Here is a 115,343-nt window from a genome sequence, read left to right on the forward strand (position 1 = left end):
GTCACCTTCCAGTCCCGCTTCGGGCCGGAGGAATGGCTGCAGCCGTATACCGACAAGACGGTGGAGAAGCTCGCCAAGGACGGCGTCAAGCGTATCGCTGTCATCAATCCCGGCTTCGTCTCCGACTGTCTGGAGACGCTGGAGGAAATCGCCGAGCAGGCGGCCCATTCCTTCCATGAGAACGGCGGCGAGAAGTTCGCGCATATTCCCTGCCTCAACGACGGCCAGGACGGCATGAAGGTGCTGGAAAAGGTCGTCCGTCGCGAATTGCAGGGCTGGGTCTGAGAGACACCTTCAGAAAGCGGCATCGGACGAGTAGCTCATAACAGCCCAATGACTTAACCGAAACGGAACCTCCTTTTCACTTGGAGCCCGGGCGGTTGCGTCCTCATTTCTTCCTCGCAAATAACGTGCTAACTCACCAAATGAGTTGGGCAGGCGCGCATGCGCCGATAGGAGGAATTTTTCATGCTGTTCGGCGGCTTCGACATCGTCGTGATCGTGCTGGTCATCTTCGTCATCCTGGTGCTCTTTGCCGGGATCAAGACCGTGCCGCAGGGCTACCGCTATACGATCGAGCGCTTCGGGCGTTATACCCGCACGCTGGAGCCAGGCCTCAACCTGATCACCCCCTTCATCGAGCGCGTCGGCGCTAAGTTGAACGTGATGGAGCAGGTACTGAACGTGCCGACCCAGGAGGTGATCACCAAGGATAACGCCTCGGTTTCGGCCGATGCCGTCTCCTTCTATCAGGTGCTGAACGCCGCCCAGGCTGCCTATCAGGTCTCCAACCTCGAAAACGCCATCCTCAATCTCACCATGACCAACATCCGCTCGGTCATGGGTTCGATGGATCTCGACGAGCTGCTCTCCAACCGCGATGCGATCAACGACCGGCTGCTGCGCGTCGTCGACGAGGCCGTGCATCCCTGGGGCATCAAGGTCACCCGCGTCGAGATCAAGGACATCCAGCCGCCGCGCGACCTCGTTGATGCGATGGCCCGCCAGATGAAGGCTGAGCGCGAGAAACGGGCGCAGGTGCTGGAGGCCGAAGGCTCGCGCAACGCGCAGATCCTCAGGGCCGAAGGCGCCAAGCAATCTGCCATCCTGCAGGCCGAAGGCCAGCGGGAGGCCGCCTTCCGCAACGCCGAAGCCCGCGAGCGCCTGGCCGAGGCCGAAGCCAAGGCGACGAAGATGGTTTCGGAAGCGATCGCCGCCGGCGACATCCAGGCGATCAATTATTTCGTCGCCCAGAAATACACCGAAGCGCTCACCTCGATCGGTTCGGCGCCCAATTCCAAGATCGTGATGATGCCGATGGAAGCCTCTTCCATCCTCAGCTCGCTTGGTGGCATCGGCGCCATTGCCCGCGAAGTCTTCGGCGACGCCGGCAACAGCCCGTCGACGCCGCTGCCCGTGCCGCCGCGTCCGCGCCCCGCACCGGCGCGCTCGACGCCGCCGATCAATCCGTCGACCCCCAATCCTTTCAATCCCGAGCAGGAGCGATAAGCCATGCTGGCGAAGATCGTCGCCGAACTCGGTCCGTGGAGCTGGTGGGTCGCAGGCCTCGTGCTGCTCGCCGCCGAGATGATCGTTCCCGGCTTCTTCCTGGTCTGGATCGGCCTTGCCGCCTTGATCGTCGGCGCGCTGTCGCTGCTCTTCTGGGACAGCGCCTTCTGGGTCTGGGAGTTGCAGGCGATCCTTTTTGCGCTTCTCGCCGTTGCCACGACCTTCGCCGGCCGCCGGCTGACGCTGCGCAACGCCACGACCGACGAGCCCTTTCTCAATCAGCGCGGTGCCAGCCTCGTCGGCCGCACCGCCACATTGCACGAACCGATCCGCGAGGGCCGCGGCCGCATCCGCCTCGACGATACGCTATGGCAGGTGATGGGGCCCGATCTGCCCGTCGGAACGCAGGTGAAGGTGGTGTCGAGCAACGGCCGCGACCTGACGGTCGAGCCCGTCTGATCAAATAACTCTGGTCAAACGAAGCTGATCAGGCGACGCCGATGCGCAGCAAGTCGTGGAAATGCACCAGCCCGACCGGCCGGCGGTCATCGTCGATGACGATCAGCGCGCCGATATGATGCTGGTTGAGCAGCGCCAGGGCAGCGGTCGCCAGCACCGTCGGCTTCACCGTCTTGGGCGTCCGCGTCATGATGTCGTCGACGGTAAGCTCGGCAAGATTGCGCGTCAGGTTGCGCGCCATGTCGCCTTCGGTGACGATGCCGCAGAGCCGCCCATCCTCGTCCAACACGCCGACGCAGCCGAAATGCTTGCGCGACAGTACCGTGATCGCCTCCGGCATCGGTGTGCCCTGGGCAACGAGCGGCAGCCGCTCGCCGGTATGCATGATATCGGCGACATGCATCAGGCTCGCGCCTAGCTTGCCGCCCGGATGAAAGACGTGGAAATCCGTGGCGGTAAAGCCGCGCGCCTCCAAAAGCGCCACCGCCAGCGCGTCGCCGATTGCAAGCTGCATCAGCGTCGAGGTCGTCGGCGCCAGCCCATTGGGGCAGGCCTCCTGTTCGTTCGGCATCAGAAGGACGATATCGGCGGCGGCGGCGAGCGAGGAACCTTCGCTGCAGGTGATCGCGATCAGCGGAATGGAGAAGCGCCGCGTGAAAGAAATGATGCTTTTGAGCTCGGCGCTCTCGCCGCCTTTGGAAATCGCCAGCACGACGTCATCGCGCGCGATCATGCCGAGATCGCCGTGATTGGCCTCCGCCGCATGCACGAAAAAGGCGGGCGTTCCCGTCGAAGCGAATGTTGCCGCGAGCTTGGCGCCGATATGCCCGCTCTTGCCGACGCCGGTGACGATGACGCGCCCGGAGATGTCGCCGATCACTTCGACCGCCCGTGTGAAAGGACCGGCCAAGCCATTGTCAAAAGCCTGTTCGAGCGCTTCAAGACCGCGTCTTTCGGTCTCTATCGTGCGTTTTGCCGATTCGAGCACGCTGTTTTCAACGAGGTTGATCGCTCTTCTGTTCATGAAGTTGCGTTAGACCTTTTCACTTTCCAAGTCCACCCCGCACTCTTTCCGAAATGTGAACAGCGCCCGCCGCCGGCAACGAATGGTTAACCACAAGGCTTTACCTTTGGGTAAGAACCGAAAGCATGTCAGGCGCGAATTGCATGGGCCAGCCAAAACAGACGAGCAGTGTGAGGCCGCTCCGCGCCATGAGCCGTGCCGTCTCCTTTGCCGTGCTGGGTGGCCTGCTTCTCAGCCAGACAGCAGCCTTCGCGCAGTCCACCTCGCCGCAGCCGGCAAACGGCCGCTCCGCCGCCTCCCAGGATAACCGCGCCACCAACAACGCCGCATCCGCCGCCGGCTTCGATGACGAGACCGGCGATAGCGCCACTCCTGCGGCAAACGGCGCGACTGAGAACGCGGATGATAGCCAGCAGCGGCCGGCCATACCGGATGCACAAGCCGGCGACGACATTACCGGTTCCATCCTCGACGAGGACATACGCCGGCTGAACACCCGTGAAGCGCCGCTCGACGAGACACTACCACGCCGCAGGGCTGCCGAAAGCGCCTCGACAGAGGAGACGCCGGGAATCCCGATCGGCACGTTTGTGCTCCGCCCGAGCGTCACCCAGAGCATCAACACCGAAACCACCAAGGACGGCAATACCAGGCAGCGGCGCGCCTTTCTCGAAACGGATGCGGCAGCGACCCTGACTTCCGACTGGGGCCGGCACCAGCTGACCGTCACCTCCGAAGGCGCTTGGCAGAGGAATATCAGCGGCGAGGGCGAGGAGCAGCCTTCCTTTAAAATCAACAGCGATCTCAGGCTGGATCTTCCCGACGAGACGACCGCGCACCTGACCGCTGGCTATAATTTCTACCGTGAAGATACGGACGATCCCGACGCCATCGCCGACGCCGCACAGCAGTCGGACGTGCAGGAATTTTCGGCCGGCGCCTCCGTCCAACGCGATTTCGGCATCCTGCGCGGCACGACGGCACTGGCGCTGACCCGCTCGATCTATTCGGATGCCAAGCTTGCGAACGGCACCACCGTCGCCCTCAGCGATCGTAACCAGACGACGGGCACGCTGCGCGGCCGCGTCGGCTACGAACTGTCTCCCGCGCTCATTCCCTTCATCGAGGCGACGATCGGCCGTTCGGTCTATGACGAAACACGCGATTCTGCCGGTTACGAGCGTTCCGGCCACAGCTATGGCGCCAAGGCAGGCGTCGAGGTCGATCTCGGCGAAAAGCTGAAGGGTGAAGTCGGTGTCGGCTACGAGATGGCGGATTTCGAAGACAGCCGGCTGTCTTCGATCGATACCGCCACGCTCGATGCAAGCCTGCTCTGGTCGCCGATCCGCGGCACCGATGTCAATCTCGACCTGCAGACGAGCATCCAGCCCTCGACCACGGCAGGCGAGAGCGGCTACGTCTCGCACGCGCTGACGACGACGGTCACTCACCAGCTGCGCGACAATCTGGTCGGGACGATGATCGGCGGGGTAATATGGCGCGATTATCCCACGGACAGCACCATCAACGACGAGCTCGTCTATACCGCCGCGACCGGCCTGACCTGGAACATCAACCGTTATCTCGATCTGACCAGTACACTCGGCTACGAGCTGACGACGCGCAAGGAAGGCACCGATTCGCAGCAATGGCGAGCCGGCGTCGGTCTCAAGCTGAAACGCTAGAGCAATTCCAGCAAAACTGCGCAGCGGTTTTGCGTCCGGAATCACGTAAAGACAAAAAGATAGAGCATTCCGTGATCCGCAGAAAAGCGGAAACACTAGAACGCCGCGCACCCGATTGGACGCGCGGCGCTCATTTATATGCTGAGCGGAAACCTTATTTCAGGCCGGCAAGCAGTTCCCTGAAGCCGCCTTCGACGGAGGGACGGATATCGGCGCGTTCGAGCGCGAAGGCGACGTTTGCCAGGATGAAGCCGTCCTTGGCGCCGCAGTCGTAGGTCGCACCGCGGAAGTGGTAACCGGCGAAATCCTGTTCCTTCAGCAATTTCAGCATGCCGTCGGTGAGCTGGATCTCGTTACCGGCACCGCGCTCCTGGGTTTCGAGGATCTTGAAGATCTCCGGCTGCAGGATGTAGCGGCCGTTGATGAAGAAGTTGGAAGGCGCCGTCCCCTTGGCAGGCTTTTCCACCATGCCGGTGATGCGGAAGCCGTCGCCGATCGCCTCGCCGACGCCGACGATGCCGTATTTATGCGCCTGATCGGGCGCGCATTCCTCGACGGCGATGATATTGCCGCCGCTCTGGGCATAGAGATCGATCATGCCCTTCATGCAGCCCTTGTCACCCTTCATGATCATGTCAGGCAGCAGCAGTGCGAAGGGCTCGTCGCCGACGATCTCACGGGCGCACCACACGGCGTGGCCGAGGCCGAGCGGCTCCTGCTGGCGGGTGAAGCTCACCGTGCCGGCCTTCGGCAATTGCTGGGCGAGAAGGGTAATTTCCGCCTTCTTGGCACGCTCGCGAAGCGTCTGCTCCAGCTCGAAATGAATGTCGAAATAATCTTCGATGACGTGCTTGTTGCGTCCGGTGACGAAAACCAGATGTTCGATCCCGGCCTCGATCGCCTCATCGACGACATATTGAATGATTGGCTTGTCGACGACGGTCAACATTTCCTTCGGAACAGCCTTTGTCGCCGGCAGGAATCGCGTTCCCAACCCGGCAACCGGAAATACTGCTTTACGAACTTTGTTGTGTTGAGCCACACCCGGCCTCCTGCTTCGATCATATCGCTTTGGAAATAGAGCTTTTTAGCTTTAACTAGTATAGAATTGCTACTGTTTTGCAAATGGTGACCGCAGCGGATCGCCATGGTAAAGAATTTGTTGACTCCGTTCCTGTAGTCTCGGGTCTGGGCGGAAATGATGCCCCGCTGCACCAGAAACTGAAGATGACGGATACGACTGTCGATGACCCAGAATCACAAAAACTCCCTTCGTGGTCTTGCTCTCGCCCTCATTGTCGCTGCCCAGGTGGCACTGGTCCCCGACAACGCGAAAGCTGATTCCCGCTTCCAGAAATGGATCGCGGATTTTTACCAGACTGCCGCTCAGAGTGGCATCAGTAAGGCAACCTATCAAAAGGCCTTTTCCGGGGTGAGCGAGCCCGATCCGACCGTGCTCGAAAAGGCTGCCTACCAGCCGGAATTCACCTCGAAGATCTGGGACTATGTCGATTCCCGCGTCAACCCCTATACGGTCAAAATCGGCCGCGAGATGGCCGCCAAGCACGCAAGGACGCTCGCTGCGATCGAGCAGCGGTTCGGCGTCGACAAGACCATTTTGCTGGCCATCTGGTCGATGGAATCGAATTACGGCGCGGTTCTCGACAAGGACGACCGGCTGCACTACGTGCCGCGCGCCCTGGCAACGCTTGCCTATGCCGATCCGAGCCGCGCCAAATTCGCCAAGAAGCAGTTGGTCGCTGCGCTGAAGATCCTGCAGAACGGCGATGTGCCGGCACGCGAGATGACCGGCTCCTGGGCCGGCGCCATGGGCCACACCCAGTTCATCCCGACAAGCTACCTGCTTTATGCCGTCGATGCCGACGGCAACGGCCATCGCGATATCTGGAATTCTGTGCCTGACGCGCTGGCGACCTCGGCCAATCTCCTGATGAAGAACGGCTGGGACACCGGCAAGACCTGGGGCTACGAGGTCGTCGTTCCCGCCGCAGTCGCCAAGCAGGCCGGCAAGAGCCACACGCTGGCCCAATGGGCGGCACTCGGCCTGACACGTCCGAACGGCAAGGCCTTCCGCGAGAGCGCCACCAAAGCCGTGCTGAAGATGCCGGCCGGGCCCAGTGGCCCAGGCTTCCTGATGACCGCCAACTTCTACACCATCAAGAACTACAATGCCTCGGATAGCTACGCGCTTGCCGTCGGCCTGCTGGCCGACCAGATCGCCGGCTACGGCGGTATGCAACAGCGTTGGCCGCGCCCGGACGGCGCACTCGACATCACCGAGAAATTCGAGCTGCAGACCCGTCTGAAGACGCTCGGCTATTACAACGGCGAGGTCGACGGCAATTTCGGGTCGGGTTCGAAAGCGGCGATATCAGCCGTGCAGTCGCGCATCGGCATGCAGCCGGACGGTGAGCCCTCATTGCCGCTTCTGAACGCACTGCGCCGCTAGATCGGGATGATCCCGGCCGGACCGGCCGGAAATCTCAATCCGCATTTGAATCAAGGAAGTAGGGCATGATACCGCCCGAAACCCCACACACTTTTCGGCATGATGCTCTACAACAGGCAGAACCGTGACCTAGATAATAGCGGGAGTGGACGCTGGCCTACCCTGCGTGCAAGATGCCGGCAGATGCGGAACTGCCCATGACGAAGAAAACTGATCGCACCCCAATCCGTTGGCTCGTGCTCGCCTTGGCGGCGGTTTCGCTATGCCTTGGCGTGTCTGCACCGGTGCATGTCGCCGAAGCCCAGGAGCAGCGCTACCAGCGCCGGTCAATCCTCGATTTTTTCCTCGGCCGACGCTATCTCGACGACGCCCCGCAAGCCCCTGACGTCCAGCAGCCGAGACGCCAGCAGCGCAAACGCCCGCCGGCACCGAAGGCGATAGTCAATACCCGTACCGCGCCGCCCGTACGGACCGTCGAAGAGGAGCCGGCGGTGCAGAAGCTCGGTGACGCCCGGACGATCCTGATCGTCGGCGATTTCCTGGCCAGCGGTCTCGGCGACGGCCTCACCGCCGCCTTCGAGACCTCGCCAGGCGTCGTCGTCGAAGCCCGCGGCAACGTCTCCTCAGGCCTTGTCCGCGACGATTATTACGACTGGCCGGAACAGCTGCCGAAGATGATCGATGAGCTGAAGCCGGCAATGGTCGTCGTCATGATCGGCGCCAACGACCGCCAGCAGATGGTGACCGACACCGCCAAGGAGAAATTCCGCACCGACGGCTGGTTCACCGAATACCGCCGCCGTGTCCTTTCTTTCGGCAAGGAGGTCACAGGCCGCAAGATCCCGCTGCTCTGGGTCGGCCTTCCTGCCTTCCAATCCGATTCGATGACGGCCGATGCCGTCCAGATGAACCAGCTCTACCGCAACCAGGTCGAAAGCATCGGCGGCGAATTCGTCGATATCTGGGATGGTTTCGTCGACGAAAACGGCAACTTCATCGTCACCGGTTCGGATGTGAACGGCCAGCAGGTACGCCTGCGCACCTCCGATGGCATCAACCTTACCCAGGCCGGCCGGCGCAAGCTTGCCTTCTATGTGGAAAAACCGGCCCGGCGTCTTCTCGGCACGCAGGCGAGCCCCGATCTGGTCCGCCTCGACTCCAGCAATCTGCCTGGTCTCGGCCTTCCCGATAATCCGGTCGAACATACCGTGCCGATCAGCCTCTCCGATCCCAACCTCGATGGCGGCGCCGAGCTTCTCGGCGCCAGGCCGCCGCCTATCGCTTTGACGCGGTCGCCGCGCGACCTCCTGGTCGAGCAGGGCGAAATGACGCCCGCGCCTCCCGGCCGCGTTGATGATTACCGCCTGCCTGCGGTTAAGGCGCCGGCCGAAGTCTCGGTCAAGTGAAAAGGCCGCTAGAGCATGATGCCGAAAAGTGTGAGCGGTTTTCGGACGACATCATGCTTTAACTATATAATGTAGAACAGGATTCAGATTTTAGGCCGACCCGGCCTAAAATCATCCTGTTCTATGTGGCTCTCCGCTTCGTCCCGTCTACTTCGCCGTCGCCTGCGGCCAGCTCAGATAATAGTAGTTCGAGCCGACCAGGCCGAAGAAGGCGTTGCTGTCGTTCGTCTGGTCGACATAGCTGCCGTTTTCCTTGACGAAGGCGCCGTCGGCGCCGCGCTCAAGATGCGCATCGAGAAAGTCGCTCCAGCCGCTGACATCAATCTCCTTGCCGGCCTTGCTCTCCGTGTCCGCCTCATCGGGATCATCGACATCCCAGGCGTTGACCGACACGCCCTGCGTCGGATCGGTGATGGTGAGCTTGCCCGCTTCGAGCGCAGCCAGCATGTCGTGAGCCTTGCCGCTCTCGCCTTCGGCCGCAGCCGCATCCTGCAGCTGCTGCTTCAGCATCGACATGAAGGAGGCGCTGGTCACGTCGGCGCTGTCACCCGTCGTGTCGGACTCATCAGACGTGTCACTCTGGGCCGAAAGCGTGTCGAGCAGCCCGGAAAGAGCCTGGTTGGAAAGAAGCGAGGCGGAGCTCGAATCGAACCCATAGCTGCTCAGAATGCTGGCGGCCGACGAACTCTGCGTGTCCTGCGAGCTGTCGTCGGAGTCGCGAAGATTTTTCAGGGCATATTGGGCCGAAACCAGCCGCGTGCTGTCCAGTGCGGAAACCATTTGAAGTATCCTTGTCGATCATTTGCGGCCTCACGCCGCAGCCGATGGTGAAATGCGTTACGGCCAAAACGGCGGGGCACCTCCGCTTCGGTCGCCGCCGGCTCCTCCTGAGCCCGCGTCCGGCGAAAAATCTCGCTTCCCGGCATTGCCTGAGGCTTGCGGCGCACGGCCTCCGCGTCAAGCGGTCGCACCACACGCTGCGCGTCCTCTCGGATGCGCAGTGCTCTATAAAAAAACTCCGCCGGAGGGGCGGAGTTCGTGTCTTCGGGAAGGTGTGACTGACGGTCAGTTCGGCAGGACGGTCGAGCCCATCAATTCCTCGTCGATGGCGCGCGCAGCCTGGCGGCCTTCACGGATCGCCCAGACCACCAGCGATTGGCCGCGGCGCACGTCACCCGCCGTCCAGAACTTGTCGATCGAAGTCTTGTAGTCGCGGTCGTTGGCGACGACGTTGGTCGAGCCGCGCTTATCGGTGTTAAGCGTCAGCTTGCCCTCGAGCTCCTTCAGCACGCTGCCGGTGAACGGCCCGCGGAAACCGATGGCGATGAAAGCGAGATCGGCCCGGATGACGAATTCCGTGCCTGGAACCGGCCGCCGGCGCTCGTCTACCTCACAGCACTTGACGCCGGTCAGCACACCGTCTTCGCCGACGAATTCAAGAGTGGCCACCTGGAATTCACGCACGGCGCCCTCGGCCTGCGAGGAAGAGGTGCGCATCTTCGTCGCCCAGAAGGGCCAGACGGCAAGCTTGTCTTCCTTCTCCGGCGGCTGTGGCCGGATGTCGAGCTGGGTGACTCTGACGGCGCCCTGGCGGAAGGCCGTGCCAACGCAGTCCGAAGCCGTATCCCCGCCGCCGACGACGACGATATGTTTGGCGCCGGCAAGGATCGGGTCCGACGGCCAGCCGACGCTGTCGATGTTCTCGCGCCCGACGCGGCGGTTCTGCTGCACCAGATAGGGCATCGCATCATGCACGCCCGCAAGGTCGGTGCCCGGAATGCCCGCCTCGCGCGGCGTCTCGGAGCCGCCGCAGTAGAGAACGGCGTCGTGATCGGCGAGCAGCTGCTCGACCTTGACGTCGACGCCGACATTGACGCCGCAATGGAAGGTGACGCCCTCGCCCTTCATCTGCTCGACGCGGCGGTCGATGAAGTTCTTCTCCATCTTGAAGTCGGGAATGCCGTAGCGCAGCAGTCCACCCGGCTTGGTCTCGCGCTCATAGAGATGCACCTCGTGGCCGGCGCGGCCGAGCTGCTGGGCGGCTGCCATGCCGGCGGGGCCGGAGCCGATGACGGCGACCTTCTTGCCGGTATGAACCGTGGCCGGCTGAGGCCGGATGAAGCCGAGCTCATAGGCCTTGTCGGCGATCGCCTGTTCGACCGTCTTGATGGCGACCGGCGCATCCTCGAGATTCAACGTGCAGGCTTCCTCGCAGGGCGCCGGGCAGACGCGACCGGTGAACTCAGGGAAGTTGTTGGTCGAATGCAGGTTCTGGATCGCCGCTTCCCAGTTGTTGTTGTAGACGAGGTCGTTCCAATCGGGAATCTGGTTGTGAACAGGGCAGCCGGTCGGGCCGTGGCAATAGGGGATACCACAGTCCATGCAGCGCGCGGCCTGTTTCTGCACTTCCGGGTCCGACATCGGGATCGTGAACTCGCGGAAATGGCGGATACGATCTGACGCCGGCTGGTACTTCGCCACCTGCCGGTCGATTTCCAGAAACCCTGTTACCTTACCCATGTTTTCGTCCCTTACCCTCATGACCGCCTCACCGCAGCCAATCTGTCTATCGTCAGTCCCGGTACCCGGGGCAAGTTGCTTGTCTTGACCGTCATTGGACCATATCCCCTGCAAGACATCCGTGCGATCTGGACAGCCTTGGCCGTCGGCGTGATCGTCACGGGTCATTGAGATATTTTCGTCATCCGTCACCGGCAGTCAGCAGGTGACGGATGTCCCGGTGCAATTCATTCCGCGGCGATGCCCATCCGGCTGCGCTCCATTTCCTCGAGCGCCCGACGGTATTCGACCGGCATGACCTTGCGGAACTTCGGACGGTAGTCGGCCCAGTTGTCGAGAATCTCAGTGGCGCGGGCCGAGCCCGTATAGTGCAGATGGTTGGAGATCAGCTGGTAGAGGCGCTCCTCGTCATGGCGCGTCATGTCGCCAGAGACGTCGACGCGTCCCTTGTGCATGAGGTCACCACCGTGATGATGCAGCTTCTCCAGCATGTCGTCCTCCTCGGGCACCGGCTCGAGCTCGACCATCGCCATGTTGCAGCGGCTGGCGAAATCGCCGGTCTCATCGAGCACGTAGGCGACACCGCCGGACATGCCGGCCGCAAAGTTGCGGCCCGTGGCGCCGAGCACGACGACGACGCCACCGGTCATGTATTCGCAGCCATGGTCGCCGACACCCTCGACGATGGCGATCGCGCCCGAATTGCGCACGGCGAAACGTTCGCCCGCCACACCGCGGAAATAGCATTCGCCCTCGGTCGCACCATAAAGCACGGTGTTGCCGACGATGATCGAGTCCTCGGCCACGATCCTCGAATTCTCCGGCGGCCGGATGATGATCTTGCCGCCCGAAAGGCCCTTGCCGACATAGTCGTTGCCGTCGCCGATCAGATTGAAGGTGACGCCGCGCGCCAGGAAGGCGCCGAAGCTCTGCCCCGCCGTGCCGCGAAGCGTCACATTGATCGTGTCTTCCTTCAGCCCGCGATGGCGGAAGCGCTTGGCGACCTCGCCGGAAAGCATCGCGCCTGCCGAACGGTCGACGTTCTTGATGCCAACCTCGAAGGCGACGGGCGTCTTGGCCGTCAGTGCCGGCTGCGCCTGCTCGATCAGCACGCGGTCGAGAATGTCGTCGATCGGGTGCTTCTGTCGGCTCGTCCAGAAGGTCTCTTCCTTGGGAGCGTCGACCTTGTGGAAGATACGGCTGAAATCGAGGCCCTTCGCCTTCCAGTGGTTCAGCATCTCGTCCTTCTCCAGAAGCTCCGAGGCGCCGATGATCTCGTCAAGCCGGGTGAACCCGAGTGAGGCGAGGATTTCGCGCACTTCGTTGGCGACGAAGAAGAAATAGTTGATGACGTGCTCCGGCGCGCCCTTGAAGCGCTTGCGCAGCACCGGATCCTGGGTCGCCACGCCCACCGGACAGGTGTTGAGATGGCACTTGCGCATCATGATGCAGCCGGCGGCAATCAGCGGCGCGGTGGCAAAGCCGAACTCGTCGGCTCCAAGCAGCGCCCCGATAATGACGTCGCGGCCGGTCTTCAGCCCGCCGTCCACCTGCAGGGCGACGCGCGAGCGCAGCCCGTTCAGCACCAGCGTCTGCTGGGTCTCGGCAAGGCCGATTTCCCAAGGGCTGCCGGCATGTTTGAGCGACGTCAGCGGCGACGCACCCGTGCCGCCGTCGAAGCCGGCGACCGTGATGTGGTCGGCGCGTGCCTTGGCGACACCGGCGGCAACCGTGCCGACGCCGACTTCAGAGACGAGCTTGACCGAAACATCGGCGGTCGGGTTGACGTTCTTCAGATCGTAGATCAGCTGCGCCAGATCTTCGATGGAATAGATGTCGTGATGCGGCGGCGGCGAAATCAGGCCGACACCCGGCGTCGAATGGCGGGTCTTGGCAACCGTCGCGTCAACCTTGTGACCCGGCAGCTGGCCGCCTTCGCCAGGCTTGGCGCCTTGCGCCACCTTGATCTGCAGCACGTCGGCATTGACGAGATATTCGGTGGTCACCCCGAAGCGGCCCGACGCGATCTGCTTGATCGCCGAACGTTCCGGGTTCATCGAACCATCGGCCAGCGGCATGTAGCGGTCGGATTCCTCGCCGCCCTCGCCGGTGTTCGACTTGCCGCCGATCCGGTTCATGGCGATCGCCAGCGTCGTATGCGCCTCCCTGGAGATCGAGCCGAAGGACATCGCCCCCGTCGAGAAACGCCTGACGATATCGGCCGCCGGCTCGACCTCGTCGATCGATATCGGCTTGCGGCCGAGCGCCTCGGCGCTCTTCATCTTGAAGAGCCCGCGGATCGTGTTCATGCGCAGCGCCGAATTGTTGACCATATCGGCGAATTCGCGGTAGCGATCCTCGGCATTGCCGCGCACGGCATGCTGAAGGGCGGCAACCGCATCCGGCGTCCAGGCATGGCTCTCGCCACGCATGCGATAGGCATATTCGCCGCCGATATCGAGCGTCGTCGCCAGGATCGGGTCCGCGCCGAAGGCCGCGGTGTGGCGGGCGACGGTCTCAGCGGCGATTGCCTCGAGGCCAACGCCTTCGATCATCGTCGCGGTTCCGAAGAAATACTTGTCGATGAACTCCGACTGCAGGCCGATCGCATCGAAGATCTGCGCGCCGCAATAGGACTGATAGGTCGAGATGCCCATCTTCGACATGACCTTGAGGATGCCTTTGCCGACCGCCTTGATGTAGCGGTAGACGATTTCGGTGGCATCCACTTCCTTCGGGAATTCGCCCTTGGCATGCATGTCGAGCAGCGTGTCGAAGGCGAGATACGGGTTGATCGCCTCGGCACCATAGCCGGCGAGCAGGCAGAAATGGTGGACTTCGCGCGGTTCGCCGGTCTCGACGACGAGGCCGACCGAGGTGCGCAGCCCCTTGCGGATCAGGTGATGGTGCACGGCAGCCGTTGCCAGCAGCGCCGGAATGGCGATTCGATCAGGCCCGATCTGGCGGTCGGAGAGCACGATGATGTTGTAGCCGCCCTTGACCGCCGCTTCCGCACGCTCGCAGAGCCGGTCGAGCATCTCGGGCATGCCTTCGGCGCCACGCTCGATATCATAGGTGAAATCGAGCGTCTTGGTGTCGAAACGGTCTTCCGTATGGCCGATCGAGCGGATCTTTTCGAGATCGCCATTGGTCAGGATCGGCTGGCGCACTTCGAGCCGCTTGGCGTTCGCCGCGCCCTCGTGGTCGAGAATGTTCGGCCGCGGCCCGATGAAGGAGACGAGGCTCATCACCAGTTCCTCGCGGATCGGGTCGATCGGCGGGTTGGTGACCTGCGCGAAGTTCTGCTTGAAATAGGTGTAGAGCAGCTTCGACTTTTCCGACATGGCCGAGATCGGCGTATCCGTGCCCATCGAACCGATCGCCTCCTGGCCCGTCGTCGCCATCGGCGACATCAGGATGCGGGTATCCTCGAGCGTATAGCCGAAGGCCTGCTGGCGGTCGAGTAGCGACACGTCGCGGCGCAGCGCCCGCGGCTCCACCGGCTTCAGGTCTTCGAGGATGAGCTGCGTGCGGTTGAGCCAGCTGCGATAGGGATGCGCCGTCGCAAGCTGCGACTTCACCTCGTCGTCGGAGATGATGCGGCCTTCTTCCATGTCGATCAGCAGCATCTTGCCCGGCTGCAGGCGCCACTTCTGGATGATCTTCTCCTCCGGAACCGGCAGCACGCCGGCTTCGGACGCCATGATGACGCGGTCGTCATCGGTGACGAGGTAGCGCGCCGGCCGCAGGCCGTTGCGGTCGAGCGTCGCGCCGATCTGCTTGCCGTCGGTGAAGGCGACCGCGGCCGGCCCGTCCCACGGCTCCATCAGCGCCGCATGATATTCGTAGAAAGCCTTGCGTTCGGCGGCCATCGACTGGTTGCCGGCCCAGGCTTCCGGGATCAGCATCATTACCGCATGCGCCATCGAATAACCGCCGCGAACCAGGAATTCGAGCGCATTGTCGAAGCAGGCGGTGTCCGACTGCCCCTCGTAGGAGATCGGCCAGAGCTTGGAGATGTCCTCGCCGAACAGCGGCGAGGAGACCGACGCCTGGCGCGCCGCCATCCAGTTGACGTTGCCGCGCAGCGTGTTGATCTCGCCGTTATGGGCAACCATGCGGTAGGGATGTGCGAGCTTCCACGACGGGAAGGTGTTGGTCGAGAAGCGCTGATGCACCAGGGCGACCGCGCTTTCGAAACGCGGGTCCGACAGGTCCTTGTAATAGACGCCGACCTGATAGGCCAGGAACATGCCCTTGTAGACCACCGTCGCCGACGACAGCGACACCGGGTAGAAATTGCTCTCCTCGCCGTCGAACTCGTCATAGATACGGTTGGAGATCACCTTGCGCAGCGTGAACAGCCGGCGCTCGAACTCGTCGTTGTTTTCGGCATCCTCGCCGGCGCCGATGAAGACCTGCACATGATGCGGCTCGGTTGCGGCAATGGCCGGCGCCTTGGAGAGCGAGGAATTGTCGACCGGCACGTCGCGGAAGCCGATGAAGACCTGGCCTTCCTCGGTGATGACGTCCTTGATCACCTTCTTGAAGTGCTCGATCTGCTTTTCATCGCGCGGCATGAAGATATGGCCGACGCCATATTCGCCGACCGGCGGCAGGGTGATGCCCTGCTCGGCCATCTCCTCGCGGAAGAAACGGTCGGGGATCTGCACCAGGATGCCGGCGCCGTCACCCATTAGCGGATCGGCGCCGACGGCGCCGCGATGCGTCAGGTTCTCGAGGATGAACAGGCCATCCTTGACGATCTGGTGCGACTTCTGGCCCTTCATATGGGCGACGAAGCCGACGCCGCAGGCATCATGTTCGTTGCGCGGATCGTAGAGGCCCTGTTTCTTCGGCAGGCCGGAGGCGGATTTGGACATATTGGCCGTCGCGCGCAGATTAGCAGCAGCAAACCGGTCAACTTCCATGGATGGCGTCTTCGTCATCATCTTTCCTCCTGTCGAAACCCGCGGGGCCGCGGGCGGCTTTTCGTCTCGCGCCGCAACCCGAAGATAGGTTCGGCGCATGATAGCGCTGTTGCATTGTGAAGATCGGCCGCAGACATCTGCTTTGAAGGAAAGCAAACCGTCGCGTTCCGCGCCTGCCATTCGCCTCCGCGCGCCGCCCTTGAGGCTTGGCGCTCGGAAGAACTATAGCGTGAAAGCCGTTCTGTTCCAGGGCTTTCGGCGCCTCTTCGGTCATAAAGGCCAAAATAGGACAGCAACACTGTCCTAATTCATCAGTTCTATGCCAGAAAGCATTCGGCTCTGCAAGAGCGCTCCGTCAAAAAACGTCAATTTGCGACGGAAGATTGCCTGGGTAGCGGCGATGACGAAAGAAAATTACGTTATGTCGTATTATTTTGTTTATTGATTGCGTAGTTCAATTTCCGTGATGTGTCGCGGGCGACAACCTTGATCCTGTGAAGCTTTGGCGTAATGTCCGCTGCGGACTTTGCCAACCCCTTCCTTTCCCACGGTTTCCCCACATGTTCTTTGCTTCCGATAACTGGGCCGGCGCCCACAAATCCATTGCCGAACGTCTGCTGACGGAATCGACCGGCTTTGCCGCCGCCTATGGCGCCGGCGATCTCGACAGAAAGGTCGAAGCCCGTTTTTCCGAGATCTTCGAGCGTGAGGTTTCGATCTTCTTCGTCGCCACCGGCACGGCGGCGAACTCGCTGTCGCTGGCAAGCGTCCAGCGCCCCGGCGGCATCACCTTCTGCCATTCGGAGGCCCATGTGATCGAGGACGAATGCGGTGCGCCGGAATTTTTCTCCGGCGCCGCCCGTCTCGTTGCCGTTGACGGCGAAGCCGGCAAGATCGACCCGGCGAAGCTTTTGGCGAAGATCGCAAGCTTTCCCGAGGACGCCGTCCATCACGGCCGCGCCAGCGCCGTGACCATCACCCAGGCGACCGAGATCGGCACCGTCTATTCTCTGCCGGAGATCGGCGAGATCGCCGCCATATCAAGGAAGCGCAATCTGCCGCTCCACATGGATGGTGCCCGCTTCGCCAACGCCCTGGTCGCCCTCGGCGCCACCCCGGCCGAAATGACCTGGAAGCGCGGCGTCGACATGCTGTCCTTCGGCGGCACCAAGAACGGCTGCTGGTGTGCCGAAGCGATCGTCTTCTTCAATCCGGATCAAGCCCGGGAAATGCCGTTCATCCGCAAGCGCGCCGCCCAGCTCTTCTCCAAGTCGCGTTTCATCGCCGCTCAGTTCGATGCCTATTTCGAAGACGGCCTCTGGCTCGATCTCGCCCGCCATTCGAACGGCATGGCCGACCGGCTGCGCGCCGGTATCGGCACGAGCAACTCCGCCCGCCTCGCCTGGCCGACCGCATCCAACGAAGTCTTTGCCGTCGTCAGCAAAAGTGCCGCAAAAATTGCGGAGGAAAAGGGCGCGAAATTTTACGAATGGCCGGTCCCGGCGGCAACGCCCGAACTCGTTTCCGAAAGCGAAACCCTGATCCGCCTCGTCACCAGCTTCGCGACCACCGAAGCGGATGTCGATGGCTTCTTGAAGTGCTTGGCCGCCTGATCGCCTGCCCGAAAGGCCTGCCGGGCCGGCAGGCCTTTCGGTGACGGGCAGGGATTCACGCCGACCTCAGTCCCCTCACCTTTTGCAGAATATCCTCCGACAGTGCTGAAACCAGTGCCTGGTCCGCGCCCTTGCGCGGCACCAGCACGAATTCCACGTCCTCCAGCACCGGAAGTTTTCCCGCAGCGATCTCCTTCAGGCCGGACGGCGCCATGCTGCGCGGCTGCACCAGCACGCCCATCCCGGCTCGCGCCGCTGCCGTCAACCCGCTCAGGCTGCCGCAGGTGCAGACGATCCGCCACGGCACCCCGTTTCGCCCGAGCGCTTCGAGCGCGATCACCCGTGTGACGCTCGGCGGCGGAAAGGCGATCAGCGGCAGAGGGCCTGAGGCGAGTACACGCTCAGGATCGCGCGCCAGCCAGACGAGAGGCTCGCGATAAACGAGTTTTCCGCGCGCATCGCCGAGCCGGCGCTTGGCGAGCACCAGATCGATCTCGCCATTGTCCTGCATCTCGTAAAGGACACCGGAAAGCGCAACCGTCAGCTCCAGGTCGACCGATGGATGCGAACGCACGAAATCCTCCAGCACCGCCGGCAGCTGGCTGGTGACGAAATCCTCCGATACGCCGAGCCGCAGACTGCCGCGCAGGCTGTTGCTCTTAAACAGCGACTGCACCTGCCCCTCGATCGAAAGCATGGCCCGCGCATGCGACAGCAGTGCCTCGCCATCGCCGGTCAACATCACCTTATGCGTGTCGCGCGCCAGCAGCCTGCGCCCGAGCGCCGTCTCCAGCCGCTGGATGTGCTGACTGACCGTCGACTGCCCGAGGCCCAGCCTTTCTGCGGCGAGCGTGAAACTGCCCATCTGCTCGACGGCGACGAAACTGCGCAATTGCGAAAGGTCCAGCATGATCCAGTATCTCGATAACTGTTATTCCTTGCATCCTGGATCATAATGGGCGACAGAACAATGACTGTTTTATCACGCCGCGAGATCGCCATGCGCCGCTTTCTGCCCGATACATTCACAATCCTGCTCGTCTGCACCGTCATCCTCGCTTCGCTGCTGCCGGCGCGCGGCACATTCGCGGATTATTTCGGCATCGCCACCGACCTTGCCATCGCGCTGCTGTTCTTCCTGCATGGCGCCCGCCTGTCGCGCGACGTCGTCATATCAGGCCTGCTGCACTGGCGCCTGCATCTCGTCATCCTGCTGACGACCTTCGGCATCTTTCCGCTGCTCGGCATGGCGCTCGGACTGATCCCCGACACGATCCTGCCGCAGCCGCTTTATCTCGGCATCCTCTTCCTCTGCGTGCTGCCGTCGACGGTGCAATCATCGATCGCCTTCACCTCGATGGCGGGCGGCAACGTACCGGCCGCCATCTGCTCGGCCTCGGCATCCAACATCTTCGGCATGTTCCTGACACCACTGCTCGTCGGCCTGCTGTTTTCCGTCGGCGGCCATGGCGGCTTCTCCTTCGACGCTTTGGAGCAGATCCTGCTGCAGCTGCTTGCCCCCTTCATCGTCGGCCAGATCCTGCAGCCCTGGATCGGCGACTGGATCCGCGCCAAGAAGAAGATCCTGATGCCTGTCGACCGCGGCTCGATCCTGATGGTCGTCTATCTCGCCTTCAGCACGGCGGTCGTCGAAGGCCTGTGGCACACTTTCTCGATTGCCGATATCGGCGTCGTCATCGTCGCCGATATGGTTCTGCTGGCGATTGTCCTGGTGCTGACGATGTTCGGCAGCCGCTGGCTGGGCTTCAACAAGGCCGACGAGATCACCATCACCTTCTGCGGCTCGAAGAAGAGCCTCGCAAGCGGCGTGCCGATGGCGAACGTCATCTTCGCCGGCCAGTCGATCGGCGCGATCGTGCTGCCGCTGATGCTGTTCCACCAGATCCAGCTGATGGTCTGCGCCGTCATCGCCCAGAAATACGCCGCCGCCGCGGCCCGCCGCGCAACGGACAAGGAAATCGACGAGGCAACCAGCCCGGCATGAAGCATGTCGCGCAAATGTGTGCAGCGGTTTTGCGACAACGACATGCGTAAATATAAAGAGCTAAAGCGCGAGGAGCGAATCTGAAAGATCGCGGCGCGCTTTAAGCCGAAATAAAAAACGGCGCCCCATAGGAGCGCCGTTCATTTTATCCGATAAGGATCTGATTAGCCGTTGATGATCTGCGCTTCGATGGCCTTCGGAGCCTCGACCGGTTCTGCAGCAATCGTAATCTTGCGGGGCTTCATGGCCTCGGGAATATTGCGCAGAAGGTCGATGTGCAGCAGGCCGTTCTTCAGCGAAGCGGCAGTCACCTCGACATGGTCGGCAAGCTGGAAGCGGCGCTCGAAGGCGCGCTTGGCAATGCCGCGGTAGAGGAATTCGCCGCTTTCGGCAGGTTCCTCGTTCTTTTCACCCTTCACGGACAGCACAAGGGCATGGGCTTCGATCGAAAGTTCGGTCTCGTCGAAACCGGCAACCGCCATGGTGATGCGATAGGTGTTTTCACCGGTGCGCTCGATATTGTAGGGCGGATAGGTCTGCGCCTGCTCCGGCTGGGCAAGGCTGTCGAGCATGGTGAAGAGCCGGTCGAAGCCGACGGTCGAACGATAAAGGGGAGAGAAGTCTACGTGACGCATGATGTCCTCCTGTGGAAGCGACGTGTTGCGATAAAATGCCCCTGAGACCCCATCTTTGGCGGCCTTGGGACGGTTGCGCAGGCCCTGTTCGGCACCCGCAGAAAGGAGATGGTGATGGGCTTCGAGGAGTTCAAGACCTTTCCGGAATCGCCTTGATCGGCCCGTGAACCCCGCATGAACGACCGGTTCGGAACGCGTTCAGGCGCATTCGCCTAGGAATTTCAGCGTCGGGTGAATCTGGTCCCGATGGCTGAAGTGCATCGTCCCTTCTTCTTCAGCCTCAACTTCGGCCGGCCGCGAGCACCCTCATGCTCCTGCCGGCCCTTTTCCTGCGCTACAGCGCCGCGCGTCTGAAAAGACGCGCAAAGGACGCTGTAACACTTTGAAATGCTGCATAATTTTATCCTTAATTCGATCCCGATTTAGGGAATTATGCAGTGTGCCTTGCGGGCGCCACCGCTTTCCAATCCCGATGCCGTGCGCTATCCCTAAAGGCGAAGCAGTCAGCAGCGGCCCGCATTGGCAAAGTCATGGATCAGGTTCTCTATTCGACGCCCGACAATCCCACCCCGGAAAACCGCACGGAGGGGTTCTTTGAAACCCATGACGGTCACCAGCTGCGTTACGCCGTCTTCCGCTCGAGCGCTCAGGTTGCCCGAGGCACGGTCGTCATCCTGCATGGCCGCAACGAATATATCGAGAAATATTTCGAGACGATCCGCGACCTGACGGCCAAAGGCCTCTGGGTCGCGACCTTCGATATGCGCGGCCAGGGCGGCTCGCCGCGGCTCCTGAAGAGCCGCAACCACGGCCACATTCGCCGCTTCGTCGATTACGAGCGTGACCTCGACACCTTCCTCGAAAAGGTGGTGCTGCCGGATACCCGCCTGCCCTTCTATCTGCTCGCGCATTCCACAGGCGGCCTGATTGCGCTGTCGGCCGCGCCCTATCTCACCACCCGTATCGATCGCATGGTGCTGTCGGCGCCCTTCATCGGCCTGACTGGCCAGTCGGCGTCGCCTCGCGTCATCCGCGCTCTTGCCGGCACGCTGACTGCTGTTGGCCTCGGCTTTCTGCCGCTGACCTCGAAACTGAAAGAGCCGAACTTCAGCAATAATCCGCTGACCTCGGACGAACACCGTTTCGAGCGCAATGTCGCGATGATGAAGGCTCATCCGGAACTGACGCTCGGGCCGCCGACGGCCCGCTGGCTGATCGAGGCCTTTCGCACGATGGACCGGGTCACCTCGCCCTACCATCTCTTCTCGATCACCATCCCGACCATCGTCATCGCCCCGACGCGTGACGGTGTCGTGCCCTACACGGCGCAGGAGCGGCTTTCGCGTTATTTCCGCGCCGGTCAGTTGGTGCCGATCAACGGCGCCCGTCACGAGATCTTCCAGGAACGGGATATCTACCGCGCCGCCGCCCTTGCCGCTTTCCACGCCTTCATTCCCGGCAGCGATGCCGAAGAAAACCAGGACGTCGCCGCCCTCGGCACGTGACCGGCCAGTGCTGCTGACCGCGGAATCAGCACGGCCGATCGGGATCAGCGCTGCAGGACGGCGATCGCCTGTTCGTAGACCGCCCGGCTGCCGGCGGCGATGATCGAGCCGCCGTTTTCCGGCCGTCCGCCGTCCCAGGTGGTGATGATGCCGCCCGCCCTCTCGATGACGGGAATGATGCCGCCGACGTCATAGGGTTTCAGACTGTTTTCGATAACGAGATCGATATGGCCGGCGGCAAGCAGCGCATAGGCATAGCAGTCGCAGCCGTAGCGGAAGAGCCGTACCTGGCTCTCGATCTCGCGGTATTTCTCCATCTCCTCGCCGGCAAAGAGATGCGGCGAGGTGGTGAACAGGATGGCGTTCGAAAGCGCATCACACTGACGCGTCGCCAGGCGCCGCTCGCCCTCCGGCCCGGTATAGATCGAGCCGTTCTGGTCCGCGAAATAACGCTCGCCGGTAAAGGGTTGTTCGATCATGCCCATGATCGCCCTGCCATCTTTCTGCAGGCCGATCAGCGTTCCCCACACCGGCACACCTGAGATGAAGGCGCGCGTGCCGTCGATCGGATCGATCACCCAGACATATTCGCGATCGAGCCCGACATTACCATGCTCCTCGCCGAGAATGCCGTGGCCGGGGAAATTCTCCTCGATCAGCGCCCGGATGGCGAGTTCGGCCGCCCGGTCGCCCTCCGTCACCGGGTCGAAACCGGAGGAAAGCTTGTTCGTGACATCGAGGCCGGAGCGGAAGCGCGGAAGCGTCTCGGCTCGGGCGGCCTCCGCCAGGCGGTTGAAGAACGAACGGTCAGGCAACATGATGGATCCGTTTGGCTGGCGGGAATGGCGCTTTTCATAGCGAAAAGCAACGGGAATGCAAACGCAGCAGGCAATTTGGCTCTAACTGCCCAAAGATATCGCAGCGCAATATATTGCTTGACATTTGTGCAATGCAATAGTAGCGTCTTCATACAGTCTTCTGACTGTAAATACCCTCCTTGGGTGTTTCCTCCCTAGACTTAGCCGCGCTCACAAGCGCGGTTTTTTTTGGCCGGGATGACGAAGGCCAGACGTCAGCGACATCGAAAAGAGATCTATTCGGCGGCCAGCGCCCGCTCGCCGGCAAATTTCTCGACGTATTCCGCCATCTGCCGCATGAAGTCCGTGACGGCATCAGCCACTGCAGCGAAATCCTCGCGCTTCTCCAGCGTCAGCTCGTCGACATAGATCGCCCGGTTCACCTCGATCTGCAGCGCGTGCAGGCCGCGCGAGGGGCGGCCGTAATGTTCGGTGATGAAGCCGCCGGCATAGGGCTTGTTGCGGATCGCCGCAAAACCCATTTCCTCGAGGATGGCGATGGCCGCGCGCGAAAGCTCGGCCGAAGCGCTGGTGCCGTAACGATCACCAATGATGAAATCAGGTCGCGCAGTGCTGCCGGCAACGCGCACATTGCCGGGCATCGAGTGGCAGTCGATCAGCACGCCGAAGCCGAACTGCACATGCGTTCGCGCGATCAGCCGGCGAAGCGCCGCATGATAAGGCTTGTAAACCGCTTCGACGCGGTCGAGCCCCTCCTGCACCGGCAGGCGCCGCGCATAGATCTCCATGTTCTCGGCGACGATGCGCGGAATGGTGCCGAGCCCGCCGGCGACCCGCAGCGAATTGACATTGGCATAGGGCGGCAGCAACCCGTCGAACATCCGCGGATCGAGCTCGTAAGGCTCGCGATTGACGTCGAGATAGGCGCGCGGGAAGTTGGCCGCCAGCAACGGCGCGCCGAGTGCGACGGCCGAGCCGAAGAGCTCGTCGACATAGTGATCCTCGGAACGGCGGATGGCGATGCCTTCCAGCCTGGACTGGGCGATAAATTCCGGTGGATAAATGCGGCCGCTATGGGGGGAGTTGTAGACGAAGGGAATGGTCTGCGACACGGGCTCATGGACCTCAAAAAGCTCGTATTCGCGTATTTCCGGCACTTTCGGCCCTCTTTACCATGTCATGAACTGACTGCTTGGCCCATGTTGCCAGTTGCCCGGCCGCAAGTCCATACTATGTAGAAGGGACGGCGGTCACGCACAGGCAATTCACCGGTTGTTTACCGGGTAAAGACTAGTGTAAACGGCTGGCAGCCCACCAAAAACCTATGGATCGCGGTCTGGATTGATGACTCAGAAGATACTTCTCGCCGAAGACGACAACGACATGCGCCGCTTCCTGGTGAAAGCGCTCGAAAAGGCCGGCTACAAGGTCCTTTCCTATGACAATGGCGCCAGCGCCTATGACCGGCTGCGCGAGGAGCCGTTTTCCCTGCTGCTGACCGATATCGTCATGCCCGAGATGGACGGCATCGAGCTGGCGCGACGCGCCACCGAGCTCGACCCCGACCTGAAGGTGATGTTCATCACCGGTTTTGCCGCCGTGGCGCTGAACCCTGATTCGAAGGCGCCGAAGGATGCCAAGGTCCTTTCCAAGCCTTTTCACCTGCGCGATCTCGTCGACGAGGTCAACAAGATGCTTGCCGCGTAAGGCTTGCAGGACGGCGCGTCACAAAACTGAAAAAAGCCTATTGACGGCTCCGAAGGTTTTGTGATCTATGCGCCGCCATCGGATGGGCGTGTAGCTCAGCGGGAGAGCACTACGTTGACATCGTAGGGGTCACAGGTTCAATCCCTGTCACGCCCACCATCCGATCCCCCTGACATCGTTGACAAATCCCCGCCTTGGGGATTTTCTGTTTCCTGGGCCTGGCACGCGCTCCAGATCCAGCACTTTGGGAGCGAGGGCTTGCACGTGATTGGTCCGCAACCATGATCCGGGCCGGGGTTTCAATGGCTGTGGGATGGCCCCGCACGTGGGAAATAGGGTGACGTGACGCAAGAACGCGGACACGGAAAGCGATATCCATAATCCTCGGCGTCGCCCTGGGTGGGGCTGACCTCCTCGGCTTCGGTTATATGCAGTTTCATGTCGTCGAACCCGTCAACATCAAGCTTTGGCTGATTACGATCACGATCCTCGCGGCTGGGGTAGCGATCCTCTGGGACGATTTCAAAAATCCCTAGCGAGACGACCGTTCTCCCCCAAAGCGCGTGGCAGATCTTCGTCGCTTCCCGTCGAGGCAACATTCGCCAGTCACCGATCACTGCCAGTGAGAAGCTGTGGCCCGACATCGGTATGTCCTGGGGTATGTCCTGGCAAAACATGCTGGTTGTCGAGCTTTTGTCCGATTCGTGCAGATCGCAGTGATGGCGTATCCGCATATGAAGACGTGCTCACGCGATCATCAATTGCATACCGCTGCTGAAGTTCAGCCCCTCGTTGCTCAGGCATGCAGAAGCGCGGCTTTGTGACGGACAGATGACGAGTTTATGACAAAATGCGTGTGATTTCAGCAACATAGTAATGCCCTCTCGCTGTCACGATCGACAATGTCGTTGCAGCGCAACATACCCTATGTAACTTCCGCGGCGAGGCAGGCACCGAGCCAAAAAGGTGCCGCTTCGGTCACACGGGATGAAGACACGTAGGGACTGCCGAGCGCAGACGGTCTTCATCCTCTTGCATCTGAACTGGAGGTTATTCCATGAACATCAAGAGCCTTCTTCTCGGCTCCGCTGCTGCACTTGCAGCAGTATCCGGCGCTCAGGCTGCTGACGCTATCGTTGCTGCCGAGCCGGAACCGGTTGAATACGTTCGCGTCTGCGACGCCTACGGCACCGGCTACTTCTACATCCCGGGCACCGAAACCTGCCTCAAGATCAACGGCTACGTCCGTTTCCAGGTTGACGTTGCTCCGCACGCCAGCTCGATCGGCGCCGGCGGCGGTGGTTCTGTCGCCAACGACTCGGACGGTAACGCTGCACAACTCTATCCGTTATCAGTACGAAACCGACGCCTTCTACGCTGGCATCAGCGTTGACGAGCTGGAAGACAGCCCGTTCTATGATGGCGAAACCGCCAACAACTTCGGCGTTGCAGTCGGTCTCGGCGGCAAGGCTGGTGCATTCAGCTACCAGATCACTGCCGGTTACGACACCGACAACGAAGAAGGCGCCGTCCGCGCTATGGGTACGGTTGCTGTCGGTCCGGGCACGCTCGGCCTCGCAGTTGTCTACGCGACCAACCCGAACGCCTATTACAACAAGGCTGAATGGGCGATCGCTGCTGAATACGCCATCAAGGCGACGGACAAGCTGAAGATTACCCCGGCTGTCCAGTACTACAGCGACTACGGCGTCACTGCTGGCGAGTTCAACGACGGCGATGCCTGGAAGGCCGGCGTGACGATCGACTACCAGATCGTCGAGAACCTCTCCACGAAGATTTCGGTTCAGTACCTCGATCCGGAAGATGCTGACGACGTCACCTCGGGCTTCTTCCGCCTGCAGCGCGCGTTCTGATAAAAGGCTGCCGGCTGGAACAGGATGATTTTAGGCCGGGTCGGCCTAAAATCTGAATCCTGTTCTAAATTATCCTGCATCTACAAATTCCTGATCTGACTGACCTCCGATCGGGAAAGAATGGGCCTGGATTTCCCTGCCTAGGCCCATTCCCCTTGACCAGACATGCGTCCAACACGGCACGCTCGATAAGCGCCTTGCCCCTGTCGTCTCACATCGGTTCGTTGCCGATGTCCGGCAACTTATGTCATTGCTGGATCTTGTAACCAGCAAGCTCAACCAACTTTTTACTCATCTGCCGCCGATGGCCGCGCCCGCCCGGCGGCCGCCGAAATTTTTGTGCCTCAGGAATAATGGAGCCAAATTCGGACACAGAACCATGCCATGGCGAACCGAGGATGAGGTAGTGATTCGCCTCGACAGAACATGGGGTTTTGAGATCGAAATGAAGTTATCCGCGCTTGCAGCCGCCGCAATTTTTTCCGCTGCCTTCGCCTTGCCGGCCTCTGCCGCGCCGGCCGTACCCGTCGAGACCTTTCCCGGCGCGCCCGGCGTCATTACGCTTTCCGGCAAATGCGCCAAGCTTGTTGTCGCCAAGTTCGACGCCACCAAGGGCTGCAAGAACGAGCTTGCCAGCGTCACGCTGGTCAATGGCCTGGTGACCTTCATCTTCACTTCCGACGGCAAGGCGCTCGGCTTCCAGGGCGACGGCGGCGGCATCAAGCCCGCCTCCAACGGCAATGCCCGCCTGCCGCTCAGCCTCGTCACCACGGGGGTCGGCAACAAGATGACCGGGGAGGTCAAGGTTGCCGGCTTCTGCACCTTCGGCAATCCCTATGCCGGCAAGCCGATCGCGATCGAATGCACCGCCGAAAGCAAGGACTCCTCCTTCACCGGCAGCTTCCGCACTGGCGGCAAGCTGGTGAAGAAGGGTAAGTAGCCGCCCTCAGGCGCACCAGGCACTGCCGGCGGCCCCTGGCTTGCGTGCCAGGCCCTCATTGATCAGCTGCGCGCCGAAAGAGCGCCCGTCGCGAGAGACGACGCGCGGCGCGCCAGAGGGCTCGGCCTTACCCGCCGCATTCATCGTGAAGGGTCCGGCGTTCAGAAGCGCCAGCAGCCGCGACTTGGCGGCAAAGGCCACCCGGCGTTCGCCATCACAGCGCGCCTGATCGACCACCGGGCTTGCCATGTCGGCAATCACGATCTTCTCGCCCTTGTACCAGAAGACGCCGCCATCGCCGACGCAATTGATATGGGCGCCCTGCCCGCAATAGCCGAAAGCGACCCTCCCGGTTTCCGAAACGGCAGGGGAGGCCGGGGACGGCACTGCCTTTATCGGCTGGATCATCGGCGTCGGGATCGCGGCCGGCGGCAGCGGCTGCGACTGTGGCACCGGCGATACGGCTTTCGGCGTGGGTGCGGCAAGCGCCACCTGCTTCGGCAGCACGTCTTTCCTGACTAGGGGTTTCGGCTCCGCCGTTTCCCGCGTGATCGGCGTTGATTGCCTTGCAAGCATCGGCTGGATGCTCTTCCAATGGTCGTGAGCGACGATGCCGCCGATCGCGGCAATGCCGATCACCGCCCAGGGCAGCAATCCGCCACCGCTGCTGCGCGCTTTGCTCTTTCCTCTGGCCGGCGCCTTGCGGCGGCCGCGTGTCGCTGTCTTGGCCATCTATCCGATTCCCGTGAGGCCGGGATTATCGCTGCCCAATCCTTTCCGAAAGGTTGGCGCGGCGACAAGATGATGCCTGGTTCGGCGATCTTTCCCTCCAATGACAGGAAAGCGCCGGGGCGCACCGGTGGGGCCTGTGCGGCCTATGAAACGAACGAGGGGGAAAAGCTGAACAAATTCCGCACTCAGACGTTAGCCAGCGAAAAATTCCATATGTTCTAAGGGAAAAATCCATGGATCTCATCATCGCCGACATGATACCGGCGTCGCGCATCCACTATCCGGTCATCTTCGCCCGCCTGCTCGGCGCCATCGTCTTCGGCGCACTGATTGGATTCGAGCGCGAGGCACGCGACCGCCCGGCAGGCTTCCGCACCCATATTCTGATCAGTCTTGCCGCTGCCCTCTTCGCCGTCATCTCGATCGAGGCAGTGCACATGCCGGGTTTCGCCGATGACGAGCAGGTGCGTATCGACCCGCTGCGTGTCATCGAAGCCGTAACCGCCGGCGTCGCTTTCCTTGCCGCCGGCATGATCGTCTTTGCAAGAGGTCGGGTGCACGGCCTGACGACGGGTGCCGGCATGTGGCTCTCCGGCGCGATCGGCCTCGCCATGGGCTTCGGCTATTGGCCGATCGCCTTCTTCACGACGCTTGCCGCCATCTGTGTGCTCTTCGCCTTCGGTAAGCTCGAACAACGGTTCGGCTACAATTCCGGACAGCGTATCGACCGGGATGAACATCAATAGAAAACAAAACGCCCGGCATCATGCCGGGCGTTCGTGTCAGCGTCTGTCTGTTGGTCATTCGGAGCGTGCGGCCGAAGGATCGTTTTTCCCAACCGATGCCGGACCGCCGATGGACGAAAGCGGCTTCTGGCGTTCGCCGATATTGATACGCTCGTCCGCCGCCTCGCGTACGGCCTGCCATTCACTTTCGTGCCGGATGAAGATCTCGCGGGGCACAAAGTTGATCGTCATATGTTTCTCACCCTGTTTCAAATCTACCGTCAGCGCGCCAAAGAGGCTTCCGGAATGCCCGTTATTTCTTGGTCTCTGCATTGCCTTTGATGTCGGGACCACCCTTGGAAAGGTCCGCGCCGGAAACATGGGCCGGCACGTGAATGTCGTGATAGACACCGGGCGTCAGCGTCAGATCGACATGATGCGGCGGCAGCACCTGCGCCTTCTGCATGCGGTTTGGCTTCGCCCGCTTCATGCGGTCGGACGCCTCCGTGCGTTTGTCGGGAACATGGGTCGAAGTGTGCATCATCGGCCTCCTTTTTTAAGCTCAACAGTGCCTAACGGGCGGGCATCAGGATGGTTCCGAAAAAAATTACCCAATCTCGGTCTGCCTGTCGGCCTTGACTGACCCGGGAAGCTCATTACCTAGAGCCTATCCCGCAGCCTTCCAGACATCGGCTGACGGGGGAACTTTGGTGCCGGGCCCCTCTGGCGAGAGTTTTTACGGCGCTCTCGTGATGTCGGTACCGCCTGCAGCTTAGCCGGCGGATTTTTCATCGATGAACAAGCTCACCATGCCTGACCCGCATGCCCGTTGTGGCATGTCGCGTTTTTCCGATATATCAACCCTCTTCAATACGATTTGCGGCCGCGAGGTGCGGCCATGAACCAGTCCGCGACCCATAAATCTTCGCTCAGCTATTTCCGCTGGGCTTTCATCGTTACTGCCCTCGGCCTCATTCTCGGCGCAGTGCTCGGCTGGCAGACGACCGGCACCATCGGTGGCATGGCGACCGTCTTCTTTATCTGCACGGTGCTTGCGGTGCTGGAGATATCGCTTTCCTTCGACAATGCCATCGTCAACGCCAACAAGCTGAAGGAGATGACGCCGGTCTGGCAGAAGCGCTTCCTCACCTGGGGCATCATCATCGCCGTCTTCGGCATGCGCATCGTCTTCCCGCTGGCAATCGTCGCCATCGCGGCACAGATCGGCCCCTGGGACGCTCTGGTGCTTGCTGCACGTGAGCCCGCCGAATATGCCCGCATCATGAACGACGCGCATCTGCCGATCGCAGCCTTCGGCGGCACCTTCCTGATGATGGTCGGGCTCAACTACTTCTTCAATCACGAGAAGCAGGTGCACTGGATTGGCGGTCTTGAAAAGATGATGGCGCGTTCCGCCACCATCAAGGGTATCGAGATCGCCTTCGTGCTGGCGCTGATGCTGGTTTTCTCCTGGCTGATCGGCGGCGAGGAAGCCACCGTCTTCGTCCATTGTGCCATCTACGGCCTGCTTACCTTCCTCGCGGTCGAGGTGGTCGGCGGGCTGCTCGATGCCTCGCAGCAGACGATGAGTGCCGCCGCCAAGGGCGGCCTCGGCGCCTTCATCTATCTGGAGGTGCTGGACGCCAGCTTCTCCTTCGACGGCGTCATCGGCGCCTTTGCGCTGACGCAGAACCTCTTCGTCATTGCGATCGGCCTCGGCATCGGCGCCATGTACGTGCGCTCGATGACGATCATGCTGGTCGAGAAGGGAACGCTGGCCGAATACCGCTATCTCGAACATGGCGCCTTCTACGCCATCCTGATCCTCTCGGTGATCATGTATGCGCAGACCATGGTGCACATCCCCGAAGTCATCACCGGCCTCGGCGGCGCGGCACTGATCGGCCTGTCCCTCTGGTCATCCATCCGCCACAACAGGCGCGAAAAGGTAGAGGGTCACGGCGCCCGGCAGGAGGAACTTCACGCCTGACGATGCAAGAAGCCGCAGTGCGCGGCACCCTTGCGGCTAAAAATAAAGCCCGCGACCATCCGGTTGCGGGCTAATTCATTCATGCATGGCTTGAAGGTGTTAGCGGGAGACCTGACCGAAGGAGGCTGGGTCGATGCCGAGTTTCGTCAGATCGTTGGCGCGCGGGCGGCGACCAGCTTCGACAGCAGCGCTGACAGCATTTGCAGCCCCAAGGACGGCGAATGCGCGGCCAAAGAAACCCGTACGGATTGAATTGCGGAGTGCGGACATTGTCCATTTCCTTTTGCTCTATGATTGACCACTCATAGATGGCATCGCGCATAGACCTCCACAATGCTCAGAAAATCACCTCAGCCATGCAAAAAACAGCAGGCCGGCACATGTCTCCATGGCCGGCCTCGAGGGAGGGGGTGGGTCGTCTTTTTCTTCTTTGAGCGCCGTGCGTCCTTTCGGACGCACAACGGACGATCTGACACTTTGAAATCTGCGCATCGTGCTTTCCGAAAATCGATTCCGATTTTCGGGCCGATGCGCTAGTCTTCGTTTGCCGCCAGTTGCGACAGCACCTGGCCCCTGCCGCGCAGCCGCAGGATCAGCGGGATGAGGAAGGCGGCGGCTGCAACGATGAGCAGACCCGCCGCGATCGGCGACATCACCAGCGTCGTGACGTCGCCCTGGCTGATCGCCAGCGCCCGGCGCAGCTGCTGTTCGGCAAGCGGCCCGAGGATCAGGCCGACGACGGTAGGCGCGATCGGATAGCCGAAGAGCCGCATCACATAACCAAGCAGGCCAAAAGTGAGCAGCATGCCGAGCTCGAACACGGATGGATTGGCACCGATTGTCCCAAGCGTCGCAAACAGCAGGATGCCGGCATAGAGCCATGGCTTTGGAATGGTCAGCAGCCGCACCCAGAGCCCGATCATCGGCAGGTTCAGCACCAAAAGCATCGCATTGGCGATGAGCAGGCTGGCGATCAGCCCCCAGACGAGCTGCGGATTGGTGGCAAACAGCAGCGGCCCCGGCTGCAGCCCGTATTGCTGGAAGCCGGCGAGCATGATCGCCGCCGTCGCCGTCGTCGGCAGGCCGAGCGTCAGAAGCGGCACCAGCGTGCCGGCGGCGGAGGCGTTGTTCGCCGCCTCGGGACCGGCCACGCCTTCGATTGCGCCATGGCCGAATTCCTCCGGGTTCTTCGCCAGCCGCTTTTCGGTCGCATAGGAGAGGAAAGTGCCGATTTCGGCACCGCCCGCCGGCATCGCGCCGATCGGGAAACCGATCAGCGTGCCGCGCAGCCAGGGCTTCCACGAACGCGACCAGTCCTCAGCGGTCATCCAGAGCGAACCCTTGACCGCCTCGATCTTCTCGGCGATCCGGTTGCCTTGCGCGGCGATATAAAGCGTCTCGCCGATCGCAAACATCGCCACCGCCAGCGTCGTCACCTCGACACCGTCGAGCAGGTCGGGGATGCCGAAGGAAAGCCTGGCCTGCCCCGTCTGCTGGTCGATGCCGACCATGGCAAGCGCAAAGCCGATGAACAGCGAGGTCAGGCCCCGCAAGGCGGAGTCGCCGAAGGCCGAGGAGACGGTGACGAAGGCAAGCACCATCAACGCGAAATATTCGCGCGGCCCGAAGACCAGCGCCAGCTTGACGACATAGGGAGCGATGAAGGCAAGCCCGAGCGTCGCGATCAGGCCGGCGACGAAGGAGCCGATCGCCGCCGTCGCCAGCGCCGGTCCGCCGCGCCCGGCGCGCGCCATCTTGTTGCCCTCGAGCGCGGTGACGATCGAGGCGCTTTCACCCGGCGTATTGAGCAGGATCGAGGTCGTCGAACCGCCATACATGCCGCCGTAATAGATGCCGGCGAACATGATCAGCGAGCCGCCGGGATCGAGTTTGTAGGTGACGGGCAACAGCAGCGCCACGGTGAGTGCCGGGCCGATGCCGGGAAGCACGCCGACGGCGGTGCCGAGCGTCACGCCGACCAGCGCATAAACCAGGTTCATCGGCTGCATCGCAACCAGGATACCCTGCCATAGGAATTCGAATGTGCTCATCTTGGTGTCCCAAGCGGCGTTCCCGACCATCCGATTTCGGGGTCAGGCGCCGCGCAAAATCAAAAGAGCTGACAGCGCATCCGCGCGGTCAGAAGAACAGGTGTTCGAGCGGGCCGGCCGGCAGCGTCAGTTGCAGCAGCTGCGAGAAGATCGCCCAGACGACGAAGCTAAGGACGATGCCAAGCGGCAGCGAGATCCAGAGCTTACGCTTGCCGAAGCCGCGTGCCGTCAGCGCGAAGAGGATGCCGGTCGCGATCGAGAAGCCGGCGACGCGCAAAAGCAGCATCTGGCCGGCAAGACCGGCGACGATCCAGATGACGGGTGCGACTTCCTGCCGGTCACGTTCGGGAAAATCGCCGCGCCAAGCTTCGAAGGCGGTCCAGATCCCGAGACAGAAGAGGCCGAAGGCCACCACTTGAGGCACTGTCGCCGGACCGATGCGGTCGTACTGCGCAATCGTTTTCAGATGCAAGGCATCCCAGGCCATCACGCCGGCGACGACGAAGAGGAAAACGGCAATGATGAACGCCGCCCAATCAGGGCGGCGCTCGGTTACCGAGGAGGTGTTGTCCTCGCTCATTGAACAAGTCCGATATCTTTGAGAATGCCTTCAGTGGCGGAGACATCCTTCTCGAGCTGCGCCTTGAAGGCATCGCCGGACAGATAGGTGTCGGCCCATCCCTTGGTCTTCAGGGTTTCCTGCCAGGTTGCGGAGCTGTGCAGCTTCTCGAAATCGGCAGTGACGCTTGCAACCTGCTCGGCCGACAGGCCGGGGGCTGCGGCGACCATGCGCCAGTTCTGGATGGTGACGTCGGTGCCGGCTTCCTTCAGCGTCGGGGCATCGACGCCGTCGATACGCTTATCGCTGGATACGGCAAGAAGACGCAGCGTGCCCGACTTCACCTGCGATTCAAACTCGCTATAGCTCGAGACGCCGGCCGTGACCTGGCCGCCGAGAATGGCGGCGAGCGCTTCACCGCCGCCGGAGAAGGCGACATAGTTGATCTTGGTCGGATCGACGCCGGAAGCCTTGGCGATCAGGCCGACGGCGATGTGGTCGGTGCCGCCGGCAGAGCCGCCGCCCCAGGAAACCGCACCCGGATCCTTCTTCAGCGCCGCGACCAGATCGGCCATCGTCTTGATCTCGGACCCGGCAGGAACGACGACGGCCTCATATTCGCCGGTCAGACGGGCGATCGGCGTGACATCCTTGAGCGTCACCGGCGACTTGTTGGTGAGGATCGCGCCGACCATGACATAGCCGCCGACGATCAGCGAATTCGGATTGCCGGCAGCCTGGCTGCTGAACTGCGCAAGGCCGATGGTGCCGCCGGCGCCCGGAACGTTCTGGACCTGCACGTTGCCGGAGATCTTCTCCTGCTGCAGCGCGGTCTGCAGCGAGCGCGCCGTCTGGTCCCAGCCGCCGCCGGGAGCGGCCGGCGCGATGATGGTGTAATCGGCCGCATAGGCCGGCAGCGCGATAGTCGCGGCAAGAAGGGTTGCGATGAACGTATGCTTCACGATGTGTCCTCCGTGGCGGCTGAGCAGACCGCCTGTTATTCTCAAGGGAATCGGGAGGAATGGCCGGCCAGCGGACGCAAGGGTCCTGAATGACGAGCGGAATACCTCCCAAGGCTTCAGCTCTCCGCCTCCACGGAGAAGAAGTAGCCAAAGCGACCACAACAACCTGTCATTTAGCTGACATCGGCGAGATATCCAGAAGCAGAGGACACTTTTTTGCCGTAATTGGTAGGTGCCGGTCCAAATCCCGGTCTTCGCTGCCGCATGGCCAGTAGCACTAGTCGCCGCGAAGCATGGCCGCGAGCCTCATCTGAAGAGAGCTACGGGCGCAGCGACCCAAAGCTCTCTAAGGAGGGCGAAGCCCACCGAAAGCGCCTTCACTGCGTCCGCAGAACCTCGTTCCAGTGCGCGATCAGCCGCGCCCGCTTCACCTGATCGAGATAGACCATCAGCCCGGGACTGACCGGCACCGGCCGAAGTTGGGCGCCGAGCAGTTCCTGCAGCGTATTGGCAGTATTCTCCCCCGCGACCTCGGGGCTGACGGCCGGAATCTGCAGTTCGCGCGCCAGGATCGTCTGCCCTTCCCTCGACATGAAGAAGGTGAGATAGCGCCGCCCGAGCTCCGCCTCGGCGGCGGCCTGCGGCACCAGCCCGATCCGCGACATCACCACGGTATAATCCTTCGGCAGCACGATGCCGACGTCGGGATTCCGCGAGGCCCAGTCGGCCGCATAGGAACCGAGAATATTGTAGCCGAGCACGAAGCGCCCGTCGGCAACGCGTTCGAGGATCGCCGAACTCGTCGAATAAAGCTTGACGCCGGCAGCCCCCATCGCCCCGATCACCGACCAGATGTCGCCGAACTGTTCCTGGTCGCGCGCCATGAAAAGAAAGCCGACGCCGGAGCGCTCGATATCGTAGGTGCCGATCCGCCCATAGACCTCGTTGCCCTTGCGTTTCAGATAATCGACGAATTCTGCCCGCGAGCTCGGCACCGGCTCATGCACAAAGCTCGGCTTGTGATAGACGAACACCGCCGGCTCGAAGGTGAGTGCATAGGCGGTGTTGCGCCAGTTCGCCCATTTCGGCCATGCAGCACTCATCGGCAGGTTGCTGACCTGCGCATATCCGTCGTTGGAAAGCTTCACCTGCAGGTCCATCGCCGAGGAAAAGGCAAAATCCGCCGTCTTCTTGCCGGCATCCGTCTCCTTGACGATCCGGTCGTAGATGTCGCCGGTCAGCATGTCCTCGTATTTGACCGCGACATCGGGATTGGCCTCCAGGAAACCCCGGATCATCGGCTGCGCCAACGGCTCGTCGAGCGATGAATACACCGTCAGTACCGGCGCATCGGCATTGCCCGATTTTGCTGGATAGAACACCTGATCGGCCAGGGCAAAGCCCGGCCAGAGCGCCAGCAGCAAGATGAAAACTCTCCTCATGCCGCAACAATGCCCGAGCGCGCCGGGAGGAGCAAGGGCGCCGGCCAGACGGTGGCCCCGCTGCCTGTTTTGCGGGATCAGAGATCGCGCTCGAAGAAGAGCAGGATCTGCACGAGTTCCGGCGGGACCGGATAATAGGCATCCCGTTCGCGGAAGCCGAGGCGGCGATAGAGCTCCTGCGCTGCCGTCTGCAATATGCCGGTATCGAGCCGCATCGACAGGTAACCGTCGGCTTTTGCCCTTGCCATCGATGCCTCGCAGAGTGCCGCGGCGACACCGCGACCGCGTGCCGCCGCCGAGACGAAAAGCCTTTTCATCTCGGCAATGCCTGGCGCCTGCTCTTGATGCATGACGCAGCCGACAGGCTCTCCACCGAGCCGCGCCAGCAAGATTGCACCCTTCGGCCTTTCGTGAATCTGCGGCAGGCCGGCGAGCAGCGCCTCGAATTTTTGCGGATTGTAATAGAGATCGACCACCGACCGATGCTGGGGATAATTGTCATAGAGCCATTGCCGGAATGATCGGCAGAGATCCCGCACGGCGGCAACCTCCGTCGGGCTCTCCGCGAGTTCGATCGTCAACTCTCCCATCCGCCCAACCTCCCGATCCCCGCCCTTGAAGGAAATCGACCTCAGCGCACCCGCTCGCTCGAGATCCGCGCATATCATCAACATCTGTTCCCGCGCGGCATCAGCAAGCGCGGGAACCATCCTGCCAAAGTTGATCTCGCCGCTCTGATGTTCGGCGATCAGGCTACGCAGCAGCGTTTCGCTGTTGTCGACCGGCTGCTTATTTTTTATCCGGTTTTCCAGGCTTGCGGCCAGCCTTGCCGCCTCCGCCGCACCGATCCGCAGCGCTTCTTGCTCATATCCGTTTTGATGCAGCACAAGGCCGTCCACCCGCCCCTCCGATCCGCGGCGGAAGCTGATCTGCGCCGTCACCACGCGACAGAAGAATTCGTCCTCCTTCTCCGGGTAGATATCGATGGCCTCCTGCCCGAGCATCTGCGCCGTCAGTCCGCCCTCGCGCCGAGCGATCGTGATGCTGCTACCCCAGTCGAAGAGGTAGGTGCCGAGATAGCCATCATTAAGTTCGAGCGCTATCGCGCCTTCCGTACGTGGCCGTGCTTGCTCATAGCGCCGCCAGGCGACGGCATCGGCGGATTGATCGGTCATGCTGGTCTCCTTCGCTATGCTGACGAGTTCGTTGATCGAGATGGGTTCGCCGGCGGCGATCCGCTGCCGCGAGGCGTTGATCCGCGAGAGACTGTCTTCGATCCGGCTGCGCAGCGAAAGCAACTGCGTTTGTTGCATGGCGAGCGTCCGGTCGAGATCGGTTGCGTGGCCGGCCAGCAGTTCGGTGATCCTCGCCAGACTGAGCCCCAGTCGCTTTAGCGCCAGGATCTCGTTCAGCCGCGCGATGTCCTCGACACCATAGAGCCGCCAGTTCTTGCCGGTCCGTCGCGGGTTGATCAGCCCCCGTTTCTCGTAGAGGCGAAGCGCTTTTACCGTCAGCCCGATTCGCTCGGCGCATTCGGCGGCCGTCAACCAGAGATTCTCGTTCATTCGCTCGTTCATGATTCCCTCGCGAATCGTCTTCTAGGCTATGCCCCTGGGTCCGGCTCAAGCCCTAAATCGATCGGCGATCGGATTTATGATGCCGATACAGAAAGTATCGGCCAAAGCAGAACACTCCGCCTTTCTCCGAAACGAATCGCCTTTTCATCACAAAGGATTAGGGATTGGCTCCATCCTTCACCCATATAGAGTATTGATGAAGATCGACGACGTTATATGGTCGCGCTGCCGCGTCAAAAACGTCGAAACCGCCCGAATTTCTTATTCGGGGGACGACTCTACGCGACAAAAACTCTATAAAAAGCTAGATTAAACTGGGAAGATCCATGGGAGGGGTCATGGAACGACGACTGAGCGCTATTCTCGCTGCGGACGTCGTCGGCTACAGCCGGCTGATGGGCATCGATGAATCCGGCACGTTGCAGGCGCTGAACCGCCATCGCTGTGAGCTGGTCGATATTCGTATTTCAGACTACAAGGGCCGGATCGTCAAACTCACCGGCGACGGCATCCTTGCCGAATTCCAGAGCGTGGTGAACGCGGTCGCCTGCGCCGCCGAGATCCAGCGCAGCATGGCGGCCCGCAATGAGAACGTGCCCAAGGACGAGCGCGTCGAATTCCGCATCGGCATCAATCTCGGCGACGTCGTGGTCGAGAACGGCGACATATTCGGAGATGGCGTCAATCTCGCCGCCAGGCTTGAGCGTATCGCAGCGCCGGGCGGCATCGCCGTGTCGGCCTCGGTGCGCGATCAGGTCGGCTCGCGCCTCAATCTCGGCTTCGAATTTATCGGCGAGCATATGCTGAAGAACATCAGGCAGCCGGTTCAGGTCTATACCGTCAGCTTGGCGCCGCCCTCCTCCGCCAGATTGGTGGCGCAGAACCGCAATACCTGCTTCATCGCGGTGCTGCCCTTCACCAATATGAGCGGCGATGCCGACCAGGATTATTTCTCCGACGGCATTACCGAAGACATCATCACCGATCTCTCCAAGATCTCCAGCCTGCACGTCGTGCCGCGCAATACGATCTTCACCTACAAGGGCATATCGGTGAAGGTGAAGCGGCTCGCCCAGGAGCTTGGCGTGCGCTACGTGCTCGAGGGAAGCGTGCGCATCGTCGGCAATCGCGTGCGCATTTCCGGCCAGCTGATCGATACCGCCAATGGCGACCATCTCTGGGCCGAGCGTTACGACCGCGACATGACCGACATCTTCGCCATCCAGGACGAGATCACCCATGCGATCGTCGGCCAGTTGAAGGTGCGCCTGTTGCCGGAAGAAAAGAAGGCGATCGCGACTGAGCCGACCGCCAATGTCGAGGCCTACACCTATTATCTCAGGGGCCGCCAGCTCTCCCACACCTGGACCAAATCCTATCTCCAGCTCGCAAGGCGCATGTTCTGCAAGGCGGTCGAACTCGACCCGGATTATGCGCGCGCCTATGCCGGCATCGCCGATTGCGACGCGGCGATCCGCGATTGGGCTCCTGATGACGTGCCGCTGAGGCGCATCCTCGAGATGAGCGCCCGCGCCCTGGCGCTCGATCCTGACCTTCCAGAGGCCCATGCCTCGCACGGCCTGGCTCTGCATCAGAGCGGCTATGATGATAGGGCGGCGGCGGCCTTCGAACGCGCCCTGGCGCTCGACCCGAACCTCTTCGAGGCGAATTTCCACTATGCCCGGTTCTTCTTCATGCGCGGTAACTTTGCCGAATCCGTTCAATATTTCACCCGCGCCGCCGAAATCCGCCCGGATGACTACGTCTCACCGATCCACCTGATGTCCGCCTACCGCTCGCTGGGCCGTGTGTTGGACACGGAAAACTGGGCGAGCCTCGGCCTGCTGCGCGCCGAACGCGCCCTGAACCTCAATCCGGAAAATTCCGGCCCCGCCCATCGCGGCGCGCTGGCGCTTGCCCATCTCGGCGATGCGGCAAGGGCACGCGACTGGGCCGCCCGCGCGATCGCCATCGATCCTGATGACATCGTCGCGCAGTATAATCTCGCCTGCGTCTATTCCGTCCTCGGCGACGCCGACCAGGCGATCGACCTTCTTGAGAAGCTGCTGCCGAACAGCTCCGTCTACCATATCAAATGGTTTAACAATGATTCCGACCTCGACAACATCCGCGACGATCCCCGCTTCCAGAAACTCCTTACCGCCGCAATGATGCAGCGCGAACGGATCGAAAGGACCGGAAGCTGACGCCGGTGTTTCCCGGCGTTCACCCAATCTTCAAAATCGCTGTGACATCGCTTCGCCACCTCTGTAATCTCCTATGAAAACAGGGGGACATCCGTGCGCATTCTGCTCACCGAAGACAATATCGCGCTGGCCGACGGCCTGTCGGCGATCTTGCGCGGCACGGGTCATGCCGTCGATGTCGTGCATGATGGGGCGTCTGCCAATGCGGTCATCGCCGCGGAAAATTTCGATCTGGTGATCCTCGACCTCAACCTGCCCGAGATGGACGGGCTCGACGTGCTGCGCGCCATGCGCGCCCGGCAGAACCAGGCGGCCGTTCTCATCCTGACCGCGCGCGGCACGCCGGAAGAACGGGTGAAGGGTCTCGATCTCGGCGCCGACGACTATCTGATCAAGCCCTTCGACATCGCCGAATTCGAGGCCCGGGTGCGCGTGCTGCTGCGCCGCCAGGCCGGGCTGCGTTCGGCAACGGTCAGCTTCGGCGGCATCTCCTTCGATCTCAATTCCCGCACCTTTTCATCGGGGCCCACGCCCCTCGATATTCCCGCCCGCGAGCTCGGCCTGCTTGAAATCCTCTTCATGCGGGCCGGCAAGGTCGTCGCTAAGGAGGCGATCATTCAATCGCTGACCGCCTTCGACGACGACATTTCAGCAAATGCCATCGAGCAATATGTCAGCCGTCTGCGAAAGCGCCTCTCGCCGCACGGCCTGACCGTTAGGACCGCCCGCGGCATCGGCTATTATCTCGACAAGCTGCCCGAGGCCTCATGAAAGCCGCCTATTCTCTCAGGCGCCGGCTGCTCTTCTGGCTGCTCGTCTCGACAGCCGTCATCGGCACACTGGCGCTCGCCGATACCTATCGCGAGGCGGTCCAGACCTCGAATATCGTGTCCGACCGCGTGCTCGCCGGCTCAGCGTTGGCGATCGCCGAGCGCGTCGTCGTCGCCGAAGACGGCACGCTGCAGGTCGATATCCCCTATGTTGCACTTGAAATGCTGACCTCGGCCGCGCAGGATCGCGTCTTCTACCGCGTCGACGGCCCGCCGGGCAAATTCATCACCGGCTACCAGTCCCTGCCGGTTCTGAAGAAGACGCCCGGCGATGGCGCAGCCTTTGCCGACGACACCTTCCGCGGCGAGCCGATCCGCGTCGCCACACTCGAACGCTCCGCCTCGACAGGCATTCGCTCCGTGCCCTTCGTGGTGACGGTCGCCGAAACCACCATCGCCCGCCGGCAGCTGGCGCAGGCGATCCTCGTCCGCTCCGCACTCCGCCTCGCCTTCATGATCGCGGGCGCCGCCGTCATCGTCTGGATCTCGGTCACGGTGGCGCTCCGCCCGCTCTACAAGCTCGGCGACGCCATCGGCGAACGCAGCCCCGATGACCTTCATCCGATCAAGCAGACAGTGCCGAGCGAGGTCGAGCCGCTGGTCGATACGGTGAATTCCTTCATGGTCCGCCTGCAATCGGCGCTCGATGCGCTGCGCCATTTCACCGGCAATGCCAGCCACCAGCTGCGCACGCCGCTGGCGATCATTCGTACCCAGCTTGCCCTTTCCGCCCGCGCCGGCTCGCTTGATGAGGCGCAGTCGGCGGCACTGAAGGGCGACCAGGCGGTGGCGCATGCCGAACGCATCCTCGCCCAACTTCTCCTGATGGCCAAGATCGACGCCGCCACCGCCAAGGAGGCACTGACCGCCTCCGCCATCGATCTTGCCGCCATCGCCCAGGAAATCACCGGCGAGCAGATTCCGACGGCCGCCGTCGCCGGCATCGATCTCGGCTTCGAGGGCGAGAGCCCGGCGATGGTCCGCGCCGAGCCGCTGCTGATTGGCGAAATGCTGCGCAACCTTGCCGGCAATGCCATCGCCTATGCCGGCAAGGGAGCCGAAGTCACTGTCCGTATTATCGCCGCGTCAGAGACGATCCGCCTCGAAGTCGAGGACAATGGCCCCGGTATTCCCCGCGAGAAGCTGGAGGCCGTGCGCCGGCGTTTTTCGCGCGGCAATGAGTCCGGTGCACCCGGTGCCGGCCTCGGTCTGCCGATCGTCGAAGAAATCGCCAATCTTTTCAACGCCGACCTGACACTGGAGCCGGGCGCAGATGGCAAAGGCCTGAAGGCGGCCGTCACCTTTGCCAAGGCGGCGTAGATGCCGTCGACCTTTCCGCCTTGCTTTCTTTCGCTGCATTGCACACACTGATTTTTGGGAACAGCAAGCCGCACGACGATGCGCGCCGGATAAAAAGAGAAATATGTCGATCAAAGCCAGCATCTATCATCTGACGCATTACACCTATGACAAGCCGGTCCGCCTCGGCCCACAGATCATCCGGCTGAAACCTGCCTCGCATTCGAAGACACGGGTGCTCAGCCATTCGCTGAAGGTCACGCCCTCCAACCATTTCGTCAACCTGCAGCAAGACCCTTACGGCAATTACCTTGCCCGCTACGTCTTTCCGGATCCGGTGACGGAATTCAAGATCGAGGTCGATCTCGTCGCCGACATGACGGTCTACAATCCCTTCGACTTCTTCGTCGAGGAAGAGGCAACCAAGTGGCCCTTCGGATACCCTGAAACGATCCAGGAGGATCTGTCGATCTACATGACGCCGGAGCCGGCCGGTCCGCGCCTGAAGGCGCTGCTGCCGACGCTCGACTGGTCGCCCGACCAGCCGACGGTCGATATGATCGTCGGCCTGAATGCCCGCCTGCAACGGCAGATCGGCTATGTCATCCGCATGGAAACCGGTGTGCAGACGCCGGAGGAAACGTTGGAAAGCGCCAAGGGCTCCTGCCGCGACACCAGCTGGCTACTCGTCCAGATCCTTCGCCATCTCGGCCTCGCCGCCCGCTTCGTCTCCGGTTATCTCATTCAGCTGACGCCGGACCTGAAGGCGCTCGACGGCCCCTCCGGCACCGAAGTCGATTTCACTGACCTGCATGCCTGGGCGGAGGTCTATCTGCCCGGCGCCGGCTGGGTTGGCCTCGATCCGACGTCGGGCCTGCTGACCGGCGAAAGCCATATCCCGCTTGCCGCAACGCCGCATTACCGCAACGCTGCCCCGATTTCCGGCGGTTATTTCGGCGAGGCCGAAACCGAGTTCGCCTTCGACATGAGGGTCTCGCGCGTCGCCGAACACCCGCGCATCACCAAGCCCTTCTCCGATGAAAGCTGGGACGAACTCAACGAACTCGGCGAGAAGGTCGATCGTGTCCTCGAAGCCGAGGACGTGCATCTGACGATGGGCGGCGAGCCGACCTTCGTTTCGATCGACGATTTCCAGTCCGAGGAGTGGAACACCGCCGCAGTCGGCCCGACCAAGCGCGAAAAGGCCGACATCCTGATCCGCAAGCTGCAAGAACGCTTCGCCCCCGGCGGCTTCCTGCATTACGGCCAGGGCAAATGGTATCCGGGCGAAAGCCTGCCGCGGTGGACCTTCTCGCTCTACTGGCGCCGCGACGGCAAGCCGGTCTGGCAGAACCTCGATCTGGTGGCCGCCGAAGGCAAGGATACCGGCGTCACCGCCGAGGATGCCGAGAAGCTCCTGACGGCGATCGCAAAGGAACTGGCGATCAAACCTGACATGGTGCAGCCGGCCTATGAGGATCCGGCCGACTGGATCATCAAGGAGGGCAACCTTCCCGAAAATGTCGATCCGGCGAATTCGAAGCTGAAGGATCCCGAGGAACGCAACCGTATCGCCCGCGTCTTCGCCCGCGGCCTCACCGTCGCGACCGGCTACATCCTTCCGGTCCAGGCATGGAACGCCAAGGCGGCCGAAAGCCGAGTCTGGATCAGCGAGAAATGGCGCACCCGCCGCGGCAAGATCTTCCTCGTCCCGGGCGACAGTCCGATCGGTTACCGCCTGCCGCTCGGCACGCTGCCCTATGTTCCCCCGGCGCGTTATCCCTATATCCACCCCGCCGATCCGACGATCCCGCGCGAACCGCTGCCTGATGTCTTCGTACCGGCCGGCCGGGCCATGCCGGAAGCCTCCTTCCATGCCGACGAAAGCAATCGCGGCCGGATCGAACAGACGCTCGGCGAACTTCGCGGTGCCGTGCGCACCGCCATGTCGGTCGAGCCGCGCGACGGCAGGCTCTGCGTCTTCATGCCGCCGGTCGAGCGCATCGAGGACTATCTCGAGCTGATCGCGGCTGCCGAAAACGCCGCAGCCGAACTCAAGCTTCCGGTCCATATCGAAGGTTACCCGCCGCCGCAGGACGAGCGCATCAACGTCATCCGCGTCGCTCCGGATCCCGGCGTCATCGAGGTCAATATTCATCCGGCCTCGAACTGGAAGGACTGCGTCGACATTACCACGGCGATCTACGAGGAGGCGCGCGCCACCCGGCTCGGCGCCGACAAGTTCATGATCGACGGCCGTCACACCGGCACCGGCGGCGGCAACCATGTCGTCGTCGGCAGCGCCAATCCAAACAACAGCCCCTTCCTGCGACGTCCCGATCTCTTGAAGAGCGTCGTCCTCCACTGGCAGCGCCATCCCTCGCTCTCTTACCTCTTCTCCGGCATGTTCATCGGCCCGACCAGCCAGGCGCCGCGCATCGACGAGGCTCGTCACGACAGCCTCTACGAGCTGGAGATCGCCATGGCGCAGATCGCCGCTCCCGGCCGCGGCCAGCAGCCGCTGCCCTGGCTCGTCGACCGCCTGTTCCGCAATCTGTTGACCGACGTCACCGGCAACACCCACCGTGCCGAGATCTGCATCGACAAGCTGTTCTCGCCCGACGGCCCGACCGGACGGCTCGGCCTCATCGAGTTCCGCGGCTTCGAGATGCCGCCGAACGCACGCATGTCGCTTGCCCAGCAATTGCTGGTGCGCGCGCTGATCGCCCGCTTCTGGGTCAACCCGGTCGACGGGAAGTTCGTCCGCTGGGGCACGACCCTGCATGATCGTTTCATGCTGCCGCATTTCGTCTGGGCCGATTTCCTCGACGTGCTTGCCGACCTTCGTGAAAACGGCTTCGACGTCAGCCCGGAATGGTTCAAGGCCCAGCTCGAATTCCGCTTCCCCTTCTGCGGTGAAGTCGAATATGAGGGCTCGAAGCTGGAACTGCGCCAGGCGCTGGAACCTTGGCATGTCATGGGCGAGGAAGGCGCGCCGGGCGGCACCGTCCGCTACGTCGACAGCTCCGTCGAGCGCCTTCAGGTGCGGCTCGAAACCAGCAATACCGCACGTTATACCGTCACCTGCAATGGCCGCACCCTGCCGCTGACGCCGACCGGCACTGCCGGCGTATCGGTCGCCGGCGTCCGCTACAAGGCATGGCAACCGTCCTCCGGTCTGCATCCCGTCCTGCCGATCAACACACCTTTGACGTTTGACATTTATGATACATGGTCGAAGCGTTCGATCGGCGGCTGCATCTATCATGTTGCCCATCCGGGCGGCCGGACCTATGACACCTTCCCGGTCAACGGCAACGAGGCGGAAGCAAGGCGGCTCGCCCGCTTCGAGCCGTGGGGACATACGGCGGGCGGTTATATCCCGCGCGCCGAGACGGGTTCGCTTGAATTCCCGCTGACGCTGGATTTGAGGCGGCCCGCCGGAATTTAAGGCCGAGGGTTGAGGCCGGGGGTTAGGGCCGGGGTTAGGGTTTCAGTTTTGATGGGTAAGAGGCCGGCAGCGGAGCGCAAGGGAGAGGTAGAGGACCGCATCGGCAAGGGTGCGGCCTTCGACTATGCGCCGCTTCCTGGTTCCGCTGACGAGATGGTCGACAACAAAGGCGCTGTCCGCCCGGTCTGGCAGCGTTTCCTCTCGCATTTGAGCGCAATGCCGGAAAAGGATCTTGCCGAGCGTTTCGCCCGCGCCGACCGCTACCTGCGGGATGCCGGGGTCTTCTACCGCGCCTATGGCAGCAAAGGCACCGGCGAACGCGAATGGCCGATCTCGCATATCCCGGTGCTGATCGACGAGCGCGAATGGAAGACGCTGTCGGCGGGCCTCGTCCAGCGCGCCGACCTGCTGGAGGCGATCGTTGCCGATATCTACGGCGACAACCGACTGGTGGAGGAAGGGGTCCTGCCGCCGGCGCTGATGGCCGCCAATCCCGAATTCCAGCGCCCGCTCGCCGGCATCCGGCCGGGCTCCGGACATTATTTGCATTTTTGCGCCTTCGAGATCGGCCGCGGACCTGACGGCAACTGGTGGGTGCTGGCCGACAGGACGCAGGCGCCGTCGGGCGCCGGTTTCGCTCTGGAAAGCCGCGTCGCGACGACCCGGGCCTTTTCGGATATCTATGCCGAAACCCCGGTCCATCGCCTCGCCTCCTTCTTTGGCGCCTTCCGCGACGCGCTTCAGGGCATGAAACATTCGGGCGACGACCGCATCGCCGTACTGACGCCCGGCCCCGCCAACGAGACCTACTACGAGCACGCCTACATCGCCCGCTATCTCGGCTTCATGCTGCTCGAGGGCGAAGACCTGACCGTCGTCAAGGGCCGCGTCATGGTGCGCACCGTCGCCGGTCTGAAGCCGATCGGCGTACTCTGGCGCCGTCTCGATTCGGCCTTTGCCGACCCGCTGGAACTGAACCAGAATTCGCATATCGGGACGCCGGGCCTGGTGGAAGCGCTGCGCGCCGAAAGCGTCACCATCGTCAATGCGCTCGGCACCGGCGTTCTCGAAACCCGGGCGCTTCTGGCCTTCATGCCGACCATCTGCCACCGTCTGCTGGGGGAGGATCTGCAGCTGCCCTCGATCGCCACCTGGTGGTGCGGCCAGAAGGAAGAGCGTGAGCACGTCGCAAAGAACATCGAGAAGATGGTCATCGGGCCGGCCTATTCCCGGGCACCCTTCTTCGACGACAACGGCGAATCCGTGCTCGGCTCATCGCTGCGTGCGACCGCCAGGGATTCCATTACCGACTGGCTAAGTTCGGACGGCCCCAAACTGGTCGGCCAGGAGGTCGTCACGCTGTCGACGACTCCCGCCTGGGTGGACGGCAAGCTCGTGCCGCGGCCGATGTCGCTGCGCGTCTTCGCTGCCCGCACGGCAAATGGCTGGCAGATCATGCCCGGCGGTTTTGCCCGCATCGGCTCCGGCGCCGATGTCGCAGCGATCGCCATGCAGTCGGGCGGAGCGGCCGCCGACGTCTGGATCGTCAGCGACAAGCCGGTCGAGCGCCACACGCTGCTACCAGCCGAGGGCAGCTTCACCCGCAACATGCCGGGCAGTCTGCCGAGCCGGGCAGCCGATAATCTGTTCTGGCTCGGCCGCTACATCGAACGCGCCGAAGGGGCGCTGCGCATCCTGCGCGCCTGGCATGCGCGTTACGCCGAAGCTGCCGATCCGAGCCAGCCGCTGCTCGCCGATGTCTCCGAGTATCTCACCGCCGTCGATATCGATACCGCCGAGGCCGTGCCGGAAACGCTGCTGCGCAACATCGATAGCGCCGTCTATTCGGCGAGCAACATCCGCGACCGTTTCTCGCCGGACGGCTGGCTGGCACTCAACGATCTCGCCAAGACCGCCCGACGCTTTCACGTCACCGTCGCTGCCGGCGACGATGCCAGCCATGCGATGACGATCCTTCTGCGTAAACTCGCGGGCTTCGCCGGCCTCGTGCACGAGAACATGTACCGCTTCACCGGCTGGCGCTTCCTCTCGCTCGGCCGCTATATCGAGCGCGGCCTGCACATGACGCGCCTGCTCGGCCACATGTCCGGCCCGGAAGCGCCCGACGGCGCCCTCGACATGCTGCTCGAGATCGGCGACAGCGTCATGACCCACCGCCGCCGCTACAACGTCAACACGGCACGGCTGACCGTCACCGACTTGCTGGCGCTCGACCCCCTGAACCCCCGCTCGGTCCTCTTCCAGGTGAACGAGATCCACCATGAGGTCGAGCAGCTGCCGAATGCCCTGATCAACGGCCAGATGTCGCCCTTCTACCGCGAGGCGATGCGGCTCCATTCCGGCCTGGCGGTGATGACGCCGGAGGGCATGGGGGTCGAGGTCTATCAACGGCTCGAACGCGAATTGGAGCAGCTTTCCGATCTGCTCGCCCAGACCTATCTCGGGTGACGGCGATGCTCTACGATCTCTCCCTCCACATGGGTTACAGCTACGACGTGCCGGCCTCCGGCGCCCGCCACGTCATGCGCCTGATGCCGCTGTCGCTGCCCAACCGGCAGCGCCTGGTCGCCGGCTCGATCACCATCTCGCCGACGCCGGACGAGCAGTCGCATTTCGTCGATTTCTTCCATCATCCCACCACCTCCTTCATGCTGCGCGCGCCGCACGAGACGCTCGACATTCGCATGCAGGCCCGCGTGCAGGTGGAAAGCCAGCCGATCGCCGCCGATTTCTCGCCGTTGCTTGCCGACTTGCCGGAGGAAATATCAGGCATCTGGTCGTTGGCGCCGGATTCGCCGCACCACTTCCTTGGCGATAGCCCGCGCCTGACCCAAGCGCGCGAGATCGCCGACTATGCGCAAAGCTGTGCCACGCCTGAGCTGACGGCGATGCAGATCGCCCATGCGCTCTGTGCCCGCATCAACAAGGATTTCACCTACGACCCCGACGCGACGACGGTGGACACGACGCCGCTCGAGGCGTTCAAGTTGAAGCGCGGCGTCTGCCAGGATTTCACCCACATCATGATCCTGGCGCTCCGAAGCCTCGGCATTCCGGCCGGCTACGTCTCCGGTTTCCTGCGCACCATCCCGCCGCCCGGCAAGGAACGGTTGGAAGGGGCGGACGCCATGCATGCCTGGGTCAGGATCTGGTGCGGTGAGACGATCGGCTGGATCGAACTCGATCCGACCAACAACATCCCCGCCGGCATGGACCACATCGTCGTCGCCTATGGCCGCGACTATTCCGACGTCGTTCCCGTCATCGGCGTATTGAAAAGCTATGGCGGCCAACGCGCCGTCCAGGCGGTCGACGTGATCCCGCTGAAATAATCCCAAAACTGGAAAAATCCGACGATTCGTTAAAATTCTATTGATGCCGTAAGGACAGCGGAAAGGAGGGGCGTGGCTAATATCACCTCACAGGGCCTCCATATACGGGTGAACATGATGAGCACCTCCTCTTTGCATCCCTGCCTGCGTCGCATGCTTGGCGACCGTGGCGGTAACTTCGGAATCATGACTGCCATTCTTCTGCCTGTACTTGTCGGCGCCGCCGGCCTGGCAATCGACTTTTCGAATGCGATCCTGTCTAAGCGTGAACTGCAGGAAGCTACGGATGCCGGTGCTCTTGCCGCCGCAACCGCGCTTGCCAACGGAACGGCTCCGACCACTGCTGCCGCCGAGACCATCGCGAAAGAATTCGTAAGCGGCCAGATGGCCAATTATGTCGGCACCGAGGCCATGAACAGCATCAAGGCTGGAACGAGCGTCAACGTCAACGCGAGCACGACGGCAACGAGCAAGAGCTATAAGATTACCGTCAACACCTCCTATACCATTGCCACCACACCATTCATGGGCGTTTTGGGCTACAAGACGATGAATATCGGCGCCTCGAGTTCGACTTCGAGCGGCACGAACGATACTAAGACCGCCCTCTCCATGGAACTGGTGCTCGACCAATCTGGTTCGATGGGCGACAACACCACTACCTGCGCCACCTATAGTGGCAAAAAGTGTAAGACCTACGTTACCAAGATCGACGCGCTCAAACAGGCAGCCGATGCCCTCTTTACGGCATTGAACACCGCCGATCCGGACCACAGCCTCGTACGCACCGGTGCGTATTCTTACAATAACGGTCTTATTTATAATACCCAAAAGACCCAGATCAAAAGCATGAGCGGTATGGCCTGGGGCACGGCGACGACAGCAACTTATGTGAGCGGGATTACAGCAAGCGGCGGGACCGATGCCACCGAACCAATGAGGCAAGCAACTCTTTCCATCGCGAAAGCTTCGGACGGTTCGGACGTTGAGACTCAAGCACATGTGGCCAAAGGCAACAGAATTGTGTCTCGCTACATTATTCTGATGACCGACGGCGAAATGACCGGCAACACGGGCGAATGGCAACAGTCATTCGACCAGAATGTTCGTGACCAATGCGATGCAACCAAGACAGCCGGCATCAAGATCTTCAGCGTCGCCTTCATGGCCCCGGACAAAGGCAAGCAGCTACTCCAGTACTGCGCGTCGCCGGGCGGCAACTATTACGAGGCCGAAACCATGGAGAAGCTGGTGGCGTCCTTTACCAGCATCGCAAAAGAGGCGACGAAGGCTCTCACGCTGCTGACGAACTGATTGCCTCAGCCCAGCCGGTAGTTTAACCCAGCAAAAAGCCGCGACGGAACAAACCAGCGCGGCTTTTCGTTATGCTCGTTCGGCCCATCAGATCCGGAAAAGCCATTGAAATCAACCCCCTCGACCCGCGTGAATATGAAGGTTTCGCAAATTTTTCGTTTGCCCAAATCCCTTGTTGCAAGTGCTTAGTAACGATGCATAAACTGTCGGCCGAGCAAGCGACAAATTGATTGAATCAGGCATAACATCCTGAAACAAAATTAAAATTGGCGAGACCTGACGATGAACACTGTTTCTAAGCCGATCATCCCCTCCCCCGCCCCTCGCAGTTCAAGGCCGGAAATTCTCGCTGAAGAAATCATCGAACGTCTGACCTACCGCATCGGCAAGGACGCCAAGGTGGCAAAGCCGCATGACTGGCTGACGGCGACGATCCTGGTGGTGCGCGACCGCATCATCGACAGGTGGATGGCTTCCACCCGTGAGGTTTATGCGACCGGCGCCAAGCGCGTCTATTATCTTTCTCTTGAATTCCTGATCGGCCGCCTGATGCGCGACGCCGTTTCGAACCTCGGCCTGATGGAGGAAGTGCGCGACGCGCTCGCCTCGCTCGGCGTCGACGTCAACGTCATCGCCGGCCTGGAGCCGGATGCCGCGCTCGGCAACGGCGGCCTCGGCCGCCTGGCTGCCTGTTTCATGGAGAGCATGGCGACCGTCGACGTTCCGGCCTATGGCTACGGCATCCGCTATGTTCACGGCCTCTTCCGCCAGCAGCTGGCCGACGGCTGGCAGGTGGAACTGCCGGAAAACTGGCTCGCCCATGGCAATCCCTGGGAATTCGAGCGCCGCGAAAGCGCCTATGAAATCGGCTTCGGCGGCGCCGTCGAATTCATCACCACCCATGACGACCAGCCGCGCTACGTCTGGAAACCGGCCGAGCGCGTCATTGCCGCCGCCTTCGACACGCCGGCCGTCGGCTGGCGCGGCAAGCGCGTCAACACGCTGCGCCTCTGGTCGGCGCAACCGATCGATCCGATCCTGCTCGATGCCTTCAACGCCGGCGACCACATCGGCGCGCTCCGCGAAAGCAACAAGGCCGAAAGCCTGACCCGGGTTCTCTATCCTGCCGACGCCACCCCGGCCGGCCAGGAACTGCGCCTGCGCCAGGAATTCTTCTTCTCGTCGGCCTCGCTGCAGGACATCCTGCGCCGCCATCTGCAGCAATATGACGACTTCACCTCGCTGCCGGACAAGGTGGCGATCCAGCTGAACGACACCCACCCCGCCGTCTCGGTCGCCGAACTCGTGCGCCTGCTCTGTGACGTGCATGGCATGGATTTCGACCAGGCCTGGGAAATCACCCGCCATACCTTCTCCTACACCAACCACACGCTTCTGCCCGAAGCGCTGGAAAGCTGGGCGGTGCCGCTGTTTGAGCGTCTGCTGCCGCGCCATATGCAGATCATCTATGCGATCAATGCCAAGATCCTGATCGACGCCCGTAAGGGCAAGAACTTCTCCGATGGCGAAATCCGCTCGATCTCGCTGATCGATGAAAGCGGCGACCGCCGCGTGCGCATGGGCAACCTCGCTTTCGTCGGCTCGCATTCGATCAATGGCGTCTCGGCGCTGCACACCGACCTGATGAAGGTCACCGTCTTCGCCGACCTGCACAAGCTCTATCCCGACCGCATCAACAACAAGACCAACGGCATCACGCCGCGCCGCTGGCTGCAGCAGTGCAATCCCGGTCTCACCGGCCTGATCCGCGAGGCGATCGGCGACGAATTCCTCGATGATGCCGAGAAGCTCCGCGCGCTCGACGTGCACTCCTCCGATCCGGCTTTCCAGCAGAAGTTCGCAGCCGTAAAGCGCGCCAACAAGGTGGCACTCTCCAACCTCGTCGCCAGCCGCATGGGTGTGAAGCTCGATCCGTCGGCGATGTTCGACATCCAGATCAAGCGTATCCACGAATACAAGCGCCAGCTGCTGAACATCATCGAGGCCGTCGCGCTCTACGACCAGATCCGCTCGCATCCCGAGCTCGACTGGGTGCCGCGCGTGAAACTCTTCGCCGGCAAGGCGGCGCCGAGTTATTACAATGCCAAGCTCATCATCAAGCTGATCAACGACGTCTCCCGCACGATCAACAACGATCCGTCGGTACGCGGCCTGCTGAAAATCGTCTTCGTGCCGAACTACAATGTCTCGCTCGCCGAGGTCATGGTTCCCGCCGCCGACCTCTCGGAGCAGATCTCGACCGCCGGCATGGAAGCCTCCGGCACCGGCAACATGAAGTTCGGCCTCAACGGCGCACTGACGATCGGCACGCTCGATGGCGCCAATGTCGAGATGCGCGACAATGTCGGCGAGGACAACATCGTCATCTTCGGCCTCAAGGCCGACGAGGTGTCGAAAGTCCGCAGTGATGGCCACAATCCCCGCGCCATCATCGAGGGATCGCGCGAACTCGCCCAGGCGCTTGCCGCTATCGGTTCCGGCGTCTTCTCGCCCGATGACCGCAACCGCTACACGGCGCTGATCGACGGCATCTATTCGCATGACTGGTTCATGGTCGCTGCCGACTTCGACGCCTATGCCCAGGCCCAGCGGGAAGTCGACCAGATCTGGACCAACCAGTCCGCCTGGTACACCAAGACAATCAACAATACGGCGCGGATGGGCTGGTTCTCTTCCGACCGTACCATCAGGCAATATGCAGACGAAATCTGGAGAGCCGGATGAAAACGCCGAAGATCGTCCCTGAAGTAAAGCTTTCCTGGGAAATTTCGGCAGATGAAATCACGGCGATCCTTGCCGGCTCGCATTCCAATCCCTTTGCCGTCCTGGGTGTGCATCAGGCCGGCGACGCCTTCGTCGCCCGGTGCTTCATCCAGGGCGCAGAGGAGGTGACCGCCATGACGCTCGATGGCGGCGTCATCGGCGAGCTGAAACAACTCCATGCCGACGGCGTCTTTGCCGGCCCGGTTTCCCTCACAAAGCTCCAGCCGGTGCGTTACCGTGCCCGGCGAGGCGATGCCGAATGGGCTGTCACCGATCCCTACAGTTTCGGTCCGGTGCTCGGACCGATGGACGATTATTTCGCCCGCGAGGGTTCGCACCTGCGCCTATTCGACAAGATGGGCGCCCACCTCATCAAGCATGACGGCGCCCAGGGCATCCATTTCGCCGTCTGGGCGCCGAATGCGCAGCGCGTCTCCGTCGTCGGTGATTTCAACAATTGGGACGGCCGTCGCCACGTGATGCGCTTCCGCTCCGATAGCGGCATCTGGGAAATCTTTGCTCCTGACGTACCGATCGGCGTCGCTTACAAGTTCGAAATCCGCGGCCAGGACGGCGTATTGCTGCCGCTGAAGGCAGATCCCTTTGCACGGCGCAGCGAGCTCCGACCGAAGACCGCCTCGATCACCGCCGCCGAACTGGAGCAGGAGTGGGAAGACGAGGCCCATCTGAAGCACTGGCGCGAGACCGACAAGCGCCGCCAGCCGATCTCGATCTACGAGGTGCATGCCGCCTCCTGGCAACGCCGGCAGGACGGCACGATGCTGTCCTGGGACGAGCTCGCCTCCAGCCTCATCCCCTATTGCGCCGACATGGGCTTCACGCATATCGAATTCCTGCCGATCACCGAGTACCCCTACGACCCCTCCTGGGGTTACCAGACGACCGGCCTCTATGCGCCGACCGCGCGTTTCGGCGAGCCGGAGGGTTTTGCCCGTTTCGTCAACGGCTGCCACAAGGTCGGCATCGGCGTCATCCTCGACTGGGTGCCGGCGCATTTTCCGACCGACGAACACGGTCTCGGCTGGTTCGACGGCACCGCCCTCTACGAGCACGAAGATCCGCGCAAGGGCTTCCACCCGGACTGGAGCACGGCGATCTACAATTTCGGCCGCACCGAGGTCGTTTCCTATCTCGTTAACAACGCGCTCTACTGGGCCGAAAAATTCCATCTCGACGGTCTGCGTGTCGATGCTGTCGCTTCGATGCTCTACCTCGATTATTCGCGCAAGCACGGCGAGTGGATCCCGAACGAATATGGCGGCAACGAGAACCTCGAAGCGGTCCGTTTTCTGCAGGATCTCAACATCCGCATCTATGGCAAAAATTCCAACGTCATGACCATCGCCGAGGAATCGACCTCCTGGCCGAAAGTCTCGCAGCCCGTCCATGAAGGCGGCCTCGGCTTCGGTTTCAAGTGGAACATGGGCTTCATGCACGACACGCTGAGCTACATGAGCCGTGATCCCATCTATCGCGGGCACCACCACAACGAACTCACCTTCGGCCTGCTCTACGCCTATTCGGAAAATTTCGTCTTGCCGCTCTCGCATGACGAGGTTGTCCATGGAAAAGGCTCGCTGATCGCCAAGATGCCGGGCGACGACTGGCAGAAATTCGCTAATCTGCGCGCCTACTACGCCTATATGTGGGGCTATCCCGGCAAGAAGCTGTTGTTCATGGGCCAGGAATTCGCCCAGTGGAGCGAGTGGAGCGAAGAGAAGGCACTCGACTGGAACCTGCTTCAGTATCGCATGCACGAGGGCATGCGGCGCCTGGTGCGCGACCTCAATTTCACCTATCGCAGCAAGCCTGCGCTGCATGAGCGTGACTGCGAAGGCGAAGGTTTCGAATGGCTGGTCGCCGACGACCACCAGAATTCCGTCTTTGCCTGGCTGCGCAAGGCGCCGGGCCAGAAGCCGGTCGCCGTCATCACCAATTTCACCCCTGTCTATCGCGAGAACTACTCGATCCGCCTGCCGTCTGCAGGCCGCTGGCGGGAAATCCTGAACACCGATGCCGACATTTACGGCGGCAGCGGCAAGGGCAATGGCGGGCGCGTGCAGGCCGTCGATGCCGGCGGCAACATCACCTGCTCGATTACCTTGCCGCCCTTGGCGACAATCATGCTTGAACCTGAAAATTAGTGACTGGTGGGAGGAGAAAATGGTAGAAAAGCGCGTTCAGCCACTTGCCCGCGATGCAATGGCTTATGTTCTGGCGGGCGGCAGGGGAAGCCGTCTCAAGGAACTCACCGACCGGCGTGCCAAGCCGGCCGTCTATTTTGGCGGCAAGGCCCGCATCATCGATTTCGCCCTGTCGAACGCCCTGAATTCCGGCATCCGCCGCATCGGCGTCGCCACGCAATACAAGGCGCATTCGCTGATCCGCCACATGCAGCGCGGCTGGAACTTCTTCCGCCCTGAGCGTAACGAGAGCTTCGACATTCTGCCGGCCAGCCAGCGCGTCTCCGAGACACAATGGTATGAAGGTACGGCCGACGCCGTCTATCAGAACATCGACATCATCCAGGATTACGGTGTCGAATACATGGTCATTCTCGCCGGCGACCACGTCTACAAGATGGACTATGAATGGATGCTGCAGCAGCACGTCGATTCCGGCGCCGACGTCACCATCGGCTGCCTGGAAGTGCCGCGCATGGAAGCGAGCGGCTTCGGCGTCATGCATGTCAACGACAAGGACGAGATCATCGCCTTCGTCGAGAAACCGGCCGATCCGCCGCCCATTCCCGACAAGCCGGATTTCGCCCTCGCCTCAATGGGCATCTACGTCTTCCACACCAAGTTCCTGCTCGATGCGCTGCGCCGCGACGCTGCCGACCCGACCTCGAGCCGCGACTTTGGCAAGGACATTATCCCCTATATCGTCAAGAACGGTAAGGCGGTCGCCCACCGCTTCGCCAAGTCCTGCGTCCGTTCGGATTTCGAGCATGAACCCTACTGGCGCGACGTCGGCACGATCGACGCCTATTGGCAGGCCAATATCGACCTGACGGCGATCGTTCCGGAGCTCGACATCTACGACAAGTCCTGGCCGATCTGGACCTATGCCGAGATCACCCCGCCGGCGAAATTCGTCCATGACGACGAGGATCGCCGCGGCTCGGCCACCTCCTCCGTTGTGTCAGGCGACTGCATCATCTCGGGCGCCATGCTCAACAACAGCCTGCTCTTCACGGGCGTCAGGGCCAACTCCTTCTCCAAGATGGAAGGGGCGGTCATCCTGCCGAATGTGAAGATCGGGCGGCGCGCGCAGCTCAAGAATGTGGTGATCGACCATGGCGTCGTCATTCCGGAAGGCCTGGTCGTCGGCGAGGATCCCGAGCTCGATGCCAAGCGCTTCCGGCGGACGGAAAGCGGCATCTGCCTGATCACGCAACCGATGATCGACAAGCTGGATATCTGACTTATGAAAGTTCTTTCGGTTTCGTCCGAAGTCTTCCCTTTGATCAAGACAGGGGGTCTGGCCGATGTGTCCGGCGCCCTGCCGATTGCTCTCAAAGCCTTCGGGGTCGAGACCAAGACCCTTCTGCCCGGCTATCCCGCCGTCATGAAGGTCATTCGCGACCCGGTCGTCAGGCTCGAAATCCCCGACCTGCTCGGTGAGCGGGCGACCGTGCTCGAGGTCCAGCACGAGGGCGTCGATCTGCTCGTCCTCGATGCGCCGGCCTATTACGACAGGCCGGGCGGGCCCTATCTCGATCCGCTCGGCAAAGACTATCCCGACAACTGGCGTCGGTTCGCCGCCCTGTCGCTCGCCGCCTCCGAGATCGCCGCCGGTCTGCTGCCCGGCTGGCGGCCCGATCTCGTCCACACCCACGACTGGCAGGCGGCGCTGACGTCGGTCTATATGCGCTATTATCCGACGCCGGAACTGCCGAGCGTGCTGACCATTCACAACATCGCCTTCCAGGGCCAGTTCGGTTCCGAGATCTTTCCCGGCCTGCGCCTGCCTGCCCATGCCTTCGCCACCGAAAGCATCGAATATTACGGCACTGTCGGCTTCCTCAAAGGCGGCCTTAAGACCGCGCATGCGATCACGACAGTCAGCCCGACCTATGCCGATGAGATTCTGACGTCGGAATTCGGCATGGGGCTGGAGGGCGTCATCGCCAGCCGCATCGACGATCTGCACGGCATCGTCAACGGCATCGACACCGATATCTGGAACCCGGCGACCGATCCTGTCGTCCACACCCATTACGGCCCGACGACACTGAAGAACCGCGAGGAGAACCGTCGCTCGATCGCCGAATTCTTCCGCCTCGACAATGACGACGCCCCGATCTTCTGCGTCATCAGCCGTCTCACCTGGCAGAAGGGCATGGATGTCGTCGCCAACATCGCCGACGAGATCGTCGCCATGGGCGGCAAGCTCGTCGTGCTCGGCTCCGGCGAAGCCGCACTTGAAGGCGCGCTGCTCGCCGCAGCCGCCCGCCATCCCGGCCGCATCGGCGTCTCGATCGGTTATAACGAGCCGATGTCGCACCTGATGCAGGCCGGCTGCGATGCGATCATCATCCCCTCGCGCTTCGAACCCTGCGGCCTGACCCAGCTTTACGGCCTGCGTTACGGCTGCGTGCCGATCGTCGCCCGCACCGGCGGGTTGAATGACACTGTGATCGACGCCAATCACGCCGCACTTGCGGCGAAAGTCGCAACCGGCATACAATTTGCGCCCGTAACCGAAACAGGCATGCTACAGGCAATCCGCCGTGCGATGCACTTTTATCAGGACCGAAAACTCTGGACCCAATTGCAAAAGCAGGGCATGAAATCGGATGTCTCCTGGGAGAAGAGCGCCGAACGCTACGCTGCCCTCTATTCAAGCCTCGTCTCGAAAGGCATGTGAACTAAAATGATCAAGTCCGTCCCCACCACGCCCTATCTGGACCAGAAACCCGGCACGTCGGGCCTGCGCAAGAAGGTTCCGGTCTTCCAACAGCCGAACTATGCGGAGAACTTCATCCAGTCGATCTTCGATTCGCTGGAAGGCTATCAGGGCAAGTGCCTCGTCATCGGCGGCGACGGACGCTACTACAATCGCGAGGTCATCCAGAAGGCGGTCAAGATGGCCGCCGCCAATGGCTTCGGCAAGGTCATGGTCGGCAAGGGCGGCATCCTGTCGACGCCGGCCGCTTCCCACATCATCCGCAAATACAAGGCTTTCGGCGGCATCATCCTCTCCGCCAGCCACAATCCCGGCGGCCCGACCGAAGACTTCGGCATCAAATACAACATCAACAATGGCGGCCCGGCGCCGGAAAAGATCACCGACGCGATCTATGCGCGCTCCAAGACGATCGACAGCTACAAGATCGCTGATTTCGCCGACGTCAATCTCGACCGCATCGGCAAGGACGAGCTTCCCGGCGGCACGATCCTCTCGGTCATCGACCCGGTCGAGGACTATGCTGCGCTGATGGAAGAGCTGTTTGATTTCGGCGCCATCCGCAATCTGATCAGCCTCGGCTTCCGCATTGCCTTCGATGGAATGAGCGCCGTCACCGGCCCCTATGCCAAGGAAATCTTCGAAAATCGTCTCGGCGCTCCCTCGGGTTCGGTGCGCAATTTCATGCCGCTGCCGGATTTCGGCGGCCATCATCCGGACCCGAACCCGGTTCACTGCAAGGAACTCTTCGATGAGATGATGGGCGATGACGCGCCCGATTTCGGCGCCGCCTCCGACGGCGACGGCGACCGCAATCTCATTATCGGCCGCGGCATCTTCGTCACGCCTTCCGACAGCCTGGCGATCCTTGCCGCCAACGCCAATCTCGCGCCCGGCTATTCCGGCGGCCTTGCCGGCATCGCTCGCTCGATGCCGACATCAGGCGCTGCCGACCGCGTCGCCGAAAAGCGCGGCATCGGCATGTATGAAACGCCGACCGGCTGGAAGTTCTTCGGCAACCTGCTCGACGCCGGCATGGCGACGATCTGCGGTGAGGAAAGCTCCGGCACGGGGTCCAGTCACGTCCGCGAAAAGGATGGCCTCTGGGCCGTGCTGTTGTGGCTGAACATTCTTGCCGTGCGCGGCGAGAGCGTCGCCGATATCGTCACCCAGCACTGGCAGACCTACGGCCGCAACTATTACTCACGCCATGATTATGAAGGCCTCGACACCGATGCCGCAAACGGCCTGGTGGACAATCTCCGCAGCCAGCTTTCCACCCTGCCCGGCAAGAGCTTTGGCAGCCTGAAGGTCGAGAAGGCCGACGACTTCGCCTACCACGACCCGATCGACAAATCGGTGAGCGAGCATCAGGGTATCCGCGTGCTCTTCGAGGGCGGCTCCCGCGTCGTCTTCCGTCTGTCCGGCACCGGCACGTCTGGCGCAACCTTGCGCGTCTATATCGAACGCTACGAGCCGGATTCGACTCGCCACAACATCGAAACGCAGGAAGCGCTCGCCGATCTGATCGCGGCCGCCGAAAGCATTGCCAGCATTCGGGAACGCACGGGACGCGATGCGCCAACCGTGATCACCTGATCCGGGGGGAACATGCGGGGAAGCAGTTCGGCGCAAGCCGGCGCGATCGTCTTCGAGACCGGCGTCGAATTTGCCGTGTGGTCGCATCATGCTGCACAGATCGAACTCTGCCTCTTCGAGGATGACGGCAACAGGGAATTCGCGCGCCTGCCGATGGCGCGCGACAGCAACCACATCCATCATCTGTTTGTCGACGGACTGAAGGCGGGCGCGCGCTACGGCTATCGCGCCGACGGTATCTACGCGCCCGACAACGGCCTCTGGTTCGATCCCTCCAAACTGCTGATCGATCCCTACGCCAAGGAGATCGATAGGCCGTTCCGCTACGATCCCCGCCTCGGCATCTATGGCGAGGATAGCCAGGATCTGATGCCGAAGGCGATCGTCACCACCGATACCCCAGCCGCGATCAGCAAGCCGCTCTTCAAACCGGGCGGCTTTATCTATGAGGTGGCGGTGCGCCCCTTCACCATTCTCCATCCCGACGTGCCGGAGGCCCAGCGCGGCACTGTCGCAGCGCTTGCCCATCCCTCCGTCGTTGCGCATCTGAAGCGGATCGGTGTCGATGCCGTGGAACTGATGCCGATCACTGCCTGGATCGACGAACGCCACCTGCCGCCGCTCGGCCTCACCAACGGCTGGGGCTACAATCCCGTCGCCTTCATGGTGCTCGATCCGCGGCTCGTCCCCGGCGGTATGACCGAGCTGCGCGAGACGGTTGCTGCCCTCCATGCCGAAGGCATCGCCGTTATCCTCGACCTCGTCTTCAACCATACCGGCGAGAGCGACCGTTACGGCGCGACGCTGTCGCTGCGCGGCCTCGACAACCTGCACTATTATCGCCACGCCCAGAATTGGCCGGGCGAACTCGTCAACGACACAGGCACCGGCAACACGCTCGCCTGCGATCATCCTGAGGTCCGCCGCCTCGTCATCGACAGCCTGCGCCATTTCGTGCTCAACGCCGGCGTCGACGGTTTTCGCTTCGATCTCGCCCCGGTGCTCGGCCGCACCGCGGCAGGCTTCGAGCGCGACGGCGGAACACTTGCCGCGATCCTGGCCGACGATGTGCTGGCCGATCGGATCATGATCGCCGAACCCTGGGATATCGGACCGGGCGGTTACCAGCTCGGCAATTTCCCGCTGCCCTTCCTTGAATGGAACGACCGGGTTCGCGACGACCTGCGCTGCTACTGGCGCGGCGACGATTGCAAGACCGGCTCGCTGGCAACCGCACTCGCCGGCTCCTCCGACATCTTCTCCCGCAACGACGGCAAGGAAACGCGCAGCGTCAATTTCCTCGCCGCCCATGACGGCTTTACGCTGATCGATCTCGTTTCCTACGCCGGAAAGCACAACGACGCCAACGGCGAACACAATCGTGACGGCCACAACGAGAACCACTCCTGGAACAACGGCGTCGAGGGTGAAACCGTCTATCCGACGATCCGCAAGCGTCGCCGGGACGATGTGATGGCGCTGATATCAACGCTCTTTGCCACCCGCGGCAGCATCATGCTGACGGCAGGCGACGAGGGCGGCCGCAGCCAGCGCGGCAACAACAACGCCTATTGCCAGGACAACGAGATCACCTGGCTGGACTGGAAGGCGTTGGACGAGGGTCTCATCGCCCATACCGGCTTCGTTGCAGGGTTGCGTCGCCGCTTCACCGTCTTTTCCGAAATGGGCTTCCTGGCGGGAAATGGTGATGTCGAATGGATCTCGCTTTCCGGCGAGCCGATGACCGTTGCCGAATGGGAGACGCCGTCGCTTTCCACCCTCGGCATGTTGCTATCGACCGGCGACCGCTCCGCGCGCGGCAGGCAGACCCGGCTTGGCGTGCTTTTCAACCGCTCGGGGAGCCGTCAATTTTTCACGCTTCCGTCTAAGGGCGAACCGGGCTGGCGCCAGTTGACGCCGGATGGAGCAAGGAAAACCAGTGGCCACGCAACCGTCGAGCCGCGCTCCATCGCCTTTTTCGTAGAAAATTGACAGCCTCCCCTCCCTCACCCAAATCCTTGTCGCAATCGTCACAAATGCACGATAAGGCTTTGCCGCAGCGGCTTGTTTCACGAGGAATTCATGGTCACGGAAATTTCACTCTCCGACGTGCGGGGATTGATCGGCATGGAAACGGGCCTTTCGGATTGGGTCACCGTCGACCAGACGATGATCGACGCCTTCGCGTCGGCGACCGACGACCATCAGTTCATTCACGTCGATCCTGAGCGAGCGGCGGCCGAGAGCCCTTTCGGAGGAACCATCGCCCATGGCTTCCTGACACTGTCTCTGCTGTCGACGATGAACTACAATTGCCTGCCGAAAGTGCGCGAGCAGACCCTGGGCATCAATTACGGCTTCGATCGCGTCCGCTTCATGACGCCGGTGAAAAGCGGCGCCCGCGTCCGTGGCCGCTTCCTGCTCTCCGAAGCCCGCTTCCGTGGCGCCGGCATGCTGATGACCACCTATGACGTCACGATCGAGATCGAAAACGAGAAGAAGCCGGCACTGACGGCAAAATGGATCACCATCATTCAATTCGACCCAAAGGACCGTCCCGAGGACGTCTAAGCGAAACTGCTTTTGTTACTCAGCCGAATTGAACACGGCTTCGAGAGCGTGTCCGTCGGGATCCATGACGAACGCCGCATAATAATGCTCACCGTAATGGGACCGCAGGCCGGGAGGGCCATTGTCACTGCCGCCTTGCGCGATTGCCGCCACATAAAACTGATCGACTGCCTTGCGGCTCGGCGCGGCAAACGCCAGATGAAAACCCGGGCCGGGCGCACGCTGGCCGTCCGGGCGATGCTTGATCGCCAGTTTGTCCCCGCCGCCGGGAAGGCCGTAGCCGATTGCCTGCCCTGTTTGCCCCGGCCTGATATCGTCCCAGACCCTGATATAGCCGAGCGCGGCAAGGGCAGCATCGTAAAATGCCGCCGACCGCTCGATGTCGGAAACGCCGAGGGAGACATGGTGTAGCATTCGCTTACCTCTTGAATGAGCGCACGCCCCGCTGAGGCTCAGTGCCCCGCGTCTTCAGCCGCCTCGTTCAGCAGCCCGAAGACATAATCCGAAAACGACCGCCAGCATTCCACACGGAACGTGTCTTCTTCCGTACGGAAAAGCACGATCTCCGCCTTGCCGAAGACCGTGCGCGATGCGGCCCCGACCGGAAAGGAAGAAAGTGACAGATTCTGCGGGCATCCGGCCGAAAGCGTCGCCTCAGCACCCGGTCCCGAGACGATGATCGCGAGATTGCGGTGGGAAACGTCCGTCGCCGAATGCAGCGTGCCGGCGCCGGAAAGTGCTGCCATCAGATCGGCGCCGGCCTCATCGATCACCAGCCACTCGTCCGGGCCAATCCAGAGCGCCGATCGAGCGCCGGCCCGGCCGGATGTCTTCGGAGCATCCGGCAGCGTCAGGCCGAGAGCAGAAGAAAGTGCCGAGAGCGATTCCGCCGGCGCGCGCAGCGCCACCCGGCTGGCAGTGGGAGCGGTCGTCAGCCGCACCGTTGCAGAGCCGCCGAGACGTCCGGCAAGCGCCGGTTTGCGAATTGCGACATCAGCCATGGATGCGGCCCCCTTCCTTGTCAAAGAATACCAGATCCGTCACTTCGACGGCGATCGTCCGGTCCGGCATCGGCACATAGAGCGTCTCGCCCATCCGCGCCCGGCCGCCGGCGACGAGCGCGAAGGCGATCGACCGGCCGCAATTTTCCGACCAGTAGGCAGATGTGACGTGCCCGAGCATGGTCATCGGCTTCGGCTCGTTCGGGCTTGCGACGATCTGCGCGCCTTCTTCGAGCACCAGCTTCGGATCTTTGGTGACGAGGCCGACGAGCTGCTTGCGCCCGTCCTTGACGAGATCCGGCCGCTTCAGCCCGCGAATGCCGACGAAATCCGTCTTTTTCTTCGAAACCGCCCAGGAAAGTCCGGCGTCATCGGGGGTCACGGTCCCGTCCGTATCCTGCCCGACGATGATGTAGCCTTTCTCGGCGCGAAGAACGTGCATCGTCTCCGTGCCGTAGACGCAGGCGCCGAGCGGTTCGGCATTGGCCCAGACCGCTTCGAGTACCGACTGGCCGTAATCGGCCGGCACATTGATTTCGAAGCCGGTTTCGCCCGTGAAGGAGACGCGGAAGAGCCGCGCCGGCACGCCGCAGACCGTGCACTCGGCCACGCTCATATGCGGGAAGGCCTCGTTCGAAAGATCGAGCCCTTCGACCAGCGGCGCGACGATCTCGCGCGCCTTCGGTCCCTGCACGGCGATGACAGCCCATTGTTCGGTCACCGAGGTCAGCCATACCTTCAGATCCGGGAATTCCGTCTGCAGGTAATCTTCCATGTGGTGCAGAACGCGCGGCGCACCGCCTGTCGTCGTCGTCACGTGGAAACGGTCGTCCGCCAGGCGTCCGACGACACCGTCGTCATAAACGAAGCCGTCCTCGCGGGTCATGATGCCGTAGCGGGCCTTGCCGGGCTTTAACGTGTCCCAGGCATTGGTGTAGATGAGGTTGAGGAACTTCGCCGCATCCGGACCGACCACCTCGATCTTGCCGAGCGTCGAGGCGTCGAAGATACCGGCCGCCTCGCGCGCCGTCCGGCATTCGCGAGCAACCGCCTGATGCAGTGTTTCGCCGGCCTGCGGATAGAACCAGGCACGCTTCCAGTTGCCGACATCCTCGAAGACCGCACCATGGGCTTCCTCCCAGGCATGCAGCGGCGTCTTGCGTGTCGGGTCGAACAGTTCTCCGCGCGAATGGCCGATCAGCGTACCATAGGTGACCGGCGTATAGGGCGCACGGAAAGTGGTGAGCCCGACCTGCGGGATTTCCTTGCCGAGCATTTCGGCGGCGATCGCCAGGCCATGCATGTTGGAGAGCTTGCCCTGGTCCGAGGCCATGCCGTTGGTCGTGAAGCGCTTGATATGCTCGATCGAATGCATGCCCTCTCGCACAGCAAGGCGGATATCCTTGGCGCAGACGTCATGCTGGAAATCGATGAAGGCCTTGGCGTTGGTCTTCGGCCCGGCACCTTCGGCAGCGCCGATCATGCCACCCGTCCAGTCATAGGCCTGCTCGGCCGAAATCGCGATCTTCTCACCGCTGCTTCTGCCGGTGGCCTGCGCCATCAACTCGCCGGCGGCAAGCGACTCCTCGATCGTCCGCTGCAGGTCGTCAGTGCCGTTACAGGCGCCGACCGAAAGGCAGTCCTGCGCATAGGAGCCGGGCAGGAAACGCTGGCTTTCGGCATCGAAGGCCACTTTGCCGCGCGACTGCGAGAACAGATGGACGGACGGCGTCCAGCCGGCCGAAACCAGCAGCGCATCGACCGCGATCTTGCGCGGCGAACCGCCGCCGTTACGCGCCACCGTCATCGAGGAGATGCGCAGCCGCCCCGACGTATTGACGACCGACTGGCCAGCCAGAACATCGATGCCGAGCGCCCGCGCCTCGGCCAGCACCGCCGCTCCCGGCGCCTGCCTGCTATCGACGATGGCGGCGATCGAAACACCAGCGCGCTTCAGATCGAAGGCCGCCTCATAGGCCGAGTCGTGCGCCGTGTAGATGCCGACCTTGGTCCCGACGGCGACGCCGTAGTGATTAAGATACATCCGCCCCGCCGAGGCGAGCATGATGCCCGGCCGGTCATTGTTCGGAAACACCATGTGCCGCTCGATCGCGCCGGTGGCAAGGATCACCCGCTTCGCCCGGACCTGCCAAAGCCGCTCGCGCGGCAGGTCGCGGGAAGGCTTGGCGATATGATCGGTGACGCGCTCGGCAAGACCGATGAAATTGTGGTTGTAGTAGCCGAAGGCGGTCGTGCGGGTGAGCACTTCGACATTGTCCATCGCCTCCAGCCGCGCCACGGCCTTCTGTGCCCAGCTATTGCCGTCCTGACCGTCGATGGTCACGCCGGTGTCATAACGCAACGCGCCGCCCGCTTCCGCCTGCTCGTCGCAAAGGATTACCCGGGCACCGGTCTCGGCCGCGGCCAGCGCTGCCGAAAGCCCAGCCACGCCGGCACCGACCACCAGCACGTCGCAATGGGCATAGCGGCTGGCATAATGGTCCGGATCCTCCTCCGTCGGCGCGACGCCGAGGCCGGCGGCACGACGGATGAGCGGTTCGTAGACGTGTTTCCAGGCGGCGCGTGGCCACATGAAGGTCTTGTAGTAGAAACCGGCCGCGAAGAACGGCGACATCAGATTGTTGACCGCGCCGACATCGAAGGCGAGCGACGGCCAGCGGTTCTGCGAGCTGACGATCATGCCGTCGAAGACTTCCTGCACGGTGGCGCGCACGTTCGGCTGCTTGCGCGCCGTATCGCGGGAAACGTCGATCAGCGCGTTGGGCTCCTCGGCCCCCGCCGACAGAATACCGCGGGCTCGGTGATATTTGAACGAACGTCCCAGAAGATGCACGCCGTTGGCGATCAGCGCCGAGGCGACGGTATCGCCTTCGAGCGCCGTATAGCTCTTGCCGTCGAAGCTGAAGCGCGCGGTTCTGGCCGGTGTCAGGCGCCCCTTGCCGGCGATACGGTTCACGCCGCTCATTGCGCCTCTCCTTCCACGGCTTCATATGTTTCGACAGGCCCATGCTGCTGAGCCGCCGCGCCGATCTCAGGCTTCGGCTCACCCGCCTTGTAGGTCACGATGAATTTGTCGGTCACCGTATCGCGCGCCGCATTGAAGAAGCGCCCACAGCCGTGAATGTGCCGCCAGCGTTCGAAGATCAGCCCCTTCGGATTGTCGCGCAGAAAGAAATAGGCCTCGAATTCCTCGTCCGAGATCGAGGCGATCTCGGCGGGCCGCGCGATATGCGCGTCACCCGCGCCACGGAATTCGAGCTCGGAGCGCTCTTCCTGACAGTATGGGCAATAGATCAGCAGCATGTGTTACCCGTCTTAGAGTTCCGACCCGGAAACATTGGTTCCCGGAGGTTGATTGCAGAGACGCTTTCCCATCGTCACATAGGGAATGAGGCGCTTGAGAAGCTGTTCGAAATTGTCGTAGGGCTCCAGCACATCGGTCATGCCGATATTCGCAAAAGCCATCTTGGTGATATCGTTGTCGATCACGAAGGCACGTCCCGGCGCTCCGCCGACCTCAGGCACGAAATAAACGGCTGGTTTGCGCAAGATCATCGCGTAAAGCAGCGTGCCGCTCTCGGCGACGAAGGGCCACTCGCTTTCGCCGGCAGCCCTGTGGATCTTCTGCAGGCGGAAATCCCCGACGCCGGGAAAGACGTCACCGGCCGTCATGGCCGCGCCGTCGATCCCGATTGCAAGGAGGGCCGCCGTCCACATCAGTGCGCCACCGCCGCCGCTGCCGCTTCGTCGATCAGCCGGCCGCTGCGGAAACGATCCAGCGTCAGCCCGGCATTGAATTTGTGCGGCTCATCGCGGGCAATCAGATGCGCGAAGAGATTGGCCGAGCCCGGCGTCGCCTTGAAGCCGCCGGTGCCCCAGCCGCAATTGACGTAAAGCCCGGGAACCGGCGTCTTCGACTGGATCGCCGAACGATCCGGCGTGTTGTCGACGATGCCGCCCCATTGCCGCATCATCTTGACGCGCCGGAACATCGGGAAGAGCTCGCAGATGGCGTCGAGCGTGTGCGTGATGATCTGCAGCCCGCCGGTCTGGGAATAGGAATTGTACTGGTCGGTGCCGGCGCCGATGACGAGCTCTCCCTTGTCGGACTGGGAGATATAGGCATGCACCGTGTTCGACATGACGACGCAGGGAAAGATCGGCTTCAGCGGTTCGGAGACCAGTGCCTGCAGCGGGCTCGATTGCAGCGGCACGCGCACGCCAGCCATCTGCATGACAGTTGTCGTATGGCCGGCCGCCGACACCGCCACCTTCCTGGCGCCGATGAAGCCACGCGAGGTCTCGACCCCGGTCACCCGTCCGTCCGGACCGCGCCGGATACCGGTCACTTCGCAATTCTGAATGATGTGCACGCCGCGGTCTGAAGCCGCCCGCGCATAACCCCAGGCAACCGCGTCGTGCCGCGCCGTGCCGCCGCGCCGCTGCAGTGCCGCCCCATTGATCGGGTAGCGCGCGCTGGCCGAGATATCGAGCGGCGGACAATAGGCCCTCGCCTGCTCCGGTGTCAGCCATTCATTGTCGATGCCGTAGAGCCGGTTGGCATGGATATGCCGCTTGAAGGACTGCTGGTCGTGAATATTGTGCGAGAGCATCATCACGCCGCGCGGCGAATACATCACATTGTAGTTGAGCTCCTGGGAAAGCCCCTCCCAGAGCTTCATCGAATGCTCGTAGATGTGCATGCTCTCTTCGTAGAGATAATTCGAGCGGATGATGGTGGTGTTGCGCCCGGTATTGCCGCCGCCGAGCCAGCCCTTCTCGATCACCGCGACATTGGTGATGCCGTGCTCCTTGGCGAGATAGTAGGCAGCACCCAGCCCGTGGCCGCCGGCACCGATGATGACGACGTCGTATTCGGCGCGTGGCTCAGGCGAAGTCCACTGCTTCTCCCAACCCTTGTGGCCACGAAGGGCCTCCCGTGCCACGGCAAAAACCGAATATTTCCGCATCCGCCTATTTCTCCTTCGGGCAAGGGGCTGTTTTCCGCGCTCATACAAATCGCAAATCCAAATGCGGCACAACGGTTCTTTTGCGACGCGCGAGAGCTTTGGTTTCGACACGCCGAAGAGAATGCCGCCTCAGGCGGCAGACGCAAGCCGCGGCATTTCCGCTAACCGTCGGCCGGCGACCTAACCCAAGAGGGTGAGAAGACAAGCAATTGCTAAAATGTTAACAATCACATGTTGTGGGGTATGTGTAATCATGTGGGGTTGGCGCTCAGTATCAGTCGCGACGCTTTGCATCGCGTTAAGCAGCGCATCGCCGGCACCCGCCGCCGAGCCGGTCGGCCAGGCTGTCGTCATAAAGACGGAAGTGACGGGACAGAGCGGCCCGATCGAGGTCGACACCAGCGTCCATCGCAACGAGCGCATCAAGACATCGCCATCCGGGCTTGGCCAGTTCCTGTTTCGTGACGGCACGAAACTCGCGGTCGGCTGGGGTTCGTCGGTCGTGATCGACAAATATGTCTTCGATGATAGCCAATCGGTCAAGAAACTCACCATCAGGGCGGCAAAGGGTACATTCCGCTGGGTCAGCGGCAGTTCCAATTCTTCGGCCTACCAGATCCTGACGCCGGCCGGCACGATCGGCGTACGCGGCACCGCTTTCGATTTCTACGTCGGCCCGGATGGCACGACCGCCGTCGTCCTGCTGAGCGGCGCAGCCCGTTTCTGCGGTCCGGGCGGCTGCCGGCAGTTGCAGCAGCGCTGCGATTGTGTGGTGGCCAAGCCGAACGGCAATATGTCGGCGGCGCGCCGGGTCGATCCGAGCATCCTCGAAACGCTCGGAAATCAGCGCGCCCTTCCCTTCCTCTCCGGCAATCAGCGGCTTGCGGGCGGCATCGGCATGCTCGGCGGCTGCAATATGGCCTCCGTCGCGCCGGAAAGAAAGGACAGAAAACGGCCCCCGCCTCCGGCTTCGCCCGTGCCGCAGAGGCAGGATCCGCCGCAGAAACAGGCCGAGCCGCAGAAGGAGCGGCCGACCAAGCCTGACACGCCGCATCACGACAAACCGGATAAACCCGACAAGCATGATGGCCGTGGCCGGCATGAACATCACGATCAACACGATGATCACGACTATCACGATCAAGGGCATCATCGAGATCGTGACCGTGATCACAACAAAGATCGCGATCGTGATGGGGACCGGAACCACGACAGGGGCCGGAATTTCAATCGCAACCGCTGATGCCGTCAATCGGCGACGCTCTTCTCGAACCCATCAGGCACCTCGCGGAAGTGATCGCTTCTGCCGGATATCCGCTGGTAGAATTCCGCCAGCCCACCGATCACCTGCGCCGCCCTGAGCTTTGCCGTGCCGATAAGCTTGCGCGTGTTTTTCGAATGCGAATGCAGCGCCTGCGTCAGCTGCTCGTGAACGACCGCAAGCGCGGCGAACTCCGCGGAGGCTGCGACGCGCTCATCGCCGACAACGGCGAGAATCTGCGTTCGGCTACTCTTCCCCTTGAGCGGAATGGCGCCGGCCTCGATCAGCGCCATTCCCGGCACCGATCTCGCCGTGCTGTCTGATATGAGGATATCGAAGCCGACCTCCTTGCAGCACGACTCCAGGCGCGCCGCGACGTTGACGGCATCGCCGACCGCCGAATAGTTGAAGCGGGTCTTGGCGCCCATGTTGCCGACACAGGCGAGACCGGTATGGATGCCGATGCCGATGCCGACCTGCTGTCCAGACCCGAAGCCGAAGGCGTCGCCGGCGTTCAGTTCGGCCAGCGTTTCACGCATGGCAAGCGCTGCGCGAACGGCCTTGATTTCATGATCCGCCACATCGACGGGTGCATTCCAGAACGCCATGATCGAATCGCCGATGAACTTGTCGAGCGTGCCTTCATTGGCCACCACATGGCGGCTCAGCGCATCGAGCAACGTATTCAGGAACGCGACCACGGCAGTCGGCGCCAGCCGCTCGCTGATCTCGGTGAAGCTCCTGACATCGACGAACATGACCGTCAACTCGCGATCGTCTCCGCCGAGGCGTAACGCGTCGCGGGAATGCTCGATGCGATGGAGCAGCGACGGGGAAAGATAATGCCCGAAGGCGCGCCGCACCTCGCGCCGCTCTCTGTCGATCACCAGAATCCTGAACGAGGTCGAGGCGAAATGGGTGATCGATCCGCTGATGATCGGAGCCAGGGGATCGAGGAGAAGCCCCGCATAAAGAAAGGTGAGCCAGGACGCTACCAGCGCCATGGCCGTGATCAGCAGGCCGCAGGCGAGCGCGACGGCTGGACTGACGAAGGTCGTAACCCCGACGAGCAGGCATCCGAGCACGGCGATCATCAGGATTTCCAGCCCGTCCGCCCAGTCGGGCCGCGAGAGAAAGCGGCCGGAGAGGATCTGCTCGACGGCCTGCGCATGCAGCGAAACGCCGGGAACGTTCTCGCCGAGCGCGGTGACGCGGATGTCCTGCAGGCCGGCCGCCGATGTCCCGACGAAGACGATGCTGCCGTCGATGGCGGCGGCGACAGCTGGAGACGCCCCTTCGGCCGCAAGCACCTGCCGGGCGGATATATAGCGCTCCGCCCGGTCGGGGGTGACATAGAGCCAGAGCTCGCCGGCCGTCGTCAGCGGCACGACGAAATCCCCGATCTTTACCGATGTCATGATGCCGGCGCGATCGGGCGCGCCTGATAGCACATAGGTCGATGCCCCCTGTGCGACACGCAGCGCCTCGATCGCGAGATTCGGATAGAGCTGCTCGCCGTCGGTCAGGAACAGTGGGACCGCCCGCACCACCGGCGAGGGATTGCCGGGATTGAGGCTGATGTGGCCGAGCCCCGCCGCATTGGCCTCCAATTGCGGCCGCAGCGGCGTCGAAGCACCGAGATAGGGCGGAGCCGTGACAGGGCTTTCGCCTGTAAAGGCAAAGCCCGCCTTGACAGGCGGCCGGTAATGGCCCTCGTTGGAAAGGCCGAAGCCGAGCACGACGGGTTTTTCGGCAATCGATCGAGCGAATATCTCGTCATTGTCGGGCAGTTTCTCGGCAAGTGAAGGATCGACCCCGGCAACGTCGCGGACAACATTGCGCGGTGACAGCCGGTCCGGCTCGGCGAAAAGAATATCGAAGGCGATGGCCGAGGCGCCCATCTCCGAAAGCCGGTTCACCAGCAGGGCCATCCGGTCGCGCGGCCATGGCCATTGGCCGAATTCGTGCAACGAGGCCTCGTCGATGTCGATGACGCGGACCGGCATCGGCTCGAAGGTCCTGGGAACCAGCCGCTGATACTCGTCGAAGGTCACGCCGCGGATCAACTTGAAGATCCCGGGATCACTTGCTCGAAGAATCGTAAGCGCAGTCACGATCGCCAGGCCGAGAACGACACCGATTTGCTGCGCGCGCGTCATGATCTCACCGGGCGTCCCCTCCCACGGCCGGCAGGGCGATCCGCACATGCCGGCAGACAGGCTACGCCGCTTTCCATCCAAATGCCATTCGCACCTGCGTTCCGGGGTACTCTCTTTGCGGTCACCTCCGCCGGGCGGCGAAGAAACGCCATGAATAGGGCCCCGCCTCCAGTTTTCACCCGGCTTTTGCACGGACGACAGGCTTCGACCTTGCCCGGTGCGCGGCGAAATGTTCTTTTAACGATCGAAAATCGGATGCTTTTTCGAGAGAAGAATGAAGGTCGCCGTGATTTCCGAAACCGCCGCACGCCGCAGCGGCTATTGGCTGATTGTCGTCGTGCTGGCAATGCTCGCAGGGCTGCCGCTCGCCGTCTGGCTTGATATCAGCGATCTCTCGGGAAATACCCTGCGCCGTCAGGCGCGCGACATGAGCTCGCTCATATCGAGCATCCGCTCCTATTATTCCACGAATGTCGTCGGGCGCGTTCTGGCTGCCCATGCCAGCGGCGCAACGGAAGGCACGGTCGTCTCTCACAATTATGCGAATATTCCCGGCGCCATCCCGCTGCCGGCCACGCTATCCCTGGAGCTCGGCGACGTCATCAAAGAGCAGCAGGCCAATATCACCTACCGTTTCGTCTCCGACCTGCCGTTCAAAAGCCGCGCATCCCACGAGCTCGACGACTTCGAAAAGAATGCGCTCGCCGCCTTGCGCGCCAATCCGCAGCAGACTCTGAACGACCTCACCCGTGTCGGATTGACCGATACCTTGCGGTTCATCACCCCCGTCGTCATGGGCCAGGCCTGCGTTGCCTGCCACAATACCCATCCCGAAAGCCCGAAGACCGATTGGAAAGTGGGCGATGTGCGCGGCATTCAGGAAGTCATCATCCGGCAGCCCTATGCGAGCAACGTCTTCGCCTTCAAATACCTGCTCTGCTATTTTCTTTTCGTCGCCGTCATCGGCATCAGCTTCATCCTGCTCCAGCGGCAGCAGACGCACGCAATCCACAGCGCCAACCAGGATCTGGAGGCGGCGAACGAATTCCTCGCCAGCGTTTCCCTGAAGATCTCGCGCTATCTCTCGCCACAGATCTACAAGAGCATCTTCTCCGGACAGAAGGACGTCGTCGTCCATACCGAGCGCAAGCGTCTGACGATCTTCTTCTCCGACATCAAGGACTTCACGGCGACGACCGAGCGCCTGCAGCCGGAAGCCCTGACGGAGATGCTCAACGAATATCTGACCGAGATGTCGAATATTGCCCTGGAGCATGGCGGCACGGTGGACAAGTTCATCGGCGACGCGATGCTGGTCTTCTTCGGCGATCCCGAAACCAAGGGGCCGGAGGAGGACGCGAAAGCGTGTCTGCGCATGGCCGTCGACATGCAGCGCCGTCTCGGCGAACTCAAAGACAGATGGCGCAGAAACGGCACCGAAGAGCCTTTCGTCGTCCGCATGGGAGTAAACAGCGGTTATTGCAACGTCGGCAATTTCGGCAGCAGCGACCGGATGGACTATACGATCATCGGGGCGGAGGCCAATCTCGCAGCCCGGCTGCAATCGATCGCCCAGGGAGGAGAGATCGTCATCAGCTACGAAACCTATGCGCTGGTGAGCGAAATCGTCGACGCCCATCCCCTGCCGCCAATCACGATGAAGGGCATACAGCGCGAGATCGTGCCCTATGCGGTGGATGGGCTGACCCTCGGTGCGGATCACAAGAGCCGCGTTCTCAGCGAGCATCTCTCGGGCCTTGACCTGCATCTGGATATGAGCCGGCTGGAGCCTGCCGATCGCCTACGGGTCAGGACCGCTCTCAAGGAGGCAATTGCCGCGCTGGATGAAGCTGCGCCCGAACCGGCCCGATCATGACCAGATATCAGGCGAAGCGTGATTTTTCCGCCCGCCTCCCATATCCCGTCTAGACTTCCCGTACCCGATCTGCTATTTCGCATCACCAATCGCAAGGCTCCGGCCGCGCGAACGTTATTGTTTTGCCTCTGGCCGCTGCGCCGCCTCCGGCATCAACCAACCAAAGGAACGTGATTCTCGTGCAGGTACTTGTCCGCGATAACAATGTTGATCAGGCTCTCCGCGCTCTCAAGAAGAAGATGCAGCGCGAAGGCATTTTCCGCGAAATGAAGATGCGCGACTATTACGAGAAGCCGTCGCAGAAGCGTGCTCGCGAGAAGGCAGAAGCTGTTCGTCGCGTTCGCAAGCTGGCCCGTAAGCGCGCCCAGCGCGAAGGTCTGGTCGCACGCTGAGCGTTTCCGTCGTTTTTTCGACGTTTTCAGATGCATTGTGGCGGGGGCGATGGGTTCGCCGCCGCTTTTTTAGTTTGCCGCTGAAGATCGCATATCCGCGCACCGGGTATGCCGCATGGGGAAAGCGAGCCCGAATGGCTGTCAACACCTTCAATCCGTACCGCGCTTTGCGCTTGCAGAAAACGGCATTCCTGCCCACTTTGGCGCTGGCGGCATTGTTCGGCCTCGCCGGCTGCGAGACGACCAATACCTCGGATGCCGTGATCCGCATCGATAAGGCGCAGGGTTCGGAAGAGAATATCGCTTCCCTGACGGCCGTTATCAACGCCAATCCGAGGGATCCGGAAGGTTACAACGTCCGTGGTTCCGCCTATGGCCGCGCCGGCCAGTTCCGCCCGGCGCTGAACGATTTCAACACGGCACTGCAGATCAATCCGCGGTTTTTCCAGGCTTACGCCAACCGCGCTCTCGTCTATCGCAATATGGGCCAGCAGGCCCAGGCGATTGCCGACTACAATGCCGCCTTGCAGATCAATCCAAGCTACGACGTCGCCTATATCGGTCGCGGCAATGTCTATCGCATGGCCGGCCAGGACGATCAGGCTTTCAACGATTTCGACAAGGCAATCCAGCTCGGCACCACCGATGGCCGCGCCTATCATAATCGTGGCCTGATCTATCAGAAGCGCAACCAGCAGGACAAGGCGATCGACGATTTCTCGAAAGCGATCTCGCTCGCACCGAATTCGCCCGAGCCCTATAATGGCCGCGGCATTTCCTATATTGCACTGAACGACGACGACAACGCCTTTGCCGATTTCAACCATGCGATCGAGCTCAACGGCAACATCGCCGAATCCTGGGCCAACCAGGCCCTCGTCTACGAACGCCGCGGCGACAAGGCAAAGGCCGCCCGCTCCTATCGCCACGCGATCGGCCTCGACCCCAAATACCAGCCGGCTCGCGACGGCCTTGCCCGCGTCGGCGTCGCCCCAGCCGGCTAAAGACATAATTGGGCGGCCCGGAGCATCGGGCGGCCCGCAACGGCCACTTGCCGGTCGCAGCACCCATCGGATGCCGGCAAAGGCCCTGATGATTCAAGCGAATCTTCCGGCTCTGGATATCATCGAGTTGATATCGTATACGTCAGGCAGTGGAAGCGACGTGGCAAAGGCCGCCGCACCGCCATTAAGACGAGACGCCGAAAAAGCGTCCGTCATCGTCGATGGCCTTTCATAGTATGTTGCAACCTGCTCTTGCTCCCCCTAACATGGAGCTGCTTCGATAGCCCGCTATCGAGCGGTCGAACACGTGTTGGGGGCGGTTTGCGAGAGATGCGGATCTTTACTGTCCTGGCCGCAAGCGAAAACCGTTGCGGGCCACGCGCATTACAGCGCCGCGCGTCTTTTCAGACGCGCAAAGGACGCTCTCACATTTTGAATTGCGACAGATGAAGATCGTCGCGCTGTTCTTTCCGAAAGCCTCGATCGGAACCTACCTCGTCGCCATGGCAGTGGCGATCGCACTGCCGATCTTCGCCTTCGTGGCGCTGCTTCTGCTACAGCTGGAGGACAACCAGCGTTCGACGCTGAAGCGCGAGACGGCACAGGATGCACTTGCCCTTTCACGCATTATCGACCGCCAGCTTCAGGACATGGCGACGACGCTTCGGCTGCTTTCGAGTTCGCCGGAACTTGAAAACGGCAATCTCGCCTCCTTCCACGAGCGCACGGAAACCGCCCTCAGAGACAATACGCTTTTCGTCATCGCCGTCGACCGCACCGGCCAGCAGCTGCTGAACACGCGCCGGGCGTTCGGCACGCCGCTCGGCAAGACGGCGAACATGACAGCCCTCGAAGCGGTCATGGCTTCCGGTCGCATCGAGGCATCAGACGTCTTTCGCGGCCGGACCAGCGGCGAATGGGTCTATAACGTCACCCTGCCCCGGAAGAATGATCCGGTCGCAGCCCTCATCATCACGCAGGACGCCAAGGATCTGCGCAAGCTCGTGACCACCGAGGGCCTTGCGCCCGGCTGGTCGGCCGCCGTCATCGATGAGAGCGGCCACGTCGTCGCGGCCACCGGCCCTGCCAACCTCGAACCCGGCACGCCCTTCGACCCGCGCATTCTGCCGGCGCTCACCGTGTCCCGCGGCGTCTTCCAGGACGAGACAATCCTGCCGCACATGCTCCTCGGTTATGCCCAGATTCCCGGTTGGTCGTGGAAGACGGTGATCTGGGGACCGATCGCCCAGGCGTCGATCCTCAGCACCTGGCGTTTCCTCATCATCGGCGGCGTGGCACTGGTGCTCGTCGCCGTGCTGGGCGCTTATGCCGTCGCAAGACAGGTGCGCACCACCATTCGCGATATCGCCGACATGGCGAACCGCATGGGCGAAGGCCATATCGTCTCGCCGGTCGAGACCAGCGTCATCGAGGCGAACCAGGTGGCGATTGCCCTTTCGAATGCCTCTTTCGATCGTAGCCAGACCGAGGACCGGCTGCGTTTCGTCATGCACGAGCTCGTCCACCGCACCAAGAATCTTCTGACGCTTGCCCAGGCAATGATGCGCCAGCTCGCCAAGCAGTCCGACAGCGTCGAGTCCTTCCGCGCCGCCGTCGCCGACCGCCTCGAGGGCCTGGTGCGTTCGATCGAGCTCCTGACCAGCGAACAATGGGGAGGCGTGTCGCTGCGGCGGGTCGTCGACATCCATCTGCAGGCCTTCCCGCAATCGTGCGAGCAGATCGCCATCAGCGGCAAAGACTTCGTGCTGAAGCCGGATGCCGTGCAGAATCTCGGCCTCGCCTTGCATGAACTCGCCACCAATTCAGTGAAATACGGTGCGCTTTCCGTACCGCAAGGCCGTGTCCGCTTCGAATGGCGCGACGTCAAGGAGGAAGGCAAGCCGGATGCCCTGCTCCGCTTCACCTGGGAGGAGCAAGGCGGCCCGCCGGTCACCGAGCAGCCATCGCGCTCGGGCTTCGGCACGACCGTTATCAAAGCCCATGCCGCCTCCGCCTTTCGCGGCACGGTTGAGATCGATTTTCGGTCCGAAGGCCTGTTATGGGTGCTGACGGCGCAACGCACCACGCTGGAGCGCGAATAACCGCCCGGAACAATCGCTACCTCCACTCGTTTCGGACAGGTCGTTCCAAAGGAGAAAGACCATGTTCAAGCAAACGATGATCGCAGCCGCGGCATTGACGGCCGCTGCCTGGGGTAGCCCGGCGGGCGCGGAAAACTATGTCACGCTTGGCCGTCTGGTCTGCGGATCGGATGGCGGCCAGGGTCTGATCGTCACCTCGCAGAAGAACCTCATCTGCACCTATACGCCGGCGGCCGGCGGCGCCAAGGCGGTCTATGCCGGCAAAATCGAGAAATTCGGCCTCGATATCGGCCAGACCGGCAAGAGCGTCATGATCTGGCAGGTGCTGGCAAAGACCGGCACGGATATTCCGCAATTCGCCCTTGCCGGCGAATATTACGGGATCGGCGCCGATGCGAGCATCGGCGCCGGCGCCGGCGCCAAGGTCATCGCCGGCGGCACCGACAAGGCCTTCATGCTGCAGCCGTTGAACGTCCAGGCTCAGGAAGGCCTGAACCTCGCGATCGGCGTCGAAAAGATGACGCTCGTGCCGGGGGAGACCTGACGAAAGCGCCCGGCCAGCCAAGGCAGACATCAGTGGCCTGTCACATGAATCAAACAGCCGCCCGAAAGGCGGCTGCTTGTGCGTCGATCAGTGCGCGATCGCCTTGTTGATATCCTCGGTCATCTTCTTCGCGTCACCGAGCAGCATCATCGTGCCGTCCTTGTAGAACAGCGTATTGTCGATGCCGGCATAACCCGAGCCGAGCGAGCGCTTGACGAAGAGGCAGGTCTTTGCCCGGTCGACGTCGAGGATCGGCATGCCGTAGATCGGCGAGGTCTTGTCGTCGCGCGCCGCCGGGTTGGTGACGTCGTTTGCGCCGATGACATAGGCGACGTCGGCCTGGGCGAATTCCGAATTGATATCCTCGAGCTCGAAAACCTCGTCATAGGGAACATTCGCTTCGGCGAGCAACACGTTCATGTGGCCGGGCATACGGCCTGCGACCGGGTGGATCGCATATTTCACCTCGACGCCGTTCTTCTTGAGATTGTCGGCAAGCTCGCGCAGCGCATGCTGGGCCTGGGCAACCGCCATGCCATATCCCGGCACGATGATAACCTTAGACGCGTTTGCCATCAGATAAGCCGCATCCTCGGCCGAGCCGAGCTTGACTGTCCTGTCTGATGTGTCAGGTCCGCCGGACGCCGTCTCACCGCCGAAACCACCGAGGATGACGGAGACGAAGGAACGGTTCATACCCTTGCACATGATGTAAGAGAGGATCGCGCCGGAAGAACCGACGAGCGCGCCGGTGATGATCAGCGCCAGATTGCCGAGCGTGAAGCCGATGCCGGCCGCGGCCCAGCCTGAATAGGAATTCAACATCGAGACGACGACCGGCATATCGGCCCCGCCGATCGGCACGATCAGCAGAACGCCGAGCGCCAGCGACAGCGCCACGACGGCCCAGAAATCGAAATGGCTTTCGGTGGCGGCAAGCCCGATGATGAAGAGTACGATCAGCACCAGCAGGCTCGCATTGATCACATGCCGGTAGGGCAGCAGGATCGGCTTGCCGGACATGCGTCCGTCAAGCTTCAGGAAAGCGATGATCGAGCCGGTGAAGGTCAGCGCTCCGATTGCCACGCCGAGCGCCATCTCGATGCGCGCCTCGGTGTGGATGTGGCCGATCTCGCCTATGCCGAAGGAAGCAGGCGTGTAGAGCGCGGAGGCCGCAACCAACACGGCGGCAAGGCCGACCAGCGAATGGAAACCCGCGACGAGCTGCGGCATCGAGGTCATGGGAATGGTGCGGGCGACATAGGCGCCGACGCTGCCACCGATGGCAAGGCCAAGGATGATCAGCACGAGACCGCCGAAATTCGGGGTCGCCAGCACCAGCGTCGTCAGGATCGCGATCCCCATGCCGATCATGCCATAGAGATTGCCCTTGCGGCTGGTGGCCGGATGCGACAGGCCGCGCAGCGCCAGGATGAAGAGCACGCCGGAGACGAGGTAGAGGAAGGCTGCGATATTGGTCATCAGTCCTCACCGGTCCTTCTTGCGGTACATCGAAAGCATCCGCTGCGTGACGAGGAAGCCGCCGAAGATGTTCACCGAGACGAGCACGAGAGCCACGAAGCCGAAACCGGTCGCAAGCCCGCTGGTCGAGATGCCGACCGCCAGGAGCGCGCCGACGACGATGACGGAGGAGATCGCATTGGTGACGGCCATCAGCGGCGTATGCAGCGCCGGCGTCACCGACCACACGACGTAATAGCCGACGAAGATCGACAATACGAAGATGGCGAGCTGAAAGACGAAGGGATCGATCGCCCCGCCGGTCGCAGCACTTGCCGCTTCCGGTGCCTGGGCCGCCGCCGTGATGACGGCGGTCACCGCCTGGTCGAGCTGCTCCAGCGCTCTGTCCATTGCTTCACTGGCCATCAGATGTCTCCCTTCTTCGCGCCGCCGAAGGCGGGATGAACCACGTCGCCGGCATAGGTCAGCATCGTCGCCTTGACCAGCTCGTCGTCGAGATTGACGACGACGCTCCGGGTTTCCTTGTTGACCATGGTCTCGAGGAAGGTGACGAGGTTCTTGGCGTAGAGCGCCGATGCGCTGGTCGCAACCCGGCCCGGCATGTTGGCGAAACCGATCACCCTGACGCCTTCGACATCGGCAATCTCGCCGGGGACGACGCCCTCGATATTGCCGCCGCGCTCGACCGCAAGGTCGACGGCGACCGCACCTGATTTCATCGAGGCGAGCATGGCGTGTGAAACGAGCCGCGGCGCCGCACGACCGGGGATCAGCGCGGTGGTGATGACGATATCTTGCTTGGTAATGTGTTCGGCAACCAGAGCCGCCTGCTTCGCCTGATAGTTGGCGGACATTTCCTTGGCATAGCCACCGGCCGTTTCCGCCGCCTTGAACTCCTCGTCCTCGACGGCGATGAACTTGGCGCCGAGCGAGGCGACCTGCTCCTTGGCGGCGGGGCGAACGTCGGTGGCCGAAACCGCCGCGCCGAGGCGGCGCGCGGTCGCGATCGCCTGAAGACCCGCGACACCGGCGCCCATGACGAAGACCTTGGCGGCCGGCACGGTGCCGGCCGCCGTCATCATCATCGGCATGGCGCGGTCATAAACCGCCGCTGCCTCGATGACGGCCTGGTAACCGGCAAGATTGGCCTGGGACGAAAGCACATCCATAGACTGGGCGCGGGTAATGCGCGGCATCAGTTCCATCGCAAAAGCCGAAAGCCCCGCGCTTGCCAAAGCGGCGATCGCTTCGTCATTGCCGTAGGGATCCATGATGGCGATGATCACCGCGCCGCTTTTATAGCCGGAGATTTCCGATCCGCTGGGCCGGCGCACCTTCAAGACCACGTCGGCGGAGGCTGCATCCGCAAAACTGCCGATTCGGGCACCCGCGGCCCCGAACTCCTCGTCCGGAATGCGCGAAGCTGCACCAGCACCGGCTTCGACGACGACGTCGAAGCCGAAACTCTTCATCTTCTTCACGGTCTCGGCGGAGGCGGCGACACGTGTCTCCTCCCCCGTAATTTCCCTTGCAACGAAAACGATATTGCCCAACTGCCCCCTCCTCCGGGTCAGCCAGACCGCCGCAGGCTCCCCTGCGCGGGCCAAGCATCTAATTCACAAAGCTTCGGAGAAGCTCTCCTCCCCTCAGAGCGCCGTGCGCTCTGACCCTCTGAATCCACGCGGTCAGCGGAACAGGAAGATGCCGGCGGCAAGAAGAATGATGAAGACGAAGAGGCCGCCGAGGAGGCCGGCGCCACCGAAGAAACCGGCGGTCATCGCAAGCAGGAGGACGATGAGAAGCATCGAGCCGTATTTCGCGCCGGCGATGAACATGTCGTAGGTCTTTTCATGTTCTTTGTAATCCATCGGCGCGCCGGTCTCGACCGGTCCGGTATGATGTTCGGCCATAAATATCGTCTCCCTGAAATGCCTCTGCGCTGCCTGATTCCCTCACCTGGGCGAGGGAAGTCCCTATGTGCAGGGATTACACAATGACAGGCGAAAGCGCAATGCATGAGAATGCCGCAGGCGCACGTGGCAACCGTCACCTCAAAGCCCCGGAACAGGCCCTGAAGGACGGCTGATTTTGCCTGCTTCCGTCGCCACGTCATCTCCCCCTCGGGGGCAAGGGCAGATCACAGCGGCAGATCGGTCCCGAGTTCGCCTGGCGGCACGAAACGCGCCGTCGGAATGATGGTGAGCGGCGGCAGGGTATCGTTGGGATTGCGCGAAAACATCATGCGCTGCTCGCTGGCACTGGAGATGAAGAAGGGATAGCGCGTCAGCAGCTTTCGTCCGACCTCGATCACATTCGTCGCCATCAGCGTCACGTCAACCCCGTAACTCTCCGCCAGTCGGCCGGGCACGATGGTATCGGCATAGAAGACCCGCTTGTAGAAGGCGGCATGCGGGGGCCGGACGGACTGAATAACGCGGTCAGCCCGGAAATACGCTGCCGCAACGATGGCGGGTCTCAGCGTCAGATAGGGAACCCACGGCAGATCGGCGGTGAGCTCCGGATCGGCCGCGAAACGCGCCGGATCGATCAAGGTCAGCCCGGCGTCCAAAAGCACATCCATCGCGTCGGGAAAGGCCTCTCCGGACCGGCTGATACGATGCTCCGGCGTCACATAGTGAATTCGGATCGTACTGACTAGTTCGCCATAATAATACAGACCGAAGATATAGGCATGGCTGTCGAAATCGACATCGTCCAATAGGCCTTCCGGGGCAAGCGACAGCGCGTCGTGGGCCTTGTAGGCCTTGTAGCGCAGCCGCTCCACGTCCTCCATGTCTTCGCTGCTTTCGACACGGCGATATTCGACGTGATCCAGAATTTCCAGGATTTTCCTGCTGAAATCGCTACGCGTAAAAAGTGTGTCTGACATTCTCTCGATCCGCTCGTTAACGGATCATTAATCATACGCCAGCGGCACGTAGGCAAGAAAATCTAAGAATTTGCGTTGAATTTAGATTATTAAGGTTAACGGGGCGCAAGATTTTCGGCTGGATAACCAGTCACTTGCAGGCGGCTCAGGCGACCTTGTTGCGGCGGCGCTGGACGGTGCGGCGGCCGATGCCCTCTTGCAGCAGCCTGATGTTCTGGGAAGGGACCGGCGGCGAGAAAACGTAGCCCTGTACCAGATCGGCACTGCGGTGCTTGTTGAGCAGCGTCAGCTGCTCCTCGGTCTCCACGCCCTCGATGACGATCTTGAGGCCCAGTTCGCGGGCGAGATTGACCGTGCCGCGCAAGAGCTTGAGGCGGCGCGCATCCTCGACGATGTTGCGCACGAAGGAGCGGTCGATCTTGACGATATCGAGCGGCAGCGTGTCGAGATAGCTGAGGCTGGAGAAGCCGGTGCCGAAATCGTCGATGGCGATGGTGATGCCGCGGGATCTGAGCTCCGCCAGGATGGCGCGCACGGCCGCCGGCTCGTCGATCAGGCAGCTCTCGGTGACTTCAAGATGCAGCCGCGCTGCGTCGAGGCCGGAATGGGCAAGCGCCTCGGCGACCACTGAGAGAATATCGGCATCGCGCAAGTCCCGCGCCGAGAGGTTGACCGAAACGGCGATATGCTCCGGCCAGTTCATGCATTCGCTGCACGCCTTGAACAGGACGAAACGGGTGATGTCGGAGATGATGCCCATATCTTCGGCGAGCCGGATGAAGACGTCGGGCGGGATCGAGCCCCTCTCCGGATGCACCCAGCGCGCCAAGGCCTCGGCGCACTCGATCCGCGAGCCGTCGGCCCGGAACATCGGCTGGAAGGCGAGATGCAGCGCCTGCGCCGAGACCGCCCCGCGCAGATCCGCCTTCAGCTTCTGCTGCTCGATATAGCGGCCATCCATCTCCCGCTCGAAGCCGGAAATGCCGCCCTTGAAGCGCGACTTGCTTTCGAACAGCGCCAGATCCGCCTTGACGCTCCATTCATCCATCGCAAACGCGGCACTTTCGAGAATCGCGTAACCGGCGCTGAGCGAAACGAGGAAAGTCAGTTCGTCGACCGCGTAATTGCCCTGGATTGCGGCGTGCACGCGGCGGATTTCGACGTCGAGCGACGCCGGTCCCTTCGCATGCGGGAAGAACAGGATGAACTGGTCTCCCATCAACCGGCCGAGGATGGCGTTGCCGGAGGCCTGCTTGATGCGGGCGGCGATGGCGCAGAGCAGGTGGTCGCCCGTAACGTGGCCGCGCATGTCGTTGACATGTTTGAATTCGTCGATATCGAGGACCATGAAGCCGAGCGGCCCGGACTTCCTTTGATGTTTGGCGAGATACTCCTGCACCAGCTGCCCGAAATATTCGCGGTTCGGCAGGCCGGTCAGCGCATCGAAGCGGACCATGTGCATGATCTTCTGCTCTGCCTTCACCCGGCTGGACACATCCTCGAAGATCAGCACGGCGCCGCCGTCGGCCCTTCGGCTGGCGGAAAATTCGAGCGACAGGCCCTCGGGGAAATGAATGAGCGTTCGCGACAGGTTGCCTTCGGCGACCTGGGTGAGCTGGCGCAGGATGAGCTCCGGCTGCGAGGCGTCCATGAAGCTGTAGCGCGCGCCATAGCGCAGCACGGCGCCAAGGTCGCGGTCCTTCAACCGATCCGGCGCACCGATCTTCAGAAGCTCGCAAGCCTTGCGATTGACAACCTGGATGCGGTTTTCGGCATCGACCATGACCAGGCCATGCGGCATGTTGTTGAGCGCCGTATCGAAACGGTCGGCGATGATGGTGATTTCCCGACGCGCAATGACGTTCTCGTAGAGAAACTCGCGCACGCCGTTCGCCATGGCCCGCGTCGTCAGCCAGAAAGGAATGAGTAAGATCGACAGCAGGCCGCGATAGAAATCCAGTGCTAGCAGGCTGCAGATGATCATCGGCAGGCAGCAGAAGAACGTCTGGAGGTCGACTGCGAAGCGCGAGCCGTAGTTGCGGCCGACGACGGAAACCATGGTCGCCATGGTGACGGAAATGCAGGCAAGCTCCGCAAAGGAATCGTGCACGACGAAGATGGCGTAGCCGCTGGCGATGCCGAGGAGCGCGGTGGTGCAGGCTCCACTGGCAACGAGAACCCACTCCCAACGCTCGATTCCGGCGTGCGAAAGGCTCTCCTTATCAACACGATCGAACTGCCGGAAGATAGCCATGCGAGCGCCGAAGACCAGAAGGAAGGCGACCGACAGCAGGATGTAGATGGAGTACTGCGTCTTGGCAGCCACCGCAAGGCACGTCGCAACATGCACAATCACGCCAACAAGAAGCGTCATGCGATTCCCGGAAAGGGAACTCACAAACGACAGATACACATCTATTGGGACCCTGTTCGGGTTATCTGGCTTCATCCACACTTTCCCTGTGCGCGGGAATTCTAAGCCCAACCCTTTAAAAATTGATTTCAATGGAATCAAACATTTGGTCAAATTTTCTAAAACCATAGGATGAACAGCACAGCCTACGCGCGCTAATGCAGCCTGTCGGCGAGATTATTGAAATAATTTATCCACGCCTGGGTTGTTGAAATATTTGACGGCCATACCGCCCGGCCGGTGCATCTAAGACTATACTCCAACGCCAGGCATTTATCCTTCCAATTTCAAAGGCTGTGGTCTACATCGATTGCAAGAGGGAAAAGCTGCCGGAAACCGGCAGGACAAGAACAAGGGGAGGCGAATGTCGGTACTTCTGGCAGCAAGCCGGCTGATCGATTCGATCAGTCAATTCATGGGCAAAATTTCCGAATATATGGTGCTGTTCTGCTGTCTGATCAGCGCCGGAAACGCCATCGTCCGCTATGCCTTCAACTACAGTTCGAACGGCTGGCTTGAGATCCAGTGGTATCTCTTCGCCTTCGTCGTCATGCTCGGCGCCTCGCATGCGCTGCGCAACAACGAGCATGTCCGCGTCGATCTGATCTATGGTTCGGTTTCCGACAGGGCGAAGATCTGGATCGACATTGTCGGCCTCATCCTCTTCCTCCTCCCCGTCTGCGTCTTCCTCACCTGGGTCTGCTGGCCGTTCTTTGCACTGTCCTACCGGCAAGGGGAAATATCGGGCAACGCCGGCGGGCTGATCCGCTGGCCCGTCAAGCTGATCCTCGTCGCCGGTTTCGCGTTGCTTTCCCTTCAGGGCGTTTCCGAACTGATCAAGCGGATCGCAGCCGTTACCGGCCATATCAGCATCGATACAAAATACGAAAAACCGCTGCAGTAGGGCGGGCTGGGAGAAACGGACTTGTTTGATTTCGGCATCATCCCGCCGGCCATGTTTCTGGGCATGGTCATCTTCATGCTCTACGGCTTTCCGGTCGCCTTTTCGCTCGCCGCCGTCGGCCTGTTCTTCGGCATTATCGGCATCGTCACTGGCCATTTCGGCGCGGTCTGGTTACAAGCGCTGCCGCCGCGCTTCTTCGGCATCCTTTCCAACGACCTCCTGCTCGCCATCCCCTTCTTCACCTTCATGGGCGCTGTGCTGGAGCGTTGCGGGCTAGCAGAGGACCTGCTCGAAGGCACCGGCAAACTCTTCGGTGGCATACCCGGGGGCCTCGCCTATGCCGTCATCCTCGTCGGCGCCGTGCTCGGCGCAATCACCGGCACGGTGGCGGCCTCCGTCATCACCATGGGGGTGATCTCGCTGCCGATCATGCTGCGCTATGGCTACAATCCGCGCCTTGCCACCGGCGTCATCGCCGCCTCGGGCACGATCACTCAGGTGATCCCGCCCTCGCTCGTGCTCGTCGTTCTTGCCGATCAGCTCGGCAAGTCGGTCGGTGACATGTATCTCGGCGCGATCGGCCCCTCGATCCTGCAGGTGACGATCTTCGTGCTCTTCATCCTGGTGTTGTCGATCGTCCGGCCGAAATCGATGCCGCCGCTGCCCAAGGAGGTGCGCGGCGACTTCAACTGGGCGCTGCTCGTGAAGGTGCTGATGGGCATGGTGCCCTCGATCGTGCTGATCTTCCTGGTGCTCGGCACGATCTTCATGGGCCTTGCGACGCCAACCGAAGCAGGCGCGCTCGGCGTCGTCGGCGCCATGCTGCTCGCCGCTATGAATCGCCGCCTCACCTGGCCGCTGATCCGCGAGGCCATGGCATCGACCACGCACATCACATCCATGGTGGTGATGATCCTGATCGGCTCCACCTGTTTCAGCCTGGTCTTCCAGGGCATGGACGGCTCGCGCTGGATCGAGCACATGCTGTCGGGCATTCCCGGCGGCCCGGTCGGCTTCCTGATCTTCGTCAACATCTTCATCTTCGTGCTCGCCTTCTTCCTCGATTTCTTCGAGATCGCCTTCATCGTCATCCCGATGCTCGCTCCCGTCGCCTCCAGTCTCGGCATCGACCTGATCTGGTTCGGCGTCCTGATCTGCGTCAACATGCAGACGAGCTTCATGCATCCGCCCTTCGGCTTCGCGCTCTTCTATCTGCGCTCGATCGCCAGCAAGGACGTCAAGACCTCGGATATTTACATGGGTGCGCTCCCCTGGGTCGGCATGCAGCTGATCCTGGTGGCGATCGTGATCTTCTGGCCGCAATCGGTAACCTATTGGCTGGATCACGGTCCGAAGGTCGACCCGAACTCGATCAAGATCGAAGTCCCGGGCTTCGGCGGCCAGCTCGGCCTGCCGCCGCTGGGCGGTGGCAATGGCTCACCGCAGATCCCCGGCCTGACCCTGCCGCCACTGAACGGCCTGCCGGGAGCACCGCCGCCACCGGCGAAATAGTCCAGCAAAAACAAAACCCCGGACGGAAATCCGGGGTTCTGGTATCGCATTCGTCTAAAGCGCCGAGTCTGCCGGCGGAAAGCCTTAAAGCTTCCCGGCCCGCTGCTGGATCATCATGAACGTATCGAAGGTGTACTCCGACAGCTGCATCCACAGATAGGCATCCCGCTTGAAGGCGGTCTGGTCGTCGTAGATCTTCTTGAAATACTGGTTCGTGCCCGAAATTTCGCTGTAGATGCCCGTCGCCGCCTGGAAGCAGGCTTCCATGATCTCCTGACTGAACGGGCGCAGCGTCGCACCTTCCGCGACCAGCTGCTTCAGCGCGGTCGGGTTCTTCGTGTCGTACTTCGCCAGCATGTTGGTGTTGGCGAAAGCGCAAGCGTCGGTCAGCGCTGCCTGATAATGCTTGGGCAGGCTGCTCCATTTTTCGAGATTGAAGAACCCGTGCACCGTCGGGCCACCTTCCCACCAGCCCGGATAATAGTAGTACTTCGCCACCTTGTGGAAGCCGAGCTTCAGGTCGTCATAGGGGCCGACGAATTCCGCCGCATCGATCGTGCCTTTTTCCAGCGCCGGATAGATGTCGCCGCCGGCGATCTGCTGCGGGATGACGCCGACCTTCTCCATGACGCGGCCGGCGAGACCGGCAATGCGCATCTTGACGCCCTTGAGGTCATCGAGCGTGTTGATTTCCTTGCGGAACCAGCCGCCCATCTGCGCACCGGTATTGCCTGCCGGCAGCGCATACATGCCCTGCGTGGCATAAAATTCGTTCATCAGTTTATTGCCGTTGCCTTCATAGTACCAGGCATTGGTCAGGCGGCTGTTCAGCCCGAACGGAATGGCCGTTCCGATGGCGTAAGTCGGGTCCTTGCCGACGAAATAATAGGAGGTGGTATGGGCTGCCTCGACCGTACCGGCGGCAACGGCATCGACAGCCTGCAAACCCGGCACGATTTCACCGGCCGCAAAGGGCTGGATCGTGAAATTGCCATCTGTCGCCGCGGCAACATGCTTGGCGATATCCTCGGCTCCGCCATAGATCGTATCCAAGCTCTTCGGAAACGACGATGTCAAGCGCCACGCGATCTTCGGATTCTCCTGCGCGATCGCAGGCGCTGCCAATGCCGTTGCGGCGACCGCACCGGCGCTGGCGGTTCCCGCCTTCTTGAAAAACGAACGACGATCCATCAAAAACCTCCCATATAGATGACACTGCGCGGCCAATCTCACCCCTACCCGCAGCAAGGGCAAAGCTAAGCATGGCGCAAGCCGCGATTCAAGCTTTAGTCTATTAGCCTTTGGCATCAAGACGGCAATAAGGCAACGCGCACGTATCCATCAGAATCAGCGGCTTAGCGGTAAACCGGAAAGGCAGGGCGCCGCTTCCGTCGCAATTTGGCCGCCTAATGCAGCCAAGCGTTGACTTGACGGCCGTTCAGGCGGAAGAAACGACGAGAATAAAGATTTTCACCGGGGCTGATATGACGAAACCGATCGTTGCCATTCCTGCCGATATCCGTAGCTTCGACGGCGCGACCTGGCATGCCGTGCAGCATCAATATCTGCGCGCCGCATTGAACGCATCCGGTGTCATGGCCTTCATCATCCCCGCTTTCGAGGAGGGCTACGATACCGACGCGATCCTCGACCGCGTCGACGGTCTGCTTGTCTCCGGTTCGGCCAGCAATGTTCATCCCTTGCTCTACGGTGCCGAGGCGAATGACAAGGACGGCCCCTTCGACCCCGCCCGCGACGCCACCAGCCTGCCGCTCATCCGCCGCGCCATCGACCGCGCCATCCCGCTGCTCGCCATCTGCCGCGGCATCCAGGAGCTGAATGTCGCCCTCGGCGGCTCGCTGGCAAGCGAGATTCAGGAGCAGCCCGGCATCTGGGACCATCGCCGGCCAGAAGGCGTCGACCGGGACGGCATGTACGCCATTCGCCAGACCGTCCACGTCAAGGAAGGTTCCTGCATCGCAGGCATTCTCGGTCCGGGCGAGATCCGCGTGAATTCCCTGCATCGCCAGGCGATCGCCAGAACCGCCCCACGCCTGCAGGTGGAAGCGATCGCCGAGGACGGCACGGTGGAGGCCGTTTCCGTTATCGACGCCAAGGCTTTCGCCGTCGGCGTGCAATGGCATCCGGAATATTGGGCTGAAACAGACAAGTCCTCGAACCAGCTGTTCGCCGCTTTCGGCGACGCCGTCCGCAGCTATGCCGCCGGCAAGCTGCCGGTTCTCCCGGCACAGGCGATCGCCTGATTCCAGGCGCCCGCGAAGCGCTATGTCTGTTGCTTGGCAGCAAGCATCGTCCGCCGAGCCAACCCGCGCCTAAGCCTTCTGCGGAGTCTCCGGCACCGGCGTCAGCGCCGCACCCTTCTCAAACCAGGCGATGAGATTGTCGGCGACGAGATCGGCCATCGCATTGCGCGTCGGCACGGATGCGGAGGCGACGTGCGGCAGCAGCACGGCATTGGTCGGTTCCAGAAGGTCGGCCGGCACGGTCGGCTCTTCATAGAAGACGTCGAGGCCGGCTGCCCCGAGCGCGCCGGAAGCAAGGGCGGTACTCAGCGCCGCCTCGTCCACCGTCCAGCCACGGCCGACATTGACGAGAATGCCGTCAGGGCCGAGTGCTGCCAGAATATCCGCATCGATCGTCTTGTGCGTGTGCGGCGTCTTCGGAACGATGGCGATCAGCGTGTCCACTGCTTCCGCCAGCCCCTTCAACGTCGGGTGATAATCGTAGGACACATCGGCATGGCGCGAACGTGTGTGATAGCTGATCTTCACCTTGAACGGCTCCAGCCGCTTGGCGATTTCGAGCCCGATGCGGCCAAGGCCATAAAGCCCGACATGGCGACCCTTGAGTGAGAAGCGCGACAGCGGATAGGCCGTGCCCGGCTTCCAGTTGCCCGCACGCAGCCAGGCTTCGGCCCGCGGCAACTCGCGCACCGTGTTCAGCAGCAGGCCGATCGCCGTATCGGCGACCTCGTCGTTCAGCACATCAGGCGTATTGGTGACGACGACGCCTTTTTCGGCGGCATGTTTCACGTCGACGCCGTCATAACCGACCCCGAAATTGGCGATCACTTCGACATGCGGCAGCTGCTCCATCCAGGCGCCCGGGAAGGAACCGGAAACGGCGACGCCGCGGATGCGGCCGGCGGTCTCGCTGTCCAGCGCAAGCTTCTCCTCGCGTGCGACGGCAACAATCTCAAAACGATCCTTCAGCCTTTCGAGAACACGCTCGTGTATCTTCCCAGGAACGAGAATGGCGATGCGGGACATGGCTTTTCCTCTTGGATGGCGGTCGTGGTTCAGGCGCGGGGCCGATGGGGACTGGTGGACTGGCGAATGCGCATTTCCGGCTTGATCAGATGCATGCCATCAGGCTCATGGCTGCCGGCAAGGCGATCGAGCAGCGCCCGGGCGGCCAGGCGCCCGACCTCTGCCTGACCGTTCCAAACGGTCGTTAGCGCAGGCGTAGCGATCGAGGCCTCCTCGAGATCGTCATAGCCGGTAACGGAAATATCGCGTCCCGGCACCAGCCCGGCGCGCGCAATGCCGTTCATCAGCCCGATCGCCACGAGATCGTTCCAGCAGACGGCTGCCGTCGGCTTCTGCGGTAACGAAAGGAAATGCACTGCAGCCTCGAAACCGCCCTGTTTCGAGCGCGGACCGGGAATGCGCAGGTTCGGATCGACCTCGATGCCGGCCTTGCGCAGCGAATTGACATAGCCCTGGTAGCGATCGCGGCCGGTGGATGTCTGGTCCGTACCGCCGATCATGGCGATCGAGCGGTGGCCGAGACCGATCAGGTGGTTGGTAGCAAGCGAGATGCCGTAGCTGTCGTCGCCGCGATAGGTCGGCAGGTCCTGCCCTTCCATCGAGCGGGCGACCAGGATCGCCGGCATGCCGTTGTCTTCTGCCAGTTGCACGTCCTCAGGCGGCGTACCGATCGCCGGCGACATGATGACGCCGTCGCCGCCGAGCTGCAGAAGCGTCTCGATGAAGGTGCGCTGCTTCTCGACATTGTCGTAATGGTTGGAAAGGATGAAGGTGTGGCGGCTACGGTCGAGCTCGCTTTCGATCGCCTTCAGGATCTCCCCATAGAAGGGGTTCATGATGTCGTGCACGACGACGCCGATGATGCCGGAGCGTGAGGTGCGAAGGCTGGCGGCACGGCGATTGTAGATATAGCCGAGCGCGCGCGCCTGTTCCTTGATCTTCTCCCGCGTATTGCCGGCGACGAGCGGACTGTCGCGTAAGGCAAGCGATACGGTCGCCGTTGAAATGCCGAGCGTTTCGGCAATTGTCGAAAGCTTGATCTTCTGGACCACGTGTCCTCCTCCAGGCAGCACGCATGCAGCAAGACCCCGCCAGCAAACCGGCGCGGCCCTTAAAATGTTTAATTAAAAGATTTAATCGATGGAAGCAATTCGTCTTTCGGGGAAATTTCAGTCTTCGTCCGGTTCTTCGATGTGAATGGCTTCAGCTTGCAGATTGGCATCGATCGCCTTCAGCAACCGGACGAGATTGCGAATTTCCTTCTCGGAGAACTCCTGCGTCGCCAGCATGTCGCAGGCCGAAGCCGCCATCTCGATCCCCTGCACGCTGCCACGGCCGAGGTCCGTGAGATAGACCTTGGTGAGGCGTGCATCCTCGGCATCGGGTTTGCGCTCGAGAAAGCCCTGCGCCTCCATGCGGCCGATCGTGCGGGTCATCGTCGGCGCCTTGACGCCGAGCTTCTGGGCAAGGCCGCCTGCCGTCATGCCGTCGCTCTCGGCAAGCGAGAGAATGACACCATCCTGGCCGGCATAGAGGCCGCTTTCAAGCAGGTTGCGCGAGAGCACCGTCCGCATGGAACGCGCCGCCTGGGTCAGAGCCGGGGAGAGATCGACGAGCGTATACTCAGTCTGGTCCTTCTTCTTGGACTTGTTCTTTTTGCCGTCCTTGTGCTTCTTTCCCATAGCCATCCCTTTGATCTTTAAGCCCCGGCGCCGCTGCGATATGACATTGCTCAGGATCTCGTCATAAACAAGAGGCAACGACCGGATGATGACACCTTCGCCGCGCTTCGAGGACGGCAACCCGGCCTTTGCACCTGACGCGCGCCGCTTGATCGCCGTGCTGCCGCTTGGCGCCCATGAACAGCACGGCCCTCACCTGCCCTTCGAAACCGACACCCTGATTGCCGAAGGCATCGCCGGGCGATTGAAGATAGGCTTGCCTGCCGGCCTGCCGGTCACCTTCCTGCCCGCCGAATCCATCGGCTATTCCATAGAGCATATGGATGTTGAAGGAACGAAGACGCTTGCCTTCGACGAAGCGGTAAACCGCTGGCTCGGCATCGCCGAAGGCCTGGCAAAGCAGGGCATCCGCAAATTCGTGATGCTGAACGCCCATGGGGGCAATTCGCCCATCATATCAGTCGTCGCGACCGAGGCGCGAGTCCGCTTTGCCATGCTGGCGGTGGCAACGAGCTGGACCCGTTTCGGCGTGCCGGATGGCGTGGTCACGCCGGAGGAAAAGGCGATCGGCATTCATGGCGGCGATATCGAGACCTCGGTGATGCTGGCGCTTCATCCCGACAAGGTTGATATGGCGAAGGCGGCGGACTTTTCCTCGCGACAGACGGAATTCGCCGAGCGCTTCAAGCATCTGCGCGCTTACGGGCCACACGCCTTCGGCTGGAAGATGTCGGATCTCAACACGGAAGGCGTGGCGGGCAACGCCGCGGCTGCGACGGTGCAAAAGGGCGAGGCGCTGATTGCGCATGCGGTCAAGGGACTGGTGGAACTGCTGGAGGATGTCGATGCATTCGACATCACTCAGCTGCGGTAAATATGGGTCGTCTGCGCCGCGCAAACGATGTGATCTTATAACATTATAAAACCCTTTGAACTGCCACGCTCAAGCCATTATATGAGACCAACCGTTCAAGCAGCCGATCCCAAGCCGCTCGGCCGCACGCCTAATCCTAGAGGTTCTCATGACCGACGCGATCTCCACCCTGAAGCCCATTCCCGTTACCGTGCTCACCGGTTATCTCGGCGCCGGCAAGACGACGTTGCTGAACCGCATTCTCTCCGAAAATCACGGCAAGAAATATGCGGTCATCGTCAATGAATTCGGCGAAATCGGCATCGACAACGACCTGATCGTCGAGTCGGACGAGGAAATCTACGAGATGAACAACGGCTGTGTCTGCTGCACGGTGCGCGGCGACCTCATCCGCGTCGTCGAAGGCCTGATGCGCCGCCCTGGCCGCTTCGACGGCATCATCGTCGAGACGACCGGCCTTGCCGATCCGGTGCCGGTCGCCCAGACCTTCTTCATGGATGACGATGTGCGCGCCAAGACCGAGCTCGACGCCGTCGTCGCCCTCGTCGATGCCAAGCACCTGCCGCTGCGCCTGAAAGACAGCCGTGAGGCCGAAGACCAGATCGCCTTCGCCGACGTCGTCATCATCAACAAGAGCGACCTGGTGACTCCGGAAGAACTTGATGTGATCGAGGATATCGTCCGCGCCATCAACCCGGCCGCCCGCGTCTACAAAACCAGCCGCTCCGGCGTCGACCTCGCCCGCGTGCTCGATCAGGGGGCCTTCAACCTGGAGCGCGCGCTCGAAAACGATCCGCATTTCCTGGAGCACGGCCATGACGACCACGTCTGCGGCCCCGATTGCGATCACGACCACCACCATCATGACCATGATCATCACGGTCATCAGCATGGTGACCACGACCATCACCATGGCGCCCATCAACATGGCGCGATGTCGGCGATCCACGATGTGACGGTGCAGTCGGTCTCGCTGCGCGGCGGCGAGATGAACCCGGAGCGCTTCTTCCCCTGGGTCCAGAAGGTCACCCAGACGCAGGGGCCGAATATTCTGCGTCTCAAGGGCATCATCGCCTTCAAGGACGATCCCGAGCGTTACGTCGTTCAGGGCGTGCACATGATCATCGAGGGCGATCACCAGCGGCCGTGGAAGGAAGGCGAAAAGCACGAGAGCCGTCTCGTCTTCATCGGCCGCGAACTCGACCGCGAGAAGCTCGAAGCCTCCTTCAAGGCCTGCGAGGCAGCCGCCTGATGCCGACAGTTGCACCGCTTGATCTCGACGGCCACGTTCTGGCCGTCGAATTTTTAGGTGATGTTCCCTTCTTCGCAAGCGCAAACGGTACATTCCACCGGCTGGACGGCGGCGACAGGGTTTCTGAAGCCCATCAGGGCATGCTCACCGCCATTCGTGATCCCTACAGCGAGAGCCTGATCTCGGGCGGCGAGGACGGCAAGGTGCTGCGCATTGCCGCCGACGGCAGCGTCAGCGAAATCGCGACCGCGCCGCGCAAGTGGATTTCGCAGGTGGCGGCCGGCCCGCAGGGTGCCGTTGCCTATTCCTACGGCAAGAGTTCGCTCGTGCGTCTTGCCGACGGCACGACCAAGGAATTCCCCGAGGAGCGCACGGTCGAAGGCCTTGCCTTTGCACCAAAAGGCCTGCGCATCGCGGCGGCGCGCTACAACGGTGTGTCGCTGCACTGGATCGGGATGAACGCCAAGCCGGTCGATCTGGAATGGAAGGGTGCGCATACCGGCGTCACCTTCTCGCCTGATGGTAATTTCCTCGTCACCTCGATGCAGGAAAACGCACTGCACGGCTGGAAGCTCGACATCAAGCCCGGCACCGAAGCCCGCCACATGCGTATGACCGGCTACCCCTCCAAGGTGAAATCGCTCTCCTGGTCGGTCAAGGGCAAGTGGCTCGCGTCTTCAGGCGCGCCTGCGGCAATCGTCTGGCCCTTCCAGGGCAAGGACGGGCCGATGGGCAAGGCGCCGCTGGAGCTCGGCACCCGCGCCAATATCATGGCGACCGCGGTGAAGTTCCATCCGCTCGAGGATATCCTTGCCATCGGCTTCATCGACGGCATGATCCTCGCCGTGCGCATCGCCGACAGCAAGGAAGCGCTGCTGCGCCGACCTGGTAAGGGCGCGATCACGGCGATGAGCTGGAGCAAAAACGGTAAGCTGCTCGCCTTCGGCTCCGAAGCCGGCGACTGCGGCGTCATCGATATTTCGGCCTGAGCCCCGCTGCCGGTAATGGACGACGCCCTGACGGAACCCGAAATCGTGGCGCTGACGGCCGACCACATGCAAGCCGCAGCCGAAATCAGACGTGTCGCCCTGTGGCAGCGGCTGCCCTGGCTGCCGGATGTGCATACGCCCGAGGAAGAAGAGCACTACTGGCGCATGCATCTGCTGCCGAATTGCTCGATCCTCGGCGCTGCCATGGGAAACCGGCTCGTCGGCGTCATCGCCTATGGCGACAACTGGATAGAGCAGCTTTACGTTCTTCCCGACTTTCAGGGCATGGGCATTGGCTCCTTGCTTCTTGGCTGCGCCAAGGAAGAGATGGACGAGATCAGGCTCTGGACGTTCCAGCGTAATGCGGGCGCTCGTGCGTTCTACCAACGGCACGGTTTTACCGCCGAAGAGGAGACCGATGGCGCCGACAATGAAGAACGGGAGCCGGATGTGCTCTATTACTGACGCCGGCTTCCGGAGCGGACACCTGACCTGCAACCGTCGGACGGCTAGACTATAATCGGGGCTTGCCAAACGCCTGGCCCGGGCGAAACATGAACCACACCGGAAGCGCTTTGCGCGCCACCCTGGCTGACAGAGGAAACGGGAATGTCGAAATCGACCGGCCTCGGTTTGACCGAACAACGGCCGCAGCCTTTGGGCGACGCATCCGTCTGGACCGTGATCCGCGCCGAGGCCGTTGAGCTTGCCGCACGCGAGCCGATATTACAGCAGCTGCTTGCCGCTCAGGTAACGGACACTGCCGGCAACGATGAGATCATCGCCCGCGTGCTGGCCGCGCGGCTCTCCGTGGCGCAGGTGGAAACGGGTGATCTGTTCGATCTCATCCGGTCCACACTTGATGGCGATATCATGCGGAAGGTCGAGGCCGATCTCATCGCCGTGCGCGAGCGCGATCCGGCCTGCACGACATTTCTGCACGCGCTTCTTAATCTCAAGGGCTTTCATGCGCTTGAGACGCATCGTATCGCCCATGCGCTCTGGATCTCCGGCCGTCCGGAGATCGCCAGTTGGCTCGCCAATCTCGTTTCGCTGGTCTTCGGCCCGGATATCCATCCGGCGGCACGGATCGGCGCGTCCATCATGCTCGACCACGGTTCGGGCATCGTCATCGGCGAAACGGCTGTCATCGAGGATGAAGTATCCATCCTGCAGAACGTCACGCTCGGCGGCACTGGCAAGGAGACCGGCGACCGCCACCCGAAGATCCGCCACGGTGTGATGATCGGCGCCGGTGCCAAGATCCTCGGCAATATCGAAATCGGCGCCTTCAGCAAAGTCGCGGCCGGCAGCGTCGTGCTCAAATCGGTTCCCACGCATTGCACAGTCGCCGGCGTTCCGGCGACGCTCGTGCGCGTCCACCGCGTCGACGAAATCCCGGCCGAGACGATGGACCAGAATATCTAGAGCTATTCCAGCAAAAGTGCGCAGCGGTTTTGCGTCCGGAATTGCGCGAAGGCAATGAGATAGAGCCGCTCCGAGATAGGAACATTCGCCCCGTTCCTACGCGGCCTGCTGATTTTCTCCGAAGACTTCGACCCGGTTGCGGCCTTCGCGCTTCGAACGATAGAGCGCTTCGTCCGCCTTCTGCATCAGCCGTTCAAAATCTCCGCCGCTTTCCGCACGCGCGGCAACGCCGATGCTCAGCGTCGGAAAGACGGCCAGATCCGTCCGCTGCAGGACGGCGGCGGCGAAGGCGAGACGGATGCGCTCTGCAATCGCCACTGCATCCTCCCGGGAAACATTTTTCAGCACCGCCAGGAACTCATCCCCACCTTGACGGGCGAGCAGGTCGTCGGAGCGCATGATGCTTCTCGAAACACTGGCGAAAAGCCGCAGGATATCGTCGCCGGCGGCATGGCCATGCCTGTCGTTCAGTTGTTTGAAATGGTCGATATCGATGATCAGCAGCGAGACCGGCTGGGAACCGAGAGCCGGCAGATGCTGGGCAAGGCCACCGCGATTGAGCGCGCCGGTCAGCGGATCGTGGTGAGCGAGTTCCGTCAGCTGATTTCGGCTGCGCTCGGCGGCCATCAGCACCATGGCCATGCTGCGAAGCATGATGAACGCGACCGCCGATACCGCCATCCAGCTATGAATTGCACTGCCGCCGAAAGGATCCGGCCCACCGATCTCACCGGTCGCCGCGAGAATGCTGCGAACCGCAAAGATCGCCGCAGTGCAAATATAGAGGCCGACAAGCAAGGCTGCCGAATAAAGCCTCTCGCGCCGGACAATGCTGATTGCCTCCCATGCGACGGCAAGATCGCAGAGGCAGCAGATGACGGAGACGTAGAGGAGCCTCGCCGAGACTGCCGATGGATCGCTGACGATGAGGACGACAGGAACGCTGACGAGCAAGATGGCAAGCCAGAAAGTGCGCTGGTCGAGCGCTCGTCCCGAAAACACCCGCACGGCAAAGAACATCAGCATGTAGCCGGCGATGGTGACGATATTGCCGCCGTCGATCGAGACGGAGGTTGGAACGAGATTGCGCAACGCGACGAGGAAGGACCCGACGCCGACAAGAAGGTTGCTCAAACCCCACCAGAGCGGCCACCTCTCGAAGCGGCCGGTCGCATAGGCTGCAAGCTGGAGAATGCCCAGCACGAAACAACTCACGGCAACAATGAAATAGATTGTCCTGAGATCCAGTAGCATGGCGCTTTCCCGAAATTCTTGCGGAATTTACAGGAAGCGTTTTGCGGTTTGATTGGGCGCTTCGCTAAGAATTTAACGATTGCGGGGTTTTCCTGCGGCATAATGCAGCAATTCAAGCGTTACAGCGTCCTTTACGCGTCTGCAAAGACGCGCGGCGCTGTCTTCAGGCGGCCCGCACAGCGCCGATAATGTCCGCCAACAGACCGTGCAGCAAGTCCCTGTAGCCGTTTTGGGCAGAGGGACCGCTCTCTTCCGAGGTCATGACGACGGTGAGATCGAGTGACGGCACGATATAGAGCATCTGCCCGCCATAACCCCAGGCGAAATGCACGTGCTCGCCGCCGATCTGCCGCGTGAACCAGCCATAGCCATATTCATCGCCCGAGAAGCGCGAGTTTGTGCGCTGCTGCCACGACTGCGAGATCCAGTCGGCAGATACGATCTGGCGGCCGTCGGCGGTCTTGCCGCCGTTGCGGTAGAGTTCGCCGAAGGCAAGCAGCGACCGGGCGCTCATCGCCATCTGATTGCCCCCGAGATAGATGCCCTGCGGATCGCGTTCCCATGCACCGATGCGGAAACCTTCGACAGGACCCAGCCATTCGCGCGCCAGCGCCAGTGTCGACCGCCGGCCGACCTTGGTAAGAATGGCCGAAAGCAGATGCGTGGATGCGGTGGAATAAAGCATCTCGCCACCGGGCTGATCGACGAAAGGCTGCGACAGCGCAAAGCGCACCCAGTTGCGCGAGGAGACCCAGCGGCCGTAGTTCGCCCCCGACATGCGATCGAGCCCGGCCTGCATCGAGAGAAGATTGCCGATGGTGATGTCGTTGATGCGCGGGTCGGGCGTTACAGGGAGATCGGCCTTTAGGATCGGCGCGATCTTCTGATCCGGCCCCGTCAGCAGGCCTTTGTCGATGGCGATACCGACCAGCGCCGAGATGATCGACTTCGAAGCGGATTTGATATTGGTCGATTCCGACGGCGAATGACCATGGAACCCACGTTCGCTGAGCACGCGTCCGTCGCGAGCGACAATCAATGTCTTCAGAGGTCGCATCGCGGGGTCGCTCACCGCGCGATCGAGACGCTGACCAAGCCCGCCGACGCCGGAAGCCGTGCTCTGGGCAGCCGCCGGCCCCGTTGCGGCAAGCGGCAGGCAGAGGAGAAACAGAAGGGAGAGAAGGCGGATCATGCGGCGCAACATAAGATATCGCCGCGATATGTTCGCGTGTCGGCGCCACTTTTCACGCGATTGTGTTTCCGCGTGCGCCGGGGAGTTAGCGACCACGCGCCGCTTCACCCGCCAAAGAGACAATCCGCGCCGCAACCACACCAGGCCCGCCTGCCTGGGTGGTCAAACGGCGCGGACATTACCAGCCGGGGGAAAATTCCCAACCTGGCTGGCCGGTCGGCGCAGCCTTACAGCGCCGCGCGTCTTTTCAGACGCGCAAAGGACGCTGTAACACTTTGAATCGACGCACCGTGCTTTCCGAAAAACAATTCCGATTTTCGGGCCGATGCGCTAGGCTGCGCGGCGAGCCGGCGCGCTGGCCAGCATGCGTCCCGAGGGGACGATCATGCCGGCCGCGCCGTCAAGCCAGCCTTCCGTGAGTTCGAGCGCAAGAAAGCGCGAACGTTCGAACGGACCCGGCATGACAAGATGGCGAGCCTTCTCGGCAAAGAAGCCGAAACGCTCGTAATAGGCAGCATCGCCGACGAGCAGGACGGCGCCATGCCCGCGCTTCTTCGCTTCGAGGATCGCCGCGCGCATCAGCGCCGAACCGATGCCCTTGCCGCCGTGATGGGGCGCAACGGCGAGCGGTCCAAGCAGCAGCGCATTGATCGGCGTGCCTTCGTCATTGACGCCGGCCTCGATGTTCCAGAGCCGCACCGAGCCGATGACATGGCCGTCGCGATCGCGCGCGACGAGCGCAAGGCCCTCTGCCGGAACGCGGTTGCGGCGGATCTTCTCCGACGACTTCTTGCGGCGATCCGGTCCCATGACGCGATCGAGCAGGTTTTCACGAGCAACGACATCCGAAGGATTTTCGGCGTCGATGGCAAAAGTGGTAGGCGCAAAGAATGCGCGGACAGAATCAAGAACAGCGGCCATCTTGGCCTCCCGTACCCAATACCGTTATCAGCGGCGATGAAGGAAAATTGTGAAGTTGCCGCCCCGGCTGGTTACGGGGCCGGCGGAAACGACCTTAGATGACGTAGGCCTTCAACGGGTCGAAACCGTTGAAAGCGACCGCCGAATAGGTCGTCGTATAGGCGCCGGTGCCTTCGATCAGGACCTCGTCGCCGATCGAAAGGGAGATCGGCAGCGGATAGAGGTTCTTCTCGTAGAGCACGTCGGCCGAATCGCAGGTCGGACCGGCAATAACGCAGGGCTCCATCTCGTCGCCGTCGTGATCCGTACGGATCGGATAGCGGATGGCTTCGTCCATCGTCTCGGCGAGACCGCCGAACTTGCCGATGTCGAGGAATACCCAGCGGGCATCGTCATTGTCCGACTTCTTCGAAATCAGCACGACTTCCGCCTTGATGACACCGGCATTGCCGACCATGCCGCGGCCCGGCTCGATGATCGTCTGCGGGATCTGGTTGCCGAAATGCGTGCGCAGCGCCTGGTAGATCGACTTGCCGTAAGCTTCTGCGGACGGGACGTCGCGCAGGTACTTGGTCGGGAAGCCGCCGCCCATGTTGACCATCTGCAGGTGGATGCCCTGCTTGGCAAGCGATACGAAGACGCGCTTGGCATCGGCGAGTGCCGAATCCCAGGCGTCGACCTTGGTCATCTGCGAACCGACATGGAACGAGACGCCATAGGACTGCAGGCCGAGCTGATGGGCGTAGACGAGAACGTCGACAGCCATCTGCGGAACGCAGCCGAACTTGCGCGACAGCGGCCATTCAGCGCCTTCACCATCCGTGAGCACGCGGCAGAAGACACGGGCGCCGGGAGCGGCGCGCGAGATCTTCTCGACTTCCTCGTGGCTGTCGACGGCAAAGAGGCTGACGCCGAGCGCATGCGCGCGGGCAACGTCACGTTCCTTCTTGATCGTGTTGCCGTAGGAGATGCGGGCGGCGGTCGCACCGGCTTCGAGCGCCATTTCGATTTCGGCAACGGATGCGCAATCGAAATTGGAGCCGAGGCCTGCAAGCAGCTTCAGCACTTCAGGGGCCGGGTTGGCCTTGACGGCATAATAGATGGCGCTGTCCGGCATAGCGTGACGGAAGGCGTGGAAATTGTCGCGAACGACGTCGAGGTCAACCACGAGGCAGGGACCATCGGGACGTCGGGTTGCGAGAAAGTCGCGGATGCGCTGGGTGGTCATATCGATTCCCTCTTCCAATTCCAGAGCTCCGGTTTGAACCGGAGGACAAAGGGCATACGATAGCTCGCATTGGAACCAGCCGGTGGAGACCCCGGAACCATAGCAAGCGCTCGATGCGCAGATCGTGAACCAACGCCGCGATGCGGTGTAAGTTCGGCTTTGTCTGCCATGGATTGGAGGGAGAATCCCAACCGCACTTCCGGCAATGATGGTGTGCCTCTTCAGTAACCCCCGCTGATGGAAAGCAGGGAGAGAACAAAAAGGCCCGCACCGTCGTTGCTTCAGGCGTCCTCGCATTTTCCGGTTGGCCGGAATAGCGACTGGAGGGGTTAATTCCAGGTACCTTACCGATTTCCTCACCAATTCGAGGGTTCGGCGGACACCCATGGGCACGTGCGACTTTGGGCTGAGTGGGAAATAAGAATATTCGCCTTCATAATCAAGCGATTTTTTAATCTCAGGCTAAAAAAATAATTGAACAAGACGAGCCAATTTGTTCAACATTCCGAAACAGCCTGAGGGGTGCCATGGATACCTTGACCCGCATACGTGCCTTCATCGATGTCGTCGAGGCCGAAGGCTTCTCCGCCGCGGCACGACGCACCGGCCGCTCAAAGGCGCTGCTCTCCAAATATGTGCGCGAACTGGAGGATGAGCTCGGCGCCCTGCTGCTCAACCGCACCACCCGGCAATTCTCCATGACCGAAGCCGGCCACACCTATTACCGCACCGCCTCCGATATCTTAAAGGAGATCGACAACCTTGCCGATCTCGTGCGTGAGAACAATGCACAGCTCAAAGGACGGCTGCGCATTTCCGTGCCGCGCACCTTCGTTGATGCCGATGTCGGCCAGTCGCTGATCGATTTCGCCAAGGAGAACCCGGATCTTTCACTGGAGATCGCCGCCGATGACCGGTTCGTCGATCTGATCGAGGAAGGCTTCGACGTCGCGATCCGCATCACCAAGCTCGAAGATTCCGGCATGATCGCCCGCAAGATCTCGGATTTCCGCATCCATATCTGCGCCACCCCTGAATTTCTCGAGCGTTATCCCGATCTCGATCACCCAACGGCCCTTTCCAGCGTCCCCTTCATCGTCGATACCAATGCGCGCACCCAGGCAAGCATCCGCTTCCACAATCCTGACAACACCTCGTTCGCCGTCGCCGTTTCCGGACCGATAGAGGTCAACAGCCCGCATGCGACATTACGCGCGGCACTTGCCGGCATCGGCGTAGCCTTCATCCCGGATTTCATCGCCCGCAAGCCGATCGAGAGCGGCGAACTGGTGACCCTGTTCAACGATTACACCCCGACCGACCGCGGCATCTATGCCGTCTATCCGCACCGGCGCTACCTGCCGGCCAAGGTGAGGATCTTCGTCGACTACCTGCACAACTGGTTCAAGAAGCATCCATAGGGTAGCGCCCTTGCGAAGCGATGCGACATTCCGCCCTGCTCTACAGCGCCGCGCGTCTTTTCAGACGCGCAAAGGACGCTGTAGCACTTTAAATCGCTGCATAATTTTATCCTTAAATCGATTCCGATTTAAGGAATTATGCAGTGGCATCCGCTCCCGCGAAACCGATGCTGAGCCCGGTCCCAATTCCGTCCCAATTTCTGGCAAGAAGTCAGGGGCAGCGAACAGGGCAGCGGGATAAATGAGACATTCAACGATACTGATCGCCGCGCTTCTTTCGCTGGCGCCGGCGGCCGCCTTTGCCCATCCGCACATCTTCGTGGAGGCGCGTCTCGAAGTCGTGGCCGGCAAGGACGGCAGCGTCGAGGAACTGCGCAATGTCTGGCGCTTCGACGAGGTCTTTTCGTCCTCTGTGGTCATGGATTTCGACAAGAACACAGACCTGAAGCTGGAGCCGAACGAGCTGACCGACGTCGGCAACACGGTCAAAAAGTCGCTTGCCGATTACGACTACTACATGAATCTGACGATCAACGGGAAGAACATCACCGTCCAGAAGCCCGACATCATCCATGTCGACTACAAGGATGGCCAGCTGCTGATGTTCTTCGCGGTCAAGCCGGTGGAGAAGATGCCGCTGAAGGGCAGGCTCACCTTCGGCGTCTACGACCCGACGCTCTACACCTCGATCGATTTTCCCACAGACAACGAGCTTGCGATCGTCGGAGACGGCTTCAAGGCCTGCAAACATCAGGTGGTGCGGCCGGATGCCGACGAGGTGATCTCGCAAAACAAACAGTCGCTGACGGACGCCTTCTTCAACGATCCCACCGGCACCAACATGTCCAAACTCTTCGCCACCCGGCTGGAGGTCACATGCTGACGAAACGCCTGCCCCTCATCCTTTCCGCTGCGACCCTTGCGCTGGTGACGGCTGCAAGTCTCGCTCATGCGCAATCGCCGCTCGGCATCGGCACGGCGGAGCCGAGCTTCCAGCCGACAGGCGGGCCGTTTGCGCCGCTATTTCTCTACGTCAATTACGAGCAGCAAGCCTTCTACCGGGCGCTGACCGGTGCCTTGAAGGCCATGCGCCAAGACCCCTGGCAGCTGGCATCGCTGATCGGCCTCTCCTTCGCCTATGGCGTCTTCCATGCCGCCGGCCCGGGCCACGGCAAGGCGGTCATCTCTTCCTACATGATCGCCAACGAGGTCGAGCTGAAGCGCGGCGTGGTGATTTCCTTCATTTCGGCCTCCGTCCAGGGCGTCATGGCGGTGGCGCTGGTCGGCGGTGCCTGGCTGGTGCTGCGCGGCACCGGCATCACGCTGACGGCGGCGACCCACGCGATGGAGATCTCAAGCTTCGTCATGGTCATCCTCTTCGGCGGCTGGCTGCTGTTCCGCAAACTGCGCTCGCTGGTGGGCAACATGCCGCGCCGCCGGCTGATGGCGACGCCGGCCGGTCCGGTCAGCATGATGCTCGACTGGAAGGACAATGCCGCCGAACGCCAGGCCTATGCCTTCAACGGCAAGGCGCAGGCTGTGGAAGCCGGCCATACCTTCGTTCCCGGCATGGTCTGCGAGACCTGCGGCAACGCCCATGTGCCTGATCCGGCCCTGCTCGCCGGCGACAGGTTCAGCGCCCGCGAGGCTTGGTCGGCGATCGTGGCCGTCGGTCTGCGCCCCTGCTCCGGCGCATTGCTGGTCATGACCTTCTCGCTGCTCAACGGGCTCTATCTCGGCGGCGTGCTTTCGGTCGCCGCCATGTCGCTTGGCACGGCGATCACCGTTTCCCTGCTTGCCACACTTGCCGTCACCGCCAAGAGTGCAGCCGTCCGCCTCTCCGGACGCGGCTCGACCGCCTCGATCTGGATCGGCAACGCCATCGAAATCCTCGGCGCCGTGCTCGTCATGCTGATGGGCGCCTTGCTGCTCGGGGCCTCGCTGCAGGGATAAAACTACTTTCCCCGGCGGCGCTGGTAGCGCGCCCGCAGCCAGAAGACTGCGAAAAACGCCAGGATCAGGCAGACGCCGACGACGATCGCCAGCGTCGGCGAGAAATTGCCAATCCACAGCACAATGGTCGGCAGGAAATAGATGACGAGGGCGGCGCTAAGCAGGATGATGCCGGCGGCGGTCGCCTGCGAGCGGCTTTCCGGGCTCACGCGAGTCTTTCCTTTTCAAGATCGGCGCGGATGTCCTGCAGGCGGCGGATCTGGTTGCCCTCGGCATCGAAATTGCCAGGCGAAAGCCAGGTTTCGAAGGCCGCATTGATCAGCGGCCATTCATCGTCGATTATCGAGAACCAGGCGGTATCGCGGTTGCGACGCTTTGAAATCATGTGCTGGCGGAAGACGCCTTCGAAGCTGAAGCCGTAGCGCGCGGCCGTCGTCTTGCTCGCCTCGTTCTTATTGTCGCATTTCCATTCGTAGCGGCGGTAGCCGAGATCCTCGAAGACATGTTTAGCCATCAGGTAATGCACCTCGGTCGACAGCGGCGACCGCTTCATCTCGGCCCCGTGCGCCACCCCGCCGATCTCAACCACGCCGTTTGCCGGGTCGGCGCGCATGTAATTCGCCATGCCGACAATCTTGCCGGTGGCGTTGTCGCGAAAGATGTGGGTGAGCCAGCCGGACTTGGTATTGACGGTTTCCAGCCAGTTGGCGAAATCGTCGATACCGGAGAAATCGTCCTGGGCGAAATAGAGAAGCAGCGGATTGATGCCCATGCCGCCAAGCCCATCCCACAGCGCCTCAAGATGTTCGGCGCGCTGATAAGGCTCGACCGTGACGAAACGGCCCTTCAGCGTGACCGGCTTCGGTGCCGGGCAGCCCTTGAAATTTGCAAGATCGCGCATGTCCACTCCCCTTTTCGGAAGAGTGGATAGGCCAGCCGCCCGACAAAGGCAACCGGCCTAGATGTCACTGTGACAAGGTCACCTTGGCGGAGGACACCGTTGCCTCGATATGGTCGACCAGCGGGTCGGCAAGGCCGAGGCGGCCGGCCAGCAGATCGAGATAACCGCGCTCGGCGCGCGAATCCGGGTCGATGGTGAGCCGCGAGGCGGTGTAAAGCTCGACGCGCTGTTCTTCCGTCGTCGCGGCGGCAACGAGCGCATCGATATCCGTCGGCGAAGCGAGTTCATGCTCGATAAAGGCAGCAGCCTCGCCGCTAACGTCGGCAGCCTTGACCTTGTCCATGATGAGGGCGCGTTCGGCATCGTCGATATGACCGTCGGCCTTGGCGGCGGCGATCATCGCGCGGATCAGCACCAGCACGAATTCATTGCTGCCGGCAGGCGACGTCGGCCCGAAACCGGACTCGGCAGGCGGCGGCAGAAGAACCGGATTGTTTGCCGACGGCGCATCCGAGGGGGCTGCGGGCGCCTGCCCCGCCTGGTAATTCTTGTAGGCCTGGTAGCCGAGGCCGGCAATCGCGGCAAGACCGCCGATCGCCAGTGCATTGCCGGCAATACCGCGGCCGGTCTTGGTGCCGAGAAGTACGGCGGCAATGGCGCCAGTCGCCAGCGGATTGTTCTTTGCCGTCTGCACGGCGTCGCCGGCCCTGTCGCGGACCGAACCGCCGAGACCTGGCATCTGTGAACCCAAGAACTGGTCGAGAAGCTTCTTTGCGTCGAACATTCCTCGTCGTCTCCCTGTTTGAAACTGGAGGAGAACATAGGTTTGCGACGGCTGAAATACAAATAGAGGGAGCGGGATTGAGCTGCGGGGCCCACCCGCTCCTGCCGAAACTCAGGCCTTCAGCGCCGCCGCCTCTGCCGCGAGCTTGGTAATGCCAGCCCAGTCGCCGGCCGCGACCAGTTCCTTCGGCGCCACCCACGAGCCGCCGACGCAGATGACGTTCGGCAGCGAGAGATAATCATGGGCGTTCTTCAGCGAAATGCCGCCGGTCGGGCAGAACAGCGTGCCGGCAAGCGGTGAGGACAGCGCCTTGAGATAGGCGGCGCCACCGGCCTGCTCGGCCGGGAAGAATTTCAGTACCTGATAGCCTTCTTCGCGCAGCGCCATGACTTCGCTGGCAGTCGCGGCCCCCGGAAGCAGCGGCACATCGGAATCGGCGGCGGCATCGAGCAGTTCCTGCGTCGTGCCCGGGCTGACGATGAACTTCGAACCGGCCGCGACAGCGGCTTCCCAATGGGCGACATTGAGGATCGTGCCGGCGCCGACTTCGGCGCCCTCGACCTCGGCGGCGACGGCGCGCACGGCCTCGAGGGCTGCCGGCGTGCGCATGGTGATCTCGATCGCCTTCAGCCCGCCCGCGACGAGCGCCCGGGCCAGCGGCACCGCCGACTTGGCATCGTCGACGATCAAAACCGGAACGACCGGCTGGAGCTTCAGGATGGAAAGGAGCTTTTCTGTTTTCTCGCCCATGGTCGTGCGACTTCCTTGAAACGATTGAATTCGGATCCCGAATAACGCCCCCGCGGAACCTTGTCGAGATAAAACCAGACCGCAGGACAAGATGGGTATGAAATGCGTGGAAATTGGTCTACCGTGCCGCAATCGTCACAAAAGGTTCACCGGTATGGCGAAAGAGATCGAGCGGAAGTTTCTTGTACGCAGCGATGGATGGCGTTCCGCCGTCGAGACGAAGTCTGTCCTCAGGCAGGGCTACATCGCCTCGATGGACGACCGTTCCGTGCGGGTACGCATCCTCGACGACAGGAAAGCGAAACTGACGATCAAGATCGGCCGCAGCACCATCACCCGTGACGAATTCGAATACGACATCCCGATCACCGATGCCGAGGAGCTGTTGCAGAACGCGATCGGCGTCGTCATCGAGAAGACGCGCTATCGCGTTCCGCATGAGGGTTTCGTCTGGGAAGTCGACGTCTTTACCGGCGAGCATCGCGGACTGGTGATTGCCGAGGTGGAGATGACGGCGGAAACCGACGATCCGGCCCTGCCCGCTTGGCTCGGCCGCGAAGTAACCGGAGACTTCCGTTATTCCAACCAGGCCCTTGCCACTGAATACGGGCACGACAGGCATGGCCTATCGCATTCGGCCTGACGCCGATTTCACCGAAGCGTTCCGTAACGCCGCGACCAGGCAGCTGGAACACGCCATCACTGTCCTCGGGGAACGCCCGGACGGCGCGCATGAGGCGATCCATTCTTTCCGCAAGAACCTGAAGCGACTGCGCTCGCTCTACCGCCTCGTGGCCCGCGAGGTGCCGGATTTTCAGGCCCAGGAAAATGCGAGGCTGCGCGATGCCGCACGCTCGCTTTCGGCGATCCGCGATGCTGCTGCCCTCATCGGCACCGCGCAATATCTGCAGCATGCTGCCCGCGGGAACGAGGAGAGCGAGGCGCTCGGCCGCATCGTCACCATTCTCGAAGGGCGCCGTGACTGGATGGCGGAAGCCGAAAGCGGCCTGGAACAGCGGCTCGCGGAAACCGCCGACGTTTTGAAGGAGGCGATCACCGCCTTGGACGCAGTCTCCTTTGATCGCGGCCACCGCAAGAATGCACGCATGCTGGCAAAAAGCTGGCGCCGCACCGCACGCAAGGCCAAGACCGCGCTTGCAACCTGCCACGGCGAGGCATCGGCCGACGATTTCCACGATCTGCGCAAACGCACCTACGACTATCGGCTCTACCATGCCCTTTTGCGCGACGTCTGGCCGGGCGCGATGAAGGCCAAACGCGACGCGGCCAAGGAACTCGTCGAGGATCTCGGCCACATCCACGATCTGACCGTACTCTCCGAACTGGTCGAGGCCGAACCGCAGCTCTTCACTCGCAATGACGACCTGGCGCGTCTGCTCGACATGATCATCTTCCGCCAGCAGGAAGACCGGCGGCAAGCGCTGATCAAAGCCGAAGCCGTCTTCGCCGATGATGCCGACGAGGAAGCCCAGCGCATCGAGCTTCTCTGGCTGATGGCCGGGAGTTGAGAGACGGCGAAACCGGAAGCGCTTGTGCGCTGCTCTGCATTTCCGATTGCTCCAGCATCTGAAGATTTCGCAAGGAACGTTATTGACCTCAACCAATCTTGAGGTCCTAGCTTGCGGTGGTCGAACAAGCAGAGACTTGATCCGCGAGGAAAAAATGACCGCCGAAAATGCCGCGATGCCGAGGGTGCTCGGGCTCTACGAGACCCATCTGACCGTTGCCGATCTCAAGACCTCTACCGATTTCTACCGCGATGTCGTCGGCCTCGAACCCGCAGCGTCGTTCGAGGAGCGCAAAGTCGCTTTCCTCTGGGTGGACGACAGGAAGACCGGCATGCTCGGCCTCTGGGAAACCGGAACCGGGCCGCTGAAGATGCGGCTGCACATCGCCTTCCGCATGACCGCCGATGGTGTGCTTCAGGCACCCGCCACTCTCAAGGCAAAGGGTGTGGAACCTCTCGGCTTTACCGGCGAACCGGTAACGGAGCCGGTGGTTCTCGGCTGGATGCCGGCGCTGTCGATCTATTTCAAGGATCCGGACGGGCACTCGATCGAGTTCATCAGCCTTCTCGACGACATCCCCGACCGGAGTTTCGGCGTGCGGCCGTTTTCCGCGTGGCAGGCGCGGGCGTAATCGGTCAGCGGTCAAAGCCGCCGCTGGCGAAGGCAATTGCGCGGTCCGCCGATTTTCTGTATTTCCGGCCCATGACCGACAGCCTGACACACACCAGCCCGTTCCTCGTGGCCGCACTTTACCATTTCGTTTCCGTGCCGCGCTTTGCCAGCCTGCAAGCGCCGCTGCAGACGCTTTGCGAGGAGAACGGCGTCAAGGGAACGCTGCTTCTGGCGCATGAAGGCATTAACGGGACGATCGCGGGCCCGGATGCCGGCATTCACGCCGCGCTCGCCTTCCTGCGCGCCCAGCCGGAATTTTCGGGCCTGGAGCACAAGGAAAGCCGCGCCTCGAAAATGCCCTTCCTGCGCATGAAGGTAAAGCTGAAGAAGGAAATCGTCGCCATGGGCGTCGAGGACATCGACCCCAACAAGGTGGTCGGCACCTACGTGGCGGCCAAGGACTGGAACGCGCTGATCTCCGATCCTGATACCATCGTCATCGACACCCGCAACGATTACGAGACGGCAATCGGCACCTTTCGCGGCGCGCTCGACCCGAAGACCAAGACTTTCCGTGAATTTCCCGATTGGGTGCGCAACAATCCCGGCCTGCACAACAAGCCGAAGGTCGCCATGTACTGCACCGGCGGCATACGCTGCGAGAAGGCCACCGCTTTCATGAAGGCTGAGGGCTTCGACGAGGTCTATCATCTGAAGGGCGGCATCCTGAAATATCTGGAGGAAGTGCCGCAGGAGGAAAGCCTCTGGGATGGCGCCTGCTTCGTCTTCGACGAGCGCGTCTCCGTCGAGCACGGTCTGAAGCAAGGCGAACACAGGCTGTGCCACGCCTGCCGCAACCCGATCACCGCCGAGGAAATCACCTCGCCGCTCTACGAGGAAGGCGTTTCCTGCAGCCACTGCTACCACTCGCGCACGGAGGAAGACCGGCTGCGCTACCGTCAGCGTCAGCACCAGATCGCCCTCGCCAAAAAGCGTGGCCAACGGCATATCGGCAGCTAACCCGGACTTCTGATTGGATCAGCCTTGCTGTCTGAAGATCGCTACCGGTCAGACAGCGCCGATACGGCGCCGAGTTTCCGGCCCGGCTGCACGCCGCTCGTTCAGCATCTCGGTGATAAGGTCTGATGTCACAGGCTTTCCGAACCAATAGCCCTGCAGGCAGTCGCAGCCGAAAAGGCGCATGGCTATCGCCTGCTCCTCGGTCTCGATGCCTTCGGCCGTCACCGGAATGTCGAGCGAGCGGGCGAGCGCTACCGTCGCCTGCAGCATCTCGCGCTGGCGTTTGTCTTCGTTGACACCCATGACCAGCGAGCGGTCGATCTTGATGCGGTCGAAGCCGAACTGCCTGAGATAACCGATCGAGGAGAAGCCGGAACCAAAATCGTCGAGCGCCACCTTTACCCCCAGCCCCTTCAGCCGTTCGATCGACTGGCGGGTGCGCTGCGGATTCTGGATCATGTAGCCTTCGGTGATCTCGAGCGTGATGCGACCGGCCTCGATCTCCGTCTGCTTCAGCACGTAGCGCACGTAGTCGGTAAAGGCGGGATTGCGGAACTGGCCGGGCGAGACGTTGACCGAGACGTTGAGTTCCGGCCATTGCTTGGCTGTCTCACAGGCTTTACGCAGCACGAACAGGCCAAGCGATTCGATGAGGCCGCTGGTTTCGGCGATTGGGATGAACAGCTCGGGCGACACAGGGCCATGGCCCGGACGGTTCCAGCGCACCAGCGCCTCGACGCCGGTCATCGCATGCGTCGCCGCATCGATCAGCGGCTGGTAGGCAAGCGTCAAGTCGCCGCTTTCGATGGCGATCCGCAAATCGAGTTCCAGCGCATTGCGCTGCTCTCGATCGGCGTCCATCGACGGATCGTAGAGCGTCATGCGCGCGCGGCCGGCCTCCTTCGCCTTGTACATGGCAAGGTCGGAACGGCGCACCAGCTCCTCACGCCCGATCGCCCCGAAAGGCGACATGGCGATACCAATGCTTGCCCCGACGACGACGACACGGCGACCGATCTCCAATGGCTCGACGAGAAAATCGAGGATCTGCTCGGCAAGCTGGAGGGCTGCGGCATTCTCGCTGTCGGAGAGAAAGGCGATCGCAAATTCATCGCCGCCAATACGGGCGAGAACCGCACCTTGCGGAATGAGTACATCGAGCCCGGCTGCGACCGCGCGGATCAACTGGTCACCGGTGCCGTGGCCATAGCTGTCATTGACTTCCTTGAAGCCATCGAGGTCGAGATAGAGGAGCAGCACGTTGCGCTTGGTCTGGCGTGCCTCGACGACAAAACGATCGACGGCGAGCCCGAGACCGTCGCGATTGGAAAGGCCGCTCAGCCTGTCGCGCAGCGCCTCTTCGCGGGCGCTGCCTTCCTCTGCCTTCAGGCGGCGGCCGGCAAGCCAGCCGATAACCAGCAGCACTGCGAAAAACAATCCGACGAGGCCGAGCGCCTGAATGACCATCGGCCGCACCTGTGCATAGGCGATATCGCCGGGTGAACGCGAGGCCCAGACGAGCTTGCCGAGCGTTGCCCCCGTCGGATCGACGATCGGTACGAGATAGTCGGCCTCAAAACTCGGCGGCGCCAGCCGCAGCCCACCGATGACATAGGTCTGGCCGAGAGCGGCCACCCTGTCGTCATCGAGATGGCGAGCGAAAACGAGATAGCGGTGCTGGCCGGCGGGCACGTCAAGCGCACCGGACTTTTTCCGAACCAACGCCACGCCGACGGCGGCAATGCCCCGCTTGGTGGTGACGAAACCGATCGCCTGAGGACGATCGGCCGGACCGGCAGCCTTCACCGTGTCGAGCAGGGTCCAGAGCGACGGCGTGAAGAAATCCGTGAGCGGCTCCTCCATCGGCTTGCCGTCGCGATAGGCCATGATCGCCTTCTTCTCACCATCGATGACGATCGCCATGTCGAACAGCGAGCTGTTGACCGACATCTCGCCGTAATTGCTCACCGTCCAGGCCATGCCGTCAGGCGCGTAGACGTTGACGGCGGCGTCGTCCCAAGCGGCGTAATCGTCGAGCGTCGCGCCGAGCTGATCCTCGAAGGTCTTCAGCGCACCGACAGTCGTTTCGCGCGAGCGCTCGTCATCGAGGAGATTGGCATTTTCGGCCACGCGTTCGAGCGCCGTCAGCACCATGACGGTGACGACTGCGACGATGACTGCGAAGGAAAAAAGCACGCCCGTGACGGTGATGTGACGGCCTATTCCCAATCCTTTGCTCTGCGACTTTCCGGTGGTCTGCATTACGACTCCCTGACCGTCGGACTTTGCCAGCCAAGGGTTCAAAAACGTTTAAGCAACCGGCTGTTGCATGCCTCTGATGAGCTATTTTTGTCCCGCCGCCTGGGGACGCGCCCCCTAACCCGGCTTGTGATTGCCCTTCGGGAATTTGGCCGCGAGTTGGCGATACCACTTGCCGCTCTTCTTCACCGTGCGTAGCTGGGTCTCATAATCGACATGGACCAGGCCGAAGCGCATGCGGTAGCCCTCCGCCCATTCGAAATTGTCCATCAGGCTCCAGGCGAAATAGCCGCGTAGGGGATAGCCGTCCTTGATGAGGCCGGCAACGATTTCGAGGTGATCGCTGACATAGTCGAGGCGCATCGTGTCGTCGACCTCGCCGTCGATGACATCGGTGTTGTCGCAGGCGCCGTTCTCGGTGATGTAGCATTCCGGCAGTTCGTAGCGACGGTAGAGATCCTCGATCGAGAGCTTCAGGCCCGGCGCATAGATTTCCCAGCCGATATCGGTCTTGACGTCGCTTGCCGGCGGCGCTTCCACCGTCCAGGGGAAATCGCCTTTGCGTTCGGCATCATCAGTGACCCGCTCGGGCTTGTAATAGTTCAGGCCCCACCAGTCGAGTTTCTGGCTGATGAGCTTCAAGTCGCCATCTTCGATGACAGGCATGCGGTCGCCGAGCGCCTCGACGAATTCCTTCGGATATTCGCCCTTGAAGACGGGATCGAAGAAGGCGCCGTTGTGGAACTGATGCGCACGCTCGCCGGCGGCAAGATCGGCCGGGCTGTCGGAGCCGGGAATGACCGAAGCGGCGTTGAGCACAAGCCCGACGGGCACGTTGGGGGCTTCCGAGCGGATCGCCTCGACGCCGAGACCGTGGGCAAGGTTCATGTAATGCATGGCGTGGAGGGCGGCCTGCATGTTGCGCTCGCCCGGAGCATGGATGCCGTAGAGGTGGCTGAGCCAGACGATGCACCAGGGTTCGTTGAAAGTCGCGACCCGGTCGAGGCGATCGCCAAGGCGGTTCATCACCGTCTTGGCATAGCGCTGAAACGCATAGGCGGTCGAGCGCGCGGTCCAGCCGCCCTCGCCGGCGAGCAATAGAGGCAGATCCCAGTGGTAGAGCGTCGCGAAGGTCTTGATGCCACGCGCCTTGCAGCCGTCGACCAGCCGGTCGTAGAAATCGAGGCCGGCCTCGTTCACCGGACCCGTGCCGTCCGGGATAATGCGCGGCCAGGCAATCGAGAACCGGTAGGCTTCGACACCCATCTCCTTGATCAGATCAATGTCCTGTTCCAGGCGATTGTAGTGATCGCAGGCAACGTCGCCGTTATCGCGATTATGGACGCGGCCGGGCATATTGCAGAAAGCATCCCAGATGGACGGTTTACGGCCATCGGCCTTGCTGGCGCCTTCGATCTGGAAGGCAGCGGTGGCAACGCCGAAAGTGAAGTCGCCGGGAAAGCGCTCCGCGAGTTTCTTCGGATCGATCATCTGGAAATCCTATCTCTCAGGTTGAGCCGTTTGCGCCGGATTTAGCCAAGCCTGACGGCAAAGTACAGGCTGGCCGGAAGAAAAACTGCAACGTTGTAGGAAGAAAAACAGAACAGCTGCAACGCCGCTCCCTCACCGCGCTGCCGCCCTCATAACGGCAATGTCAGCAGTCGTGATTTGGCCGTTGAGACCGCGATCCTTACACGGGAAATGGCATCACAAATATGAAAGGGATCCAATGCTCTCTTCGGTCCATTCGCTGCAGCCTCATCTGCTGAGCCTGTTGCGCATTGTCTCGTCACTTGTACTTTTCAGCTACGGAACACAGAAGATCCTGCATTTTCCGGCTGCGGCAAGCGTGCCGCCCGCGGGCTCGCTCTCCTGGATTGCCAGGCTGCTCGAACTCACCCTCGGCTTCCTGGTCCTGGTGGGATTCCAGACCCGTATCGCAGCCTTCGTGCTCTCCGGCCTGATGGCCGTCGCCTATTTCATCGGGCATGCATCGAAGGGCATCTACCCCGCCCAGAACGGCGGCGTCGCGGCGATCCTGTTCTGTTTCGTGTTTCTTTATCTGGTGGCGGCAGGTGCGGGACCGTTGAGCGTCGACAACCTGCTGAAGCGCGGCCGCACTGCTGCGGTCTGACCAAAATACAAAACGCCGAGGCGACTTGAGACCGCCTCGGCGTTTTTCATTGGGCGATGCCAATGACGCGGATCGGCAAATTCAGACCTTGATCCAGGCGCCGTTCCTCTTCGAAGACGCGACGCAGGCTTCGACGAAAGCCACGCCCTTCACGCCGTCATCGACTGTGGGGTAGACCACTGCCTTGTCGACGGCCTTGCTCTTTTTGCGGGCGTTGATCGCATGCGCGGCTTCGGTATAGATCGTCGCAAAGGCTTCGAGATAACCTTCCGGATGCCCTGACGGCACGCGCGTGACACGGCCGGCAGCAGCGCCTGAACCGGCGCCGCCCCGAGTGATCAGCCGCTTCGGCTCGCCGAAAGGTGTGTACCACAGGTAGTTCGGGTCCTTCTGGGTCCATTCCAGCCCGCCCTTGGTGCCGTAGACACGCACCATCAGGCCGTTTTCATGGCCGGGCGCCACCTGGCTGCACCAGAGCATACCCTTGGCCGGCTTCTCCGAGCCCTTCGCCTTGAAGCGCAGCATGACATGCGCATTATCGTCCAGCCGGCGGCCGGGAACGAAACTGTCGAGATCGGCGGCGAGGCTGTCGAGTTCCAGGCCAGTGATGAAGGCGGCGAGATTATAGGCATGCGTGCCGATATCGCCGGTCGAGCCGCCGACGCCGGACTGCGCCGGATCGGTGCGCCAGGCGGCCTGCTTCTGGCCGGTTTGCTCGACCGCTTCCGTCAGCCAGTCCTGCGGATATTCGGCCTGGACGACACGGATGTCACCGAGTTCGCCATTCGCGATCATCTCGCGCGCCTGACGGACCATCGGATAGCCGGTGTAATTATGCGTCAGCACGAAGAGTGCCCCGCTCTCGTCGGCGATCTTCTTCAGCTTCTTCGCATCGGCAAGGTTGGATGTCAGCGGCTTGTCGCAGATCACATGAATGCCGCGCTTCAGGAATTCCTTGGCTGCATCGTAGTGAACATGGTTCGGCGTGACGATCGCCACCGCCTCGATGCCGTTCTTCAACTTCGCCTCGCGGATCGCCATCTCGCGATAGCTGGAATAGGTCCGCGACGGATCGAGGCCGAGGTCGCGGCCGGATGCGATCGCCTTTTCGGGCGAAGCCGACAGCGCGCCGGCGATGAGATCGTACTGATCATCAATGCGTGCCGCGATACGGTGCACCGCGCCGATAAACGCGCCCGCGCCGCCGCCCACCATGCCGAGCCGGATGCGCGGCTCGCGTGTCTGTTCGGATGATGCTTCGATTGCCATTGATTCCTCCTGAAATTTAACTTGGTGCGGACGTATGCCCCTCATCCGGCTGCCGCCACCGACCGGGGTCGAGCCACAGGCCTCAACCCGTCCTTCGGACCCCGCTAGCGGGGCGAAGGGATATGCCGCTATGTGTGCGGCATTCTCTGCGTTTGGTGTGGCAAGTCCCCTCTCCCCGTCAAAACGGGGAGAGGGTTAGGGTGAGGGGCAGCATCACGGCACCCCTATGCGTTAGAGCCCCAGCATCCGCCGGTTCGCCGCCTGGTCCGTGCCGCTGCCGGCGAAATCGTCGAAGGCTTTCTCGGTGACGCGGATGATATGGGCGGCAACGAATTCGGCGCCTTCGCGGGCGCCGTCCTCCGGATGCTTCAGCGCGCATTCCCATTCGACCACGGCCCAGCCGTCGAAATTATTCGCCGTCATCTTCGAGAACACCGCGCCGAAATCGACCTGGCCGTCGCCGAGCGAACGGAACCGGCCGGCGCGTTCGACCCAGCCCTGATAGCCACCGTAGACGCCCTGGCGCCCGGTCGGATTGAACTCAGCATCCTTGACGTGGAACATCTTGATGCGGTCTTTGTAGATGTCGAT

The 115,343-nt window shown here is 61.9% G+C and carries 97 protein-coding genes, 1 tRNA gene and 1 pseudogene (2 of these 99 cut by a window edge); 51 read left to right on the forward strand and 48 right to left on the reverse strand.

What is annotated here, in order from left to right; genetic code table 11:
* The 3 genes from hemH to CUJ84_RS18945 all read left to right on the forward strand — a co-directional run.
* Positions 1-285, forward strand: the 3' end of a protein-coding gene (gene hemH, locus CUJ84_RS18935) for a ferrochelatase (protein ID WP_105007344.1). Its footprint begins 750 nt before the window's first position; the window shows 285 of its 1,035 coding nt (coding positions 751-1,035); the start codon falls outside the window, past its left edge; the stop codon is at positions 283-285.
* 183 nt (positions 286-468) lie between these two features.
* Entirely contained in the window at positions 469-1,509 is a 1,041-nt protein-coding gene (locus tag CUJ84_RS18940; RefSeq protein ID WP_011653489.1) for an SPFH domain-containing protein, read from the forward strand.
* A 3-nt stretch (positions 1,510-1,512) separates the two neighbouring features.
* Positions 1,513-1,968 (forward strand): NfeD family protein, encoded by a 456-nt coding sequence (locus tag CUJ84_RS18945; RefSeq protein ID WP_003542867.1) that lies wholly within the window; start codon positions 1,513-1,515, stop codon positions 1,966-1,968.
* 28 nt (positions 1,969-1,996) lie between these two features.
* Here the strand turns inward: CUJ84_RS18945 and CUJ84_RS18950 are convergent, their stop codons facing one another.
* Positions 1,997-2,992 (reverse strand): KpsF/GutQ family sugar-phosphate isomerase, encoded by a 996-nt coding sequence (locus CUJ84_RS18950; RefSeq protein WP_105007345.1) that lies wholly within the window; start codon positions 2,990-2,992, stop codon positions 1,997-1,999.
* Positions 2,993-3,135: 143 nt separating this feature from the next.
* Between CUJ84_RS18950 and CUJ84_RS18955 the strand changes: the two genes are divergently transcribed.
* A complete protein-coding gene (locus CUJ84_RS18955) occupies positions 3,136-4,677 on the forward strand; it encodes an outer membrane beta-barrel protein (RefSeq protein WP_105007346.1) in 1,542 nt (513 codons plus the stop codon).
* 154 nt (positions 4,678-4,831) lie between these two features.
* On the opposite strand, the gene galU is transcribed toward CUJ84_RS18955, so the two are convergent.
* Positions 4,832-5,719, reverse strand: coding sequence for a UTP--glucose-1-phosphate uridylyltransferase GalU (galU, locus tag CUJ84_RS18960; protein WP_003542870.1), 888 nt, complete (start codon positions 5,717-5,719; stop codon positions 4,832-4,834).
* Between the two features lie 204 nt (positions 5,720-5,923).
* Here galU and CUJ84_RS18965 point away from each other — a divergent pair, with 204 nt between their 5' ends.
* Together CUJ84_RS18965 and CUJ84_RS18970 are read left to right on the forward strand one after the other, a co-directional pair.
* Positions 5,924-7,147, forward strand: coding sequence for a lytic murein transglycosylase (locus CUJ84_RS18965; RefSeq protein ID WP_105007347.1), 1,224 nt, complete (start codon positions 5,924-5,926; stop codon positions 7,145-7,147).
* 173 nt (positions 7,148-7,320) lie between these two features.
* Positions 7,321-8,553, forward strand: a complete 1,233-nt coding sequence (locus tag CUJ84_RS18970) for an SGNH/GDSL hydrolase family protein (RefSeq protein ID WP_199788730.1) — start codon at positions 7,321-7,323, stop codon at positions 8,551-8,553.
* 147 nt (positions 8,554-8,700) lie between these two features.
* On the opposite strand, the gene CUJ84_RS18975 is transcribed toward CUJ84_RS18970, so the two are convergent.
* The 3 genes from CUJ84_RS18975 to gltB form a co-directional block, all read right to left on the reverse strand.
* Positions 8,701-9,333, reverse strand: a complete 633-nt coding sequence (locus tag CUJ84_RS18975) for a hypothetical protein (protein WP_105007348.1) — start codon at positions 9,331-9,333, stop codon at positions 8,701-8,703.
* Between the two features lie 285 nt (positions 9,334-9,618).
* The gene (locus CUJ84_RS18980) at positions 9,619-11,073 is read right to left on the reverse strand and encodes a glutamate synthase subunit beta (RefSeq protein WP_105007349.1); all 1,455 of its coding nucleotides are present in this window, start codon (positions 11,071-11,073) and stop codon (positions 9,619-9,621) included.
* A gap of 227 nt (positions 11,074-11,300) precedes the next feature.
* The gene (gene gltB, locus CUJ84_RS18985; protein ID WP_199788731.1) at positions 11,301-16,025 is read right to left on the reverse strand and encodes a glutamate synthase large subunit; all 4,725 of its coding nucleotides are present in this window, start codon (positions 16,023-16,025) and stop codon (positions 11,301-11,303) included.
* 539 nt (positions 16,026-16,564) lie between these two features.
* Between gltB and CUJ84_RS18990 the strand changes: the two genes are divergently transcribed.
* On the forward strand, positions 16,565-17,617 hold the full coding sequence (locus tag CUJ84_RS18990) for a threonine aldolase family protein (protein ID WP_105007350.1): 1,053 nt from the start codon (positions 16,565-16,567) through the stop codon (positions 17,615-17,617).
* A 55-nt stretch (positions 17,618-17,672) separates the two neighbouring features.
* Here CUJ84_RS18990 and CUJ84_RS18995 read toward each other — a convergent pair whose 3' ends face one another.
* The gene (locus tag CUJ84_RS18995) at positions 17,673-18,527 is read right to left on the reverse strand and encodes a LysR substrate-binding domain-containing protein (RefSeq protein ID WP_018243539.1); all 855 of its coding nucleotides are present in this window, start codon (positions 18,525-18,527) and stop codon (positions 17,673-17,675) included.
* A gap of 45 nt (positions 18,528-18,572) precedes the next feature.
* On the opposite strand from CUJ84_RS18995, the gene CUJ84_RS19000 reads away from it, so the two are divergent.
* Positions 18,573-19,622: a bile acid:sodium symporter family protein gene (locus tag CUJ84_RS19000; protein ID WP_105007351.1), complete on the forward strand. Its 1,050-nt coding sequence runs from the start codon at positions 18,573-18,575 to the stop codon at positions 19,620-19,622.
* 164 nt (positions 19,623-19,786) lie between these two features.
* On the opposite strand, the gene CUJ84_RS19005 is transcribed toward CUJ84_RS19000, so the two are convergent.
* The gene (locus CUJ84_RS19005; protein WP_027682910.1) at positions 19,787-20,257 is read right to left on the reverse strand and encodes an Hsp20 family protein; all 471 of its coding nucleotides are present in this window, start codon (positions 20,255-20,257) and stop codon (positions 19,787-19,789) included.
* 530 nt (positions 20,258-20,787) lie between these two features.
* Here CUJ84_RS19005 and CUJ84_RS19010 point away from each other — a divergent pair.
* On the forward strand, positions 20,788-21,762 hold the full coding sequence (locus tag CUJ84_RS19010) for an alpha/beta fold hydrolase (protein WP_105007352.1): 975 nt from the start codon (positions 20,788-20,790) through the stop codon (positions 21,760-21,762).
* 44 nt (positions 21,763-21,806) lie between these two features.
* Here the strand turns inward: CUJ84_RS19010 and hisN are convergent, their stop codons facing one another.
* Together hisN and CUJ84_RS19020 are read right to left on the reverse strand one after the other, a co-directional pair.
* Positions 21,807-22,580 (reverse strand): histidinol-phosphatase, encoded by a 774-nt coding sequence (gene hisN, locus CUJ84_RS19015; protein WP_105007353.1) that lies wholly within the window; start codon positions 22,578-22,580, stop codon positions 21,807-21,809.
* A gap of 275 nt (positions 22,581-22,855) precedes the next feature.
* Positions 22,856-23,737, reverse strand: a complete 882-nt coding sequence (locus CUJ84_RS19020) for an N-formylglutamate amidohydrolase (protein ID WP_027682907.1) — start codon at positions 23,735-23,737, stop codon at positions 22,856-22,858.
* Positions 23,738-23,924: 187 nt separating this feature from the next.
* On the opposite strand from CUJ84_RS19020, the gene cpdR1 reads away from it, so the two are divergent.
* Together cpdR1 and CUJ84_RS19030 are read left to right on the forward strand one after the other, a co-directional pair.
* A complete protein-coding gene (gene cpdR1 / locus CUJ84_RS19025) occupies positions 23,925-24,287 on the forward strand; it encodes a response regulator CpdR1 (protein WP_003542883.1) in 363 nt (120 codons plus the stop codon).
* A gap of 84 nt (positions 24,288-24,371) precedes the next feature.
* Positions 24,372-24,446 (forward strand) — tRNA-Val (locus tag CUJ84_RS19030).
* A gap of 140 nt (positions 24,447-24,586) precedes the next feature.
* Here the strand turns inward: CUJ84_RS19030 and CUJ84_RS38015 are convergent.
* A complete protein-coding gene (locus CUJ84_RS38015; RefSeq protein ID WP_158686950.1) occupies positions 24,587-24,931 on the reverse strand; it encodes a hypothetical protein in 345 nt (114 codons plus the stop codon).
* A gap of 413 nt (positions 24,932-25,344) precedes the next feature.
* Here CUJ84_RS38015 and CUJ84_RS19035 point away from each other — a divergent pair.
* Together CUJ84_RS19035 and CUJ84_RS19040 are read left to right on the forward strand one after the other, a co-directional pair.
* Positions 25,345-26,161 (forward strand): annotated as a pseudogene (locus CUJ84_RS19035) (porin).
* Positions 26,162-26,606: 445 nt separating this feature from the next.
* On the forward strand, positions 26,607-27,101 hold the full coding sequence (locus CUJ84_RS19040) for a hypothetical protein (RefSeq protein ID WP_105007354.1): 495 nt from the start codon (positions 26,607-26,609) through the stop codon (positions 27,099-27,101).
* Positions 27,102-27,107: 6 nt separating this feature from the next.
* Here the strand turns inward: CUJ84_RS19040 and CUJ84_RS19045 are convergent, their stop codons facing one another.
* The gene (locus CUJ84_RS19045) at positions 27,108-27,833 is read right to left on the reverse strand and encodes a hypothetical protein (RefSeq protein ID WP_105007355.1); all 726 of its coding nucleotides are present in this window, start codon (positions 27,831-27,833) and stop codon (positions 27,108-27,110) included.
* A gap of 233 nt (positions 27,834-28,066) precedes the next feature.
* Between CUJ84_RS19045 and CUJ84_RS19050 the strand changes: the two genes are divergently transcribed.
* Positions 28,067-28,579, forward strand: a complete 513-nt coding sequence (locus CUJ84_RS19050) for an MgtC/SapB family protein (RefSeq protein ID WP_105007356.1) — start codon at positions 28,067-28,069, stop codon at positions 28,577-28,579.
* A gap of 54 nt (positions 28,580-28,633) precedes the next feature.
* Here the strand turns inward: CUJ84_RS19050 and CUJ84_RS38375 are convergent, their stop codons facing one another.
* Both CUJ84_RS38375 and CUJ84_RS19055 read right to left on the reverse strand, forming a co-directional pair.
* On the reverse strand, positions 28,634-28,810 hold the full coding sequence (locus CUJ84_RS38375; RefSeq protein ID WP_164902099.1) for a hypothetical protein: 177 nt from the start codon (positions 28,808-28,810) through the stop codon (positions 28,634-28,636).
* Positions 28,811-28,871: 61 nt separating this feature from the next.
* A complete protein-coding gene (locus tag CUJ84_RS19055) occupies positions 28,872-29,102 on the reverse strand; it encodes a hypothetical protein (RefSeq protein WP_105007357.1) in 231 nt (76 codons plus the stop codon).
* Between the two features lie 354 nt (positions 29,103-29,456).
* On the opposite strand from CUJ84_RS19055, the gene CUJ84_RS19060 reads away from it, so the two are divergent.
* Positions 29,457-30,548, forward strand: a complete 1,092-nt coding sequence (locus CUJ84_RS19060; protein ID WP_105007358.1) for a DUF475 domain-containing protein — start codon at positions 29,457-29,459, stop codon at positions 30,546-30,548.
* A 99-nt stretch (positions 30,549-30,647) separates the two neighbouring features.
* On the opposite strand, the gene CUJ84_RS38380 is transcribed toward CUJ84_RS19060, so the two are convergent.
* The 6 genes from CUJ84_RS38380 to CUJ84_RS38385 form a co-directional block, all read right to left on the reverse strand.
* The gene (locus CUJ84_RS38380; RefSeq protein ID WP_012758966.1) at positions 30,648-30,818 is read right to left on the reverse strand and encodes a hypothetical protein; all 171 of its coding nucleotides are present in this window, start codon (positions 30,816-30,818) and stop codon (positions 30,648-30,650) included.
* 263 nt (positions 30,819-31,081) lie between these two features.
* Positions 31,082-32,599, reverse strand: coding sequence for a tripartite tricarboxylate transporter permease (locus CUJ84_RS19065; protein WP_105008241.1), 1,518 nt, complete (start codon positions 32,597-32,599; stop codon positions 31,082-31,084).
* Between the two features lie 88 nt (positions 32,600-32,687).
* Positions 32,688-33,179, reverse strand: a complete 492-nt coding sequence (locus tag CUJ84_RS19070) for a tripartite tricarboxylate transporter TctB family protein (RefSeq protein ID WP_105007359.1) — start codon at positions 33,177-33,179, stop codon at positions 32,688-32,690.
* Entirely contained in the window at positions 33,176-34,120 is a 945-nt protein-coding gene (locus CUJ84_RS19075; RefSeq protein ID WP_105007360.1) for a Bug family tripartite tricarboxylate transporter substrate binding protein, read from the reverse strand. Before CUJ84_RS19075 ends, CUJ84_RS19070 begins: the two co-directional genes overlap by 4 nt.
* A gap of 377 nt (positions 34,121-34,497) precedes the next feature.
* The gene (locus tag CUJ84_RS19080; RefSeq protein ID WP_105007361.1) at positions 34,498-35,544 is read right to left on the reverse strand and encodes an ABC transporter substrate-binding protein; all 1,047 of its coding nucleotides are present in this window, start codon (positions 35,542-35,544) and stop codon (positions 34,498-34,500) included.
* Positions 35,545-35,639: 95 nt separating this feature from the next.
* Entirely contained in the window at positions 35,640-37,139 is a 1,500-nt protein-coding gene (locus tag CUJ84_RS38385; protein ID WP_199788732.1) for a GNAT family N-acetyltransferase, read from the reverse strand.
* Positions 37,140-37,477: 338 nt separating this feature from the next.
* On the opposite strand from CUJ84_RS38385, the gene CUJ84_RS19100 reads away from it, so the two are divergent.
* The 14 genes from CUJ84_RS19100 (at position 37,478) to CUJ84_RS19165 (ending at position 61,479) form a co-directional block, all read left to right on the forward strand.
* Entirely contained in the window at positions 37,478-39,346 is a 1,869-nt protein-coding gene (locus tag CUJ84_RS19100; protein WP_105007362.1) for an adenylate/guanylate cyclase domain-containing protein, read from the forward strand.
* A gap of 93 nt (positions 39,347-39,439) precedes the next feature.
* Complete coding sequence (locus CUJ84_RS19105; protein WP_105007363.1) at positions 39,440-40,117, forward strand: response regulator; 678 nt, start codon at positions 39,440-39,442, stop codon at positions 40,115-40,117.
* Positions 40,114-41,496 carry a sensor histidine kinase gene (locus tag CUJ84_RS19110; protein WP_105007364.1) on the forward strand — a complete coding sequence of 461 codons (1,383 nt, stop codon included), beginning with the start codon at positions 40,114-40,116 and terminating at the stop codon, positions 41,494-41,496. Before CUJ84_RS19105 ends, CUJ84_RS19110 begins: the two co-directional genes overlap by 4 nt.
* 103 nt (positions 41,497-41,599) lie before the next feature.
* Positions 41,600-44,926 carry a DUF2126 domain-containing protein gene (locus CUJ84_RS19115; protein ID WP_105007365.1) on the forward strand — a complete coding sequence of 1,109 codons (3,327 nt, stop codon included), beginning with the start codon at positions 41,600-41,602 and terminating at the stop codon, positions 44,924-44,926.
* Between the two features lie 51 nt (positions 44,927-44,977).
* On the forward strand, positions 44,978-47,395 hold the full coding sequence (locus CUJ84_RS19120; RefSeq protein WP_105008243.1) for a circularly permuted type 2 ATP-grasp protein: 2,418 nt from the start codon (positions 44,978-44,980) through the stop codon (positions 47,393-47,395).
* Positions 47,396-47,400: 5 nt separating this feature from the next.
* Positions 47,401-48,279 (forward strand): transglutaminase family protein, encoded by an 879-nt coding sequence (locus CUJ84_RS19125; RefSeq protein ID WP_105008244.1) that lies wholly within the window; start codon positions 47,401-47,403, stop codon positions 48,277-48,279.
* Between the two features lie 117 nt (positions 48,280-48,396).
* A complete protein-coding gene (locus tag CUJ84_RS19130) occupies positions 48,397-49,593 on the forward strand; it encodes a TadE/TadG family type IV pilus assembly protein (RefSeq protein WP_105008245.1) in 1,197 nt (398 codons plus the stop codon).
* Between the two features lie 282 nt (positions 49,594-49,875).
* Complete coding sequence (locus tag CUJ84_RS19135) at positions 49,876-52,338, forward strand: glycogen/starch/alpha-glucan phosphorylase (RefSeq protein ID WP_105007366.1); 2,463 nt, start codon at positions 49,876-49,878, stop codon at positions 52,336-52,338.
* Positions 52,335-54,542: a 1,4-alpha-glucan branching protein GlgB gene (glgB, locus tag CUJ84_RS19140; RefSeq protein WP_105007367.1), complete on the forward strand. Its 2,208-nt coding sequence runs from the start codon at positions 52,335-52,337 to the stop codon at positions 54,540-54,542. The genes CUJ84_RS19135 and glgB overlap by 4 nt, the downstream gene beginning before the upstream one ends.
* 19 nt (positions 54,543-54,561) lie before the next feature.
* On the forward strand, positions 54,562-55,824 hold the full coding sequence (glgC, locus tag CUJ84_RS19145) for a glucose-1-phosphate adenylyltransferase (protein WP_105007368.1): 1,263 nt from the start codon (positions 54,562-54,564) through the stop codon (positions 55,822-55,824).
* Between the two features lie 3 nt (positions 55,825-55,827).
* A complete protein-coding gene (gene glgA / locus CUJ84_RS19150; protein ID WP_105007369.1) occupies positions 55,828-57,270 on the forward strand; it encodes a glycogen synthase GlgA in 1,443 nt (480 codons plus the stop codon).
* Positions 57,271-57,276: 6 nt separating this feature from the next.
* On the forward strand, positions 57,277-58,908 hold the full coding sequence (locus tag CUJ84_RS19155) for an alpha-D-glucose phosphate-specific phosphoglucomutase (protein ID WP_105007370.1): 1,632 nt from the start codon (positions 57,277-57,279) through the stop codon (positions 58,906-58,908).
* A gap of 12 nt (positions 58,909-58,920) precedes the next feature.
* Complete coding sequence (glgX, locus tag CUJ84_RS19160) at positions 58,921-60,900, forward strand: glycogen debranching protein GlgX (RefSeq protein WP_105007371.1); 1,980 nt, start codon at positions 58,921-58,923, stop codon at positions 60,898-60,900.
* Positions 60,901-60,990: 90 nt separating this feature from the next.
* Positions 60,991-61,479 (forward strand): MaoC family dehydratase, encoded by a 489-nt coding sequence (locus CUJ84_RS19165; RefSeq protein ID WP_027667785.1) that lies wholly within the window; start codon positions 60,991-60,993, stop codon positions 61,477-61,479.
* Between the two features lie 15 nt (positions 61,480-61,494).
* On the opposite strand, the gene CUJ84_RS19170 is transcribed toward CUJ84_RS19165, so the two are convergent.
* The 6 genes from CUJ84_RS19170 to CUJ84_RS19195 are packed head-to-tail and all read right to left on the reverse strand — an operon-like array spanning position 61,495 to position 67,471.
* Positions 61,495-61,893, reverse strand: coding sequence for a VOC family protein (locus CUJ84_RS19170; protein WP_105007372.1), 399 nt, complete (start codon positions 61,891-61,893; stop codon positions 61,495-61,497).
* Between the two features lie 38 nt (positions 61,894-61,931).
* Positions 61,932-62,480, reverse strand: a complete 549-nt coding sequence (locus tag CUJ84_RS19175; protein WP_105007373.1) for a sarcosine oxidase subunit gamma — start codon at positions 62,478-62,480, stop codon at positions 61,932-61,934.
* On the reverse strand, positions 62,473-65,466 hold the full coding sequence (locus CUJ84_RS19180; protein WP_105007374.1) for a sarcosine oxidase subunit alpha: 2,994 nt from the start codon (positions 65,464-65,466) through the stop codon (positions 62,473-62,475). Before CUJ84_RS19180 ends, CUJ84_RS19175 begins: the two co-directional genes overlap by 8 nt.
* The gene (locus tag CUJ84_RS19185) at positions 65,463-65,804 is read right to left on the reverse strand and encodes a sarcosine oxidase subunit delta (protein ID WP_105007375.1); all 342 of its coding nucleotides are present in this window, start codon (positions 65,802-65,804) and stop codon (positions 65,463-65,465) included. The genes CUJ84_RS19180 and CUJ84_RS19185 overlap by 4 nt, the downstream gene beginning before the upstream one ends.
* Before the next feature lie 12 nt (positions 65,805-65,816).
* Complete coding sequence (locus CUJ84_RS19190) at positions 65,817-66,218, reverse strand: hypothetical protein (RefSeq protein WP_105007376.1); 402 nt, start codon at positions 66,216-66,218, stop codon at positions 65,817-65,819.
* Positions 66,218-67,471: a sarcosine oxidase subunit beta family protein gene (locus tag CUJ84_RS19195; protein WP_105007377.1), complete on the reverse strand. Its 1,254-nt coding sequence runs from the start codon at positions 67,469-67,471 to the stop codon at positions 66,218-66,220. The genes CUJ84_RS19190 and CUJ84_RS19195 overlap by 1 nt, the downstream gene beginning before the upstream one ends.
* A 253-nt stretch (positions 67,472-67,724) precedes the next feature.
* Here CUJ84_RS19195 and CUJ84_RS19200 point away from each other — a divergent pair, with 253 nt between their 5' ends.
* On the forward strand, positions 67,725-68,714 hold the full coding sequence (locus tag CUJ84_RS19200; RefSeq protein WP_105007378.1) for a FecR family protein: 990 nt from the start codon (positions 67,725-67,727) through the stop codon (positions 68,712-68,714).
* A 5-nt stretch (positions 68,715-68,719) separates the two neighbouring features.
* On the opposite strand, the gene CUJ84_RS19205 is transcribed toward CUJ84_RS19200, so the two are convergent.
* A complete protein-coding gene (locus tag CUJ84_RS19205; RefSeq protein WP_105007379.1) occupies positions 68,720-70,891 on the reverse strand; it encodes a CHASE2 domain-containing protein in 2,172 nt (723 codons plus the stop codon).
* Positions 70,892-71,165: 274 nt separating this feature from the next.
* On the opposite strand from CUJ84_RS19205, the gene CUJ84_RS19210 reads away from it, so the two are divergent.
* From CUJ84_RS19210 to CUJ84_RS19230, 5 genes are all read left to right on the forward strand, one after another.
* Complete coding sequence (locus CUJ84_RS19210; RefSeq protein ID WP_105007380.1) at positions 71,166-72,767, forward strand: adenylate/guanylate cyclase domain-containing protein; 1,602 nt, start codon at positions 71,166-71,168, stop codon at positions 72,765-72,767.
* Positions 72,768-72,946: 179 nt separating this feature from the next.
* Positions 72,947-73,159 carry a 30S ribosomal protein S21 gene (gene rpsU / locus CUJ84_RS19215; protein WP_003585885.1) on the forward strand — a complete coding sequence of 71 codons (213 nt, stop codon included), beginning with the start codon at positions 72,947-72,949 and terminating at the stop codon, positions 73,157-73,159.
* Between the two features lie 134 nt (positions 73,160-73,293).
* The gene (locus CUJ84_RS19220) at positions 73,294-74,163 is read left to right on the forward strand and encodes a tetratricopeptide repeat protein (protein WP_105007381.1); all 870 of its coding nucleotides are present in this window, start codon (positions 73,294-73,296) and stop codon (positions 74,161-74,163) included.
* 446 nt (positions 74,164-74,609) lie between these two features.
* The gene (locus CUJ84_RS19225; protein ID WP_105007382.1) at positions 74,610-76,265 is read left to right on the forward strand and encodes a sensor histidine kinase; all 1,656 of its coding nucleotides are present in this window, start codon (positions 74,610-74,612) and stop codon (positions 76,263-76,265) included.
* Between the two features lie 61 nt (positions 76,266-76,326).
* Complete coding sequence (locus tag CUJ84_RS19230) at positions 76,327-76,809, forward strand: DUF992 domain-containing protein (protein ID WP_027682871.1); 483 nt, start codon at positions 76,327-76,329, stop codon at positions 76,807-76,809.
* Positions 76,810-76,896: 87 nt separating this feature from the next.
* Here the strand turns inward: CUJ84_RS19230 and CUJ84_RS19235 are convergent, their stop codons facing one another.
* The 6 genes from CUJ84_RS19235 to CUJ84_RS19260 form a co-directional block, all read right to left on the reverse strand.
* Positions 76,897-78,291 (reverse strand): NAD(P)(+) transhydrogenase (Re/Si-specific) subunit beta, encoded by a 1,395-nt coding sequence (locus CUJ84_RS19235; RefSeq protein ID WP_105007383.1) that lies wholly within the window; start codon positions 78,289-78,291, stop codon positions 76,897-76,899.
* 6 nt (positions 78,292-78,297) lie between these two features.
* Complete coding sequence (locus tag CUJ84_RS19240; protein ID WP_003542949.1) at positions 78,298-78,696, reverse strand: proton-translocating transhydrogenase family protein; 399 nt, start codon at positions 78,694-78,696, stop codon at positions 78,298-78,300.
* The gene (locus CUJ84_RS19245) at positions 78,696-79,844 is read right to left on the reverse strand and encodes a Re/Si-specific NAD(P)(+) transhydrogenase subunit alpha (protein ID WP_105007384.1); all 1,149 of its coding nucleotides are present in this window, start codon (positions 79,842-79,844) and stop codon (positions 78,696-78,698) included. Before CUJ84_RS19245 ends, CUJ84_RS19240 begins: the two co-directional genes overlap by 1 nt.
* 132 nt (positions 79,845-79,976) lie before the next feature.
* On the reverse strand, positions 79,977-80,201 hold the full coding sequence (locus CUJ84_RS19250) for an aa3-type cytochrome c oxidase subunit IV (RefSeq protein ID WP_018243586.1): 225 nt from the start codon (positions 80,199-80,201) through the stop codon (positions 79,977-79,979).
* 227 nt (positions 80,202-80,428) lie between these two features.
* On the reverse strand, positions 80,429-81,181 hold the full coding sequence (locus CUJ84_RS19255) for an N-acyl amino acid synthase FeeM domain-containing protein (RefSeq protein WP_105007385.1): 753 nt from the start codon (positions 81,179-81,181) through the stop codon (positions 80,429-80,431).
* Positions 81,182-81,326: 145 nt separating this feature from the next.
* Entirely contained in the window at positions 81,327-83,630 is a 2,304-nt protein-coding gene (locus tag CUJ84_RS19260) for a putative bifunctional diguanylate cyclase/phosphodiesterase (RefSeq protein WP_105007386.1), read from the reverse strand.
* A gap of 328 nt (positions 83,631-83,958) precedes the next feature.
* Between CUJ84_RS19260 and CUJ84_RS19265 the strand changes: the two genes are divergently transcribed.
* A complete protein-coding gene (locus tag CUJ84_RS19265) occupies positions 83,959-84,498 on the forward strand; it encodes a TRAP transporter small permease subunit (protein WP_105007387.1) in 540 nt (179 codons plus the stop codon).
* Positions 84,499-84,519: 21 nt separating this feature from the next.
* Positions 84,520-86,010 (forward strand): TRAP transporter large permease, encoded by a 1,491-nt coding sequence (locus CUJ84_RS19270; protein ID WP_027682864.1) that lies wholly within the window; start codon positions 84,520-84,522, stop codon positions 86,008-86,010.
* Positions 86,011-86,094: 84 nt separating this feature from the next.
* Here CUJ84_RS19270 and CUJ84_RS19275 read toward each other — a convergent pair whose 3' ends face one another.
* On the reverse strand, positions 86,095-87,201 hold the full coding sequence (locus CUJ84_RS19275; protein WP_018072760.1) for a TRAP transporter substrate-binding protein: 1,107 nt from the start codon (positions 87,199-87,201) through the stop codon (positions 86,095-86,097).
* A gap of 293 nt (positions 87,202-87,494) precedes the next feature.
* Here CUJ84_RS19275 and CUJ84_RS19280 point away from each other — a divergent pair, with 293 nt between their 5' ends.
* Complete coding sequence (locus CUJ84_RS19280; protein ID WP_105008246.1) at positions 87,495-88,274, forward strand: gamma-glutamyl-gamma-aminobutyrate hydrolase family protein; 780 nt, start codon at positions 87,495-87,497, stop codon at positions 88,272-88,274.
* A 69-nt stretch (positions 88,275-88,343) separates the two neighbouring features.
* On the opposite strand, the gene CUJ84_RS19285 is transcribed toward CUJ84_RS19280, so the two are convergent.
* The 3 genes from CUJ84_RS19285 to CUJ84_RS19295 form a co-directional block, all read right to left on the reverse strand.
* Positions 88,344-89,300: a 2-hydroxyacid dehydrogenase gene (locus tag CUJ84_RS19285; RefSeq protein ID WP_105007388.1), complete on the reverse strand. Its 957-nt coding sequence runs from the start codon at positions 89,298-89,300 to the stop codon at positions 88,344-88,346.
* 29 nt (positions 89,301-89,329) lie between these two features.
* The gene (locus CUJ84_RS19290) at positions 89,330-90,352 is read right to left on the reverse strand and encodes a LacI family DNA-binding transcriptional regulator (protein ID WP_003542973.1); all 1,023 of its coding nucleotides are present in this window, start codon (positions 90,350-90,352) and stop codon (positions 89,330-89,332) included.
* A gap of 117 nt (positions 90,353-90,469) precedes the next feature.
* Positions 90,470-90,982 carry a MarR family winged helix-turn-helix transcriptional regulator gene (locus CUJ84_RS19295; protein WP_105008247.1) on the reverse strand — a complete coding sequence of 171 codons (513 nt, stop codon included), beginning with the start codon at positions 90,980-90,982 and terminating at the stop codon, positions 90,470-90,472.
* A gap of 85 nt (positions 90,983-91,067) precedes the next feature.
* Between CUJ84_RS19295 and CUJ84_RS19300 the strand changes: the two genes are divergently transcribed.
* The 5 genes from CUJ84_RS19300 to cysE all read left to right on the forward strand — a co-directional run bounded on the left by CUJ84_RS19300 (position 91,068) and on the right by cysE (position 95,525).
* Complete coding sequence (locus CUJ84_RS19300; RefSeq protein ID WP_105007389.1) at positions 91,068-91,856, forward strand: creatininase family protein; 789 nt, start codon at positions 91,068-91,070, stop codon at positions 91,854-91,856.
* A 148-nt stretch (positions 91,857-92,004) separates the two neighbouring features.
* Complete coding sequence (locus CUJ84_RS19305; protein WP_027682856.1) at positions 92,005-93,108, forward strand: CobW family GTP-binding protein; 1,104 nt, start codon at positions 92,005-92,007, stop codon at positions 93,106-93,108.
* Positions 93,108-94,097 (forward strand): WD40 repeat domain-containing protein, encoded by a 990-nt coding sequence (locus CUJ84_RS19310; protein WP_018243596.1) that lies wholly within the window; start codon positions 93,108-93,110, stop codon positions 94,095-94,097. Before CUJ84_RS19305 ends, CUJ84_RS19310 begins: the two co-directional genes overlap by 1 nt.
* 15 nt (positions 94,098-94,112) lie before the next feature.
* Positions 94,113-94,562: a GNAT family N-acetyltransferase gene (locus CUJ84_RS19315; protein ID WP_105007390.1), complete on the forward strand. Its 450-nt coding sequence runs from the start codon at positions 94,113-94,115 to the stop codon at positions 94,560-94,562.
* 144 nt (positions 94,563-94,706) lie between these two features.
* On the forward strand, positions 94,707-95,525 hold the full coding sequence (gene cysE, locus CUJ84_RS19320; RefSeq protein WP_105007391.1) for a serine O-acetyltransferase: 819 nt from the start codon (positions 94,707-94,709) through the stop codon (positions 95,523-95,525).
* Between the two features lie 96 nt (positions 95,526-95,621).
* Here the strand turns inward: cysE and CUJ84_RS19325 are convergent, their stop codons facing one another.
* From CUJ84_RS19325 to odc2, 4 genes are all read right to left on the reverse strand, one after another.
* Entirely contained in the window at positions 95,622-96,779 is a 1,158-nt protein-coding gene (locus CUJ84_RS19325; RefSeq protein ID WP_105007392.1) for a GGDEF domain-containing protein, read from the reverse strand.
* 163 nt (positions 96,780-96,942) lie between these two features.
* Positions 96,943-97,971, reverse strand: a complete 1,029-nt coding sequence (locus tag CUJ84_RS19330) for a serine hydrolase domain-containing protein (protein WP_105008248.1) — start codon at positions 97,969-97,971, stop codon at positions 96,943-96,945.
* Positions 97,972-98,301: 330 nt separating this feature from the next.
* On the reverse strand, positions 98,302-98,892 hold the full coding sequence (locus CUJ84_RS19335) for a GNAT family N-acetyltransferase (protein WP_105007393.1): 591 nt from the start codon (positions 98,890-98,892) through the stop codon (positions 98,302-98,304).
* A 94-nt stretch (positions 98,893-98,986) separates the two neighbouring features.
* Positions 98,987-100,120 (reverse strand): ornithine/lysine decarboxylase, encoded by a 1,134-nt coding sequence (gene odc2, locus CUJ84_RS19340; RefSeq protein WP_105007394.1) that lies wholly within the window; start codon positions 100,118-100,120, stop codon positions 98,987-98,989.
* Positions 100,121-100,647: 527 nt separating this feature from the next.
* On the opposite strand from odc2, the gene CUJ84_RS19345 reads away from it, so the two are divergent.
* The 3 genes from CUJ84_RS19345 to CUJ84_RS19360 all read left to right on the forward strand — a co-directional run bounded on the left by CUJ84_RS19345 (position 100,648) and on the right by CUJ84_RS19360 (position 103,494).
* Positions 100,648-101,541, forward strand: coding sequence for a LysR family transcriptional regulator (locus tag CUJ84_RS19345; protein WP_003542994.1), 894 nt, complete (start codon positions 100,648-100,650; stop codon positions 101,539-101,541).
* A gap of 241 nt (positions 101,542-101,782) precedes the next feature.
* Positions 101,783-102,424, forward strand: coding sequence for a DUF1007 family protein (locus CUJ84_RS19355; protein ID WP_105007396.1), 642 nt, complete (start codon positions 101,783-101,785; stop codon positions 102,422-102,424).
* Complete coding sequence (locus CUJ84_RS19360; RefSeq protein WP_105007397.1) at positions 102,418-103,494, forward strand: nickel/cobalt transporter; 1,077 nt, start codon at positions 102,418-102,420, stop codon at positions 103,492-103,494. Before CUJ84_RS19355 ends, CUJ84_RS19360 begins: the two co-directional genes overlap by 7 nt.
* Positions 103,495-103,496: 2 nt before the next feature.
* Here CUJ84_RS19360 and CUJ84_RS19365 read toward each other — a convergent pair whose 3' ends face one another.
* The 4 genes from CUJ84_RS19365 to CUJ84_RS19380 form a co-directional block, all read right to left on the reverse strand.
* Positions 103,497-103,703, reverse strand: coding sequence for a hypothetical protein (locus tag CUJ84_RS19365; protein WP_105007398.1), 207 nt, complete (start codon positions 103,701-103,703; stop codon positions 103,497-103,499).
* Positions 103,700-104,395, reverse strand: coding sequence for a GNAT family N-acetyltransferase (locus CUJ84_RS19370; protein WP_105007399.1), 696 nt, complete (start codon positions 104,393-104,395; stop codon positions 103,700-103,702). Before CUJ84_RS19370 ends, CUJ84_RS19365 begins: the two co-directional genes overlap by 4 nt.
* Positions 104,396-104,459: 64 nt before the next feature.
* Entirely contained in the window at positions 104,460-105,179 is a 720-nt protein-coding gene (locus CUJ84_RS19375) for a tellurite resistance TerB family protein (protein WP_105007400.1), read from the reverse strand.
* Between the two features lie 111 nt (positions 105,180-105,290).
* Complete coding sequence (locus CUJ84_RS19380; RefSeq protein ID WP_018243609.1) at positions 105,291-105,929, reverse strand: 2-dehydro-3-deoxy-phosphogluconate aldolase; 639 nt, start codon at positions 105,927-105,929, stop codon at positions 105,291-105,293.
* Between the two features lie 154 nt (positions 105,930-106,083).
* Here CUJ84_RS19380 and CUJ84_RS19385 point away from each other — a divergent pair, with 154 nt between their 5' ends.
* The 4 genes from CUJ84_RS19385 (at position 106,084) to CUJ84_RS19400 (ending at position 109,090) form a co-directional block, all read left to right on the forward strand.
* Positions 106,084-106,572, forward strand: coding sequence for a CYTH domain-containing protein (locus CUJ84_RS19385; protein WP_105007401.1), 489 nt, complete (start codon positions 106,084-106,086; stop codon positions 106,570-106,572).
* Entirely contained in the window at positions 106,550-107,458 is a 909-nt protein-coding gene (locus CUJ84_RS19390; protein ID WP_105007402.1) for a CHAD domain-containing protein, read from the forward strand. Before CUJ84_RS19385 ends, CUJ84_RS19390 begins: the two co-directional genes overlap by 23 nt.
* 154 nt (positions 107,459-107,612) lie before the next feature.
* A complete protein-coding gene (locus CUJ84_RS19395; RefSeq protein WP_105007403.1) occupies positions 107,613-108,089 on the forward strand; it encodes a VOC family protein in 477 nt (158 codons plus the stop codon).
* A gap of 71 nt (positions 108,090-108,160) precedes the next feature.
* Positions 108,161-109,090 (forward strand): rhodanese-related sulfurtransferase, encoded by a 930-nt coding sequence (locus CUJ84_RS19400; protein WP_105008249.1) that lies wholly within the window; start codon positions 108,161-108,163, stop codon positions 109,088-109,090.
* 48 nt (positions 109,091-109,138) lie between these two features.
* On the opposite strand, the gene CUJ84_RS19405 is transcribed toward CUJ84_RS19400, so the two are convergent.
* Positions 109,139-111,352, reverse strand: coding sequence for a putative bifunctional diguanylate cyclase/phosphodiesterase (locus CUJ84_RS19405; RefSeq protein ID WP_105007404.1), 2,214 nt, complete (start codon positions 111,350-111,352; stop codon positions 109,139-109,141).
* Positions 111,353-111,466: 114 nt separating this feature from the next.
* Positions 111,467-112,840 carry a GH1 family beta-glucosidase gene (locus CUJ84_RS19410; RefSeq protein WP_105007405.1) on the reverse strand — a complete coding sequence of 458 codons (1,374 nt, stop codon included), beginning with the start codon at positions 112,838-112,840 and terminating at the stop codon, positions 111,467-111,469.
* A gap of 238 nt (positions 112,841-113,078) precedes the next feature.
* On the opposite strand from CUJ84_RS19410, the gene CUJ84_RS19415 reads away from it, so the two are divergent.
* Positions 113,079-113,483: a DoxX family protein gene (locus tag CUJ84_RS19415; RefSeq protein ID WP_105007406.1), complete on the forward strand. Its 405-nt coding sequence runs from the start codon at positions 113,079-113,081 to the stop codon at positions 113,481-113,483.
* 81 nt (positions 113,484-113,564) lie between these two features.
* Here CUJ84_RS19415 and CUJ84_RS19420 read toward each other — a convergent pair whose 3' ends face one another.
* Both CUJ84_RS19420 and CUJ84_RS19425 read right to left on the reverse strand, forming a co-directional pair.
* Positions 113,565-114,752 carry a Gfo/Idh/MocA family protein gene (locus tag CUJ84_RS19420; protein ID WP_105007407.1) on the reverse strand — a complete coding sequence of 396 codons (1,188 nt, stop codon included), beginning with the start codon at positions 114,750-114,752 and terminating at the stop codon, positions 113,565-113,567.
* A 231-nt stretch (positions 114,753-114,983) separates the two neighbouring features.
* Positions 114,984-115,343 carry the final stretch of a sugar phosphate isomerase/epimerase family protein gene (locus CUJ84_RS19425; RefSeq protein WP_012759029.1) on the reverse strand. Its footprint extends 693 nt past the window's final position, so only the last 360 of its 1,053 coding nucleotides appear in the window; its start codon lies off the right edge, out of view; its stop codon occupies positions 114,984-114,986.

Source organism: Rhizobium leguminosarum (assembly GCF_002953715.1).
GTDB lineage: Bacteria > Pseudomonadota > Alphaproteobacteria > Rhizobiales > Rhizobiaceae > Rhizobium > Rhizobium leguminosarum_V.

Bases quoted from the DNA above. Each gene is read 5' to 3' on its own strand.
- CUJ84_RS18940 (WP_011653489.1), top strand. From the start codon at position 469: ATGCTGTTCGGCGGCTTCGACATCGTCGTGATCGTGCTGGTCATCTTC.
- CUJ84_RS18945 (WP_003542867.1), top strand. From the start codon at position 1,513: ATGCTGGCGAAGATCGTCGCCGAACTCGGTCCGTGGAGCTGGTGGGTC.
- CUJ84_RS18950 (WP_105007345.1), bottom strand. From the start codon at position 2,992: ATGAACAGAAGAGCGATCAACCTCGTTGAAAACAGCGTGCTCGAATCG.
- CUJ84_RS18955 (WP_105007346.1), top strand. From the start codon at position 3,136: ATGGGCCAGCCAAAACAGACGAGCAGTGTGAGGCCGCTCCGCGCCATG.
- CUJ84_RS18965 (WP_105007347.1), top strand. From the start codon at position 5,924: ATGACCCAGAATCACAAAAACTCCCTTCGTGGTCTTGCTCTCGCCCTC.
- CUJ84_RS18970 (WP_199788730.1), top strand. From the start codon at position 7,321: ATGCCGGCAGATGCGGAACTGCCCATGACGAAGAAAACTGATCGCACC.
- CUJ84_RS18975 (WP_105007348.1), bottom strand. From the start codon at position 9,333: ATGGTTTCCGCACTGGACAGCACGCGGCTGGTTTCGGCCCAATATGCC.
- CUJ84_RS18980 (WP_105007349.1), bottom strand. From the start codon at position 11,073: ATGGGTAAGGTAACAGGGTTTCTGGAAATCGACCGGCAGGTGGCGAAG.
- gltB (WP_199788731.1), bottom strand. From the start codon at position 16,025: ATGATGACGAAGACGCCATCCATGGAAGTTGACCGGTTTGCTGCTGCT.
- CUJ84_RS18990 (WP_105007350.1), top strand. From the start codon at position 16,565: ATGTTCTTTGCTTCCGATAACTGGGCCGGCGCCCACAAATCCATTGCC.
- CUJ84_RS18995 (WP_018243539.1), bottom strand. From the start codon at position 18,527: ATGCTGGACCTTTCGCAATTGCGCAGTTTCGTCGCCGTCGAGCAGATG.
- CUJ84_RS19000 (WP_105007351.1), top strand. From the start codon at position 18,573: ATGGGCGACAGAACAATGACTGTTTTATCACGCCGCGAGATCGCCATG.
- CUJ84_RS19005 (WP_027682910.1), bottom strand. From the start codon at position 20,257: ATGCGTCACGTAGACTTCTCTCCCCTTTATCGTTCGACCGTCGGCTTC.
- CUJ84_RS19010 (WP_105007352.1), top strand. From the start codon at position 20,788: ATGGATCAGGTTCTCTATTCGACGCCCGACAATCCCACCCCGGAAAAC.
- hisN (WP_105007353.1), bottom strand. From the start codon at position 22,580: ATGTTGCCTGACCGTTCGTTCTTCAACCGCCTGGCGGAGGCCGCCCGA.
- cpdR1 (WP_003542883.1), top strand. From the start codon at position 23,925: ATGACTCAGAAGATACTTCTCGCCGAAGACGACAACGACATGCGCCGC.
- CUJ84_RS38015 (WP_158686950.1), bottom strand. From the start codon at position 24,931: ATGTCGGGCCACAGCTTCTCACTGGCAGTGATCGGTGACTGGCGAATG.
- CUJ84_RS19040 (WP_105007354.1), top strand. From the start codon at position 26,607: ATGAAGTTATCCGCGCTTGCAGCCGCCGCAATTTTTTCCGCTGCCTTC.
- CUJ84_RS19045 (WP_105007355.1), bottom strand. From the start codon at position 27,833: ATGGCCAAGACAGCGACACGCGGCCGCCGCAAGGCGCCGGCCAGAGGA.
- CUJ84_RS19050 (WP_105007356.1), top strand. From the start codon at position 28,067: ATGGATCTCATCATCGCCGACATGATACCGGCGTCGCGCATCCACTAT.
- CUJ84_RS38375 (WP_164902099.1), bottom strand. From the start codon at position 28,810: ATGACGATCAACTTTGTGCCCCGCGAGATCTTCATCCGGCACGAAAGT.
- CUJ84_RS19055 (WP_105007357.1), bottom strand. From the start codon at position 29,102: ATGATGCACACTTCGACCCATGTTCCCGACAAACGCACGGAGGCGTCC.
- CUJ84_RS19060 (WP_105007358.1), top strand. From the start codon at position 29,457: ATGAACCAGTCCGCGACCCATAAATCTTCGCTCAGCTATTTCCGCTGG.
- CUJ84_RS38380 (WP_012758966.1), bottom strand. From the start codon at position 30,818: ATGTCCGCACTCCGCAATTCAATCCGTACGGGTTTCTTTGGCCGCGCA.
- CUJ84_RS19065 (WP_105008241.1), bottom strand. From the start codon at position 32,599: ATGAGCACATTCGAATTCCTATGGCAGGGTATCCTGGTTGCGATGCAG.
- CUJ84_RS19070 (WP_105007359.1), bottom strand. From the start codon at position 33,179: ATGAGCGAGGACAACACCTCCTCGGTAACCGAGCGCCGCCCTGATTGG.
- CUJ84_RS38385 (WP_199788732.1), bottom strand. From the start codon at position 37,139: ATGAACGAGCGAATGAACGAGAATCTCTGGTTGACGGCCGCCGAATGC.
- CUJ84_RS19100 (WP_105007362.1), top strand. From the start codon at position 37,478: ATGGAACGACGACTGAGCGCTATTCTCGCTGCGGACGTCGTCGGCTAC.
- CUJ84_RS19110 (WP_105007364.1), top strand. From the start codon at position 40,114: ATGAAAGCCGCCTATTCTCTCAGGCGCCGGCTGCTCTTCTGGCTGCTC.
- CUJ84_RS19115 (WP_105007365.1), top strand. From the start codon at position 41,600: ATGTCGATCAAAGCCAGCATCTATCATCTGACGCATTACACCTATGAC.
- CUJ84_RS19120 (WP_105008243.1), top strand. From the start codon at position 44,978: ATGGGTAAGAGGCCGGCAGCGGAGCGCAAGGGAGAGGTAGAGGACCGC.
- CUJ84_RS19125 (WP_105008244.1), top strand. From the start codon at position 47,401: ATGCTCTACGATCTCTCCCTCCACATGGGTTACAGCTACGACGTGCCG.
- CUJ84_RS19130 (WP_105008245.1), top strand. From the start codon at position 48,397: ATGAGCACCTCCTCTTTGCATCCCTGCCTGCGTCGCATGCTTGGCGAC.
- CUJ84_RS19135 (WP_105007366.1), top strand. From the start codon at position 49,876: ATGAACACTGTTTCTAAGCCGATCATCCCCTCCCCCGCCCCTCGCAGT.
- glgB (WP_105007367.1), top strand. From the start codon at position 52,335: ATGAAAACGCCGAAGATCGTCCCTGAAGTAAAGCTTTCCTGGGAAATT.
- glgC (WP_105007368.1), top strand. From the start codon at position 54,562: ATGGTAGAAAAGCGCGTTCAGCCACTTGCCCGCGATGCAATGGCTTAT.
- glgA (WP_105007369.1), top strand. From the start codon at position 55,828: ATGAAAGTTCTTTCGGTTTCGTCCGAAGTCTTCCCTTTGATCAAGACA.
- CUJ84_RS19155 (WP_105007370.1), top strand. From the start codon at position 57,277: ATGATCAAGTCCGTCCCCACCACGCCCTATCTGGACCAGAAACCCGGC.
- glgX (WP_105007371.1), top strand. From the start codon at position 58,921: ATGCGGGGAAGCAGTTCGGCGCAAGCCGGCGCGATCGTCTTCGAGACC.
- CUJ84_RS19165 (WP_027667785.1), top strand. From the start codon at position 60,991: ATGGTCACGGAAATTTCACTCTCCGACGTGCGGGGATTGATCGGCATG.
- CUJ84_RS19170 (WP_105007372.1), bottom strand. From the start codon at position 61,893: ATGCTACACCATGTCTCCCTCGGCGTTTCCGACATCGAGCGGTCGGCG.
- CUJ84_RS19175 (WP_105007373.1), bottom strand. From the start codon at position 62,480: ATGGCTGATGTCGCAATTCGCAAACCGGCGCTTGCCGGACGTCTCGGC.
- CUJ84_RS19180 (WP_105007374.1), bottom strand. From the start codon at position 65,466: ATGAGCGGCGTGAACCGTATCGCCGGCAAGGGGCGCCTGACACCGGCC.
- CUJ84_RS19185 (WP_105007375.1), bottom strand. From the start codon at position 65,804: ATGCTGCTGATCTATTGCCCATACTGTCAGGAAGAGCGCTCCGAGCTC.
- CUJ84_RS19190 (WP_105007376.1), bottom strand. From the start codon at position 66,218: ATGTGGACGGCGGCCCTCCTTGCAATCGGGATCGACGGCGCGGCCATG.
- CUJ84_RS19195 (WP_105007377.1), bottom strand. From the start codon at position 67,471: ATGCGGAAATATTCGGTTTTTGCCGTGGCACGGGAGGCCCTTCGTGGC.
- CUJ84_RS19200 (WP_105007378.1), top strand. From the start codon at position 67,725: ATGTGGGGTTGGCGCTCAGTATCAGTCGCGACGCTTTGCATCGCGTTA.
- CUJ84_RS19205 (WP_105007379.1), bottom strand. From the start codon at position 70,891: ATGACGCGCGCGCAGCAAATCGGTGTCGTTCTCGGCCTGGCGATCGTG.
- CUJ84_RS19210 (WP_105007380.1), top strand. From the start codon at position 71,166: ATGAAGGTCGCCGTGATTTCCGAAACCGCCGCACGCCGCAGCGGCTAT.
- CUJ84_RS19220 (WP_105007381.1), top strand. From the start codon at position 73,294: ATGGCTGTCAACACCTTCAATCCGTACCGCGCTTTGCGCTTGCAGAAA.
- CUJ84_RS19225 (WP_105007382.1), top strand. From the start codon at position 74,610: ATGAAGATCGTCGCGCTGTTCTTTCCGAAAGCCTCGATCGGAACCTAC.
- CUJ84_RS19230 (WP_027682871.1), top strand. From the start codon at position 76,327: ATGTTCAAGCAAACGATGATCGCAGCCGCGGCATTGACGGCCGCTGCC.
- CUJ84_RS19235 (WP_105007383.1), bottom strand. From the start codon at position 78,291: ATGACCAATATCGCAGCCTTCCTCTACCTCGTCTCCGGCGTGCTCTTC.
- CUJ84_RS19240 (WP_003542949.1), bottom strand. From the start codon at position 78,696: ATGGCCAGTGAAGCAATGGACAGAGCGCTGGAGCAGCTCGACCAGGCG.
- CUJ84_RS19250 (WP_018243586.1), bottom strand. From the start codon at position 80,201: ATGGCCGAACATCATACCGGACCGGTCGAGACCGGCGCGCCGATGGAT.
- CUJ84_RS19255 (WP_105007385.1), bottom strand. From the start codon at position 81,181: ATGTCAGACACACTTTTTACGCGTAGCGATTTCAGCAGGAAAATCCTG.
- CUJ84_RS19260 (WP_105007386.1), bottom strand. From the start codon at position 83,630: ATGAAGCCAGATAACCCGAACAGGGTCCCAATAGATGTGTATCTGTCG.
- CUJ84_RS19265 (WP_105007387.1), top strand. From the start codon at position 83,959: ATGTCGGTACTTCTGGCAGCAAGCCGGCTGATCGATTCGATCAGTCAA.
- CUJ84_RS19275 (WP_018072760.1), bottom strand. From the start codon at position 87,201: ATGGATCGTCGTTCGTTTTTCAAGAAGGCGGGAACCGCCAGCGCCGGT.
- CUJ84_RS19280 (WP_105008246.1), top strand. From the start codon at position 87,495: ATGACGAAACCGATCGTTGCCATTCCTGCCGATATCCGTAGCTTCGAC.
- CUJ84_RS19285 (WP_105007388.1), bottom strand. From the start codon at position 89,300: ATGTCCCGCATCGCCATTCTCGTTCCTGGGAAGATACACGAGCGTGTT.
- CUJ84_RS19295 (WP_105008247.1), bottom strand. From the start codon at position 90,982: ATGGGAAAGAAGCACAAGGACGGCAAAAAGAACAAGTCCAAGAAGAAG.
- CUJ84_RS19300 (WP_105007389.1), top strand. From the start codon at position 91,068: ATGATGACACCTTCGCCGCGCTTCGAGGACGGCAACCCGGCCTTTGCA.
- CUJ84_RS19305 (WP_027682856.1), top strand. From the start codon at position 92,005: ATGACCGACGCGATCTCCACCCTGAAGCCCATTCCCGTTACCGTGCTC.
- CUJ84_RS19310 (WP_018243596.1), top strand. From the start codon at position 93,108: ATGCCGACAGTTGCACCGCTTGATCTCGACGGCCACGTTCTGGCCGTC.
- CUJ84_RS19315 (WP_105007390.1), top strand. From the start codon at position 94,113: ATGGACGACGCCCTGACGGAACCCGAAATCGTGGCGCTGACGGCCGAC.
- cysE (WP_105007391.1), top strand. From the start codon at position 94,707: ATGTCGAAATCGACCGGCCTCGGTTTGACCGAACAACGGCCGCAGCCT.
- CUJ84_RS19325 (WP_105007392.1), bottom strand. From the start codon at position 96,779: ATGCTACTGGATCTCAGGACAATCTATTTCATTGTTGCCGTGAGTTGT.
- CUJ84_RS19330 (WP_105008248.1), bottom strand. From the start codon at position 97,971: ATGATCCGCCTTCTCTCCCTTCTGTTTCTCCTCTGCCTGCCGCTTGCC.
- CUJ84_RS19335 (WP_105007393.1), bottom strand. From the start codon at position 98,892: ATGGCCGCTGTTCTTGATTCTGTCCGCGCATTCTTTGCGCCTACCACT.
- odc2 (WP_105007394.1), bottom strand. From the start codon at position 100,120: ATGACCACCCAGCGCATCCGCGACTTTCTCGCAACCCGACGTCCCGAT.
- CUJ84_RS19345 (WP_003542994.1), top strand. From the start codon at position 100,648: ATGGATACCTTGACCCGCATACGTGCCTTCATCGATGTCGTCGAGGCC.
- CUJ84_RS19355 (WP_105007396.1), top strand. From the start codon at position 101,783: ATGAGACATTCAACGATACTGATCGCCGCGCTTCTTTCGCTGGCGCCG.
- CUJ84_RS19360 (WP_105007397.1), top strand. From the start codon at position 102,418: ATGCTGACGAAACGCCTGCCCCTCATCCTTTCCGCTGCGACCCTTGCG.
- CUJ84_RS19370 (WP_105007399.1), bottom strand. From the start codon at position 104,395: ATGCGCGATCTTGCAAATTTCAAGGGCTGCCCGGCACCGAAGCCGGTC.
- CUJ84_RS19375 (WP_105007400.1), bottom strand. From the start codon at position 105,179: ATGTTCGACGCAAAGAAGCTTCTCGACCAGTTCTTGGGTTCACAGATG.
- CUJ84_RS19380 (WP_018243609.1), bottom strand. From the start codon at position 105,929: ATGGGCGAGAAAACAGAAAAGCTCCTTTCCATCCTGAAGCTCCAGCCG.
- CUJ84_RS19385 (WP_105007401.1), top strand. From the start codon at position 106,084: ATGGCGAAAGAGATCGAGCGGAAGTTTCTTGTACGCAGCGATGGATGG.
- CUJ84_RS19390 (WP_105007402.1), top strand. From the start codon at position 106,550: ATGGCCTATCGCATTCGGCCTGACGCCGATTTCACCGAAGCGTTCCGT.
- CUJ84_RS19395 (WP_105007403.1), top strand. From the start codon at position 107,613: ATGACCGCCGAAAATGCCGCGATGCCGAGGGTGCTCGGGCTCTACGAG.
- CUJ84_RS19400 (WP_105008249.1), top strand. From the start codon at position 108,161: ATGACCGACAGCCTGACACACACCAGCCCGTTCCTCGTGGCCGCACTT.
- CUJ84_RS19405 (WP_105007404.1), bottom strand. From the start codon at position 111,352: ATGCAGACCACCGGAAAGTCGCAGAGCAAAGGATTGGGAATAGGCCGT.
- CUJ84_RS19410 (WP_105007405.1), bottom strand. From the start codon at position 112,840: ATGATCGATCCGAAGAAACTCGCGGAGCGCTTTCCCGGCGACTTCACT.
- CUJ84_RS19415 (WP_105007406.1), top strand. From the start codon at position 113,079: ATGCTCTCTTCGGTCCATTCGCTGCAGCCTCATCTGCTGAGCCTGTTG.
- CUJ84_RS19420 (WP_105007407.1), bottom strand. From the start codon at position 114,752: ATGGCAATCGAAGCATCATCCGAACAGACACGCGAGCCGCGCATCCGG.